General features: G+C 65.8%; 122 protein-coding genes and 5 tRNA genes (2 of these 127 cut by a window edge). 108 read left to right on the forward strand and 19 right to left on the reverse strand.

Annotation, left to right across the window (positions count from 1 at the left end; translation table 11 throughout):
• The 9 genes in view from VA613_RS01845 to VA613_RS01885 are tightly spaced (at most 55 nt apart) and all read right to left on the reverse strand, a layout consistent with a single transcriptional unit that may run on beyond the window.
• Window positions 1-729, reverse strand: partial view of a sulfatase-like hydrolase/transferase gene (locus VA613_RS01845; protein ID WP_324780168.1) — the start only. The gene continues 2,439 nt to the left of window position 1, outside the view; 729 of the gene's 3,168 nt are visible here — the first part of the coding sequence; the start codon lies at window positions 727-729; its stop codon lies off the left edge, out of view.
• Window positions 726-1,694 carry a sulfotransferase family protein gene (locus tag VA613_RS01850; protein ID WP_324780169.1) on the reverse strand — a complete coding sequence of 323 codons (969 nt, stop codon included), beginning with the start codon at window positions 1,692-1,694 and terminating at the stop codon, window positions 726-728. The genes VA613_RS01845 and VA613_RS01850 overlap by 4 nt, the downstream gene beginning before the upstream one ends.
• Window positions 1,691-2,527, reverse strand: coding sequence for a DUF2334 domain-containing protein (locus tag VA613_RS01855; RefSeq protein ID WP_324780170.1), 837 nt, complete (start codon window positions 2,525-2,527; stop codon window positions 1,691-1,693). The genes VA613_RS01850 and VA613_RS01855 overlap by 4 nt, the downstream gene beginning before the upstream one ends.
• Window positions 2,528-2,531: 4 nt before the next feature.
• Window positions 2,532-3,458: a glycosyltransferase gene (locus tag VA613_RS01860; protein WP_324780171.1), complete on the reverse strand. Its 927-nt coding sequence runs from the start codon at window positions 3,456-3,458 to the stop codon at window positions 2,532-2,534.
• Window positions 3,459-3,479: 21 nt separating this feature from the next.
• A complete protein-coding gene (locus VA613_RS01865) occupies window positions 3,480-4,427 on the reverse strand; it encodes a glycosyltransferase family 2 protein (protein ID WP_324780172.1) in 948 nt (315 codons plus the stop codon).
• On the reverse strand, window positions 4,424-5,239 hold the full coding sequence (locus VA613_RS01870) for a polysaccharide deacetylase family protein (protein WP_324780173.1): 816 nt from the start codon (window positions 5,237-5,239) through the stop codon (window positions 4,424-4,426). The genes VA613_RS01865 and VA613_RS01870 overlap by 4 nt, the downstream gene beginning before the upstream one ends.
• Window positions 5,236-6,702, reverse strand: coding sequence for a lipopolysaccharide biosynthesis protein (locus tag VA613_RS01875; protein ID WP_324780174.1), 1,467 nt, complete (start codon window positions 6,700-6,702; stop codon window positions 5,236-5,238). Before VA613_RS01875 ends, VA613_RS01870 begins: the two co-directional genes overlap by 4 nt.
• Before the next feature lie 55 nt (window positions 6,703-6,757).
• Window positions 6,758-7,591, reverse strand: a complete 834-nt coding sequence (locus VA613_RS01880; protein WP_324780175.1) for a class I SAM-dependent methyltransferase — start codon at window positions 7,589-7,591, stop codon at window positions 6,758-6,760.
• Window positions 7,588-8,724 (reverse strand): glycosyltransferase, encoded by a 1,137-nt coding sequence (locus tag VA613_RS01885; RefSeq protein WP_324780176.1) that lies wholly within the window; start codon window positions 8,722-8,724, stop codon window positions 7,588-7,590. The genes VA613_RS01880 and VA613_RS01885 overlap by 4 nt, the downstream gene beginning before the upstream one ends.
• A gap of 160 nt (window positions 8,725-8,884) precedes the next feature.
• Between VA613_RS01885 and aroB the strand changes: the two genes are divergently transcribed.
• Window positions 8,885-9,964 carry a 3-dehydroquinate synthase gene (aroB, locus tag VA613_RS01890; RefSeq protein ID WP_324780177.1) on the forward strand — a complete coding sequence of 360 codons (1,080 nt, stop codon included), beginning with the start codon at window positions 8,885-8,887 and terminating at the stop codon, window positions 9,962-9,964.
• Window positions 9,965-9,974: 10 nt separating this feature from the next.
• The gene (locus VA613_RS01895; RefSeq protein ID WP_324780178.1) at window positions 9,975-11,105 is read left to right on the forward strand and encodes a deoxyguanosinetriphosphate triphosphohydrolase; all 1,131 of its coding nucleotides are present in this window, start codon (window positions 9,975-9,977) and stop codon (window positions 11,103-11,105) included.
• A 15-nt stretch (window positions 11,106-11,120) separates the two neighbouring features.
• Here the strand turns inward: VA613_RS01895 and VA613_RS01900 are convergent, their stop codons facing one another.
• On the reverse strand, window positions 11,121-11,822 hold the full coding sequence (locus VA613_RS01900) for a ComF family protein (RefSeq protein WP_324780179.1): 702 nt from the start codon (window positions 11,820-11,822) through the stop codon (window positions 11,121-11,123).
• A 57-nt stretch (window positions 11,823-11,879) separates the two neighbouring features.
• Here VA613_RS01900 and VA613_RS01905 point away from each other — a divergent pair, with 57 nt between their 5' ends.
• The 12 genes from VA613_RS01905 (at window position 11,880) to VA613_RS01960 (ending at window position 21,992) form a co-directional block, all read left to right on the forward strand.
• On the forward strand, window positions 11,880-12,338 hold the full coding sequence (locus VA613_RS01905) for a hypothetical protein (RefSeq protein ID WP_324780180.1): 459 nt from the start codon (window positions 11,880-11,882) through the stop codon (window positions 12,336-12,338).
• Window positions 12,331-13,284, forward strand: a complete 954-nt coding sequence (gene bioB, locus VA613_RS01910) for a biotin synthase BioB (protein ID WP_324780181.1) — start codon at window positions 12,331-12,333, stop codon at window positions 13,282-13,284. Before VA613_RS01905 ends, bioB begins: the two co-directional genes overlap by 8 nt.
• Complete coding sequence (locus tag VA613_RS01915) at window positions 13,281-14,441, forward strand: aminotransferase class I/II-fold pyridoxal phosphate-dependent enzyme (protein ID WP_324780182.1); 1,161 nt, start codon at window positions 13,281-13,283, stop codon at window positions 14,439-14,441. The genes bioB and VA613_RS01915 overlap by 4 nt, the downstream gene beginning before the upstream one ends.
• On the forward strand, window positions 14,428-15,174 hold the full coding sequence (gene bioH / locus VA613_RS01920) for a pimeloyl-ACP methyl ester esterase BioH (RefSeq protein WP_324781205.1): 747 nt from the start codon (window positions 14,428-14,430) through the stop codon (window positions 15,172-15,174). The genes VA613_RS01915 and bioH overlap by 14 nt, the downstream gene beginning before the upstream one ends.
• Window positions 15,167-16,132 carry a malonyl-ACP O-methyltransferase BioC gene (gene bioC, locus VA613_RS01925; RefSeq protein WP_324780183.1) on the forward strand — a complete coding sequence of 322 codons (966 nt, stop codon included), beginning with the start codon at window positions 15,167-15,169 and terminating at the stop codon, window positions 16,130-16,132. The genes bioH and bioC overlap by 8 nt, the downstream gene beginning before the upstream one ends.
• Entirely contained in the window at window positions 16,129-16,797 is a 669-nt protein-coding gene (gene bioD, locus VA613_RS01930) for a dethiobiotin synthase (protein WP_324780184.1), read from the forward strand. The genes bioC and bioD overlap by 4 nt, the downstream gene beginning before the upstream one ends.
• Window positions 16,798-16,933: 136 nt before the next feature.
• Window positions 16,934-17,419, forward strand: coding sequence for a DUF2244 domain-containing protein (locus VA613_RS01935; RefSeq protein ID WP_324780185.1), 486 nt, complete (start codon window positions 16,934-16,936; stop codon window positions 17,417-17,419).
• A gap of 55 nt (window positions 17,420-17,474) precedes the next feature.
• A complete protein-coding gene (coxB, locus tag VA613_RS01940) occupies window positions 17,475-18,626 on the forward strand; it encodes a cytochrome c oxidase subunit II (protein ID WP_407702858.1) in 1,152 nt (383 codons plus the stop codon).
• 23 nt (window positions 18,627-18,649) lie between these two features.
• Window positions 18,650-20,230 (forward strand): cytochrome c oxidase subunit I, encoded by a 1,581-nt coding sequence (gene ctaD / locus VA613_RS01945; RefSeq protein ID WP_324780186.1) that lies wholly within the window; start codon window positions 18,650-18,652, stop codon window positions 20,228-20,230.
• 121 nt (window positions 20,231-20,351) lie between these two features.
• A complete protein-coding gene (locus VA613_RS01950) occupies window positions 20,352-20,906 on the forward strand; it encodes a cytochrome c oxidase assembly protein (RefSeq protein ID WP_324780187.1) in 555 nt (184 codons plus the stop codon).
• Window positions 20,899-21,096: a DUF2970 domain-containing protein gene (locus tag VA613_RS01955; RefSeq protein ID WP_324780188.1), complete on the forward strand. Its 198-nt coding sequence runs from the start codon at window positions 20,899-20,901 to the stop codon at window positions 21,094-21,096. Before VA613_RS01950 ends, VA613_RS01955 begins: the two co-directional genes overlap by 8 nt.
• 29 nt (window positions 21,097-21,125) lie before the next feature.
• Window positions 21,126-21,992 (forward strand): cytochrome c oxidase subunit 3, encoded by an 867-nt coding sequence (locus VA613_RS01960; protein WP_324780189.1) that lies wholly within the window; start codon window positions 21,126-21,128, stop codon window positions 21,990-21,992.
• A 54-nt stretch (window positions 21,993-22,046) separates the two neighbouring features.
• Here the strand turns inward: VA613_RS01960 and VA613_RS01965 are convergent, their stop codons facing one another.
• Window positions 22,047-22,247, reverse strand: coding sequence for a twin transmembrane helix small protein (locus tag VA613_RS01965; protein ID WP_324780190.1), 201 nt, complete (start codon window positions 22,245-22,247; stop codon window positions 22,047-22,049).
• A gap of 48 nt (window positions 22,248-22,295) precedes the next feature.
• Here VA613_RS01965 and VA613_RS01970 point away from each other — a divergent pair, with 48 nt between their 5' ends.
• From VA613_RS01970 to ccoS, 13 genes are all read left to right on the forward strand, one after another.
• Window positions 22,296-23,033, forward strand: a complete 738-nt coding sequence (locus VA613_RS01970) for an SURF1 family protein (protein ID WP_324780191.1) — start codon at window positions 22,296-22,298, stop codon at window positions 23,031-23,033.
• 37 nt (window positions 23,034-23,070) lie between these two features.
• Entirely contained in the window at window positions 23,071-23,637 is a 567-nt protein-coding gene (locus VA613_RS01975; RefSeq protein ID WP_324780192.1) for an SCO family protein, read from the forward strand.
• Window positions 23,638-23,646: 9 nt separating this feature from the next.
• Window positions 23,647-24,624 (forward strand): COX15/CtaA family protein, encoded by a 978-nt coding sequence (locus tag VA613_RS01980; protein WP_324780193.1) that lies wholly within the window; start codon window positions 23,647-23,649, stop codon window positions 24,622-24,624.
• A 2-nt stretch (window positions 24,625-24,626) separates the two neighbouring features.
• Entirely contained in the window at window positions 24,627-25,523 is an 897-nt protein-coding gene (gene cyoE / locus VA613_RS01985) for a heme o synthase (protein WP_324780194.1), read from the forward strand.
• 84 nt (window positions 25,524-25,607) lie between these two features.
• Entirely contained in the window at window positions 25,608-26,072 is a 465-nt protein-coding gene (locus tag VA613_RS01990; protein ID WP_324780195.1) for an RrF2 family transcriptional regulator, read from the forward strand.
• Window positions 26,069-26,662 (forward strand): SCO family protein, encoded by a 594-nt coding sequence (locus tag VA613_RS01995; protein ID WP_324780196.1) that lies wholly within the window; start codon window positions 26,069-26,071, stop codon window positions 26,660-26,662. Before VA613_RS01990 ends, VA613_RS01995 begins: the two co-directional genes overlap by 4 nt.
• Before the next feature lie 123 nt (window positions 26,663-26,785).
• Entirely contained in the window at window positions 26,786-28,240 is a 1,455-nt protein-coding gene (gene ccoN, locus VA613_RS02000) for a cytochrome-c oxidase, cbb3-type subunit I (protein WP_324780197.1), read from the forward strand.
• Window positions 28,241-28,262: 22 nt separating this feature from the next.
• Window positions 28,263-29,009 (forward strand): cytochrome-c oxidase, cbb3-type subunit II, encoded by a 747-nt coding sequence (gene ccoO / locus VA613_RS02005; RefSeq protein ID WP_324780198.1) that lies wholly within the window; start codon window positions 28,263-28,265, stop codon window positions 29,007-29,009.
• A 23-nt stretch (window positions 29,010-29,032) separates the two neighbouring features.
• Complete coding sequence (locus VA613_RS02010; protein WP_324780199.1) at window positions 29,033-29,218, forward strand: cbb3-type cytochrome oxidase subunit 3; 186 nt, start codon at window positions 29,033-29,035, stop codon at window positions 29,216-29,218.
• Window positions 29,215-30,135 (forward strand): cytochrome-c oxidase, cbb3-type subunit III, encoded by a 921-nt coding sequence (ccoP, locus tag VA613_RS02015; RefSeq protein WP_324780200.1) that lies wholly within the window; start codon window positions 29,215-29,217, stop codon window positions 30,133-30,135. The genes VA613_RS02010 and ccoP overlap by 4 nt, the downstream gene beginning before the upstream one ends.
• Window positions 30,136-30,208: 73 nt before the next feature.
• Window positions 30,209-31,645 carry a cytochrome c oxidase accessory protein CcoG gene (ccoG, locus tag VA613_RS02020; RefSeq protein ID WP_324780201.1) on the forward strand — a complete coding sequence of 479 codons (1,437 nt, stop codon included), beginning with the start codon at window positions 30,209-30,211 and terminating at the stop codon, window positions 31,643-31,645.
• On the forward strand, window positions 31,642-32,415 hold the full coding sequence (locus tag VA613_RS02025) for a FixH family protein (protein WP_324780202.1): 774 nt from the start codon (window positions 31,642-31,644) through the stop codon (window positions 32,413-32,415). Before ccoG ends, VA613_RS02025 begins: the two co-directional genes overlap by 4 nt.
• Window positions 32,416-32,423: 8 nt before the next feature.
• Entirely contained in the window at window positions 32,424-32,597 is a 174-nt protein-coding gene (ccoS, locus tag VA613_RS02030; protein ID WP_324780204.1) for a cbb3-type cytochrome oxidase assembly protein CcoS, read from the forward strand.
• A 476-nt stretch (window positions 32,598-33,073) separates the two neighbouring features.
• On the opposite strand, the gene rpoH is transcribed toward ccoS, so the two are convergent.
• A complete protein-coding gene (rpoH, locus tag VA613_RS02035; RefSeq protein WP_324780205.1) occupies window positions 33,074-33,919 on the reverse strand; it encodes an RNA polymerase sigma factor RpoH in 846 nt (281 codons plus the stop codon).
• 579 nt (window positions 33,920-34,498) lie between these two features.
• Here rpoH and VA613_RS02040 point away from each other — a divergent pair.
• The 17 genes from VA613_RS02040 (at window position 34,499) to VA613_RS02120 (ending at window position 53,895) form a co-directional block, all read left to right on the forward strand.
• The gene (locus VA613_RS02040; RefSeq protein WP_324780206.1) at window positions 34,499-34,966 is read left to right on the forward strand and encodes a carboxymuconolactone decarboxylase family protein; all 468 of its coding nucleotides are present in this window, start codon (window positions 34,499-34,501) and stop codon (window positions 34,964-34,966) included.
• 319 nt (window positions 34,967-35,285) lie between these two features.
• Window positions 35,286-35,657 (forward strand): DUF805 domain-containing protein, encoded by a 372-nt coding sequence (locus VA613_RS02045; RefSeq protein ID WP_324780207.1) that lies wholly within the window; start codon window positions 35,286-35,288, stop codon window positions 35,655-35,657.
• A 682-nt stretch (window positions 35,658-36,339) separates the two neighbouring features.
• Window positions 36,340-36,948, forward strand: coding sequence for a TetR/AcrR family transcriptional regulator (locus tag VA613_RS02050; RefSeq protein ID WP_324780208.1), 609 nt, complete (start codon window positions 36,340-36,342; stop codon window positions 36,946-36,948).
• Window positions 36,945-38,096 carry an efflux RND transporter periplasmic adaptor subunit gene (locus VA613_RS02055; RefSeq protein ID WP_324780209.1) on the forward strand — a complete coding sequence of 384 codons (1,152 nt, stop codon included), beginning with the start codon at window positions 36,945-36,947 and terminating at the stop codon, window positions 38,094-38,096. The genes VA613_RS02050 and VA613_RS02055 overlap by 4 nt, the downstream gene beginning before the upstream one ends.
• The gene (locus VA613_RS02060; protein WP_324780210.1) at window positions 38,093-39,295 is read left to right on the forward strand and encodes an ABC transporter permease; all 1,203 of its coding nucleotides are present in this window, start codon (window positions 38,093-38,095) and stop codon (window positions 39,293-39,295) included. The genes VA613_RS02055 and VA613_RS02060 overlap by 4 nt, the downstream gene beginning before the upstream one ends.
• A gap of 1 nt (window position 39,296) precedes the next feature.
• A complete protein-coding gene (locus VA613_RS02065; protein ID WP_324780211.1) occupies window positions 39,297-40,007 on the forward strand; it encodes an ABC transporter ATP-binding protein in 711 nt (236 codons plus the stop codon).
• A 51-nt stretch (window positions 40,008-40,058) separates the two neighbouring features.
• Entirely contained in the window at window positions 40,059-40,523 is a 465-nt protein-coding gene (locus tag VA613_RS02070) for a cytochrome c (protein ID WP_324780212.1), read from the forward strand.
• A complete protein-coding gene (locus VA613_RS02075) occupies window positions 40,510-42,099 on the forward strand; it encodes an efflux transporter outer membrane subunit (protein ID WP_324780213.1) in 1,590 nt (529 codons plus the stop codon). Before VA613_RS02070 ends, VA613_RS02075 begins: the two co-directional genes overlap by 14 nt.
• A gap of 643 nt (window positions 42,100-42,742) precedes the next feature.
• Window positions 42,743-43,066, forward strand: coding sequence for a hypothetical protein (locus VA613_RS02080; RefSeq protein ID WP_324780214.1), 324 nt, complete (start codon window positions 42,743-42,745; stop codon window positions 43,064-43,066).
• Window positions 43,067-43,312: 246 nt separating this feature from the next.
• Window positions 43,313-45,673 carry an EAL domain-containing protein gene (locus VA613_RS02085; RefSeq protein WP_324780215.1) on the forward strand — a complete coding sequence of 787 codons (2,361 nt, stop codon included), beginning with the start codon at window positions 43,313-43,315 and terminating at the stop codon, window positions 45,671-45,673.
• Window positions 45,674-45,994: 321 nt separating this feature from the next.
• Window positions 45,995-47,002, forward strand: a complete 1,008-nt coding sequence (locus tag VA613_RS02090; RefSeq protein ID WP_324780216.1) for a multicopper oxidase domain-containing protein — start codon at window positions 45,995-45,997, stop codon at window positions 47,000-47,002.
• 15 nt (window positions 47,003-47,017) lie between these two features.
• Window positions 47,018-47,713, forward strand: a complete 696-nt coding sequence (locus VA613_RS02095; RefSeq protein ID WP_324780217.1) for a cytochrome C — start codon at window positions 47,018-47,020, stop codon at window positions 47,711-47,713.
• On the forward strand, window positions 47,710-48,108 hold the full coding sequence (locus VA613_RS02100; protein ID WP_324780218.1) for a c-type cytochrome: 399 nt from the start codon (window positions 47,710-47,712) through the stop codon (window positions 48,106-48,108). The genes VA613_RS02095 and VA613_RS02100 overlap by 4 nt, the downstream gene beginning before the upstream one ends.
• Before the next feature lie 13 nt (window positions 48,109-48,121).
• Window positions 48,122-49,057 carry a multicopper oxidase domain-containing protein gene (locus VA613_RS02105; protein ID WP_324780219.1) on the forward strand — a complete coding sequence of 312 codons (936 nt, stop codon included), beginning with the start codon at window positions 48,122-48,124 and terminating at the stop codon, window positions 49,055-49,057.
• Window positions 49,058-49,160: 103 nt separating this feature from the next.
• Window positions 49,161-49,427 carry a heavy metal-binding domain-containing protein gene (locus VA613_RS02110; RefSeq protein WP_324780220.1) on the forward strand — a complete coding sequence of 89 codons (267 nt, stop codon included), beginning with the start codon at window positions 49,161-49,163 and terminating at the stop codon, window positions 49,425-49,427.
• A gap of 50 nt (window positions 49,428-49,477) precedes the next feature.
• Window positions 49,478-50,788 (forward strand): efflux RND transporter periplasmic adaptor subunit, encoded by a 1,311-nt coding sequence (locus tag VA613_RS02115; RefSeq protein WP_324780221.1) that lies wholly within the window; start codon window positions 49,478-49,480, stop codon window positions 50,786-50,788.
• Window positions 50,789-50,790: 2 nt separating this feature from the next.
• Window positions 50,791-53,895, forward strand: a complete 3,105-nt coding sequence (locus VA613_RS02120; RefSeq protein ID WP_324780222.1) for an efflux RND transporter permease subunit — start codon at window positions 50,791-50,793, stop codon at window positions 53,893-53,895.
• Here VA613_RS02120 and VA613_RS02125 read toward each other — a convergent pair.
• The 4 genes from VA613_RS02125 to ftsY form a co-directional block, all read right to left on the reverse strand.
• Window positions 53,892-55,253 carry a sigma-54 interaction domain-containing protein gene (locus VA613_RS02125; RefSeq protein ID WP_324780223.1) on the reverse strand — a complete coding sequence of 454 codons (1,362 nt, stop codon included), beginning with the start codon at window positions 55,251-55,253 and terminating at the stop codon, window positions 53,892-53,894. The two genes, VA613_RS02120 and VA613_RS02125, sit on opposite strands and share 4 nt — an antisense overlap.
• A gap of 182 nt (window positions 55,254-55,435) precedes the next feature.
• Window positions 55,436-56,347 (reverse strand): permease-like cell division protein FtsX, encoded by a 912-nt coding sequence (gene ftsX / locus VA613_RS02130; protein ID WP_324780224.1) that lies wholly within the window; start codon window positions 56,345-56,347, stop codon window positions 55,436-55,438.
• Window positions 56,344-57,006, reverse strand: coding sequence for a cell division ATP-binding protein FtsE (gene ftsE, locus VA613_RS02135; protein ID WP_324780225.1), 663 nt, complete (start codon window positions 57,004-57,006; stop codon window positions 56,344-56,346). The genes ftsX and ftsE overlap by 4 nt, the downstream gene beginning before the upstream one ends.
• A gap of 12 nt (window positions 57,007-57,018) precedes the next feature.
• Complete coding sequence (gene ftsY / locus VA613_RS02140; protein ID WP_407702861.1) at window positions 57,019-58,026, reverse strand: signal recognition particle-docking protein FtsY; 1,008 nt, start codon at window positions 58,024-58,026, stop codon at window positions 57,019-57,021.
• A gap of 114 nt (window positions 58,027-58,140) precedes the next feature.
• Here ftsY and VA613_RS02145 point away from each other — a divergent pair, with 114 nt between their 5' ends.
• The 5 genes from VA613_RS02145 to VA613_RS02165 are packed head-to-tail and all read left to right on the forward strand — an operon-like array spanning window position 58,141 to window position 62,099.
• Window positions 58,141-59,481, forward strand: a complete 1,341-nt coding sequence (locus VA613_RS02145; protein ID WP_324781207.1) for a M16 family metallopeptidase — start codon at window positions 58,141-58,143, stop codon at window positions 59,479-59,481.
• Window positions 59,471-60,778, forward strand: coding sequence for a M16 family metallopeptidase (locus VA613_RS02150; RefSeq protein ID WP_324780227.1), 1,308 nt, complete (start codon window positions 59,471-59,473; stop codon window positions 60,776-60,778). Before VA613_RS02145 ends, VA613_RS02150 begins: the two co-directional genes overlap by 11 nt.
• Window positions 60,768-61,343: a 16S rRNA (guanine(966)-N(2))-methyltransferase RsmD gene (gene rsmD / locus VA613_RS02155; protein ID WP_324780228.1), complete on the forward strand. Its 576-nt coding sequence runs from the start codon at window positions 60,768-60,770 to the stop codon at window positions 61,341-61,343. Before VA613_RS02150 ends, rsmD begins: the two co-directional genes overlap by 11 nt.
• A gap of 3 nt (window positions 61,344-61,346) precedes the next feature.
• The gene (coaD, locus tag VA613_RS02160) at window positions 61,347-61,829 is read left to right on the forward strand and encodes a pantetheine-phosphate adenylyltransferase (protein WP_324780229.1); all 483 of its coding nucleotides are present in this window, start codon (window positions 61,347-61,349) and stop codon (window positions 61,827-61,829) included.
• Between the two features lie 18 nt (window positions 61,830-61,847).
• Window positions 61,848-62,099, forward strand: coding sequence for a YfhL family 4Fe-4S dicluster ferredoxin (locus tag VA613_RS02165; protein ID WP_324780230.1), 252 nt, complete (start codon window positions 61,848-61,850; stop codon window positions 62,097-62,099).
• A 4-nt stretch (window positions 62,100-62,103) separates the two neighbouring features.
• Here VA613_RS02165 and VA613_RS02170 read toward each other — a convergent pair whose 3' ends face one another.
• The gene (locus VA613_RS02170) at window positions 62,104-64,068 is read right to left on the reverse strand and encodes a dynamin family protein (protein WP_324780231.1); all 1,965 of its coding nucleotides are present in this window, start codon (window positions 64,066-64,068) and stop codon (window positions 62,104-62,106) included.
• Window positions 64,069-64,143: 75 nt separating this feature from the next.
• Window positions 64,144-64,956, reverse strand: coding sequence for a bifunctional DNA-formamidopyrimidine glycosylase/DNA-(apurinic or apyrimidinic site) lyase (gene mutM / locus VA613_RS02175; RefSeq protein WP_324780232.1), 813 nt, complete (start codon window positions 64,954-64,956; stop codon window positions 64,144-64,146).
• A gap of 137 nt (window positions 64,957-65,093) precedes the next feature.
• On the opposite strand from mutM, the gene VA613_RS02180 reads away from it, so the two are divergent.
• From VA613_RS02180 to VA613_RS02470, 59 genes are all read left to right on the forward strand, one after another.
• Window positions 65,094-66,476, forward strand: a complete 1,383-nt coding sequence (locus tag VA613_RS02180; RefSeq protein ID WP_324780233.1) for a TolC family protein — start codon at window positions 65,094-65,096, stop codon at window positions 66,474-66,476.
• Window positions 66,473-67,591, forward strand: coding sequence for an efflux RND transporter periplasmic adaptor subunit (locus VA613_RS02185; RefSeq protein WP_324780234.1), 1,119 nt, complete (start codon window positions 66,473-66,475; stop codon window positions 67,589-67,591). Before VA613_RS02180 ends, VA613_RS02185 begins: the two co-directional genes overlap by 4 nt.
• Window positions 67,591-68,295 (forward strand): ABC transporter ATP-binding protein, encoded by a 705-nt coding sequence (locus VA613_RS02190; protein WP_324780235.1) that lies wholly within the window; start codon window positions 67,591-67,593, stop codon window positions 68,293-68,295. The genes VA613_RS02185 and VA613_RS02190 overlap by 1 nt, the downstream gene beginning before the upstream one ends.
• On the forward strand, window positions 68,295-69,515 hold the full coding sequence (locus VA613_RS02195) for an ABC transporter permease (protein ID WP_407702876.1): 1,221 nt from the start codon (window positions 68,295-68,297) through the stop codon (window positions 69,513-69,515). The genes VA613_RS02190 and VA613_RS02195 overlap by 1 nt, the downstream gene beginning before the upstream one ends.
• A gap of 74 nt (window positions 69,516-69,589) precedes the next feature.
• A complete protein-coding gene (locus tag VA613_RS02200) occupies window positions 69,590-71,353 on the forward strand; it encodes a tetratricopeptide repeat protein (RefSeq protein ID WP_324780237.1) in 1,764 nt (587 codons plus the stop codon).
• On the forward strand, window positions 71,353-71,919 hold the full coding sequence (gene lolB, locus VA613_RS02205; RefSeq protein WP_324780239.1) for a lipoprotein insertase outer membrane protein LolB: 567 nt from the start codon (window positions 71,353-71,355) through the stop codon (window positions 71,917-71,919). Before VA613_RS02200 ends, lolB begins: the two co-directional genes overlap by 1 nt.
• Window positions 71,916-72,749, forward strand: a complete 834-nt coding sequence (ispE, locus tag VA613_RS02210; RefSeq protein ID WP_324780240.1) for a 4-(cytidine 5'-diphospho)-2-C-methyl-D-erythritol kinase — start codon at window positions 71,916-71,918, stop codon at window positions 72,747-72,749. Before lolB ends, ispE begins: the two co-directional genes overlap by 4 nt.
• Window positions 72,750-72,760: 11 nt before the next feature.
• A tRNA-Gln gene (locus VA613_RS02215) sits at window positions 72,761-72,835 on the forward strand.
• Between the two features lie 68 nt (window positions 72,836-72,903).
• The gene (locus tag VA613_RS02220; protein ID WP_324780241.1) at window positions 72,904-73,854 is read left to right on the forward strand and encodes a ribose-phosphate pyrophosphokinase; all 951 of its coding nucleotides are present in this window, start codon (window positions 72,904-72,906) and stop codon (window positions 73,852-73,854) included.
• A gap of 56 nt (window positions 73,855-73,910) precedes the next feature.
• Window positions 73,911-74,519: a 50S ribosomal protein L25/general stress protein Ctc gene (locus VA613_RS02225; RefSeq protein WP_324780242.1), complete on the forward strand. Its 609-nt coding sequence runs from the start codon at window positions 73,911-73,913 to the stop codon at window positions 74,517-74,519.
• A 42-nt stretch (window positions 74,520-74,561) separates the two neighbouring features.
• On the forward strand, window positions 74,562-75,170 hold the full coding sequence (pth, locus tag VA613_RS02230; protein ID WP_324780243.1) for an aminoacyl-tRNA hydrolase: 609 nt from the start codon (window positions 74,562-74,564) through the stop codon (window positions 75,168-75,170).
• Window positions 75,167-76,258, forward strand: coding sequence for a redox-regulated ATPase YchF (ychF, locus tag VA613_RS02235; protein WP_324780244.1), 1,092 nt, complete (start codon window positions 75,167-75,169; stop codon window positions 76,256-76,258). The genes pth and ychF overlap by 4 nt, the downstream gene beginning before the upstream one ends.
• A gap of 73 nt (window positions 76,259-76,331) precedes the next feature.
• A tRNA-Tyr gene (locus tag VA613_RS02240) sits at window positions 76,332-76,416 on the forward strand.
• A gap of 84 nt (window positions 76,417-76,500) precedes the next feature.
• Window positions 76,501-76,574, forward strand: a tRNA-Gly gene (locus tag VA613_RS02245).
• Between the two features lie 36 nt (window positions 76,575-76,610).
• Window positions 76,611-76,685, forward strand: a tRNA-Thr gene (locus tag VA613_RS02250).
• 117 nt (window positions 76,686-76,802) lie between these two features.
• Window positions 76,803-77,993, forward strand: coding sequence for an elongation factor Tu (tuf, locus tag VA613_RS02255; RefSeq protein WP_324780245.1), 1,191 nt, complete (start codon window positions 76,803-76,805; stop codon window positions 77,991-77,993).
• 59 nt (window positions 77,994-78,052) lie between these two features.
• Window positions 78,053-78,128, forward strand: a tRNA-Trp gene (locus tag VA613_RS02260).
• A 29-nt stretch (window positions 78,129-78,157) separates the two neighbouring features.
• Window positions 78,158-78,505 carry a preprotein translocase subunit SecE gene (gene secE, locus VA613_RS02265; RefSeq protein ID WP_324780246.1) on the forward strand — a complete coding sequence of 116 codons (348 nt, stop codon included), beginning with the start codon at window positions 78,158-78,160 and terminating at the stop codon, window positions 78,503-78,505.
• Entirely contained in the window at window positions 78,502-79,035 is a 534-nt protein-coding gene (nusG, locus tag VA613_RS02270) for a transcription termination/antitermination protein NusG (protein WP_324780247.1), read from the forward strand. Before secE ends, nusG begins: the two co-directional genes overlap by 4 nt.
• Before the next feature lie 101 nt (window positions 79,036-79,136).
• Window positions 79,137-79,568, forward strand: coding sequence for a 50S ribosomal protein L11 (rplK, locus tag VA613_RS02275; protein WP_324780248.1), 432 nt, complete (start codon window positions 79,137-79,139; stop codon window positions 79,566-79,568).
• 1 nt (window position 79,569) lies between these two features.
• Window positions 79,570-80,265 carry a 50S ribosomal protein L1 gene (rplA, locus tag VA613_RS02280; protein ID WP_324780249.1) on the forward strand — a complete coding sequence of 232 codons (696 nt, stop codon included), beginning with the start codon at window positions 79,570-79,572 and terminating at the stop codon, window positions 80,263-80,265.
• Window positions 80,266-80,521: 256 nt separating this feature from the next.
• The gene (rplJ, locus tag VA613_RS02285; protein WP_324780250.1) at window positions 80,522-81,043 is read left to right on the forward strand and encodes a 50S ribosomal protein L10; all 522 of its coding nucleotides are present in this window, start codon (window positions 80,522-80,524) and stop codon (window positions 81,041-81,043) included.
• A gap of 69 nt (window positions 81,044-81,112) precedes the next feature.
• Window positions 81,113-81,496, forward strand: coding sequence for a 50S ribosomal protein L7/L12 (gene rplL / locus VA613_RS02290; RefSeq protein WP_324780252.1), 384 nt, complete (start codon window positions 81,113-81,115; stop codon window positions 81,494-81,496).
• Between the two features lie 216 nt (window positions 81,497-81,712).
• Entirely contained in the window at window positions 81,713-85,792 is a 4,080-nt protein-coding gene (rpoB, locus tag VA613_RS02295) for a DNA-directed RNA polymerase subunit beta (RefSeq protein ID WP_324780253.1), read from the forward strand.
• A 21-nt stretch (window positions 85,793-85,813) separates the two neighbouring features.
• Window positions 85,814-90,007, forward strand: coding sequence for a DNA-directed RNA polymerase subunit beta' (gene rpoC / locus VA613_RS02300; protein WP_324780254.1), 4,194 nt, complete (start codon window positions 85,814-85,816; stop codon window positions 90,005-90,007).
• Window positions 90,008-90,172: 165 nt separating this feature from the next.
• Window positions 90,173-90,550 (forward strand): 30S ribosomal protein S12, encoded by a 378-nt coding sequence (rpsL, locus tag VA613_RS02305; RefSeq protein ID WP_011310913.1) that lies wholly within the window; start codon window positions 90,173-90,175, stop codon window positions 90,548-90,550.
• 22 nt (window positions 90,551-90,572) lie between these two features.
• Window positions 90,573-91,043 (forward strand): 30S ribosomal protein S7, encoded by a 471-nt coding sequence (rpsG, locus tag VA613_RS02310; RefSeq protein ID WP_324780255.1) that lies wholly within the window; start codon window positions 90,573-90,575, stop codon window positions 91,041-91,043.
• Window positions 91,044-91,073: 30 nt separating this feature from the next.
• Window positions 91,074-93,164, forward strand: coding sequence for an elongation factor G (gene fusA, locus VA613_RS02315; RefSeq protein WP_324780256.1), 2,091 nt, complete (start codon window positions 91,074-91,076; stop codon window positions 93,162-93,164).
• 40 nt (window positions 93,165-93,204) lie between these two features.
• A complete protein-coding gene (gene tuf, locus VA613_RS02320) occupies window positions 93,205-94,395 on the forward strand; it encodes an elongation factor Tu (RefSeq protein WP_324780245.1) in 1,191 nt (396 codons plus the stop codon).
• A gap of 9 nt (window positions 94,396-94,404) precedes the next feature.
• Window positions 94,405-94,713 (forward strand): 30S ribosomal protein S10, encoded by a 309-nt coding sequence (gene rpsJ, locus VA613_RS02325; protein WP_324780257.1) that lies wholly within the window; start codon window positions 94,405-94,407, stop codon window positions 94,711-94,713.
• A 124-nt stretch (window positions 94,714-94,837) separates the two neighbouring features.
• Entirely contained in the window at window positions 94,838-95,482 is a 645-nt protein-coding gene (rplC, locus tag VA613_RS02330; protein WP_324780258.1) for a 50S ribosomal protein L3, read from the forward strand.
• Window positions 95,482-96,099, forward strand: a complete 618-nt coding sequence (gene rplD, locus VA613_RS02335) for a 50S ribosomal protein L4 (RefSeq protein ID WP_324780259.1) — start codon at window positions 95,482-95,484, stop codon at window positions 96,097-96,099. The genes rplC and rplD overlap by 1 nt, the downstream gene beginning before the upstream one ends.
• Window positions 96,099-96,404, forward strand: coding sequence for a 50S ribosomal protein L23 (gene rplW / locus VA613_RS02340; RefSeq protein WP_324780260.1), 306 nt, complete (start codon window positions 96,099-96,101; stop codon window positions 96,402-96,404). The genes rplD and rplW overlap by 1 nt, the downstream gene beginning before the upstream one ends.
• An 11-nt stretch (window positions 96,405-96,415) precedes the next feature.
• Window positions 96,416-97,243 carry a 50S ribosomal protein L2 gene (gene rplB / locus VA613_RS02345; RefSeq protein WP_324780261.1) on the forward strand — a complete coding sequence of 276 codons (828 nt, stop codon included), beginning with the start codon at window positions 96,416-96,418 and terminating at the stop codon, window positions 97,241-97,243.
• Window positions 97,244-97,258: 15 nt separating this feature from the next.
• Window positions 97,259-97,534, forward strand: a complete 276-nt coding sequence (gene rpsS / locus VA613_RS02350) for a 30S ribosomal protein S19 (protein WP_324780262.1) — start codon at window positions 97,259-97,261, stop codon at window positions 97,532-97,534.
• Between the two features lie 10 nt (window positions 97,535-97,544).
• Window positions 97,545-97,874, forward strand: a complete 330-nt coding sequence (rplV, locus tag VA613_RS02355) for a 50S ribosomal protein L22 (RefSeq protein ID WP_324781208.1) — start codon at window positions 97,545-97,547, stop codon at window positions 97,872-97,874.
• Between the two features lie 9 nt (window positions 97,875-97,883).
• A complete protein-coding gene (gene rpsC / locus VA613_RS02360) occupies window positions 97,884-98,588 on the forward strand; it encodes a 30S ribosomal protein S3 (protein WP_324780263.1) in 705 nt (234 codons plus the stop codon).
• A complete protein-coding gene (gene rplP / locus VA613_RS02365; RefSeq protein WP_324780264.1) occupies window positions 98,572-98,988 on the forward strand; it encodes a 50S ribosomal protein L16 in 417 nt (138 codons plus the stop codon). Before rpsC ends, rplP begins: the two co-directional genes overlap by 17 nt.
• 3 nt (window positions 98,989-98,991) lie before the next feature.
• Window positions 98,992-99,186 carry a 50S ribosomal protein L29 gene (rpmC, locus tag VA613_RS02370; protein WP_324780265.1) on the forward strand — a complete coding sequence of 65 codons (195 nt, stop codon included), beginning with the start codon at window positions 98,992-98,994 and terminating at the stop codon, window positions 99,184-99,186.
• The gene (gene rpsQ, locus VA613_RS02375) at window positions 99,183-99,446 is read left to right on the forward strand and encodes a 30S ribosomal protein S17 (protein WP_324780266.1); all 264 of its coding nucleotides are present in this window, start codon (window positions 99,183-99,185) and stop codon (window positions 99,444-99,446) included. Before rpmC ends, rpsQ begins: the two co-directional genes overlap by 4 nt.
• Before the next feature lie 167 nt (window positions 99,447-99,613).
• Window positions 99,614-99,982: a 50S ribosomal protein L14 gene (gene rplN / locus VA613_RS02380; RefSeq protein ID WP_312534209.1), complete on the forward strand. Its 369-nt coding sequence runs from the start codon at window positions 99,614-99,616 to the stop codon at window positions 99,980-99,982.
• 9 nt (window positions 99,983-99,991) lie between these two features.
• A complete protein-coding gene (gene rplX / locus VA613_RS02385) occupies window positions 99,992-100,315 on the forward strand; it encodes a 50S ribosomal protein L24 (protein WP_324780267.1) in 324 nt (107 codons plus the stop codon).
• A 2-nt stretch (window positions 100,316-100,317) separates the two neighbouring features.
• Window positions 100,318-100,857, forward strand: a complete 540-nt coding sequence (gene rplE, locus VA613_RS02390) for a 50S ribosomal protein L5 (RefSeq protein WP_324780268.1) — start codon at window positions 100,318-100,320, stop codon at window positions 100,855-100,857.
• Between the two features lie 7 nt (window positions 100,858-100,864).
• Window positions 100,865-101,170 carry a 30S ribosomal protein S14 gene (gene rpsN, locus VA613_RS02395; RefSeq protein WP_324780269.1) on the forward strand — a complete coding sequence of 102 codons (306 nt, stop codon included), beginning with the start codon at window positions 100,865-100,867 and terminating at the stop codon, window positions 101,168-101,170.
• Window positions 101,171-101,182: 12 nt separating this feature from the next.
• Window positions 101,183-101,578, forward strand: a complete 396-nt coding sequence (gene rpsH / locus VA613_RS02400) for a 30S ribosomal protein S8 (protein WP_324780270.1) — start codon at window positions 101,183-101,185, stop codon at window positions 101,576-101,578.
• Window positions 101,579-101,589: 11 nt separating this feature from the next.
• Entirely contained in the window at window positions 101,590-102,120 is a 531-nt protein-coding gene (gene rplF, locus VA613_RS02405; RefSeq protein ID WP_324780271.1) for a 50S ribosomal protein L6, read from the forward strand.
• Window positions 102,121-102,136: 16 nt separating this feature from the next.
• Entirely contained in the window at window positions 102,137-102,490 is a 354-nt protein-coding gene (gene rplR / locus VA613_RS02410; RefSeq protein ID WP_324780272.1) for a 50S ribosomal protein L18, read from the forward strand.
• Window positions 102,491-102,505: 15 nt separating this feature from the next.
• Entirely contained in the window at window positions 102,506-103,021 is a 516-nt protein-coding gene (rpsE, locus tag VA613_RS02415; RefSeq protein ID WP_324780273.1) for a 30S ribosomal protein S5, read from the forward strand.
• A 3-nt stretch (window positions 103,022-103,024) separates the two neighbouring features.
• Window positions 103,025-103,210: a 50S ribosomal protein L30 gene (rpmD, locus tag VA613_RS02420; protein WP_324780274.1), complete on the forward strand. Its 186-nt coding sequence runs from the start codon at window positions 103,025-103,027 to the stop codon at window positions 103,208-103,210.
• Complete coding sequence (rplO, locus tag VA613_RS02425; protein WP_324780275.1) at window positions 103,211-103,645, forward strand: 50S ribosomal protein L15; 435 nt, start codon at window positions 103,211-103,213, stop codon at window positions 103,643-103,645.
• Between the two features lie 18 nt (window positions 103,646-103,663).
• Window positions 103,664-104,977 (forward strand): preprotein translocase subunit SecY, encoded by a 1,314-nt coding sequence (gene secY / locus VA613_RS02430; protein WP_324780276.1) that lies wholly within the window; start codon window positions 103,664-103,666, stop codon window positions 104,975-104,977.
• Complete coding sequence (gene infA / locus VA613_RS02435; RefSeq protein WP_151608575.1) at window positions 104,977-105,195, forward strand: translation initiation factor IF-1; 219 nt, start codon at window positions 104,977-104,979, stop codon at window positions 105,193-105,195. Before secY ends, infA begins: the two co-directional genes overlap by 1 nt.
• Before the next feature lie 43 nt (window positions 105,196-105,238).
• Window positions 105,239-105,352: a 50S ribosomal protein L36 gene (rpmJ, locus tag VA613_RS02440; protein ID WP_296651123.1), complete on the forward strand. Its 114-nt coding sequence runs from the start codon at window positions 105,239-105,241 to the stop codon at window positions 105,350-105,352.
• Window positions 105,353-105,437: 85 nt separating this feature from the next.
• Window positions 105,438-105,794 (forward strand): 30S ribosomal protein S13, encoded by a 357-nt coding sequence (gene rpsM, locus VA613_RS02445; protein WP_324780277.1) that lies wholly within the window; start codon window positions 105,438-105,440, stop codon window positions 105,792-105,794.
• A gap of 9 nt (window positions 105,795-105,803) precedes the next feature.
• Window positions 105,804-106,196 carry a 30S ribosomal protein S11 gene (gene rpsK / locus VA613_RS02450; protein WP_324780278.1) on the forward strand — a complete coding sequence of 131 codons (393 nt, stop codon included), beginning with the start codon at window positions 105,804-105,806 and terminating at the stop codon, window positions 106,194-106,196.
• 15 nt (window positions 106,197-106,211) lie between these two features.
• A complete protein-coding gene (gene rpsD, locus VA613_RS02455; RefSeq protein WP_324780279.1) occupies window positions 106,212-106,841 on the forward strand; it encodes a 30S ribosomal protein S4 in 630 nt (209 codons plus the stop codon).
• A 47-nt stretch (window positions 106,842-106,888) separates the two neighbouring features.
• Window positions 106,889-107,869, forward strand: coding sequence for a DNA-directed RNA polymerase subunit alpha (locus VA613_RS02460; protein ID WP_324780280.1), 981 nt, complete (start codon window positions 106,889-106,891; stop codon window positions 107,867-107,869).
• A gap of 80 nt (window positions 107,870-107,949) precedes the next feature.
• The gene (gene rplQ, locus VA613_RS02465; RefSeq protein ID WP_324780281.1) at window positions 107,950-108,339 is read left to right on the forward strand and encodes a 50S ribosomal protein L17; all 390 of its coding nucleotides are present in this window, start codon (window positions 107,950-107,952) and stop codon (window positions 108,337-108,339) included.
• Window positions 108,340-108,486: 147 nt separating this feature from the next.
• Window positions 108,487-109,215: an SAM hydrolase/SAM-dependent halogenase family protein gene (locus VA613_RS02470; protein ID WP_324780282.1), complete on the forward strand. Its 729-nt coding sequence runs from the start codon at window positions 108,487-108,489 to the stop codon at window positions 109,213-109,215.
• 6 nt (window positions 109,216-109,221) lie between these two features.
• On the opposite strand, the gene VA613_RS02475 is transcribed toward VA613_RS02470, so the two are convergent.
• A protein-coding gene (locus tag VA613_RS02475) for a glycerate kinase type-2 family protein (protein ID WP_324780283.1) crosses the window boundary here: on the reverse strand, window positions 109,222-109,834 show its final stretch. 674 nt of this gene lie beyond the right edge of the window; 613 of the gene's 1,287 nt are visible here — the last part of the coding sequence; the start codon falls outside the window, past its right edge; the stop codon is at window positions 109,222-109,224.

The raw sequence follows: 109,834 nt of genomic DNA on the forward strand, positions 1-109,834 counted from the left end.
CTTCAGCAGGTAGCCGAGCCGCAGCCGTTCGTTGTCGACGAAGTGGTACTGCACGACGTGCGGCGCGTACTGGCAGCGTTCCCCGCGGGCCAGCGCCCGCAGGACGTAGTCGCTGTCTTCGCCGCCGCCGAGGTCGTGGCCGCGCGGGCCGAGCTCGGTGGAAAACGGCCCCGTCGATTCGAACACGCGGCGGCGCAGGACCAGGTTGCCGCCGCCGGGAATCGGGCCCGTCTCGGCCGTGATCGGCCGCGGCGAATCGCCCTGGTCGTAGCGCGGAACCGGCAACGGGTAGATGCGGTACGCGCCATCGTCATGGACCCAGGCGGGTTCGCTGCCGTCCCAGTCCGGCAGGATCTTGCCGCAATAGATGCCCGCATCGGGCCATCTGTCCGCGGCCTGATCGATCGCCGTCAGGTAGGCCGGATCCACGCGGTGATCGTCGTCCATCAGCGCAAGCAGGTCGCTGTCGATGGTCGGGATGGCGGCGTTGAGCGCATGGGACTTGCCCGGCGTGGGCACTTCGATGAGGCGCAGCGGCAGCCAGTCGCGCGCGGCGCACTCGGCCTGGTAGGCCTGCATGTCCGCGACCGTGTCGTCGCTGCAGGCGTTCGCCGCCACGACGATCTGCACGGGCATCCGCGGACGCGCCGCGCGATTGAGCGAGGCCAGGGTCTGGCCGAGCAGGGCGGCCCGGTTGTGCGTGCAGATCAGGACAGTGAGCGTGCTCACGCGAGAATCCCCTTGGCGCGCCTCCAGAACCCCGTGAGCAAACGGTTGTGAAGCCGGTACGCCGCCTTCACCGCAAGCGCGGGCGGGGTGCCCGCGGTCGTCAATTCATAGCCGAGCTCGCGCAGCGTGTCGCCCGCCACACTCTCGAACGCCCTGACTTGCGCGGCGGACATCCTGCTGCGCCATTTCCCGGCGTTGTCCGCCTTCAGCGGCGCGTGGACCAGCGGCGTCTTGCCGGGATCGTCGACCGAGGCGACCGCAAACAGCTCGGGCGAGTAGGTTTCGCCGAGAAAGTCGCAGAGCTGACGCATCGTGTGCTCGGGGGTCGCAAGCAGGTCCTCGTAGCGCATCTCCATGTACTGGGCGGACGGCAGTTCCGCGCCGAGTGCGCGCCCTTTCTCGACGTAGCTCGCCCAGTATTCCGCGGCGAAGTAGGCGTTGTAGACGTAGAAGTCGTGCTGCCTGCCGAACAGCGACAGCGCGACGTCGCGGCCGTCGCGGATCAGATGGACGATCTGCGCGTCGGGAAACCACTCGATCAGCTTCGGGATGTGCATCACGTAATAAGGCGTCTTGTCGCCCCAGCGGGACTTGCCCTCGCCGCGTGCATTCCTTTCGAACACGCCGGAGATGATCGCGGGCATCGTGTGGCGGCCCTCGGCGTGCAGTTCGCCGGCGAGCCTGTCGACGTCGAATTTCAGGCCGAACAGATCGGTCTCGAGGAAATTGCGGCTCTGCGCGAGCATGGCCTGCAGGACCGCGCGGATGCTTTCGAGCCGCGACAGGTCGCCAAAGCGATGCTGGTTCCGGTAGAGCGGGATGAAGAAATGCGATTCCCCGGTCGGCAGCGAAATGCGCGGGTGGTTGCGCAGCCGGTACTGCAGCATCGTGGTGCCGGATCGCGGCGCGCCGACGATGAAGATCGGCCCTTGCCGCGGCGGTGTGGGCGGGCGTGGCGAGGTCACGTCGAGCTTCCGGTCAGGCGAACGTACTTGAACAGCGCGTGCGGCATGAGCCCATAGTGCGGGAAAAGCGCGCGGACGCGCCAGTGCTGGCGCTGCACCCAGCGGCTCCTGCGCACGGCGCGACGCCAGACCTCCGCGTCGTGCCGCGCGGCCAGCTGGCCCAGGGTGTTCACGCGTACGCCGGGCTGGCCGCGGAGCCAGTGCAGCAGATCCGAGAAGTCCTCCAGCGTGAGCGGTGCGTCGGCATGTCCGGATTCCTTGAAGTCGTAGTGGTGCATCACGGCGATGACGGCGAGACCACCTGCCGGGCGCCGGCGCGCGTCGGCCAGTGCGGGCCGCAGCTCGGTGAGCTGGCAGGTGCGCGGCAACTGCGCGAGCGGTCCGGATTCGACCCAGCCATGCTCGCCGCCGGCCGAGAGGTAGCGAAAGCCCTGCCGCTCCAGCACGGCGGCAGTGGTGGCATCGAAGGTGTTGAACGGGGGCACGAAGCCGGAGATGGCGCAGCCGAATGCAGCTTCGAGCACCGCCTGCCCGGTGGAGATCTTCTCGGCCTGCGCCGGTTCATCGAGCCCGCAGAACTCCGAAGGCGGCATGTCGCCCGGGCGGCACGGCACATGGTCGAAGCCGTGCTGGGCGATTTCCACCCGCCCGAGCTGCTGTGCCTCGACGAGATGCGGCGCGCATGCGGCGGTCAGGCGGCGCTGTCCGGCGCACGGGATGACCGCGAAGGTCGCGCAGACATCGTGCGCCGCCAGGACCTGCAGGATGGCGCGCTCGAGCGCATGATCGCTGACCGCGGAGGGATCGTCGAAACGGATGGCGACGTCGGTCATGCGCTCAACCCTCCTGCCGGCTGCGATAGCCCTGCAGGCTGCCGAGCGCATGCGCCGCGTTCATCGCCTGGCGGACGAGACCTGGCTTGCCGCTGAGCGCCAGCCTTGCGGTGCGGCCGACGTGCCTGAGGAACTGCGCCAGCATGAAGGGGGGCACGCCGAGGGGCGCATGCCGGTAGCGCGGCAGCTCGTAGCGGCCGTGACGCACGCCGGCGCGGTAATGGAGCTTGATGAAATAGCGGCGATCGAGCCGCCAGGGCTCGACGGCATGCAGGACGGCCATGTCGGGGCGATAGCGGATGCGTGCCTGGCGGGCGAGCAGGGCGTTCAGCATCGCGGCGTCTTCGCCGCCGCCGATGTCCTTGCCCGCGCGCGTGTAGCGGGGATCGAAGCGCAGCGACGGATCGTCGCGAAACAGGCGCATGTCGTACGCGACGTTGGCGGTCCACACGGGTGTCCCTGCGTCCTCGATCCAGAAGCGCTCGGGGCCATGGTCGACGGCGGCGAGAAAGCCGAGCAGGTTGTCCTCCAGCCATGCAGGGCGTGTCGTCGTCCGGAAGTCCATTTCCACCCGCCCGCCCGCACATTCGGCGCCCTCGTTCAGGATCGCATCGGCGGCGGCGTCGAGGAGACCCGGGCAGGGCAGTTCGTCGTCGTCGATGAACACCAGGATGTCGCTGCCGAGCGCTTCGTCGATTCCGCGATTGCGCGCGGCGACGATACCCTGCACCGGCTCGTTGACCCAGCGCAGGCGGATTCCCGGCATGGCCGCCAGGCGCGCCAGCGTATCCGGCGTCGCGTCCGTGCTGTTGTTGTTGATCACCAGGATCTCGAACGGAATCGGGCAGCTTTGCTCGCGCATGGCGCCCACCAGCGCATCCAGCCGGTCCGCCCGGTTGTAAGTGCAGAAAGCGAAGGTCAGCAGGGACATGGCATGGCGGCGGTAAACGGTTCAGATCGGTCCATCGAAGGCACGCGGAATGCTTTCGCGCAGCCCCAACAGCCGGCGATGCCAGGATTCCGGCAGCCAGGCCGGCAGCATGTACTTCCAGTCGGCAAGTCTGCCATAGCCGTGCTTCATGACCGCACGGAAAATTCGGCGGGCAGCGGGCAGGTCGCGTTGCCAGTAGCACGCGTAGCCGCGCAGCAGGAGTTCGCCGTCGGTCAGTGCGCGCAGGGCCCGACGGCTGAAGCGCGATGCGATCTCCGGATGCGCCGTCAGATAGGCCTGCTGGACGTCGAAGTGGGCGAGCGCAATGCGCGCCTGGTCGGCGATCATCTGGTTGCCGTGATGCCGGTAATAGGCCAGCACCTCCGGGACGCGCACGAGCGGATGCGGGATCGCGCTGCGAAGCCACAGTGCGAAATCCTCGCAGCGCTTGAGCGCCGGGTCGAAGAGGCCGGCGTCGAACAGATGTTCGCGCCGGATCATGGCCGCGTGCACGGGCCAGCGCGGGCTGCACAGCAGCTTTGCGGTCTTGTCGGGCATGGCCTCGTAATCGGGCGGGATGAAGGGTTCGCCACGCCCGCCCGGCAAGCCGGCGTTCTTCCATCCGCAGTACGCGATCGCCGCCTGCGGGTGCGCATCCAGCGCGGCCGACAGTTTCGCCAGGAAATCAGGCGCCCACCAGTCGTCCGCGTCGAGAAATGCAAACAGCGCACCTTGCGCCGCGCGAATACCGGCGTTGCGCGCCGCGGGCAGTCCGGCGTTCGCCTGGTCGACGACGCGAATGCGCGGGCCATAGCGCGCCATGATGGCCCGCGAGTCATCCGTCGAGCCGTCGTTCACCACGATGACTTCGTGGTCGACGCCGATCTGGCTCAGCGCCGAGTCGATGGCCTCGTGCAGGAACGCCGCGCCGTTGTAGCAGGGAATGACGACGGAGATGCGCGGGCTCATGGACGGGACGCGAAAGCCTGGGCAAAGCGGACGAACTCGTACCGAAGCAACTTGCGAAAGCTGGTCTGGTTGTCGCCAAAACTCAGATTGCGCACGAACATGCTCATCGTGTCGGTATTGAAGACGGTCAGGCGGCGCAGGCGGTACGGGTCGGCGTCGCGCAAGGCCCACCCCGAGCACGTGGTGCACGCCGTGGCATAGCCCGCTTGTGCCGCGGCCGCGGCGCAGCGCGCGTCCCAGGCGCCGTACGGATAGGCGAAGCTCGTCACCGCCGTGCCGAGCGCGTCTTCCAGGGCCGCCTTGGAATCGGCCAGTTCCTGCCTCAGGCTCGGGTCGTCCACGCTCGTCAGGCGGACGTGGTTCACCGTGTGGGAGCCGATCTCCATGCCGCCCGCCTGCATGTCGCGCAGTTCGGCTGCGTTCAGCATGCGCCCGGCCGGCCGGCCGGAATCCCGCCAGTGCGGCGTGCGGCCCAGCGCGCCGGAGACGACGAACCAGCTCGCGCGCATTCCCCGCCGGTGCAGGGCTTCGCACGCGGCGAGGTTGTCGAGATAGCCGTCGTCGAAAGTGATGACGGCCGTGCGTCCGCGCCAGGCCGTGGCCGGGGCGGCGACCAGCTCCGCCACGGTCGGTGTCGCATAGCCCTCGCCGGCGAGAAAATCGAGCTGATCGCAGAAGCGCTGCATGGACACGGCCCACGGCCATTCGGGGGCAAGCTTTCCCGGCGTGATGGCGTGATACATGAGGATGACCGGCCCGTGCTGCCCGGCCTGGCGGTGAAGCGCGCGCGAGAGCGGATCGATCCAGGTCATGCGAGGGCCTTGGTGAGCTTGAGCCGGGCCTTCCAGCGTGCCGTTTCGGTCGCCAGGGCCGGAATCGGCAGATAGAGGAAGCAGAGGAGGTATGCCAAGCCGCCGGTGGCGGCCATGGTCAGCACATAGAGCGCATCGACGGCCCGCACCGGCGGCGGAACGACGCGGTCGACGAGCCAGAGGACGGCGAGCAGGATGGCGTTGAGCAGCGCCGCCGGCACGAAGGCACGCGCCAGGTCGCGCCAGCGGGCGCGCAGCGACCGCTTGGCGAGCCAGTACATGTGAAGCGTGATATACAGCTGCGCGAGGACCATGCCGCTGGCCACGCCGGTCATGCCGTATGGCAGGCCGGCGAGGATCGCCCCTGCGGCAACGGCGATCATGATGAGCTGCGCGACGAGTTCCTTGTCCAGCCAGCTGCGCGCCGCCAGGACGGCACCGGCCAGGTTCTCGATCATCATCAGCGGCGCGGCGAGGCTGAGAATCATCAGCGGCGCGGCCGAATCCGCCCAGCGCTGGCCGAACAGCGTGACGACCAGGGGTTTGGCGAGCCAGAGGAAGCCGACGTAGAACGGCAGGGCGTAGACGGCCACCAGCGTGAGGCTGCGAAAGAACAGATACCGGCACTTGTCGAGATTGTCCTGCTCCTTCGCCAGCGCCCGGAACACCACGTCGTAAACCGAACCGGTGATGAAGCCGTGCGGGCGCGCCGCGAGGCTTTCGGCCTTGTTGTAGAGACCCACGCCCGCGGCGCCCAGACTGCGCGACAGAATGAAGGTGGGCAACTGCCGGCGTATATAGCAGACGATATTGTTGCTGGACGCCAGGACGCCGTACCGCATCAGTTCCCCGGCACGCGCAAAGTCGAAACAGAGGCCGGGACGCCAGCGCGCATACCAGGAGAACTGGAGCGCACCGGCGATCGACCCGAACAGCCCGGCGAGGATCAGGCTCCAGGGGCCGTGGCCCAGATACGCCAGGCTCAGCGCGATGCCGTTGTAGAACACCAGGTTGACCAGCTGGACCGCCGTCTTTGCCTTGAAGCGCATTTCCCGGTGCAACATGTTGCTCGGTACGTTGAAGAACGGGCGCACGAGAAAGGAAAGCGCTGCCACGCGCAGGAGGTCGGCATACAGCGGATTGCCGTACCAGCGCCCGAACCAGGGTGCGAGGGCGAAGAAGATGCCGACGATCGTCATGCCGATCAGCAATTGCAGCGTGAACAGCAGGTCGTAATCGCGCTTGCTGGCTTCCCTTGCCCGGACGATCGCCTGGCCCATCCCCCCCCCGGCAACGAATCCGGCCAGGCTGGTGAAGATCAGGATGGTCGCGACCATGCCGAATTCGGCCGGCAACAGGAGGCGGGCCAGGATCAGTCCTAGCGCGAAGTTGATCAGCTGGCTGCCCGTGTTTCCGATGAATACCCACTTGGCGCCATGGCGGATGGAATTGCCCAGGCTCATTTCTTGTCGCGGCGGGCGAAGTGCGGAGAATGCATGGCAAGCATATCAGCAAGGTCTATGCCTGGGCACCGGTGTTCTGCCTGCGCACGAGCACCTGGTCGCGGCCGCGCCGCGATCCCAGGCGCGCGGCAGCCAGCAGCGCGAGGGGAACGGCCAGCGGCATGCGGCTGGCGAGCCAGAGCTTCCAGCGCGGCAGCCGTCTTGCCGAGAAGACGTGCAGGCGCCCCGCCGGGTAATACCACATGCCCAGTTGCCGGGCCAGGCGGTCGAGCCCGCGGCGGGAAAAGAACGCGATATGCTGGCCGGTGGAAAAGGCATAGTAGCTCCAGTCCGCAGGAGCAGGTGGGTGCCCGTCGGCGAACACCTCGGTCGTGAAAACCAGGGTGTCGCTGCGCTGTTCTGCCAGCGTGCGGCGAATGAACGCGCGCGGATCGGGGAGGTGCTCAAGGACTTCGATGGCGCTGACCGCGGTGCTCGCGCCTTCCCGTACGTTCGCGTCGAAGCCGCGCGCGAAGAGGTTCTTCGCGTAGCGGTCGGACCAGTAATAATCGTAGCCGAGATCCCGCATCAGCCGGGTGAGAAGCCCGTATCCTCCCCCGACATCGACGAACTTGCCCTCGCCGCGGTCCCCCAGCACCGTATAGCAGAATGCCGCAAGTCGCAGCGCCGTGAAAATGTTGCGCGCGGCGACATCGGTGTCCTCCGCGGCGAGGGCTTCCGTGTACGCCTCCTCCAGCCAGGTGGGTTGATCGACGAACACGTGATCGCATCCGCGGCAGTAGTGATAGGGCACGACGTATCGGTTCAGGACGGTGGCGGAGAACAGGGCAGGAGTCGGGGTCCCGCACAGACGACAGGCGACCGTGGCGGTCGGGGAAGCGGGGCTCATCGGGTTTCGTTCCCCTGCGCGGCGGCGGGTGCGTCCGTCGCGCAAAGCTGTGCGACGCGTTCGTCGAACACGCGGCGCGTGTAGTGCCGGTCGAGCAACGCGCGTCCCCGCTCGACTTGTCGCTGGCGCTCGCCGGGGGCACCCAGCCAGGCAAGGCAGAGCCCGGCGAACTCGGACTCGTCGCGGGCGACGCCCAGGCCCGCTCCGGCCAGGTCCGCCTGGAACGCTTCGGCGCAATGCGGCGTCGTCACGCAGGCACGGCCATAGGCGATCGATTCCAGGATCTTGATGTTCGTGCCGCCTCCCGAATGAATCGGCGCGATGGTGAGCGCGGCATTGCGGTAGGCCTCGCCCAAGTCGTCGACGAAACCGGGCGCGGTGACGCCGGGGTACCGTTCCCATTCCGCCCGGAGCGCAGGCGGCGCGGCGCCCGCGAGGAGCAGGCGGGCCGCCGGCCGGGCGGCCCTGATGACGGGCCAGCAATGTGCGAGGAAGCGGTCGATTCCTTCGCGATTGGGTCCGTACCAGAGCGACCCGACGAACAGGAGCGTGGTGCTGTCCGACTGCGGAAACGGCTGGCCAGGCGGATCGAAGGGGATGTTGGGCAATAGCGCCGATGACAGGTCAGGGTGTCGCGCCTGGTCGCGGCGGCTTACGAAGAAGAACGCGTCGAAGCGCCGCAGCTGGCGCCGCGCCAGCCATGCCGCATAGCCCGACTTGAGCCTGGCCAGGGGGGCCGGCGCATGCCCTCCGTAGTGGTAGCGCCAGTCGTCGAGATCCACCACGGTACGTGCGCCGCGGGGAAGGCGAAGCTTGCTGGCGGGGTTGAGATAGCGGCTGACGATCACGCGGTAGCGGCGAAGATCGACGTCGCCGGCTTCGAGCATGCGTTGCAGCCTGTCGTCGGGGGCGAATTTTCCGATGCCCAGCGGCGACTGGTGCCACAGTCCATGGGCGAGGATGCCCGGGGCCGGCGGGCTCAATCGAGTGGGGCCCGGGGTGGGCTCCAGGAGCACGACGTCGACATCGCCGAGCCGCTCCAACGCGGCATGCAGCAAGGCCGTGCGCTGCTGGGCACCGGAGCGGGGAGCGAACGGCGACGCGGGGGACAGCAGCAGGATCGAGTCGGACATGAGGGCGAGCAGCTCTGTCGTGGGGGGGGCGCGGAAGTTTCGACGAAACGAACGAAATCATAACGCCGGCGGGCCTGTTGCGCGCGGAGTCCGCGAATGCAGCAGCCTGCGCCGGTTGCTACAATGTGCCGTCCCCACCTCCTGCCCCTCGCTTCGCCCCATGCAAACGCTCACCGTCGACCTCGGCGACCGCTCCTATCCCATCCACATCGGCGCCGGCCTGCTCGCCCGCGGCGATCTCATCGTGCCGCACCTGGCGCAGAAGCGGGTGATGGTGGTGACGAACACGACGGTCGCGCCCTTGTACCTTGCGCAGCTGACAGCGACGCTGGAGGGCGCCGGGGTGCAGGTGGCGAGCGTCGTGCTGCCCGACGGCGAGGCGTACAAGACCTGGGAAACGCTGAACCTGATCTTCGATGCGCTCCTGACCGAACGCGCCGAGCGCAAGACCACGCTGATCGCGCTGGGGGGTGGCGTGATCGGCGACATGACCGGTTTCGCCGCCGCGTGCTACCAGCGCGGCGTGCCCTTCATCCAGATTCCCACGACGCTGCTGTCGCAGGTCGATTCCTCGGTCGGCGGCAAGACCGGCATCAACCATCCGCTCGGCAAGAACATGATCGGTGCCTTCTACCAGCCGAAGGCGGTGCTGGCCGACACCGACACGCTGAAGACGCTGCCGCCGCGCGAGCTCTCCGCCGGGCTGGCCGAGGTGATCAAGTACGGCCTGATCTGGGACGCGGAATTTCTCGGCTGGCTGGAAGCCAACATGGAAAAGCTGCGCGCACTCGACCCGGTGGCGATCGCGCACGCGATCTATCGGTCGTGCGAGATCAAGGCGCAGGTGGTGGCGCAGGACGAGCGCGAGGGCGGCTTGCGGGCCATCCTCAACCTCGGCCACACCTTCGGCCACGCGATCGAGACCGGCATGGGCTACGGCAACTGGCTGCACGGCGAGGCGGTCGCCGCGGGCATGGTGCTGGCGGCGCAGACCTCGCAGCGCCTGGGCTGGATCGCCGAGGCCGACGTCGCACGCACGCGCACGCTGATCCGCGCGGCGGGGCTGCCCGACGTCGCCCCCGATCTCGGTTTCGAGAAATACCTCGAATACATGGGCCACGACAAGAAGGTCGAAGGCGGCAAGATGCGCTTCGTGCTGTTGAAGAAGCTGGGCGAGGCGGTGATCACCGGCGATGTCCCTCACGATGTGCTGAGCGGCGTGCTGGCCAGGCCGCACTGAAGGAGACCGGATGGAAACGTCGCTCGCCCCCTATGCCGCGCATTCCAGTCAGTCCCGGGGGCGCGTTCATGCCGAAGCGCCTGCGGCGCCGCGTTCCGAGTTCCAGCGCGACCGCGACCGCATCATCCACTCCACCGCCTTCCGCCGCCTCGAATACAAGACCCAGGTCTTCGTGAACCACGAGGGCGATCTGTTCCGCACGCGCCTCACCCACAGCATCGAGGTGGCGCAGATCGGCCGCACCATCGCGCGCCTCCTGCATCTGAACGAGGATCTGGTCGAGGCGGTGGCGCTGGCCCACGATCTCGGCCACACCCCGTTCGGCCACGCCGGCCAGGATGCGCTCAACGCCTGCATGCGCGAGCACGGCGGCTTCGAGCACAACCTGCAGTCGCTGCGCGTGGTCGACCTGCTCGAGGAGCGCTACGCCGAATTCGACGGCCTCAACCTCAGCTTCGAGGCGCGCGAAGGCATCCTCAAGCACTGTTCGCTCGGCAATGCCGAGAAGCTGGGCAAGTTGGGGCGTCGCTTCATCGACCGGCGGCAGCCGTCGCTGGAGGCGCAGATCGCCAACCTGGCCGACGAGATCGCCTACAACAACCACGACGTCGACGATGGGCTGCGGTCCGGCCTCATCACGCTGGAGCAGCTCGCCGAAGTGCAGATCTTCGCGCGCCACCTCGCCGAGGTGCGCGCCCGGCACCCGGGCCTGAAGGGGCGGCGCGTCGTGACGGAAACCGTACGGCGCATCATCAACACCATGATTCTCGACCTCGTGAACACGACGCGCGTCAACATCGAGAATGCGGGCGTCGCGACCATCGACGAGGTGCGCGCCGCACCGCCGCTCGCGGCATTCAGCCCGGCGCTGCTCGACGAGCACCGCGAACTCAAGCGCTTCCTGCTGCATCGCCTCTACCGGCACTACAAGGTCGCGCGCATGAGCGCGAAGGCCGGGCGCATCATCGCCGACCTCTACACGGCGTTCACCGGTGATGCGCGCCTGCTGCCGCCCGAGCACCAGGAACGCGAGTCGCTCGAGGGCGCGCGCGCGGTGGCCGACTACATCGCCGGCATGACCGACCGCTACGCCATACGCGAGCACCGGCGAATCTTCGCGGTCGAGGAAATATACGGCTGAGGCGCCCGCGGGCATCTAGCCCGAGGCGTCGGCGGGCGGCAGGGTACGGGCCGCGACCCAGCAGTCGACGGCGCGCGCGCCTGCCCGTTTCAGCGCCGCGGCGAGCTCGTCGAGACTGGTCCCGGTCGTCATCACGTCGTCCACCAGTGCGATGTGCAATCCGCGAACGTCGCCCTCGCAGGAAAACGCCCCGCGCACGTTGCGCCGCCGTGCATCGTGCTTGAGGCCCTGTTGCGGCGGCGTGTCGCGGTTGCGCCGGCAACTGTCCAGGTCGAGCGGCAGACCGACGCGCTGCGCGACCTCGCGGGCGATCTCGGTGGCGTGATTGAAGCCGCGCGCGCGGATACGGGCCGGGTGCAGGGGCATGGCGATCAGCCGGTCCGGCAGCGGGGCGTCGGCCACGGCGCGCGCAAGCGCCGCGCCGAGTACCGGCGCGACGGCGAGCTGCCCCTGATATTTCAGGCGCGGGATCAGGCGGTCCAGCGGGAAGGCGTAGGCCAGCGCCGCCGACGTGCGGTCGAATGCGGGCGGGCGCTTGAGGCAGGCACCGCAGGTCTGCCCGAGCGGGGTCGGGGTGGCGCAGCGCGGGCACTGCGGCGCGCCGTGCCAGGGCAGGTCCGCCAGGCACGCGGCGCACAACGGCTCGGGCCCCGCGACGGCGCCGCACAGCAGGCAGTGTTGCGGAAAGGCCTGCCTAAATAATGATCGGATGTTCAATTGTCCTTGGGTTGAAGTTTGACAGTGGCGCGCCCGGCCCCGAAAATGGCCGCCATCATGAAAGCCAAACGTGTGATCTCGGCCGCGTCGTCCCGCTTCTCGGCGCAGATTTTCAACATTATCACGGTCGCGGTGATGCTGATCTCGCTGTCGGCGCTGCTCCTGGGCAAGCTGCTCGCCAGCCAGAAGATCGGCTTCCTGCCGTTCGTGCTGTCGATGCCGCCGATCATGATCTGGCTGGGCGCCTCGATGTTCGTCTACGCGACCGTCGCGCATCATCCGAATTCCAGGGCCGCGCATTACAACAAGTGGGCCGGCTATCGCTTCTACGGCGTGATGGGCACGCTGATGGTGTTCGGGCAGCCGCTGTACGACGTGCTTGGCGGCTGGCAGGGACTGATGCTGGTGATGGGACTGGCGGTGGTGATCATCGTGCCCTGGGCGCTGTACGACATTTTCAAGGCCGCGCGCGAGCCGTGGCAGGACATGACCATCGAGGTGGCAATCAATGAATGACATGACGCATCCCCCCGCCCGGCTGTCGGTGGCCGAGACCGAGGCGCTGTTCGCGCTGCCGTTCGCCGATCTGATGTTCCGGGCGCAGACGGTGCATCGCGAGCACTTCGACCCGAACCGGGTCCAGCTGTCGACGCTGCTGTCGATCAAGACCGGCGGGTGTTCCGAGGACTGCGGCTATTGCCCGCAGTCGGCGCGCTACGACGCCGGCGTGGAGAACCAGGGGCTGCTGGATCTGGACGACGTCCTGGCGGCGGCAAAGGCCGCCAAGGCAGCCGGCGCCACCCGCTTCTGCATGGGCGCGGCATGGCGCGGACCCAAGCAGCGCGAGCTCGAGCCGGTGCTCGACATGGTCCGCGAAGTCAAGGCGCTCGGGCTGGAAACGTGTGCCACGCTCGGCATGCTGAAGGAGGGCCAGGCGGAGCAGCTGAAGGAAGCCGGCCTCGACTACTACAACCACAACCTCGACACCGCCCCGGAGTTCTACGGCGAGATCATCACGACCCGCGACTACCAGGACCGCCTCGACACGCTCGAGCGCGTGCGCCAGGCCGATCTCCACGTGTGCTGCGGCGGCATCGTCGGCATGGGCGAGTCGCGCACCCAGCGCGCGGGGCTCATCGCGCAACTCGCTTCGCTCGACCCCCAACCCGAGTCGGTGCCGATCAATCTGCTCGTCCAGGTCGAAGGCACGCCGCTCGCCGGCACCGACGCGCTCGACCCGCTGGAGTTCGTGCGCACCATCGCGGTGGCGCGCATCTGCATGCCGCAGAGCTTCGTGCGGCTGTCGGCGGGACGGCAGCAGATGAGCGATGCGGTGCAGGCGCTGTGCTTCCTCGCCGGCGCCAACTCGATCTTCTACGGCGAGAAGCTTCTCACGACCGGCAATCCCGAATGGGAGCGCGACCAGCGCCTGTTCGACTCGCTGGGCCTGCAGCCGTTGTGAGCTTCGCTGCGCTGGCCCGCCTGCAGCAGGGGCTGGCGGCGCTGAGCGCCGATCATCTCGAGCGCCGCCGGGCGGTCCTCGAAGGACCCCAGGGCGCGCACGTCACGATCAACGGCCAGGACGCCGTCTCCTTCTGCAGCAACGATTATCTCGGCCTCGCCGCCGATCCCGCCATCGTTCGCGCGGCGCATGGCGCGCTCGATCAATGCGGCGTCGGTGCCGGGGCCGCGCACCTCATCAGCGGCCATCACCGTTTCCACCACGATTTCGAGGACGCCTTTGCCCGCTTCGTCGGCAAGTCGGCCGCCCTGTTGTTTTCCACCGGCTACATGGCCAACCTCGCGGTGGTGACGGCGCTGGTCGGCCGCCACGGCGAAGTGTTCGCCGACAAGCTCAACCACGCGTCGCTCGTCGACGCCGCGCAGCTGGCGGGGGGGCATTTCACCCGTTACCGCCACGGCGACCTCGCCCAGCTCGAGGGGCAGCTGGCCGCGAGCCGGGCACAGGAGCGGCTGATCGTCTCCGATCTCGTGTTCAGCATGGACGGCGACGTGGTGTCGGTCGATGCGCTGCTCGATCTGGCGGAGCGCTACGACGCCTGGCTCTATCTCGACGACGCACATGGCTTCGGTGTCCTGAATGGCGGGCGCGGCGGCCTCACCGAACGCGCCCGCGCGAGCGACCGCGTGATCTATCTCGCCACGCTCGGCAAGGCGGCGGGCGTGTCCGGCGCGGCGGTTGCGGCCCACCAGACGGTGATCGACTGGCTCGTGCAGAAGGCGCGCCCTTATATCTATACCACGGCGTCGCCGCCCGTCCTGGCCGCCTGTCTCCTCGAGAGCCTGCGCCAGATCGAAGGCGGCGATGCGCGTCGTGCGCGCCTGCAGCAGCACGTCGCGCAGCTGCGCACCGGCCTCGCCGATCTCAAGCGCGGGACGCTGATGCCTTCGGCGACCCCGATCCAGCCGCTCGTGGTGGGCGCCAACGCCGAGGCGGTCCGGCTGTCCCAGGCCTTGCGCGAGCGGGGCCTGCGGGTGCCCGCGATCCGCACGCCGACGGTGCCGGCCAACACCGCCCGTCTTCGCATCACGCTGTCTTCGGCCCATGCCGCCGACGACGTCGCGCGACTGGTCGATGCCCTGCATGCGCTCAGCTAGGCCGGTCCTTGCCCTGCTGCACGGATGGGGCATGAACGCGCGCGTCTTCGACGCGCTGGCCGCGCGGCTGGCGGTGGATTTCGAGCTGCGCCTGCTCGACCTGCCGGGGCACGGCGGGCGCGCCGCGCTCGCCGACAATACGCTCGATTCCTGGGGCGACGACCTTGCGCGCCAGCTGCCGGCGGGTGCGGTCGTCGTCGGCTGGTCGCTGGGCGGGCAAGTGGCGATGCGCGCGGCACTCGATCATCCGGAAACGATCGGACGCCTGGTTCTGCTTGCCTCGACGCCCAAATTCGTGGCGGACGGCGGTTGGGCGGGGGGGCTCGCGATCGGCGAACTCGAGGCATTCGGCGCGGCGCTGATGAGCGATCCGGAAGCGACGCTTGTCCGCTTCCTCAGCCTGCAGACGCGCGGCATGCCGGGGCAGAAGGCGCTGCTGCAGCAGCTGCGGCAGACCGTGCTCGCCGCGCCGCCGGCCGAGGCTGCCGCGCTGGCGGCGGGGCTGGCCATCCTGCGCGAGACCGACCTGCGCGCCGACCTGCCGCGCCTGACCCAGCCGACGCTCGTGCTGCACGGGGCGCTCGATACCCTCACGCCGGCGGCGGCCGGCGCCTGGCTCGCCGATTCGCTGCCGGCCGCGCAGCATGTCGAACTGGCCCGCGCCGCGCACGCGCCGCACCTCTCCCACGTCGACGAGGTCGCGATCGCGATCGCGCGCTTTGCCCATGGCTGACGAACGCGCGATGCCGCCGGCGGATGAGGGGGCCCATGCGGGCCTCCAGGCGCTCGATTTCGCCGAGGTGAGGCGCGCCTTCGACCATGCCGCGGCCAGCTACGATGCGCACGCCGTGCTCCAGCGCGAGGTGTGCGATCGCCTGCTGGAGCGGCTCGACTACATGCGCCTGCAGCCGGAACGCGTGCTCGACGTCGGCTGCGGCACCGGCTACGGGCTCGCCCATCTGCGCGCGCGTTATGCGCAGGCCGACCTGTGTGCGCTCGACATCGCGCCCGCGATGCTCGCGCAGGCGCGCGCGCGGCTGCCGCAGTCCCGCTGGGCCGGGCGGATGCTGGCGGGCCTGAGGGCTCGGCCATCCGCGAGCACCGGCCTCGTTTGCGCCGACATGGAGCGCCTGCCGCTTGCCGCGAACAGCGCGCATCTGGTCTGGTCGAGCCTTGCGCTGCAATGGGCACACGATCTCGAGGCGACGTTCAGGGGCTTCCATCGCGTCCTCGCGCCTGGCGGCCTGCTGGTGTTCGCGACTTTCGGACCCGATACCCTGAAGGAACTGCGTGCTGCCTTCGCGGCGATCGACGACGCGCCGCACGTCAACCGCTTTCTCGATCTGCATGACATCGGCGACATGCTGATCCACGCCGGCTTCGCCAGCCCGGTGATGGAAATGGAGATGCTCACGCTGACGTACGCGGATCTCCGGACCCTGATGCGGGACCTCAAGGGAATCGGTGCCCACAACGCGGCCGCGGGACGGCGGCGTGGCCTGCTCGGCAAGTCGGCATGGAGCCGGCTGGAGCGCGCCTACGAGACGAACCGCAGCGCAGGGCGTCTGCCGGCGACCTTCGAGGTGATCTACGGCCATGCCTGGGCCGGCGACAAGACGCGGCGCGAGGACGGGCGCCAGGTGATCCAGCTCGCCATCGGCGAGCGCCGGCGCAGGATGGGACGCGCATGAAGGGCTTCTTCGTCACCGGCACCGACACGGGCGCGGGAAAGACGCGGGTCGCGGTCGCGCTTGTCCACGCCCTGCGCGCGCAGGGCCTGCGCGTCGCCGCGATGAAGCCGGTGGCGGCGGGATGCGTGCCGGGCGAACTGAACGAAGACGTCGCCGCGCTGGTGGAAGCGGCGGACGTGAAGGCCGGCCTGCGCGACGTCAATCCGTATGCGTTCGCCGAGCCGGTCGCGCCTCACATCGCAGCGGGCCTGGCGGGTGTGCGCATCGACCTCGACGTCATCGCGGCCGCCTACGAGCGGCTCGCGGCACACGCGGACGCCGTGGTGGTCGAAGGGGCCGGCGGCTGGCGCGTGCCCCTGAACGAGCGGGAGGACATGGCCGGGCTGGCGGAGCGTCTCGGGCTGCCCGTCGTGCTGGTGGTCGGGCTTCGCCTCGGCTGCCTCAATCATGCGCTGCTGACGGCGGAGTCCATCGTCCGCCGCGGCCTGCCGTGGGCGGGCTGGGTCGGCAACCACATCGAACGCGAGATGCCGTATGCCGCGGAAAACATCGCCGCCCTCCGTTCGCGGCTGCCGGGGCCGTGTCTCGGCGTGCAGCCGTTTTGCGTATCCGGCGCCGCCGCCGCGGATCCGTCGTCCTGGCTCGATCTGCTCCTCAATAATTAGTATCTTAGAATAGTCGGTAATAACGATATTCTATCGAGAAATCAATAAGTTAGTACGTTCGTTTGTCTTGTCCCGGGCGAGCGCGTCGTGTTACTGTCTGCGACAAGATGCCGCACACGGTTTCCTCGGTCCCGACATGGATAAGGTGGATTCGAACGGCTGTGAAGAGGGCGTGTCCGCCACGTTCGTCTTCCGCTCCCGCCCCAACCAGTCGCTGACACGTGGCGAGCAGCGCGTCGTGTTCTGGACGCTCGCAATGGTGTGTCTTGGAACGGCAAGCGGCTTCGCGCTGTTGGGCTACTGGCCGATCCTGCCGTTTGCCGGACTTGAGATCGGCCTCCTGGCCTGGGCGCACGAGGTACTGCGCACCCGCGAAGGGGCGTACGAAACGATCACGATCGAAGGGGACAAGGTGGTGCTGGAATGGCAGGCCGGCACCCGCGCGGACCACCGCGAAATGAACCGCCGCTGGGCACGCGTCACATGCGAATGCGCATCGCCCGGAAGAAACTGCCACCTGCGCCTGAGTTCACATGGGCGCGATACGGAAGTCGGACAGTACCTGAGCGACGAGGCACGGCTGCGACTGGCCGCAACCTTGCGCAGAAAGTTGCGGGAATAACACTCCACACACCGCAACCACGACCCATAACAATGTCGAGAGGATGGGGGACGCGATGAAGAGCATGTGGCAACGGGCCGCCTTGGTCGGGATGATGGGGGCTGCCAGCCAGTCGGCGCTGGCGGATTACGCGTACAACTTGCAGCCGCCGGTGAGCGAGGTGGCACGGGATATCTTCCACCTGCACAACCTCATCATGATGGTGTGCATCGGCATCTTCATCGTCGTGTTCGCCACGATGTTTTATTCCCTCGTCAAGCATCGCAAGTCGTCCGGCCACCAGGCGGCCCATTTCCACGAAAACACGACCGTCGAAATCATCTGGACGGTCATCCCCTTCATCATCCTCGTCGGCATGGCATATCCGGCCGCCAAGGTCGTGATCGAAATGAAGGATACGTCGAACCCCGACATGACCGTGAAGATCACCGGCTACCAATGGAAGTGGGGCTACGACTACCTGAACGACGGCGTCCACTTCTACAGCACGCTGGCGACCCCGCGCGAGCAGATCAACGGTACCGCCGAGAAGGATCCGCACTATCTGCTGGAAGTCGACAACCCCATGGTGGTGCCCGTCGGCAAGCGCGTGCGCCTGCTGGTCACCGCCAACGACGTGATCCATTCCTGGTGGGTTCCCGCCGTCGGCGTGAAGCAGGACGGCATTCCGGGCTTCATTCGCGATGCCTGGTTCAAGGCGGACAAGATCGGCACCTACCGCGGCCAGTGCGCGGAACTGTGCGGCAAGGACCACGGCTTCATGCCGATCGTGGTGAAGGTGGTATCGGAGGACGACTACCGCGCGTGGGTGGCCAAGCAGAAGGGCAGTGCGCAGGCGGCGGCGGCCGACAACGGCAAGACATTCAGCCGTGACGAACTGGTCGAGCGCGGCGAAAAGGTCTTTCAGGCCAACTGCGCGGCCTGCCATCAGGCCAACGGGATGGGGATCCCGGGCACCTTCCCGGCGCTGAACGGCTCCAAGGTCGCCACCGGCCCGATCGCTGCCCACATCGGGATCGTGTTGCACGGCGGGCGCCCGGGCACTGCCATGGTCGGGTTCGCAGACCGATTGTCCGACGCGGAAATCGCCGCCGTCGTGACCTACGAACGCAACGCCTGGAACAACAAGATGGGTGATGCGGCGCAACCCGCCGACATCGCGGCCGCCCGCGGGGCCGTCGTCGCCGCCGCGCCCGCCGCGCAGTGAACAACCGAGAGGAGAGCACAGACATGTCTGACGCAGCACACGCCCACGACGAGCACGGACACCACGCGCATCCCACCGGTTTGATGCGCTGGCTCACGACGACCAACCACAAGGATATCGGGTCGCTCTACCTGTTCTTCGCCCTCATCATGCTGTTCATGGCGGGGTCGATGGCCCTCCTGATCCGTGCCGAACTCTTCAAGCCGGGCCTCCAGTTGATGCACCCGGACTTCTTCAACCAGCTCACCACGATGCATGGGCTGATCATGATCTTCGGCGTCATCATGCCGGCCTTTTCGGGGTTCGCGAACTGGCAGGTTCCGCTGATGCTGGGGGCGCCGGACATGGCGTTCCCGCGCATGAACAACTGGGCATTCTGGCTGCTGCCGGTCGCGGGCGTCATGCTGCTCGGCTCGTTCTGGCTGCCCGGCGGCGCCGTGGCGGGCGGATGGACCATGTATCCCCCGCTCTTCATCCAGGGGGGCGTGTCGTATGACCTGACGATCCTCGCCGTTCACATCATGGGCCTGTCGTCGATCATGGGTTCGATCAACATCATCACGACCATCCTCAACATGCGCGCGCCGGGCCTCACGCTGATGAAGATGCCGCTGTTCTGCTGGACCTGGCTGATCACCGCGTACCTTCTGATCGCGACCATGCCGGTGCTGGCCGGCGCGGTGACCATGCTGCTGACGGACCGCAACTTCGGCACCCATTTCTTCAACGCGGCCGGTGGCGGCGACCCCGTGATGTTCCAGCACATCTTCTGGTTCTTCGCCCATCCGGAGGTCTACATCCTGATCCTTCCCGCGTTCGGCATCGTCTCCCAGGTCATTCCGACCTTTGCGCGCAAGCCCCTGTTCGGCTACGCGTCGATGGTCTACGCGACGGCATCGATCGCGATCCTGTCGTTCATCGTCTGGGCGCACCACATGTTCACCGTCGGCATGCCGGTCGCCGGGCAGCTGTTCTTCATGTTCTCGACCATGCTGATTGCCGTTCCGACAGGCGTGAAGGTGTTCAACTGGGTGGCGACCATGTGGAAAGGCTCGATGACCTTCGAGACGCCCATGCTGTTCGCCATCGCCTTCGTCTGCCTGTTCACGATCGGCGGCTTCTCCGGCCTGGTACTGGCGATGGCGCCGGTCGACATCCAGCTGCAGGACACCTATTACGTCGTGGCCCATTTCCACTACGTGCTGGTGTCGGGTGCGCTGTTCTCGATCTTCGCCGGGATCTACTACTGGCTGCCAAAATGGACCGGCCACATGTATAGCGAGACGCTCGGCAAGACGCATTTCTGGCTGTCGGTCATCGGCATGAACATCGTGTTCTTCCCGATGCACTTCCTCGGCCTCGCCGGCATGCCCCGCCGCATTCCGGACTACGCCCTGCAGTTCACCGAGTTCAATCAGATCGCGACGGTGGGGGCCTTCATTTTCGGATTCAGCCAGCTGATCTTCCTGACGGTCGTGCTGAAGACGATCAAGGGCGGCGCCAAGGCGAGCGACCGGGTCTGGGAGGGCGCGGAAGGCCTGGAGTGGACGGTACCTTCGCCGGCACCCTACCACACCTTCGAAACCGCCCCGGTGGTCAAATGAGTGGCGGTGCGAACGGCATGGCTGACCGGGGAAAGGGCAAGTACCTCACGGCAGGCATCCTGGCGGCGATCGCGCTCGGCCTTTTCCTGTATACCCTCTATCACGGGCTGAAATAGGGCATATGGCCAGCGTCAAGTCCACCATGTTGTTCAAGCTCGTCGTCGTGGCGGTGGGCATGTTCGGCTTCGGGTTTGCGCTGGTGCCGTTCTACTACAAGATCTGCGCAGTGACCGGAATCAATTCCGGCGATGAGCAGGCGCTGGTGAAGAACACCCAGGTCGACACGAGCCGTTGGGTGAATCTCGAATTCGACGCCAACACGAATGAGGGTTTGCCCTGGCGCTTCACGCCCGTGCAGCGCAGCCTCAGGGTGCATCCGGGGCAGCTCGTGCAGGTCGAATACGACGTCGTCAATACGAGCGACCGTCCGATCGTCGGACAGGCGGTGCCCAGCTATGGGCCGCAACGCGCCGGGGCGTTCTTCAGGAAGATCGAGTGTTTCTGCTTTACGCCGCAGAAGCTGGCGGCGGGTGAGCGACGCCGGATGCCCGTGCTGTTCGTGCTGGATCCGTCGATGGACCGGGACCTGCACACCGTTACGCTGTCCTATACCTTCTTCAACGCGGACCCGAAGGCACAGGCGGCGGCGTTGCGAGGGGGCGCGCCACATGGCTGAGCCTGGGGGGGTGAAGGCGGCACTTGCGGTGTTCTGGAGCTTTTTCGGCGTCCGCAAGCGGCGCGATTACGACGCCGACGCGCGCAGCCTGACGCCGGCACAGGTGATCATCGCGGGGCTGATCGGGGGCGTGACGTTCGTACTGACGGTGTTGCTGGTGGTGTACCTGGTGCTGCAGTTCGTGAAGTGAACCGACAATAGAAGACGAGGGGAGACGAGATGAGCCTGGCCCAAACCGACAAATACTATCTGCCGCAACCATCGCTCTGGCCGATCGTGGGGTCCGTCGCCCTGCTGACGATGGCGATCGGGGGCGTCATGACCCTGCACGATGTCAACCACGGCGGCTGGGTGCTCGTCGCCGGCGTCGCGGTCCTCTTTTTCATGATGTTCGGCTGGTTCGGCGAAGTGATCCGGGACAGCGAGGCGGGACGCTACAACAAGCAGGTCGACAGCTCGTTCCGCTGGTCGATGAGCTGGTTCATCTTTTCCGAGGTGATGTTCTTCGCGGCCTTCTTCGGCGCGCTCTTCTACACGCGGGTGTTGTCGGTGCCGTGGCTCGGCGAGTCCGATACGATGCAGCAGCTCTGGCCCAACTTCAAGGCGACGTGGCCCACTGCCGGGCCGGGTCTGACCGCCGATGGCCTCAAGTTCACACCGATGGAAGCGTGGGGCATTCCGGCGATCAACACGCTGCTGCTGCTGAGCTCGGGCGTCACGGTGACGTGGGCGCACTGGGGCCTCAAGAAGAACAACCGCATGCAGCTGATCATCGGCCTCGCCATGACGGTGGCGCTGGGCGTGACCTTCCTGTTCCTGCAGGCCTACGAATATCACCATGCCTACACCGAAATGGGCCTGACCCTCGGCGCGGGCGTCTACGGCGCGACGTTCTTCATGCTCACGGGCTTCCATGGATTTCACGTGCTGGTCGGCACGACGATGCTCGTCGTGATGCTGCTGCGCTCGATGGCCGGGCATTTCACGGCCGATCACCATTTCGCATTTGAGGCGGTGTCGTGGTACTGGCACTTCGTCGACGTCGTGTGGGTGCTGCTGTTCATCCTGGTCTACTGGCTGATCTAGGACGCTCGTGCACCGGGAAGCCGCGCCTAGCAAGGGCTTCGGGGGCAAGACGGGCTATCGCAAGCCGCTTTGCGGGATGATGCCGAAGTAATAGCCCGCCATCAGCAGGAGGAAGAGGGTGAGGGAGAGCGCGATGCGCACGGTGAGCATCTTGACCGTGCGATCCGACCCTCCCTTGTCCTTGACAAGGTAGTAGAGGGCACTGGCCAGGCTGGCCAAAATGAACACGATGAAGAGCAGGGCAATGATGCGCATGGGGCGGGACGCTCGCAAAAATTCCAGTCTATCCGGATCGAGGGTCCCGTGCACTTGCTGAAGGTGCGCGTCGGGTCGTGGCAGTTCTCGCCTGGCGTGTGGCCGACGCTGGCAGCCTTGTTCTTTTTCGTCCTGACGCTCGAACTCGGCAACTGGCAGCTGGGACGGGCCGAGGCGAAGCGCGCCTTGCAGGACCGCTATGACGTGGCGTTGCGCGAGGCCCCGATTCATGTCGGCGGCGAGCCGCTCGATCCGGAAAGCGTGCTCTACCGCAAGCTCGAAGTGCGCGGCGTATTCGATGCGGCGCACACGATTTTGCTGGACAACCGCATCTATCAAGGCGTTGCCGGCTATCACGTCCTCACGCCCCTGATGATCGAGGGCGGGTCGCTGGCCATCCTGGTCAATCGCGGCTGGGTGGCCGTGGGACGATCCCGCGCGCAGCCTCCGTTCCCGCCGACGCCCGAAGGCACCGTGCACCTGGAGGGCATCGCGGTCGACCCTCATAGCCGCTATCTCGAGCTGGCGCCGACGGCACCGCAGGGGCGCGTGTGGCAGAACCTCGACTTCGCGCGCTATGCCGCCTCGACCCGCCTGCGTCTGCAGCCGGTGATGCTGCTGCAGACCAGCGCGCTGGCAGACGGCCTGCGGCGCGACTGGCCGCGCCCCGATGCCGGCGTCACGATGCACGAGGGCTATGCGATCCAGTGGTACGGGCTGGCGGCGACGCTTGCGGTGCTCTGGCTGGTACTCAACATCAGGCGGCATGCCGGCGACGACAGCTGACGAGGGTAGAGACAATGAGCGGAGGGTGGCTTCAGACATGCGATTGACTTCGCGCGGCAAGTTCCTGTTGGTGGTGGGCGTCTTCGTGGCGCCCGTGGTCGCAGCCTATCTGGCCTACGCGGGATGGCGGCCGTCGGCGCACTCGAATTACGGCGATCTGCTCAACGTCACGCCTTTGCAGCAGACAGCCGGGCAGACGCCGGATGGCCACGCCTTCGATCTCGGCGAACTTCGCGGCAAGTGGGTCATGGTGCGTGTGGGGCCGGGGCATTGCGACGCCGCATGCGCATGGCAGCTGTACCTGATGCGGCAGACGCGCATCGCTCAGGGCAAGGAGCAGTCGCGCATCGAGCGCCTCTGGGTGCTGACCGACACGGCTCCGCCGGACACCGCCGTGCTTGCGGCCCATCCCGGATTGCATGTCTGGCGGCCGGCGTCTCCGGCCTTCGCGGCGCAGTTTCCGGCGCCGCAGGGCAGCGCCACGGCGCATATCTATTTGATCGACCCCCTTGGCAACCTGATGATGCGATTCCCGTCGCACGTCGACGCGAAGGGCATGATGAAAGACCTGCGCCTGCTTCTCAAGGCGTCCCAGATTGGCTGAGCGAATGCGGTGACGACCTACCATAGAATCATCCTCGCCGCTTTGCTTCTGGCCTTCGGCGTCGTGACGCTTGGGGCGTACGTGCGCCTGTCCGATGCCGGCCTGGGCTGCCCCGATTGGCCGGGTTGCTACGGCAAGATCACGCCCCACAGTGCCGCCGCCGCCATCGATGCGCAGCTCGCCAGGCAACCGGACGGGCCGGTGTCGCATGCGAAGGCATGGAAGGAAATGGTTCACCGGTATTTCGCGGGGACGCTCGGCCTGCTGATCCTGGTCATCGCACTGCTTGCCTGGCGGCGGAGTCGCGACGGGGCCGGAAAGGCGCTCGCGCTGCTGCTGCTTGGCGTCGTCGTGTTCCAGGCGATGCTGGGCATGTGGACGGTGACCCAGCTGCTCAAGCCCGTGATCGTCAGTTCCCACCTGCTGGGCGGCATGACCACCTTGTCGCTGCTCACGTGGTTGTGGCTGCGCGAACGCCGCCGGCCCGTGCTGGGGGCGCGCCGCGGGGAGGCGTTGCGGGGGGCGGCCTTTCTGGGACTGCTTCTGGTAGCCGTCCAGATCGCCCTGGGCGGCTGGGTCAGCACGAATTATGCGGCCCTGGCCTGTCCGGATTTTCCGACCTGCCATGGGGCATGGCTGCCGCCAATGGACTTCGAGCAGGGCTTCACGCTGCATCGCAAGCTCGGCGAAACCGCGACGGGCGCCTTGCTTCCCCTCACCGCGCTCACGGCCATCCACTGGACGCATCGGGTCATGGCATTGCTCGTGACGCTGTACCTTGGCTGGCTGGTTGTGCGTCTCCTGCGCACGCCCGGGCAGGCGACGATGGGTGGGGTCGTCGGCGCGCTGCTGACACTGCAGGTTTCGCTGGGCATCAGCAATGTCGTCTTCAGCCTGCCGCTGCCGGTGGCGGTGGCGCACAACGCCGGCGCGGCACTGCTGCTGTCCAGCATGGTATGGCTGAATTTCCGGTTACGCAGGAGATGAACATGGAATCCTTGATGATCCAGGGCGCGGCGTGCCGCTGCCAGCAGTTTCTGGCCTTGTGCAAGCTGCGCGTCGTGAGCCTGATCGTGTTCACCGCGGTGATCGGCATGTTTCTCGCCGTGCCCGGCTGGCCGGAGTGGCAAGCCTTGTGGGCGGGAACGCTGGGGATCGCCTTGGTGGCGGGTGCGGCCGCGGCGTTCAATTGCCTGGTCGAGCAGAAGATCGATGCGGTGATGGCACGCACGCGCGCGCGCCCCTTGCCGCGCGGCGAACTCACGAGCACGCAAACGCTCATGTTTTCCGGCGCGGTGGGGGGCGCAGGCCTGTTCCTGCTGAACCAGTTCGTCAATCCCCTGACGATGTGGCTGACGCTCGCGACCTTCGTCGGCTACGCGGTGATCTATACGGTGCTGCTGAAGCCGGCGACGCCGCAGAACATCGTGATAGGCGGGGCATCCGGCGCGATGCCGCCCGTGCTCGGCTGGGCGGCGGCAACCGGGGAGATTCACCACGATGCGCTGCTCCTGTTCCTCATTATCTTCGCCTGGACCCCGCCGCATTTCTGGGCGCTGGCGCTGTACCGCCGCGAGGAATATGCCAAGGCGGGGTTGCCGATGCTGCCCGTCACGCACGGCGAGCCGTATACGCGGCTTCACCTGCTCCTCTATACGCTCCTGCTGTTTGCGGTGTCCATGCTGCCGGTCGGCACCGGAATGGGCGGCTGGATCTACCTGATCGGCGCGACGCTCCTCGGCGCCCGCTTCATCCAGTACGCCTGGCGCCTGCATCGCGCGTACAGCGACGCGCTCGCGCGGCAGACTTTCCGCTACTCCATCTGGTATTTGAGCGCATTGTTTGCGATCATGCTCGTCGATCACTACATCCCAATACCCCTATGATTCCAATGGGGAATTGCGGGTTTATATAGATATTCGGACAGGATTGTTTTATATTGTGCCCAGTTCGTTTTCTTGGGGCACCCGATGATCCTTTCCCGCACCAGTCAGTATGCCGTCCAGGCGCTGATCTACATGGCGACCCAGCCTGATGCCACGCCGGTGCTGAACAAGGATATCGCGGCCAAACTGGGCGTCCCGGCGCCCTATCTTGCAAAGATCCTGCAGAGCCTCGCCAAGGGCAATCTGCTGTTTTCCTTCCGCGGGCGCCTGGGCGGGTTCTGCCTGCGCGAGGGCGGCGACAAGATCACCTTGATGCAGATCCTGCTGCTGACAGAAGGCCCGGCCTTCACCCAGAGTTGCCTCCTGGGACTCAAGAAGTGCAGCGACGAAACCGCGTGCCCGCTGCATTTCCGCTGGGTCCCGGTCAAGAAGAAGATCATCGACCTCCTGCAGGACACCACGCTGGACAAGCTCGCCAAGGCCGTCGAATCCGGCAAGTACCGCCTTGCCGACATTCCCGGCCAGCTGTTCGAGCAGGTCAAGGCGTGAAGACCTGGCTCGCCGCGCTTTGCGCGGCCGCCGCGTTCGTCCTCGCCGGCTGCCAGCCGGCTTCGCATGCCCCGTCCTTCAAGGCAACCGATATCACGGGCGCCACCTTCGGGCGGGATTTTCGGCTGACCGATCACAACGGCCACGTACGCAGCCTGGTCGACTTTCGCGGCAAGGTCGTTGCCCTGTTCTTCGGCTACACTCATTGCCCGGACGTCTGCCCCACCACGCTGGCGGACTTCGCTGCCGCGCTCAAGCAGCTCGGACCGCAGGCGGCGCAGGTCCAGGTCCTCTTCGTCACGCTCGATCCCGAGCGCGACACGCCCGCCCTTCTCAGGCAGTTCGTGCCGGCATTCGACCCGAGCTTCCTGGGCATGTACACGGATTCCGGAGCCTTGGCGGCGTTGGCGAATGAATTCAAAGTGGTCTATCAAAAGACTTCGGTGAAGGGCGCGGACGACTACCTGATCGACCACAGTGCAGGAACGTATGTCTATGATCCCAAAGGCAATCTAAGGCTGCTGATTCCCTATGGCAGCAGCGCCGCGGATATCGCCCACGACCTGAAGGCGCTGTTGGCTGCGCCATGAGCCGTTTTTGCCGGCTTGCGGGACCCGCGGCGGCTAGCATATAATCCCGCAGTTTTTTAATATAAGCATATGCTGTTTGAGGCGCGGCAATAAGCGCTATTTCGGGTACAACAGGAGCGGGCCATGGCGGTAACCACATATTCCGGTGCGGAGCAATACAACTTTGATGTCGTCAAGAAATTTGCCGTCATGTCGATCGTATGGGCGGTCATCGGCATGTTCGTGGGCGTGTATATCGCCTCCGAGCTGGCTTGGCCGTTTCTGAATTTCGACAGCCCCTACTTTTCGTTCGGACGCTTCCGCCCCGTTCACACCACCTCGGTGATCTTCGGCTTCGGCGGTTCCGCGCTGTTCGCCACCTCGTACTACGTGGTCCAGCGCACCTGCCAGACCCGGCTCGTCTCCGACGGCATGGCGAGCTTCACGTTCTGGGGCTGGATGGCGGCGATCGCGCTGGCCGATATCAGCTACGTCCTCGGCTACACCCAGTCGCGCGAATACGCGGAGATGGAGTGGCCGATCGACATCCTGATCGAGATCGTGTGGGTGACCTACCTGACCGTGTTCGTCGGCACCATCATGCGCCGCAAGCAGCCGCACATCTACGTCGCCAACTGGTTCTATCTCGCCTTCATCCTGGCCACCGCGCTGCTGCACACCTTCAACAACCTGGCGATGCCGATCAACCTGTTCTCGATGAAGTCCTACAGCCTGTTCTCGGGCGTGCAGGATGCGATGACGCAGTGGTGGTACGGCCACAACGCGGTGGGCTTCTTCCTGACCGCCGCCTTCCTCGGCATGATGTACTACTTCGTGCCGAAGCAGGCCGGTCGTCCGATCTACTCGTATCGCCTGTCGATCGTCCACTTCTGGGCGCTGGGCTTCATGTACATGTGGGTCGGTGCGCATCACCTGCACTGGACCGCGCTGCCCGACTGGACCTCGTCGCTGGCCGCCGCGTTCTCGATCCTGCTGCTGATGCCCTCCTGGGGCGGCATGATCAACGGCATCATGACCCTGTCGGGTGCCTGGGACAAACTCCGTACCGACCCCATCATGCGCTTCATGATCGTCGCCCTGTCGTTCTACGGCATGTCGACCTTCGAAGGCCCGATGATGTCGCTGAAGGAAGTGAACGCGCTGTCGCATTACACCGACTGGACCGTGGGCCACGTGCATTCGGGCGCCCTGGGCTGGGTCGCGATGATCTCCTTCGGTTCCCTGTATCACATGATGCCGAAGCTGTGGGACACCAAGATGTACAGCCGCAAACTGGTCGAGTGGCACTTCTGGCTGGCGACCATCGGCATCGTCCTGTACATCGTCGCGATGTGGATTTCCGGCATCACCCAGGGCCTGATGTGGCGTGCGTTCGACCAGTTCGGCAACCTGCAGTACTCGTTCGTCGAGTCGGTCGCGGCCATGCATCCCTTCTACGCCATGCGTGCGATCGGCGGCATGTTCTTCCTGACCGGCATGGTGCTGATGGCTTTCAACATGTTCATGACCATTCGTCAGGGCAAGCGCGAAAGCGCCGTGCTGGAAGCCAAGCTCGCCGGCAAGCTGGCTCACGCGTGATTCGGGAAGAAAGTAGACAAACATGAATTTCAATTTCAAACACGAATGGATTGAGACCAACATCGGCCTGATGGCCGTGTTGACGATGCTGGCGATCAGCGTCGGCGGCCTGGTGGAGATCGCGCCGCTGTTCTTCATCGACAAGACCATCGAGAAGGTCGACGGCGTGCGCCCCTACACGCCGCTCGAACTGCGCGGGCGCGACATCTATCAGCGCGAAGGCTGCTACCTGTGTCATTCGCAGATGATCCGTCCCTTCCGCGATGAGAAGCTGCGCTACGGGCATTATTCCCTTGCTGCCGAATCTCAGTACGACCATCCCTTCCAGTGGGGTTCCAAGCGCACGGGCCCCGACCTCGCCCGGGTCGGCGGCAAGTACTCGAACGAGTGGCACGTGCAGCACCTGACCGCTCCGCGTTCGATGGTGCCGGAATCGGTGATGCCCAACTATCCGTGGCTGAAGGCGACGCCGCTGGACATCTCTGACATCACGGACCGCATGAAGGCGCTGCGCAAGGTGGGCGTGCCGTATTCGCTGACCGACGCCGAGTACAAGGCCAACGTCGCGAAATTCGGTGAAACCGTCGCCAAGGAGCTGCACATCCCCAATGCGCAGCAGAGCCTCATCGAACAGGCCAACTTCGGCAACTACGATGGGGATCGCTCCGGTATTTCTGAGATGGACGCGTTGGTGGCCTACCTGCAGGTTCTCGGCACCATGGTCGACTTCAGCAAATACAAGGACGACGCGTTCATCAACGACCGCTGATCCAGACAGACCGGAGGCTTGCGATGGACTTCCTGATGTGGTTCTCGAAACCCGAGCACACCAAGCCTCTGGGACTGGTCATTTTTTTCGTCACCTTCATCGGCATCGTGATCTACGCCTACGGTAGCAAGAAGCGCAGCGACCAACTGGAGTCGTATCGCGACATACCGTTCCTTGACGATCAGGACGGCACAAAGGACAAGCAATGAGCGAGCAAAAACTACAATCTCAAACTGTGCAAACGACGGGCCACGCCTGGGACGGCGACCTGCAGGAATACAACAATCCGCTGCCGGTCTGGTGGGTTTACACCTTCTACGTGACGGTGGCATTCGCCATCATCTATTGGATCATCTATCCGTCCTGGCCGTTCGGCAAGGGCTGGATCGGCGGCCTGTCGAGCATCACCTACGTGAACAGCGACGGCGAGACCAAGACCCACAGCTGGAACACGCGGGCCCTGCTGATGGAAAAGCTGAACAAGGCGGATGCCGAGCAGAAGCCGTATTTCGACAAGGTCGCGTCCATGTCCTACGAGCAGATTGCCAAGGACCCGGACATGAACGGCTTCATCCTGTCCGCGGGCAAGGCGCTGTTTTCCGACAACTGCGCCCCCTGTCACCAGCAGGGCGGTCAGGGCAAGATCGGCTTCTTCCCCAACCTGACCGACGATGACTGGCTCTACGGCGGCACGTACGCGAAGATCAACGAAACCATCACCAACGGTCGCCACGGCTACATGCCGACGTTCAGCGAGGTGCTCTCGCCCGAGCAGATCGACGACCTGGCCAACTATGTCGCGAGCCTTTCCGGGATCGGCCACGACGCGGCGAAGGCGGCGGCGGGGAACACGCTGTTCCATAGCGACACCGCCGCGTGCTACTACTGCCACGGCGCGGACGCCAAGGGCCGCCAGGTGATCGGTTCGGCGAACCTGACCGACAAGGTCTGGCTGTGGGCCGACGTACCGGGCGCGGACACCGCGGAGGGCAAGGTGGCCGCCATTCGCACCGTCATCAGCAACGGTCTGAACAAAGGCGTCATGCCGACGTGGGGCGGTCGCCTCTCTGCCGAACAAATCAAGGTTCTGACGGTCTACGTTCACGAATTGGGCGGCGGCCAATAAGACGGTCGAACGAGTTGTGCAAAGCCCCCGATATCGGGGGCTTTTGCTTCCTGCCATTCCAAACGGTCGAGCCATGCAAACAGGTTTAGAAGAACAAGTTGCGCTTTATCAGAAGCGCATTCCCATTTTCACGCGTTCGGTGAAGGGACGGTTCCGCCGCTTCAAGACCTCGGTGCTGGTGTTCGCCTATGCGATGTTCTTCCTGCTGCCGTGGCTTCCGTGGGCGCGGTCCGACGCACCGTCGCAGGCCGTCTTGTTCGATCTGCCGGGCCGGCGTTTCCTGATCTTCGGCTTGACGGTGTATCCGCAGGACGTGCTCTGGCTCGCGCTCCTGCTCTTCATCGCGGCGATCCTGCTGTTTTTCGTGACAGGTCTCGTGGGCCGCGCGTTCTGCGGTTATTTCTGCTTCCAGACGCTGTGGACCGACTTCTTCATCTGGATCGAGCAGAAGATCCAGGGCGAGCGTCCGGCGCGCATCCGTCTTTATCGCCAACCCTGGGACCGGGAGAAGGTGCTCAAGGTCGGTGGCACCCATTTCGCCTGGCTGCTCGCGTCCTTCTGGACCGGGATGACATTCGCGGCCTACTTCGCCTACGCGCCGCAGCTCGTCGTCGATTTCGTCACCGGGCAGGCGGCGGCGGCAGCCTACATCACGGCCGGCGTGCTCACGGTCTCGACCTACGCCGCCGCCGGGCTGATGCGCGAGCAGATCTGCACCTATGTCTGCCCCTACGGCCGGTTCCAGAGCGTCATGTACGAAGCCGACACGCTCGCTGTCCACTATGATGCGCGCCGCGGCGAGGGGGCCCACGGGCGCGCCAGCGCGCGCGCGGGTCAGCGGGCGCTCGCCGAACGCCACGAGAAAGGGCTCGGCGACTGCGTCGACTGCGGCCTCTGCGTCCAGGTCTGCCCGACGGGCATCGATATCCGCGATGGGCTTCAGTACAAGTGCATCTCGTGCGGGCTGTGCATCGACGCCTGCAATACGATCATGGATTCGTTCGGCTATCCGCGCGGCCTGATCCGCTACGATTCGGAAAAGAACCTCGCCGCCGCCGTTCCCGCCAAGCCCCGGGTCGAGTGGAAGCGCCTGAAAACCATCGGCTACGGCGTCGCGCTGATCCTGATGACGAGCTTCCTCGTCTACAGCGTCAGCACGCGTGGCAGCTACGACCGCACCGTCAACCAGATCCGTCTGCCGCTGTATGTCGTGCTGTCGAACGGCGACATCCGCAACCGCTACCAGATCCACATCACCAACAAGGCGGGGCAGGAACAGACCTACGTGATCAGCGCCCGCGGTGTGCCCGCCGGCGCGCTGGACCTGGGCAGTTTCCAGGAGATCACGGTGAAGCCTGGCCACAGCGGCACCGTGCTGGCCAGCGTCCGGCTGTCGCCCGAATTGGCGGCGCGCACGAAGCACTTCGAATTGATCATCACGCCGCGCGGGAAGCCTGCGGAGGCCCGCAGCGAGACCGTCCGCTTCGATTCCCCGGGAAGACCCACATGACGACCGAACTCACCCTGTTTGGCGGCCTCGCAGCGGTCATCGTGCTGTATGCCGCCGGCGGTTTCTTCCGCGCCCTGCCGCCCGTCCTGCGCGCGGTGATCGCGGGCGGCGTGCCGCTCGTGCTGTATTTCCTGCTGTTGATCGGGCACTGGCCTGGGCTCGACGTAGTGGCGATCCACATCTCGGTCTTTTTCGCGGCGGCACTGGTGCTCCTCGCGCTGACGCTGTTCCGCCGTCGCGGTGCACGCATGCACTGGGTACCCAAGCTGCTGATGGCGTTCTTCGCGGGGCTGGCCGTCCTGATGGCGGGTTTCCTCTACATCGCAAACAATGGCCTGCCCGAACCGGTCGCGCGCTGGTGGCTCGGCGGCAGGGAAGGCCCGATCTACAGCGGCTTTTCCGGCGTGGTTCCGCACAGCCAGGAAGCGGCAACCGCGATTTCGTCGGAACTTTCGAAGGCGCATCGCGAGGCCGAGCTGGGCTGGCAGGTCGACGTCGACGGCCTGGACAGCAAAGGCGTCCAGCGGTCGGTTCGCGTGCGGGTGCGCAATCCGACGGGCCTTCCCGTCGACGGTGTCGTGGCCGAGCTGCGCGTCGCGCGTCCCGGCGCGGCCGAGCCGGAAGTCGTGCTGTCGCTGGTGGAACTCGACGGCGGCGTCTACGGCGGCGAGCTTCGCCTCCCGGCGGGCGGCCGTTGGCTGGCCGAACTGCGCCTGAGGCGCGAGAGCAAGGTGCGCTATCAGCAGACCTGGGAGTTGGTGGCGCAATGAGCGGCATCATGGGATTTCTGTTCCTGATGTCCGGCATCTTCGTGCTGCTGATCGTCGTGGGCGTGTTCTGGTCGATCAAGAGCGGGCAATTCGACGACCTCGAGGGGCCGGCCGAGCGCATCCTGACGGACGACGACGACCCCCGCTTGCCGACGCGTCGCTTGAGCGGCAAGGACGAATAATTTAAAATCACGCAACTTTAATGGAGTACGCATAATGAAACAGGTACTGACTTTTCAGGGTTTTCCGATGGTCGTGGTGCTGGCCTTGATCATCTGGGCGTGGATCAGCATCCTGTCCGTCCTGATCGGCTCCTTCTTCTAACGCCCAAGCCGTTCTCTCCCACACGACAACGCCCTGCGAAGGTTTGCAGGGCGTTGTCGCGTCTGCGTTTCCCTCGCGTCCGGCGATCCGGCCTCCAGGCAGGTCGACACCACCCGGCGCTGGCGTCCGGTGCCGGGTGGGGCGCCCGGCGGGTGCCTGTTTTCAGGGCTCCCCGGATGGGGTCAGCTTGTCGGCGAGCGCCGCACAGCGGAGCGCGTGGTCGTGGCGCCGGCCGTGCCAGGGGCGAAGGTCGGCACCTCGGGTGCCGGCGGGAAGGAAGACAAACAAAAATGGCCACGGGCTGCCCGTGGCCACCGCGGCCGGACTGTCTTGCTCAGGCCGGGATTGCCGCGCGCATCTTCTGCAGGGCGCGCGCTTCGATCTGGCGAATGCGCTCGGCGGACACGCCATATTCCGCGGCGAGCTCGTGCAGCGTAGCCGCCTCGCCCTCGGTCAGCCAGCGGGCCTCGATGATGCGGCGGCTGCGGTCGTCGAGGTTCTCCAGGGCGTGGGCCAGGCCGAGGTGGCGCAGGCGTTCGGTCTGCTCGCGTTCGAGCACCTGGGCCGGATTCTCGTCCGGGCTGGCCAGGTAGGCGAGCGGGCTGTAACTGTCCTCGCTGTCGTCGACCAGCGGATCGAGTGACACGTCGTGCCCCGACAGGCGCGTCTCCATCTCCAGAACATCCTTGCGGCTGACGTTGAGCTCCTTCGCCACCGCGTCGGCTTCCTGCACCGTCAGCGCATTGAGCGATTGCTTCAGGCTGCGCAGGTTGAAGAACAGCTTGCGCTGCGCCTTGGTCGTCGCGACCTTCACCAGACGCCAGTTTCTCAGGACGTATTCGTGGATTTCCGCGCGGACCCAGTGCAGCGCGAAGGACACCAGGCGCACGCCCCGATCGGGGTCGAAGCGCTTCACCGCCTTCATCAGGCCGACATTGCCTTCCTGAATGAGGTCGGCGTGCGGCAAGCCATAGCCCAGGTAGTGGCGCGCCACGCTAACCACGACGCGCAGGTGGGACAGCACCAGCTGGCGTGCCGCGTCGACATCCTGTTCGTCGTGCCAGGCGCGCGCCAGCCGCTGCTCCTCCTCCAGGCTGAGGATCGGATAACGGTTCACGGTCTGAATGTAGCTGTCCAGACTGTAGGCGGCAGGAACGGGTAGAGACATCGATTGATTCATGCGTGCAGGACCCCTTTCGCGTACATGTTAGCACTCTCCGCGTTTGAGTGCTAAATGCGCGTCGGGTTCCCACGACGGCTCAGGTTCTCAACGGCCAAAGCCGCAAACACGGCAATAAAGCCGCGGGCGATGGAGTCGATAAAACGGCCCGATCGGGGTTAGGAGGTACTCACACCAGGGCGACTCGCGGCAAATGCGGACTTTGACCGCCGTCGATTCCCGGCGCCTGAGAAGCGCGTCAGGCTGCTCCACCATCCCTACCCGCGATGGCCTCCGGCATGCAGTTGGCGGCGAGCTTGGCCTTGAGCGCGGCGGCATCGGCCATCGCGCCACACTTCATGGGCCCGCTGTGGCGTTGCGCCTGGATGCCGGTGAAGTGGGCACCAGCGGCTTGTTGCGGATCTTGATGCTGATCTCCTCCTGCGTATCGGCGTAGTTGGCGATCTGGTTGCGTTGGCCATCGAATGTCGCAGCATTGCTTTTCGCTGATGGTGTGCCCCGCGTCTAAGATTCCCGTCAAGCGGGACTGGCCAACCGCGTGCATCCAGCATGCGTCTTTCGACACCAGAAAGGATCATCATGAAACAACGCCTTGATTACAAAAAGGTCGCGCCCATTGGCTATAGGGCCATGCTCGAGCTTGAGCAGTATGTGCAGCGATCGGGACTCGAAGACAGCCTGCTTGAACTCGTCAAGACGCGCGCTTCGCAGCTCAACCATTGCGCCTGGTGCCTCGATATGCATACCAAGGATGCGCGCGCGCGTGGCGAGACCGAACAACGGCTCTATCTGCTGTCGGCCTGGCGCGAGGCGCAGTGCTACAGCGAACGCGAACGGGCGGCGCTCGCCTGGACCGAGTCGGTCACGCTGATTTCTCAGGCTGACGTTTCCGATGAGGTCTACGCCGAGGTGTGCCGTCACTTGAGCGAAAAGGAACGCGTCGACCTCACGTTTGCGATCATTGCGATCAACGGCTGGAACCGCCTCAACGTTCCGTTTCGCACAACGGTGGGAACATACCAGCCAACCGCCGAGCGCACGAAGTAGTGCCATCCAGGTGCCTGTCCATGACGGCCACGCGAGATGCGGTCAGGTGACGTCACGCCTCTTGCTGGTCGTCGCAAATGGCGCGCCCCATCTGCAAGCAAGCTCGTATGTGAAATTCCCGGCGGATCAACCTAGAATGGCTTCGGCCGCGATTGCTCCGGCAGCGGGAAAGTAGAGGAAACACACTCGAGGCGAATCACCAAGCCAACAAGACCGTTTCGTGTGGAACAATCCGAGCGTGATTCGTGATGACCGTCGGCCGGACCCTGCGCGGCGGACGGTCAAAAACAACAGCGCGGGGAAGAGGAGGGAGGAATCCATGGATTGGTATTTGATGGCATGGCAGAAGTATTTCGACTTCAGCGGCCGCTCGCGACGCAAGGAATACTGGATGTTCTTTCTGTTCAACCTTGGCATCGGCATCGCGCTCCTGGTCGCGGATCTTCTCACCGGGTCGTATAGCAAGACGGCGGGGATGGGGTTGTTGGGCGGCCTGTATTCGCTGGCGACGCTGATCCCGAACCTGTCGATGACGGTGAGGCGGCTTCATGACATCGGGCGCAGCGGCTGGTGGTTCTTCATCCTTCTTGTCCCGCTCATCGGGGCAATCGTGCTGCTTGTCTTCATGCTCCTCGACAGCAAGGAAGGCGCGAACGATTACGGCCCGAATCCAAAATTGATCACGCCCTAGCAGCGAGCCTGCCTGGCGAGAAAATCGCCGGGTTTCCGATCTTGCCGAGCGCGGGACGCGGGGCGGCGCCAATTGGATGGCCCGCTGCAGGCCGCCGGGCAGGCGCGTGTTGGCGGCAGATCGATTTTGCGAGCTTGTTCGCAGCCGTCCTGCGCGCGCTCCGTCCGGCTTGATTCTGATCTCCCCTGCCTGAAGTCCTGATTGGCGATCCCGGTATCGTGGCTGCGGGTGGGGCCGGCTTGCTGGGCAGGGCTGGCGGGAAGATGTGGTGGAGGTTGCGTTGGTGGCTCGCCCGCTCGCGCACCGTGGCGTCCTTGGAGAGCCGGCCGATGGGGTGGGTGCGAAGAGGCCGCTTCGGCCGAGTAAACCACGGCGGCGGGACACTACATCCGCGAACGGTTCGACTCCCGCGGTGCAGCGCGCCCCGGCGGCCTCCCTTGCGGTGATTTCGGCAAGACGCCACACCTGCCGCACGTTCACTTGACCGTCCGGGACTGGCAGATCTCGCGTCGGTTCCTGCTTCTCGGGCGCCACCGCTCGCGTCCGCGCGCATTTGCGAGCCGGGCAGCGCCTGGAGCGCTGCCTCCATTCCCTATCGTTGGCTTCTCCGGGCGATACCCCTTGCATCGGATCGTCCACTTGGCTAAGATAGTAATAGATTACTTACTTTGTGGCTCCAGCGATGGCTGAACATCCCAAACACCTTCCCGCGGACGAGCGGCGCGCGGCGACTGTAGAAGCGGTCGTGGACCTCGCGGCCGAACAGAACCCGAGTGAGATTACGACCACCGCGATCGCGAAGCGCATGGGGCTGACCCAGGGGGCGCTGTTCCGGCACTTCCCGACGAAAGACGCCATCCTGCAAGCGGTGATGTCCTGGGTCACGGAACGCCTGCTGGCCCGGGTGGACAAGGCGGCGCGAGGCGTGGAGTCCCCGATTGCCGCCCTGGAAGCGATTTTCATGGCCCATATCGACTTCGTATCCGAACATCCCGGCGTGCCGAGGATGTTGTTCGGCGAACTGCAGCGGCCCGGGGATTCGCTGCCCAAGCGGATGGTGCAGACCTTGGTCCATCACTATGGCGAGCGCCTGCGCCGCCTTCTCGAGGCCGGCAAGACACAAGGCGAGCTGTATCCGGACCTGGATGTCGACGCCGCCATCGTACAGTTCGTCGGCAGCATCCAGGGCCTCGTGATGCAGTCCCTGCTGGCAGGCGATGCAAAGCGCCTCCGGCAGGATGCTCCGGGAGTGTTCCTGATCTATCGACGCGGCATCGGGGGAGCGCAATGAAGCCCATCCGCTTGCAGCGTCGCACGCTCGGTCTTGTCGCCGTCATCGCGCCCCTTCTGGCGTTGTTCATCTACGTCGCGTTGCGGTCGGGGCCGCTCGCACCGATCCCGGTGACCGTGGCAACGGTCGAATCGAGGCCAATCTCGCCTGCGTTGTTTGGTATCGGCACGGTGCAGGCGCGCTACTCGTACAAGATCGGCCCGACGTTCGCGGGGCGCATCAAGCGCCTGGATGTCGATGTGGGCGACCGCGTCATCCCGGGCCAGGTGCTGGGGGAGATGGACCCGGTGGATCTCGACAAGCGCATCGGCGCGCAACAGGCCGCCATCAGGAGCGCCGAAGCCGCTCTGCAGCAAGCCGAATCGAAGCATTCGTTTGCCCTTGCGCAGGCGAAACGCTATGCGCTGCTGTTCGATGTCCGGGGTACCACCGAGGAAGCCTTCGCGACCAGGCAGCAAGAACTGGCTGTAGCCGAAGCGGCACTGGGCGGGGCGCGCGAGGACGTCGCCCGCTTGCGCGCCGATCTGGAGGCGCTTCGTGCGCAACGCAATAACCTGCGGCTGACGGCACCCGCCGCAGGCCTGGTCGTCGCACGTGCTGCGGATCCCGGAACCACCGTCGTTGCGGGCCAGGCGGTAATCGAGGTCGTCGATCCCGCAGCTCTATGGGTCGATGCGCACTTCGATCAGAACGGCACGCAGGGCTTGGCCACCGGACAGGCCGCCGGAATCGTATTGCGTTCGCGGCAGGGCCAAATCCTGCGGGGCCATGTGCTGCGGGTCGAGCCACTTGCCGACGCGGTGACGGAAGAGATGCTGGCGAAGATCCGGTTCGATACGCAAGCCTCGCCTTTGCCGCCGATCGGAGAACTGGCCGAGGTCACGATCCGCCTCCCGCAATTGGCATCGGCACCGGCTATTCCGAATGCGGCCATCCGCACGATCGACGGAAGACGCGGGGTATGGAAGCTCACCGACGGCAAGCCCGAATTCACGCCGGTGGTCCTCGGGCAATCGGATCTCGATGGCCGCACGCAGGTGAAGAATGGACTCGCAGAAGGCGACCGGATCATCGCCTATAGCGAAAAGACGCTCACCGCAAACAGCCGGATCCACGTGGTCGATCGCATTCCGGGGGCGGTGCGGTGATCAGCCTGGCCGGTCGCGACATCCTGCACGCATGGGGAAAATTCGTCTTCACGGGAATCGGCCTGGGACTGCTGATTGGTGTGACGCTGACCATGGCAGGCGTGTATCGCGGCATGGTCGACGACGGCAAGGCCCTGCTCGACAACAGCGGCGCCGACCTTTGGGTCGTGCAGAAAAACACCCTCGGCCCCTACGCAGAATCGTCGAGCATTCCCGACGACCTGTGGCGCGGAATTCGCGTCATGCCCGGAGTCGAGACGGTTGCCAACGTCACCTATCAGACCATGCAGGTCGGACAAGGCGATAAGGACGTGAGGGCGATGGTGGTCGGTATCGCCGCGGGTGATAGCGGCGCGCCGGGCTGGCCGCCCTATCTCGTCGCAGGGCGCCAGATCACGCGTGGACACTACGAGGCGGTGGCGGACATCGCGACCGGCTTCAAGCTGGGGGACGCGCTGAGGATCCGCCGCAACCGCTACACCGTGGTCGGCCTGACGCGCCGCATGGTTTCGTCGAACGGCGACCCGATGGTGTTCGTCCCGCTCAAAGACGCCCAGGAGACGCAGTTCCTCAAGGACAACGACGCGATTCTGATGCAGCGCCGCCGGACCGAAGCCGATCCCGCCTTCAGCCTACCCGGGGCGCCCGGCCTCCTTGACGCGGTGATCGGCTCGCAAACCGGCAACCACTACGTCAACGCCGCCTTGGTGCGCATCAAGCCGGGATTCGCGCCCCGGGACGTGGCGGAGCCGATCCAGCGCTGGAAGCGCCTCACCGTGTACGACCGCACGCAAATGGAAGAAATCCTGATCGGCAAGCTCATCGCAACCTCGGCCAAGCAGATCGGCATGTTCCTGGTGATCCTGGCCGTCGTGAGCGCAGCCATCGTCGCCTTCATCATCTACACGCTCACCATGGACAAGATCCGCGAAATCGCCGTTCTCAAGCTCATAGGGACGAGAAACCGGGTCATCGCCGCAATGATCATGCAACAGGCGTTGGTGCTCGGCGTGATCGGTTTCGTGGTGGGCAAGATCACGGCCAGCTATGCCGCACCGCTCTTTCCCAAGTACGTGCTGCTGATGCCGGGAGACTCCATCGCCGGCTTCTTCGCCATCCTGCTCATATGCGCATTGGCGAGCGTCGTGGCTATCCGCCTGGCGCTCAAGGTCGATCCGGCCGATGCGATCGGGGGATGACATGGCCGACAAGGGAATCCGTATCGAGGGCCTCACGAAGCGCTATGGCAAGGGCGACACCGCAGTCGATGCGCTGAAGGGCGTGAACATGACGGTCGCCCCCGGCGAGGTCGTCGGGCTGATCGGCCCCTCCGGCTCGGGCAAGAGCACGCTCCTCAAATGCCTGGGGGCCGTGATCGATCCTACGGCGGGGCGGATGATGCTGGGCGATGACGTCATCTTCGAGGATCGCTGGATAAGACGTGACTTGCGTGCCTTGCGGCGCGACAAGATCGGCTTCGTATTCCAGGCGCCGTACCTGATTCCATTTCTCGAAGTGATCGACAACGTGGCGCTTCTGCCCATGCTGGCCGGCGTGCCCAACGACGAGGCCCGCGAACGTGCGCTGGAGCTGCTGGCCGCGCTGGACGTGCAACACCGGGCTCGCGCCATGCCATCACAGCTCTCCGGCGGTGAGCAGCAGCGCGTGGCCATCGCCCGTGGATTGGTCAACCGTCCGCCGGTGATCCTGGCGGACGAGCCCACCGCGCCACTCGACTCCAAGCGTGCGCTGGCGGTGATCCGCATTCTGAACGACATGGCCAAGCGCTTCGAGACGGCCATCATCGTCGTCACGCACGACGAAAAGATCATTCCGACCTTCAAGCGCATCTACCACATCCGCGACGGCGTGACGTACGAGGAGGCTGGAGAAGGGCGCGGCTTCGACTGAGGGCGCGCCCGTTGCGCAAACCCGGTTCGCCTTCACCCAAAAGGAACAACCATGGCTCATTCTTCAAACCTCCTTCTGGCGGCTTCCGCCGTGCTTCTGGTGACGGTGCCGGCCGTTTTTCCCGTCGCACGTGAAGCGCGGGCAGTCGAGCCGGCCAGACCGATGGCGCTCCGCGGCGTGATGGAGAAGCTCGGGCGTGACATGCAGGGCGTGACCGGGGCGATCTCAAGGGAAGACTGGACCACTGTCGCCTACCTTGCGCAGGGAATCGCCCGCCACGCCGAGCCGCCGCTCGCAGAAAAGATGCGCATCCTGGCCTGGGCCGGGACCGATTCAGGGACGTTCCGCAGCTTCGACGGACAGACGCACGAGGCGGCCGTCGCGATGGGCGAGGCTGCGAAGCGTGGCGACGGGCAGGCGGTCATCGCTGCGTTCGCCAGCGTGCAGAAGAGTTGCCTCGCCTGCCATCAGGGTTTCCGTCAACAGTTTGTGGAGCACTTCTATGGGCAGCGCTGACGGGTCCTACGGTTCGGAGGCGGAACGCAAAAGCGGGCGCCGCCGCTCGATGCGCATCATGGCGTCGTGTGTGGTTGCCGGAGCCCTTGCCGGGTGTGCGGCAGGCCCCGATTTCAGGCGTCCTGCGGCTCCGGAGGTTTCCGCCTATACAAGCGTTCCATTGCCGGCACGCACCGTATCCGCGACCGGAGCCTTTGGGGGGGCGCAGCGCTTCGATGTGGGTGGGGACGTGGATACGGCGTGGTGGCGGAGCTTTGGGTCGCCAAGGCTCGATGCCCTGATCGAGCAGGCTTTTCGGGGCAGTCCGACGCTGCTTTCCGCGCGGGCGACGTTGCAGCAGGCGCGGGAAATCCAATCGGCCCAAGCGGGATCAACGCGCTATCCGCAGATTGACGCCGGCGCCACCGGGCAGCGGCAACGACTGAGCCCCAGCATGCTGGGCCAGCGTGGCGACGCGAGGGAATTCAATTTGTATGACGTCGGCGTCGGTGTGCATTACCGCTTTGACCTGGCCGGGGGGACCAGACGGTCACTGGAGGCGCTCGCCGCCCGGACGGACTTTCGGCGCCACGAGCTGGACGGTGCTCGTCTGACGCTGGCCGCGAACATTGCCACGGCCGCCATTGCCCGGGCCCGGACCGCCGGCCAGATCGCCTCGATGGAAGCCATGCTCCAGGCCCAGGCCGAGCAGCTGGCGATAACGCGGCAACGGGTACGCCTCGGCCAGGCGGCGCCGGACGATCTGCTTGCGCTGCGAGCCCAGCTCGAGCAGACGCGCGCGGAACTGCCCATGCTGCGCAAGCAGCTCGAGCAAGGTGAGCATCTGTTGGCGGTGCTTGCCGGGCAAGCGCCTGGAGCCATGAAGATCCCGGACTTTACCCTTGACGAGTTCGAGTTGCCGTCCGAGCTGCCTGTGGTGCTTCCATCAGAGTTGGCACGCCGTCGTCCTGATATTGAGGCGGCCGAAGCGCTCTTGCATGCCGCCACTGCAGAATACGGCGTGGCGACAGCCAAGCTGTATCCGCAGATCAACCTTACTGCGAGCCTCGGATCCCAGGCATTGAGCACGGGGGCCTTGTTCGGGGGAGGCTCTGCGGTATGGAGTGTGCTCGGTCAATTGACGCAGCCGCTGTTCAACCCGGGGCTGCCAGCCGAAAAACGGGCGGCATTGGCGGCAGTGGATGCCGCAGCGGCGAACTATCAGGGGGTGGTGCTCGACGCCTTGCGCAACGTGGCGGACGTATTGCGGGCGCTGGACTACGACGCCAAGACCCTGGCGGCCCAAGCGTCTGCGGAGGCGGCGGCGCAGGCTTCGCTCGCCTCCGTCGAGCGCCAGTACGCGCTGGGAACGGCCAGCTACGTTCAGGTGCTGATCGCAAGGCAGCAGGCACAGCAGATGCGAATGAACCAGATCGCGGCACAGGCCCAACGGCTTGCCGACAGCGCTGCGCTATACCAGGCGCTGGGGGGTGGATACGCAGACACGTACGGGAAGCCAGGGGGCGTGGCCCCCAGCTTGTCGATTTCGCCGGAGAACAGCGCCCGACCTGATGCGAAAATCCACGATCCGATGTAAAGGCCTGCTCAAACAGTCATTCCTGCCTGGCGCGGATTGACTGATATCTGCGCCTGTACGAAAACAGCGCCTCGCCACCGGTCGGCAAGATACGAACGGCATTCCCCCGCCGGCTGGAAGCACGAGATCAATCTGGTCAGGGCGGGACACTGACGATGGGGCGCCATGCGGCGTGCCGTTCCGCAATGAAGCCCGCCGTGCCGCAAGCGCCTCCACGGCAATCAGCTTGAATGAAAAATGGCATGCATCGCCACGCTCGATGAACCGCGCCTCGCTCGAAGTCCCTCTCGGCGGGCGACGCCGAGATCCCGAGGCCATACTTGCCGGCGCCATGCCGGATCGAACCAGGATGCGCATCCGGAATCCCCGCCTCGAATCGTTCGACCCGCAGCCCGCTGCAGCCCGTGAAGGAAGGTCGCTGGCGTTCGACTGAACGTTCGTGGATGTTGACTGTGAACGTCCCCGCTGGGCAGTGGCACGGCGCCGAATCCGCCAAACCTGCGCAGAATCAATGACATGCAAATCTGGCACGGGTCTCGCTAAAGCGTGGCAGAGGTGCGAATTCCCGGCGCGTCGGCCTGTGGCCGATTCCGTGTTTCGCAGCGTTTGCCTCGTCTCTCCCAACATTCATCTGGAGTCAATCATGAAGCCGCTCAAAACTGCATCTGTCCTTCTTGGCCTCGCGGGCGCACTGCTCTCCACGGCCGCGCTGTCGGCGTCGGCCGGGAAGGGCTGGGATTTCTACAACAACGGCGCAGGCGACCGCATTCCGGTCGGGGCCCAGTCGGCGAACGCCCCGGGCGCAGCGTCGGCCGGGAAGGGCTGGGATTTCTACAACAACGGCGCCGGCCAGCGGATTCCCGTGTCGACCCAGGCGGCCGCGACCGACGCCGGCGCCGGAAAGGGCTGGGACTTCTACAGCATGGGCCTGGGCGAGCGCATTCCCGTGAACGGGCGCCCGCTCTGATCCCGACTGCCGTCGCGAGAACGGCAGTCTCTCCGTGGCGCCGTCGTCGCATTTCCGACGGGTGGCGCCAGCAACCGCCCATCGAGCCGAAGCCGCAGTCGTCAAGGCGTTTTCGCTGCCTTCAGGCTGCCGGCACGATTCCGCGATTCGGGTGCCCGCTCGCGCCCGCGCGGGCTCCGACCGCCTGCGGTGGCGCGATGAACCACTTTTCTTCGACTCGCGGCAACCGCCCCGCGGGAACCCGTCATGCGCGCCGATGAGGCTTTTTTCCGCTTTCTCCGCCTGGAGACCGAGGACTTCGACCTGCTGGACCGCTATCGTGCGGTGCTGCAGCAAGGGGCCGAACTGTTTGCCCGATCGTTCTACGAATACCTGTTCGGCGCACCGGAAACCGCGGCGATCCTCGCGGGGCGCAATCTCGCCGCATTGCTCGAGGGCCAGGCGACGCATTTCGAGCGGCTCCTCGCGGAGCGCTTCGCGCCCGAGTACCGGGCGGCGATCCAGCGGGTCGGCCAGATTCATCAACGTCTCGGCATCGCGCCGGCCTGGATAGCCGGCAGCTACTCGCTCTACAAGGAGCATCTGGAACAGCGGACGAACGCGCCCGATGTCCCGCCCGAAGACCGGGCCCCGCTCCGGCGGGTCTTGTCGAAAATCGTGTTTGCGGATCTGGGACTGCAGTTGCAGGGCTATGCCCGCGCGCAGTCCCAGGAGGATGCCACCCGCGCAGCCTTGACGCGCGTGCTGATCGACACGGTGCTGAGCGAGCGGTCGACCGGAACCTGGGACAGCCTCCTGCGGAGGATGTGTCAGGGGCTGGTGTCGGAGGACACGCACATCCTCGCCGCCTGGGGCGCCTCGCTCGAAGCCGGGCGCGACGGCCTGACGCTCGCCTGCTTCGCCGACGGCGGGAGCGGGGAAGGGCCGACCTGCATCCCCCGGCAACCGGATCACCCCTGCTGGCAGGCCCTGGCCGCCGGCGAGCCGGTTGTCGTGCAGGCGACCGACGCCGCGACGCTCGGGCTGCCCGGGGGCGTATTGCCGCCCGGCAGCCAGGAGGTCGGCTTCATTCCCTTCGGACGGTCGCATGCGGGATACGCGGGCGTCGGCATCGTCGTGGCCGACTACGTCAACTATTTTGCGCGGATCGGCCTCGACCACTTCCAGGCGTTTTCACACTTCGGCGACCTCGCGATGACCATGCGGGATCAGAGCCTGCGTGACCCGCTCACCGGCCTCCCGAACCGCGTCCTGTTCCATGACCGCATGAATCACGCGCTCGCCGGCGCGGGGCGGCGGGAGCGTCTGGTTGCGGTCGGGGTGCTGGATCTGGACGGGTTCAAGGCGGTCAACGACCAGTTCGGCCATGCCGCAGGGGACGCGCTGCTGCGGCAGGCGGTCGGCCGGCTGCGCGGCGCCATGCGTCCGACGGATACGCTGGCCCGGCTCGGCGGCGACGAATTCGGCCTGCTGCTGGAGGGTCTCGAAAATGTCTTCCAGCTGGAGACGCTGGGGGAACGTTTTCTGGAGGCCGTGCGCGAGCCGTTCGAGGTCGAGGGCCGGATCGTCCGGGTGTCGGCGAGCATCGGCTTTACGCTGCATCCGCTCGACGACGGCGACGGCGAGACGCTGCTGAGGCACGCCGACATGGCCATGTATTCCTCGAAGAGCGCCGGACGCGACAAGGCGACGGTCTATTCGGCCGCGATGTCGGCCGAGGCAAGCCGTCATGCGCGCATGACCGGCGAACTGCGGAGCGCGATCGAGCGGGAGGAACTGGTGTTGCACTTTCAGCCGCAGGTCGACATGGCGACGGGCGACGTGGTCGGGGCCGAGGCCTTGCTGCGCTGGTCCCACCCGGATCGGGGGATGCTGCTGCCGGGCGACTTTCTCGACGGCGTCGAGGGCGGGCCGCTGCTGCGCCGGATCGGCCGTCACGTCCTTGACCAGGCGCTGCGTCAGGCAGCGTCGTGGCAGGCGCAGGGGGTGCCGTTGCGGGTGGCGGTCAACGTCGGCGCCCGCCACCTGCTCATGCCGCAGTTCATCGACGATCTGCGGGAGAGCCTGGCACGTCATGCCGTCGGCGCGCACCTGCTGGCGATCGAAATCACCGAAAACACGCCGATCGTGGATCTTGCGTCCGCGCGGGATGCGCTTGCAGCGTGCCGCCGGCTCGGGGTGACGGTCATCCTCGACGACTTTGGAACGGGCAACGCCCCGCTGAGCCACCTGCAAGCCTTGCCCGCCGACGTCATCAAGATCGATCGGGGCTTCGTGCGGGACATCCTGCGCAATCCCAAGGACACGGCCATCGTCGCCGGCGTGGTGACCTCGGCACAGCTGCTCGGGTTGGGCATCGTTGCGGAGGGGGTGGAAGACGAAGAGCAGGGGGATCTGCTGCTCAAGCTCGGCTGCCGGCTCGCGCAGGGATACGCCATTGCGAGACCCATGCCCGGGCCCGCGATTCCGGACTGGATCCGTGCCTACACAGGCCTCGCATCATGGCGCGCCTGGGCCGGCCGTCCCTGGCGGCCGGCCGACTACGGCGCGCTGATGGCCGCGTTCCCCGCGAGCCTGCCGCGCGCAGGCGCGATCGCCCACCCCTAGACTGCGTCGCGGGCCCCGTGCGGGCCCGCGTCCTCGCGCATGCGTCCCGTCCCTCCCGCCTGTTTGCCCACGCCGGATTCTTGAGTGTTCAGAGTGAACGTTTCCGGTGTGTTCATTGTGGTCGACCGCGCCGGCTCCTTGGCGATGGAAAACCTGAAAAGCGCATAGGGATCATGCAGATACATTCCTGGCACGCCTCTCGCTAGTAGCGTTGCGGGTCAATTGGTCAATTGATGAGACGCCCCCGTCTCGCTACTAGAAAAGGAATAGGCGATGCCACGAAGCAGTCTTCCGTCCCGGGTTGCGGCCCCTGTCACAGCCATGGCGCTCACCGTCGCGGCGCTGGCGCTGCCCACCACGGGGTGGGCCGAAAAGCGCACGTTCGACATGACGATCGAGGACACCAAGATCACCCTCGTCGACAAGCAGCAGTTCCATACCTTTGCCTTCAACGGCCAGGTGCCCGGCCCGCTGATCCACGTCAAGGAAGGGGACGAGCTCACCGTCAACGTCAACAATCTCACCACGCTGCCGCACACCATCCACTGGCACGGCATGCTGCAGAAGGGCACGTGGCGCATGGACGGCGTGCCCGACACGACGCAGGCGGCAATCAAGCCGGGCGACACCTTCACCTACAAGTTCGTCGCGGAACCGTCCGGCACGATGTGGTACCACTGCCACGTCAACGTCAACGAGCACGTGGCGATGCGCGGCATGTGGGGGCCCTTCATCGTCGATCCCAAGCAGCCGACGCCGATCGAGAAGAAGGTGACCAAGGACTACATCATGATGCTGTCCGACTGGGCTTCGAAGTATGCGTTCAAGCCCGGCTACGGCGGCGTCCCCGGCGACGTCTTCGATTACTTCACGCTCAACGGCAAGGCCTTCCCGGATTCGCAGCCGCTGCGCGTCAACAAGGGCGACGTGGTGCGGATTCGCCTGATCGGCGCGGGCGAGCTGACCCACTCGATCCACATCCACGGCCACGTCTTCAAGGTCGCCTTCAAGGACGGGCGCCCCCTGCCCATGCCCTACGAGGCGGACACCATCATGGTCGGCCCGGGCGAGCGCTACGACCTGATCCTGACCGCCGACAACCCGGGGCGCTGGATGGTGCACGACCACGTCGACTCGCACACGATGAACGGCGACAAGCCGATGGGCGGTCTGATGACCGTCATCGAATACAACGAGATCAGCCGCAACGACGCCTTCTACGCCTGGAAGGACAAGAAGTTCGTGCCGGATTTCTATTACGAAGAGTCCCTCAAGAAGCCGTATGGCCTGCATGACGCGCCCGGCTTCAAGGGCCAGGCCGTTCAATAAGCGAAAGGAACGATGATGAAGCGATCCCTCATCGCCGCATTGCTGGGTGCGGCGTTCGCCGCCGGCCCGGCGCTGGCGGCAGACAACCCTGGCGCAGGCATCCTGAAGGCGCAGTGCATCAGCTGCCATGCCATTGCCAAGCCGGACAGCATGACGCTCGACCGCCTGTGGACGCGCAAGGGGCCGGACCTCTATTACGCCGGCAGCAAGTTCAACAAGGCGTGGCTGGTCAAGTGGCTGCAGGAGCCGGTACGTATCCGCCCCACCGGCGAGTTCTACACCAAGCACGTCAAGGCCGGCGACAAGGAGGACGTGGTGGACGAGTCCACGCTGACCGCGCACGTGAAGCTGTCCAAGGCGGACGCCGAAGCGGCTGCCGACGCGCTGATGGCGCTGACCGGCCCCGACGGTCTGGTGACCAAGGGCGCGTTCAAGGGCGACAAGGTGAGCATGTCGATGGGCGCGATGTTCTTCAACAAGCTGCGCGGCTGTGCCGCCTGCCATTCGGCGAAGCCGGGCAGCGGCGGCGTGTCCGGCCCCGAGCTCTACACGGCCGGCGAGCGCCTGCAGCCCGACTACATCTACAGCTACATCAAGGATCCGCAGAAGATCGATCCGCACATCTGGATGCCGACCCTCAACCTGGCCGAGCCGGATCTGCAGCGTCTGACCGGCTACATCCTGCAACTCAGTGCATCGGAGGGCAAATGAACACTAATACCCGTCTGCGCATCCCGGCCTTCGTGTCGACGGCGGCGCTGCTCGCCGCGGGCTTCCTGGCGAGCGCGCCCGCCGCGGCCGGCGCGCCCTACACCGAGGGGGCGCTGCGCAACTACAACACGTACTGCGTGCAGTGCCACGGCGTCAACCGTAATGGCCGTGGCGTCAACACACGCGACATGGCGGTGCAGCCCCGCGACCACAGCGATGCCAAGGGGATGGGCGACATCCCCGACGAGGAGATCGCTCACGCCATCAAGGACGGCGGGCTCGCGGTCAACAAGTCCGTGCTGATGCCCGCCTGGGGCAACGTCATGAACGACGAGGAAATCAAGGAGTTGGTGGCGTATCTGCGCTATGTCTGCAACTGTGGTTCAACTAAATGAGGAAACTGAACAAATGAAACCAAACAAGATGCTGGGGGTGGCCCTCGCCGGGGCGGCGGCGTTGTCGATGCTGGCGTTCCAGGCCGAGGCGAAAACCGTCAAGGTCACGCTGCACGCTGAGGAAGTGGATCAGCCGATCGACAACAAGGGGACGATGTACCGCACCTGGACCTTCGACGGCAAGGTCCCGGGCCCGGTGGTGCGCGTCACCGAGGGCGACACGGTCGAGTTCACGCTCGTCAACGAGAAGGGCAACAAGAACTCGCACTCCATGGACTTCCATGCGGCGCGGCTGGACGTCGTCAAGGACTTCGGTTCGGTGAAGCCGGGCGAGGAGAAGCACTACACCTTCACCGCCAACTACCCGGGCGTGTTCTTCTACCACTGCGGCGCCGATCCCATGATCCAGCACATCGCGCGCGGCATGTTCGGCACGATCATCGTCGATCCCAAGGATCCGAATGCCATGCCCAAGGCGGATCGCGAGTACGTGCTGATCCAGTCCGAGCTCTATCCGAACCCGGACGCCAAGGAAGACATGATGCAGAACAAGTGGAGCAACGTCATGTTCAACGGCGGCATCTTCAAGTACGACCCGGTGCATGATCCCGCGGCAACCCGCTGGCTGCAGGCCAAGCCGGGCGAGCGCGTGCGCATCTACTTCGTGAATGCGGGCCCGAACGAGTTCTCGTCCTTCCATCCGATCGCCGGCATCTGGGATGCCGTGTATCCCAGCGGCAACCCGAAGAACGTGGAGCATGGTCTCCAGAGCTTCGTGGTGGGGGCGGGCGACGCGGCCACCTTCGACCTGATCTCCCCGGTCGAGGGCGCCAACGCGATCGTGACCCACTCGCTGAAGGCTGCCCTCACTGGCGCCATCGCCGTGATCATGTTTAGCAACGACGCCGATCCCAAGATGGGCCACGGCGAGCAGATCCTCGTGCGCTGAGCACGTCCTGCCGGGGAGCGGCCTGTCGGGCCGCTTTCCCGGTGCCATGATTCCGGCCGGCCGCGCGCCCTCACGGCGCGGCCGGCCTTGCGGAGAACTTCCCATGAATGCCGAACGGTTGACCCGTGTTGTCGCGCGCCTGGCCGCGCCCATCTTCCTTTTCCTTGCGACCGTCGCGCTGACGCCGGCGCATGCCGGGGCGCCGCACCCTGCGCCTGCCGCGTCGCACGAACCGCTGCAGTCCCTCGGCGCCGGTGCGGCCGAAGGCGTGTGGACGTGCCCGATGCACGCCGAGGTTCACGAGCACGCTCCCGGCAAGTGCCCCATCTGCAAGATGAAGCTCGTCAAGGCCAAGCCGAGGAGGGCCTGAGGTGCCGGTAAGGACGTTCGTCGTGCGGCCACACGCCTGAAGTCGCCGCCATGAAGTCGTCGCTTGTGCGTGCCTTGTACTACGCGGTGCTGCTGCTCGTTCCGCTCTGCGCCGCCGGCGTGGCCCTGTTTTCCGGGGCGCCTCCGGTGGCCGGCGGGGACGCGGTCATGCATGCCGCCCATGCGGCCGAGCCGGTCGCGCAGCTGGGGGGCGGCAACCCCGCGCAGAAGCGCTGGATCTGCCCCATGCACCCGCACATCGCCCAGGACCATCCGGGGACCTGCCCGATCTGCGGCATGGATCTCGTGGAGGCCGACGGCGGCCATGAGGCAGGCGGCGTCCAGGTCGATCCCGCCATGCAGCAGCGCCTGGGCGTGCGGCTCGCGCGCGTCGAGTCGCGCCGCCTCGCGCGGGAGGTGCATACCTACGGCACCGTCGTGGTCGACGAAGCCTCGGTCCGGGCGGTCAGCCCCAAGATCGAGGGCTGGCTCAGCCGCCTGTATGTCAGGGCCGTCGGCCAGCACGTCGCTGCCGGCCAGCTGCTGTACGAGATCTACTCGCCCGAGCTGGTGCAGCGCCAGCGCGAATACATCGAGCTGCTGCAGCGCCGCGACCAGTTACTCGAGAGCCTGTCCGACCGCTCCGGACAGAATGCCCAGGTGGCGGCCAGCCTGGCGCGCGAGCGCCTCCGCATGCGCGACAAGTTCGCCTACGCCGATGTCGGCGCGGCAACGCTGGCGGAAATCGAGCGCACCCACCGCACGGTCGACCGCGTCCCGGTGTTCGCCACGCGATCGGGCTACGTCACGCAGATCGGCGCGCGCGAGGGCGCGTTCGTCACGCCGGTGACGCCGCTGCTGACGCTGGCGGACAACGCCACCGTCTGGATCGACATCGCGCTGTACCCCGACCAGCTCGAATGGGTGAGGGAGGGCGACGCCGTCACGGTGCGCTTCCCCCGCAGCGGGCATCCGCCGCTGACCGGGCGTCTGCGCTTCGCGTCGCCGACGCTGGATCCGCTGAGCCGGACGGCGCGCGCGCGCCTCGAAGTGCGCAACACGGACGGGCTGCTGCGCCCCGGCGAATTCGCGGACGTCGTCATCGCGGCGGAGCCGCGCACGGCACTCGCCGTGCCGCGGTCGTCGGTGATCCGCACCGGCACCGGCGAGCGCGTCATGCTCGCGCGGGACGGCGGCCATTTCATGCCGGTTCCGGTCGAGACCGGCATCGAGAGCGGTGGCTACGTCGAGATCGTCGACGGCCTGCAGGAGGACGCTGAGGTCGCCGCAAGCGGGCAGTTCCTGCTCGATGCGGCCGCCTCGCTGGACGACGCCGCGCACCGCATGCAATCCGCGCCCTGAGCATGATCGGGCGCATCATCGAGTGGTCCCTGGCCCACCGCCTGCTGGTGCTGCTGGGCACGCTCCTGCTTGCGGGGTGGGGGGCGTATTCCGCGCGGACCGTCCCGCTCGACGCGATTCCCGACCTGTCGGACACCCAGGTCATCGTCAAGACGGCGTATCCCGGCCAGTCGCCGCAGGCCGTGGAAGACCAGGTGACCTATCCGCTGACCTCGAGCCTGCTGTCGGTGCCGGGCGCGACCGCGGTGCGCGGGTTTTCGATGTTCGGCGAATCGTATGTCTACGTCATCTTCAAGGATGGCGTCGATCCCTACTGGGCGCGTTCGCGCGTGCTCGAGTACCTTGCCCAGGCAAGCGGGCGCCTTCCGGCCGGCGTATCCCCCGCGCTCGGTCCCGACGCGTCGGGCGTCGGCTGGGTGTTCGAATACGCGCTGGTCGACCGGCATCATCGCTACGATCCCGACCAGCTGCGCGCGGTCCAGGATTTCTACCTGAAATACGAGCTGCAGAGCCTGCCCGGCGTCGCCGAAGTCGCCGCCGTCGGGGGCATGGCGCGGCAGTTCCAGATCGAGGTGGATCCCGATCGCCTCGCGGCCTATGGGCTGACCTGGGACAAGCTCGCCCAGGCGGTGCGCGACAGCAACCTCGCAGGCGGGGGCTCGGTGATTGAGATGGCGCGCGCGGAGTACATGGTCCGCGCCAACGGCTACCTCCGGACGCTGGACGATTTCCGCACCATTCCGCTGGGCGTCGATGCGCAGGGCGCGCCGGTCCGCCTGCAGGATGTGGCGCACGTCCAGACCGGCCCCGAGGCGCGCCGCGGCGTGGCCGACCTGGACGGCGAAGGCGACGTGGCCGGCGGCATCGTGGTCATGCGCTACGGCGCCAACGCGCTCGATACGGTGGCACGCGTCCGGGCGCGGCTGCAGGAACTGCAGGCCGGGCTGCCGCCAGGGGTCGAGCTGGTGGTGACCTACGACCGCTCGGGCCTGATCAAGCGGGCCATCGGCAATCTGCAGGAGAAGCTGGTCGAGGAGAGCGTCGTCGTCGCGCTGGTGTGCCTCGTGTTCCTGTTCCACGTGCGTTCGTCGCTGGTGGCCGTGGTCACCCTCCCGGTGGGCATCCTCGCCGCATTCATCGTCATGAAGGGGCAGGGCGTCAGCGCCAACATCATGTCGCTCGGCGGCATCGCGATCGCCATCGGCGCGATGGTCGATGCGGCGATCGTGATGATCGAGAACATGCACAAGCACCTCGAGCGTGCGGGCCCCGGGCGCGACTACTGGGTGGTGGCGCGCGAGAGCGCCACCGAGGTCGGACCGGCGCTGTTCTTCTCGCTGCTCATCATCACGGTGTCCTTTCTCCCGGTGTTCGCGCTATCCGGGCAGGAGGGCAAGCTGTTCGCGCCGCTGGCCTACACCAAGACCTACGCGATGGCGGCAAGCGCCGCGCTGGCGATCACCGTGACGCCGGTCCTGATGGGCTACTTCATTCGAGGACGCATCGCGGCCGAGCGCGGCAATCCCCTCAACCGCGCCATGCAGGCGCTCTACCGGCCGCTCCTGCTGGCCGCGCTGAGGCATCCGGGCGCGGTGCTGCTCGTCGCCGCGCTCGCGCTCGCCAGCGCGGCATGGCCGTTTTCCCGGCTCGGCAGCGAGTTCATGCCGCCGCTCTACGAGGGCGATCTCCTCTACATGCCCACCACCCTGCCCGGCGTGTCCGTCGACGAGGCCGCCAATATCCTGCAGGTCACCGATCGCCTGATCCGCCAGATGCCCGAAGTCGAGCGCGTCTTCGGCAAGGCCGGGCGCGCCGACAGCGCGACCGATCCGGCGCCGCTTTCGATGCTGGAGACGACGATCCTGCTCAAGCCGCGAAGCGAGTGGCCGGCCGGCGAGACGGTCGAGCAGCTGATCCGCAAGCTCGACCGTACGGTGCGCCTTCCGGGGCTCACGAACTCCTGGGGCTACCCGATCCGCACCCGCATCGACATGCTGTCCACCGGCATCCGCACGGCGGTCGGCATCAAGATCACCGGCCCCGATCTCGCCGGCATCGCGCAGCTCGCCGGCCGCCTCGAGACGGCGCTGAAGCGGGTTCCGGGCACGCGCGCCGTGTTCGGCGAGCGCGTCACCGGCGGACGCTACGTCGATATCGACATCGACCGTGCGCAGGCCGCGCGCTACGGCGTCACCGTCGCCGACATCCAGCGCCTGGTGCAGGGCGCCATCGGCGGCGAGACCATCGGCACCGTGGTGGACGGCCGCGAGCGCTATTCGATCAACCTGCGCTACCCGCGCGGCCTGCGCGATTCGATGGCGGCGCTGGCGGCCAGCCGCGTGACGACGCCGTCCGGCGGGCAGGTCCAGCTTGGCGAAGTTGCGCGCATTGCGATCACGGACGGTCCGGCCGAGATCAAGAGCGAGAACGGGCGCCTGGCCGGATACGTCTACATTGACATCGACGGGCGCGATCTGGGGAGCTATGTCGCCGCCGCCAAGCAGGCGATCGCGGCAGGCGTGCCGCTGCCGCCCGGCTATGCCATCGCCTGGTCGGGGCAGTACGAAAACCTCCAGCATGCCAAGCGGCGCCTGCAATGGCTGATTCCGCTGACCGTGCTGCTGGTGCTCGGGCTGCTGCACCTGCATTTCCGGCATGCCGGCAAGGTCGCGCTGGTCGCGGCATGCCTGCCGTTCTCGCTGGTGGGCGGCGTCTGGCTCGTGGCGTGGCTGGGCTACAACCTGTCCGTCGCGGTCGCCGTCGGATTCATCGCGCTCGCCGGCGTGGCGGCCGAGTTCGGCGTCGTGATGCTGCTCTACCTCGACCAGGCGATCGAGACGGCGCGGCGCGCCGGTCGGCTGGGCGATTCCGCCGACCTGCGGCAGGCGATCGTCGAAGGCGCGTTGATGCGCGTGCGTCCGAAGATGATGACGGTGGCGGTCGTCGTGGCGGGCCTGCTGCCGGTGATGTTCAGCGACGGCACCGGCTCGGAGACGATGAAGCGCATCGCGGCACCGCTCGTCGGCGGCATGCTGACCGCGCCGCTGCTGTCGCTCTTCGTCGTGCCGGCGCTGTATTGGGTGTGGCAGCGGCGCCAGTTCCGCTAGCTATCGGCCAGCTTGAGGCGCTTCCATAGCGTGGTGCGCGACATGCCGAGTCGGCGTGCCGCCTCGGCCTTGTTTCCGCCGGCTTCGGCCAGGGTGCGGGAAATGATCTCCGCTTCGTTCTCGAGCGGCCGACCGGTCCGGTAGTAGGGGCGAACCAGCGGCGCAGCGCCTGCGGGCGCGCGGGGCGTGGCGCGCTCGGCACCCTCGATCTCGGGTGGCAGGTCCGTCGGTCGGATGACCGCGTCGTCGGCGTGGACGAGCGCATACTCCAGTGCGTTGAAGAGCTGACGGATATTGCCGGGCCAGTCGTAGGCTTCGAGCGCCAGCAGGGCCTCGTGGGACAGCCGCATGTTTTCCCGCTTGTAGCGCGTCGACAGGTCGCCGAGCAACTTGTTGGCAAGCATCGAAATGTCCTCCTTGCGGTCGCGCAGCGGAGGAACGTGGAGGGGCAGGACGCGCAGGCGGTAATAGAGGTCCTCGCGGAACTGCCCGCGCTCGACCATCGCCGTCAGGTCGCGGTGCGTGGCCGCGATCACGCGGACGTTGACCGGGCGGGCATGGTTCTCGCCCAGTCGCACCACTTCCCGTTCCTGCAGCACGCGCAGCAATTTCACCTGGGTGCCGAGCGGGATTTCCCCGATTTCGTCCAGCAGCAGGGTTCCGCCATCGGCTGCCTCGAACCGGCCGATGCGCGCAATCGTTGCGCCGGTGAAGGCGCCCTTGGCGTAGCCGAACAATTCCGACTCCAGCAGGTTCTCGGGGAGCGATGCGCAGTGCACCGGAACATAGGGGCCCTTGGCGCGCTCAGAATTGTCGTGCAGCGCCTTGGCGACCAGTTCCTTGCCGGTGCCGCTCTCGCCGGTGAGGAGCACGCTGGCGTCGCTCTGGGCCGCGCGCAGGATTTGCGAGTACAGTTTCTGGATCGCGGGGCTGTGTCCCACCATGCTGCCCAGTTGCAGGCGCTCCGTGACGTTCTGCTCCAGCTCCGCCTCGCGCGAACGGTCGCGCAGGATGATCGCGCAGGCCACCGGCAGATTGTCGGAAGGCGGCAGCAGGCGGGCCCACATGCGCAAGCTTACCGAGGTGTGGTCAGGGCGCTCGAGGACAATGTCCTGAACGATGTCCTGGGCGCGGCTGCCTTGTGTCAGCGCGCACTCTCCGCGCAGTTCACAGGACTTTGCGCATTTCGTGCCCTGGAAGATGCTGGGGCACAGCAGGTCGATCAGGCTCTCGCCTTCGCGCCCCGTCATCTGCGCGGCTGCGCGGTTGGCCGCCAGGACCTTCCGGTTCTTGTCCAGGAAGAGCACCCCCTCTTCGAGACTGTCCAGAAACAGATTCAGCATGGAGATTGTCAGCATGATTCTTGATGTTTTATTGATGTATTTTAAATCAATGTTAAAGATAGCGTTGACTGCGAATCTGCACAAGCGTGTGCGCAGGATTCGGTGTCCTCAGGCTGCGGTAATGGAGGGTGCCGTCACGATCCGGGGGCCCCGCCGCGATGTGGGCGGGCGGGGCGCCGGGCGGGCACGGAAGTCGTTCAGGGGCGGGAGGCGTCGACCTGGCGCAATGCCCGCGTCACCGCGACCCAGGCGCCCAGCCAGCCGAACAGCGTGCTCAGCCCGAGCACAATTGCGCTGTCCAGGACAGTGGGCGGCAGCAGGTGAAAGCTCGAACCGTAGAGGGCCGCCAGATGCGCGACGGGCGCCTCCAGGACGGTGCCGGCCACGGCCAGCACGCCGCCTGCGGCGAGCCCGCCGAACAGCCCCTGCAGCGCGCCGACATAAAGAAATGGCCGGCGGACCTGACGGTCGGTGGCGCCGATCAGGCGGCTGACGTGGATTTCGTCGCGCCGGGCGAGCACCTGGGCACGGATCGCGTTGCCGGAGATTGCGACGAGGGCAATGGCGAACAGGCTGCCGAGCAGCCAGACGACGGTGCGGCCGATGTCGAGGCCCGCCTGCAGCCGCTCCGCCCACTGGCTGTCGAGATGGGTTTCCGCCACCCCCGGCAGCCCGCGCAAGGCCGCACCGACCCGTTCCAGCGCATCGCGCGAGGCGTCGCGGGGCCGCACCACCCATGCGTCCGGCAGCGGATTTCCCGCCAGGCCTGCCGTGACGTCGGCCAGCCCCTGGGTGGCGCTGAGCGCGGCCAGCGCAGCGTCCTTTGAAACGAAGCGGGCCTGGGCGATGTCGGGTCGCCGCAGCCGCGCCGCGATCGCCTGCTTCTGCGCTTCGGACGCCTGGGCGTCGACGAACACGCTGATTTCCGGCTGCGCCGGCAGGTTGCCGGCCACCCGGCCGAGATTCGCGAGGCCGAGGTAAAGGCCGCTCGGCAGGCTGATCGCCGCGCCCATCGCGAGCGCGGTGAGGGCTGTCGTGAACGGCTGGGCGCCGAGCCGGCGCAGCGCGGCGGCGAGCGCCCGGCGGTGATGACGCAGCCAGGCGATCATGCCGTCGCCTCCTCGATCCGCCCATGGTCGAGGTGCACGGTACGCCCACCCAGCGCGGTGATCGCACGTTCGTCGTGGGTGGCGATCACCAGCGTGGTGCCGACCTGGTGGAAGTCGCGGAACATCGCCATGATGTCGGCCGCATAGCCGGCGTCGAGGTTGCCGGTGGGCTCGTCGGCCAGCAGCAGGGCGGGGCGGCTCACGAGCGCGCGGGCGATGCACAGCCGCTGCTGCTCGCCGCCCGACAGGCTGACCGGATTGGCCTTCTCGCGGTCGAGCAGGCCGACCTTGTCGATCACCGCGCGCGCACGCTTCAGGGCCTCGCGGCGGTCGAAGCCGGCGATGTCGAGCGGCAGCACCACGTTCTCGATCACGTTGCGGTCGAACAGCAGCTTGTGGTCCTGGAACACCAGTCCGATGTTGCGGCGCAGGTAGGGTACGGCCCGCCGCGACAGCCGGCTGATGTTCTGGCCGTTGACCGACACCACGCCGCTGGTGGGGCGCTCGATCGCGGCGATCAGCTTCAGCAGCGTGCTCTTGCCGGCGCCCGAATGCCCCGTGAGGAAGACAAGTTCGCCTGCCTCGATGGCGAGGTCGACGCCGGATAGGGCCTCGTGCCCGCCGGGGTAGCGCTTGGTGACCTGGCTGAAGCTGATCATGCGGTGGCGGGCCTAGACGGAAAAGATGGCCTCGACGAACTCGCGCGCATCGAACGGCCTGAGGTCGTCCATGGTCTCGCCGACGCCGATGTAGCGCACGGGGATCGGCCGGGCCTGGGCGATGGCGGCGATCGCGCCGCCCTTGGCGGTGCCATCCAGCTTGGTCAGCGCGAGCCCGGTCACGCCGAGCGCGTCGTCGAAGGCCTTGACCTGGTTCACCGCGTTCTGTCCGGTGTTGGCGTCGAGCACCAGCAGCACTTCGTGCGGTGCGCCGGGGATGGCCTTCTCGATCACCCGCTTGACCTTCTTGATCTCTTCCATGAGGTGCAGCTGGGTCGGCAGCCGGCCGGCCGTATCGGCCAGCACGACGTCGATGTTGCGGGCGCGCGCGGCCTGGATGGCATCGTAGATCACCGCCGCCGAGTCGCCCTTCTCCTGGCTCACTACCGTGACGTTGTTGCGCTCGCCCCAGACCTGCAGCTGCTCGCGCGCCGCCGCGCGGAAGGTGTCGCCGGCCGCCAGCAGCACCGACAGGCCCTGCGACTGGTAGAGCTTGGCGAGCTTGCCGATGGTCGTGGTCTTGCCGGCGCCGTTGACGCCGGCCAGCATCAGGATGAAGGGCTTGTGCGGGGTGACGTCGAGCGGGGCCTGCAGCGGTGTCAGCAGATCGATCAGCGCCTGCTTCAGTGCGGCCTGCAGGTCGGCCGCCTCGGTGAGGTTGTCGCGCCGCACCTTCTTCTGCAGGGTGTCGAGCAGGGCATGGGTCGCGTCGACGCCTACGTCCGCGGTGATGAGGATCGTTTCAAGCTCTTCGAAGAGCTCGGCATCGATCTTGCGGCCGACGCCGAACAGGCTCGACAGCTGGCCGCCGAGCCGGTCGCGCGTCTTGGCGAGCCCCTGCTTGAGGCGCTGCGCCCAGCTCAGGCGCGGCTCGGCGGTCGGCTGGGCCGCGGGCTCGGCCGGCGGCGCTGCGGCAGGCACCTCGGCGGCAGGCGGTTTGGATTTGAAGAAACTAAACACGAATCGGGGTGGTCAGCAGAGCGGGTGGACGAACCGCCTAATCTTATCATTCGGCTACGGCTTATCATTCGGGCTCATAACGACAGAGGTGAAAACATGCGGGGCATGCGGGGAATGCTGCTGGCGCTGCTGGTCGGCAGTGCGCAGGCGGCGGTGACGGACGTCACGCTGGACAACGGCCTGCGGGTCATCGTCCAGGAAGACCATCGCGCGCCGGTGATGGTGTCGCAGGTGTGGTACCGCGCGGGATCGATGGACGAGTTCAACGGCACCACCGGGGTGGCGCACGTGCTCGAGCACATGATGTTCCGCGGCACGAAGGACGTGCCGTCGGGCGAGTTCTCCAAGCGCATCGCGGCGGCGGGCGGGCGCGAGAACGCGTTCACCAACCGCGACCACACGGCCTACTTCGAGCAGATGCAGAAGGACAGGTTGCCGCTGGCGATGCAGCTCGAGGCCGACCGGATGGCGAACCTCGTCATCCGCGACGATCTGTTCGCCAAGGAAATCCAGGTCGTGATGGAGGAGCGCCGGCTGCGCACCGACGACCAGCCGCAGTCGGTCGTGTATGAACGCCTGATGGCGACGGCCTATCAGGACCATCCCTACCGCCGGCCGATCATCGGCTGGATGGACGACCTCAAGCACATGACGGCGCAGGATGCCCGCGACTGGTACGCCCGCTGGTATGCGCCCAACAACGCGACGCTCGTCGTGGCGGGCGACGTCAAGGCGGACGACGTCATCGCGCTCGCCAGGCGCTATTTCGGGCCGATTCCGGCGCGTCCCCTGCCGGAACGCAAGCCGCAGAGCGAGCCCGCGCAGATCGGCGAGAAACGCATCGCCGTCAAGGTGCCGGCGAAGCTGCCCTACCTCCTGATGACCTGGCACGCGCCCGTCCTGCGGGACTGGCAGCAGGACACCACGCCCTATGCGCTGCAGATCCTCGCCGGCGTGCTGTCCGGCAACGATTCGGCGCGCCTGCAGAGCGCACTGGTCAAGCGCCGGCAGATCGCGGTCAGCACGAGTGCCGGCTATGACGCGGTGTCGCGCGGCCCCGGCATGTTCATGGTCGATGCGACGCCGGCGCCGGGCAAGTCGGCGGCCGAGCTCGAACAGGCGATCCGCGCGGAGCTCGAGCGCGTCCGGCACGACGGCATCAGCGAAGCCGAGCTCGCGCGGGTCAAGGCGCAGGTCATCGCGTCGGACGTCTATCAGCGCGATTCGCTGTTCTACCAGGCGATGCAGCTCGGCGAGTACGTCACCGCCGGACTGCCGCCCGCGGCACTCGAGCATCGGGTCGACAAGCTGCGCAAGGTGACCGCCGCCGAGGTGCAGGCCGCCGCCCGGCAGTGGCTGCAGGACGACCGCTTGAGCGTCGCCGTGCTCGATCCCCAGCCCATGCAGGCCGGGGCACACCCTGCCGCCATTCCGGGAGCCCGCGATGTCCATTAAGGCCTTTTGCATTGCCCTGTTGCTGAACCTGCCGCTGGCGGCGCATGCCGCGCTTGCGATCCAGCACTGGCAGACGCCGCAGGGGGCGCGCGTGATCTTCGTCGAGAGCCACCAGCTGCCGATCCTCGACATCTCGGTCGATTTCGCCGCCGGCAGCGCGCGCGATCCGGCGGGCCAGGCGGGACTCGCCCAGCTGACCCACACCCTGCTCGACCAGGGCGCCGGCGGCCTGTCCGATACGGCCATCGCGCATCGCCTGGCCGACGTCGGTGCGGAGCTGGGCGGCACGTTCGATCGCGATCGCGCCGGGGTCACGCTGCGCACGCTGGTGTCGGCGCCGGAACGGAACGTGGCACTCGACATCCTCGCGCGGGTGCTGCAGCAGCCGGATTTCCAGCCGGCCGTGATGCAGCGCGAGAAGCAGCGCCTCATCGCCGGGATTCGCGAGGCGGAGGCGGACCCCGGCTCGGTCGCGGAAAAGGCGTTCTATCGCGCCGTCTACGGCGATCATCCCTATGCGCACGACGAGGCCGGCGAGCCGGCCGAGATCGAGCGCCTGACGCGCGCGGGCCTGCAGCAGTTCTACCGGATCCACTACGGCGCGCCGAACGCGGTCATCTCGATGATCGGCGACATTTCGCGGGCCGAGGCGGAGGCGATCGCGGCGCGGCTCGCGAGCGGGCTGTCGCGGGCGCCGGCGGTGGCGTCCTTGCCGCAGCCTGTCGCGGCAGCGGCCATGGAAAGGCGCATCGCCTTTCCGTCCGAGCAAAGCCACGTGCTGATCGGCGCGGTGGGCGTCGCGCGCACCGACCCCGACTTCTTTCCGCTGTTCGTCGGCAACTACGTACTCGGCGGCGGCGGCTTCGATTCGCGCCTGATGCGCGAGGTGCGCGACAAGCGCGGCTACGCCTACAGCGCCTACAGCTATTTCTTCCCGATGGGGGTGGCGGGGCCGTTCCAGCTCGGCCTGCAGACCCGGCGCGAGCAGACCGACGCCGCGCTGGCGGTGGCGCGGGACACCGTGCGGCGCTTCATTGCCGAGGGCCCCACCGAGGCCGAGCTCGCCCAGGCCAAGGCCAACCTCACCGGCGGCTTTCCGCTGCGCATCGACAGCAACAAGAAGATCCTCGACTACCTGGCGGTGATCGGCTTCTACCGGCTGCCGCTGGATTACCTCGATACCTGGGTCGCCAAGGTCGATGCCGTCGACGTCGCGGCGGTGAAGCAGGCCTTCGCGCGCCACATCGACCCCGACCGGCTGGTGACCGTGGTGGTGGGCGCGAGCGATGCGCGCTAAGCATGCGGCGCCGCGGCGCGCGCACGGTGCCTCCAATCGGGTGCGGATCATCGGCGGGCAGTATCGCCGGCGGTTGCTCGAGTTTCCCGATGGCGCCGGCCTGCGGCCCACCCCCGACCGGGTGCGCGAGACGCTGTTCAACTGGCTGGGGCAGGACCTCCCGGGGTGGACCTGCCTCGATCTCTTTGCCGGCAGCGGCGCGCTCGGATTCGAGGCGGCGTCGCGCGGCGCGGCGCGGGTCGTGATGATCGAGCGCGATGCCCGCGCGCTTGCCGCGCTGGAGAAGAACCGCACGCTGCTGGCCACGATCCCGGTCGAGATCGTGCGCGCCGACGCGCTCGCCTGGCTTGCGAATACCCGCGAGACCTTCGATCTGGTGTTCGTCGATCCGCCGTTCGACAGCGGCCAGGCCGGTCCGGTGCTGGCCGACCTGGTGCGCCATCTCAACGCGGGCGGGCAGGTCTACGTCGAGCAGGCGACGGACGTGATCGCGCCGCCGGGGTTTATCATCCACCGGAGCGGGCGCGCGGGGCGCTCGCACTTCGCCCTGCTCGTCAAGGAATAATCCATGCTGACAGCCGTCTACCCCGGCACTTTCGATCCCATAACGCGCGGCCACGAGGATCTCGTGCGGCGGGCGGTGCGCCTGTTCGACCGCGTCGTCGTGGCGGTGGCGGAATCGCGCAACAAGCGGCCCTTCTTCAGCATGGACGAGCGGGTGGCGATGACGCGCGACGTGCTGGCCGACGTCCCGCATGTGCGGGTGGAAGGTTTCTCCGGCCTGCTGATCGACTTCGTCGCCGAGCAGGGCGCGATCGCCGTGCTGCGGGGGTTGCGCGCGGCCTCCGACTTCGAGTACGAATTCCAGCTCGCGGGGATGAACCGCAATCTCAAGCCGGACATCGAGACGCTGTTCCTGACGCCATCCGACCAGTACATGTTCATCTCGGCCAGCATGATCCGCGAGATCGCGCAGCTGGGGGGCGACGTGACGCCCTTCGTCCACCCGTTGGTGTCCAGGCGATTAAGTGAGAAAATAAGTAAAAGCTGATATGACCCGGAGAACGACATGGCCTTGATGATCACGGACGAATGCATCAACTGCGACGTCTGCCTGCCCGAATGCCCGAACGAAGCGATTTCCCAGGGCGACGAGATCTACATCATCGACCCCAACAAGTGCACCGAATGCGTCGGCCATTACGACACGCCGCAGTGCGTCGAGGTGTGCCCGGTCGACTGCATTCCCAAGAACCCCGACTACCCGGAAACCAAGGACCAGCTGCAGGAGAAGTTCCTGCGTTTGACCGCGAACAAGTAGGCGCTCAGGCCGTCCTGGCCAGGCGGGCGCCGCCGAGTTCGTCCGCGAGCGCCTCGGCGATGCGCGCGTTGATGCGCGCCAGGCTTTCGAGCTGATCGCTCACGCTGCCCATCGCCGTTTCCAGCTCGGCGATGCGCTCGTCGAGCGTTTCGGTCGCGGCATGGATGCGGCTGACGCTTTCCAGCCGCCGCTTGAGCTGGATCTTGTGCTCGCGGACCTGCGTTTCCATCGGCGCGATCAGCGCCTTGAGCCAGGCCTCGGTTTCGCTGTTGGCGAGTTCGAACACCTGCACCACCTTGCTTGCCAGCGTCTCGAAGAAGCGTGCGGTCAACTGGTGCTGGCCCACCGTCAGCATGCTGAACACGGTGTTGAAGCGCTCGTCGAAGATGCGCTCCAGCCGCGCCATCTCCTTGCGGTATTTCTGCAGGCTGTGATCGGGCGGGTTGACCGCTGCCAGCCCGTGCTCGTCGCTGAACTTCTGATACATCGCGGTCATCATCGCGCGGATTTCCCTGATGGCCTCCGCCGCGGCGACCAGGTTCGCCTCCACCTGACGGAAGAAGCGGCCCATCGCGTCGCGCAGGCCGACGCTGAAATGGCTCTTCTCCATCGCGGTGCGCGTCTGCCGCACCTCGCGCCGCAGCGTGTCCATCCCGAGGTGGCGGCGCAGCGTCTCGACCTGCGTCGCGAACACGTTGCGCAGCGCGTTGAACTGCTCGAGGCCGCGTTCGAACTGCTGCTTGTCCTCGTTCGCCTTGACCATCATGTGCTGGATGACGTCACGGTTCTTCCCGCGCAGCCCGTGCAGTTCGTCGACCTGGTCCTGGATGGTTGCGAGGCGCGTTTCCAGCAGCTCGGTCGTCTTCACCACCACGTCCTCGACGGCGGCCTGCGACGATTCGCTCACCAGCGCCTGCTTGCAGGGAATGAGCTCCTGGCTCAGCGCCGTCTCCAGGGCAGACAGGCGGCTTCGCGCCAGCAGGTCGTGGTCGCCCTTGACCTTGGCGACGAGCGCCTTCTGCGCCGACACCGGATACACCTGGCTCGGCGGCAGGTCCAGCAGCGCCGCGCTGCCGGCGACCTGCTTGGCGATTTCGGCGTCGATCTGCGCCGGCGTCTTGAGTTCGTCCCACAGGCCGTCGATCTTGTTCAGCACGACCAGGCGTGCGCGGCTGCCGCCCTGCACCGGCGCGATGTACTGGCGCCAGATCTCGATGTCGGACTTGGTGACGCCGGTGTCGGCCGCCAGCAGGAACAGCACCGCATGGGCATTGGGCAGCATGTTGAGCGTCAGCTCGGGCTCGGTGCCGATGGCGTTGAGGCCGGGCGTGTCGAGGATGACCAGCCCCTGCTTCAGCAGGGGATGCGGGAAGTTGATCAGCGCATGGCGCCAGCGCGGGATCGCGATGCTGCCGTCCCGTTCCAGGCTGCGCGCGGTTTCCTCGTCGGCGGGGTTGACCAGGCCGAACGCCTGCGCCGTGGCGACATCGACCTGCAGCGTGTCCGCGAGCCGCATCAGCGTCGCGCTCATGTCGTCGGCGGAATCGAGGTTCAGCGGGAATTCGGTCCAGGCTTCCGGATCGCGCTTGAAGTCGGCGATGCTGCCTTCGCGCGTGCGGGTGTCGATCGGCAGCAGCCGCAGCGAAGGGCGGCGCGTGGGGTCGAAGTGCAGCTCGGTCGGGCACATGGTGGTGCGCCCGGCGGAGGAGGGCAGCACGCGCTGCCGGTAGTCCGAGAAGAAGATCGCGTTGATCAGCTCGGACTTGCCGCGCGAGAACTCGGCGACGAAAGCGACGTTCAGCGTGTCCGCCTGCAGCCGGCCGAGCAGCTGGTTGAGCCGCAGCTCGGATTCGGCATCGCCCAGCTCCTGGGCGCCGAGCCAGTCGCGCAGCGCCTCGATGCGAACGTAGACGGCGTCGCGCCAGGCGCTGTATTGCTCGAATTCGTCAACCAGGGTGGGGGCGTTCATGGGGCGGTCGCCGGAACAGGGGACATTCGGTTAACGACATGTTAGCCGCAAACTTGATCGCCGCGCAGCACGGGATCAGCGCTGGCAGGTCGGGCAGTAGAAGCTGGCGCGCTGGCCCTGCACGATGCGGCGGACCGGCGTGCCGCAGGTCTTGCACGGCAGGCCGGCGCGGTCGTACACGCGCGTCTGCAGCTGGAAGTACCCCGGCTCGCCGTCGCTTGCGACATAGTCGCGCAGCGAGCTGCCGCCGGCAGCGATGGCGGCCGCCAGCACCCGCTTGATCGCCTCGGCCAGCCGTGCGCAGGCCGGCCGGCTCAGGCGCTGCGCGGCCGTGGCCGGCCGTATGCCTGCGTGGAACAGCGATTCCGAGGCGTAGATGTTGCCGACGCCCACCACGACCGACGCGTCCATGATGACCTGCTTGATCGCGGCGTTGCGGTGCCGGCACTGGGCATGCAGGTAGACCGCGTCGAAATCTGGCGTCAGCGGCTCCGGCCCGAGGTGGGCGAGCAGCGGATGACGGGCCGCATCGGCGGTCCACAGCACCGCGCCGAAGCGGCGCGGATCGCGCAGCCGCAGGGTGGTGCCGTCGTCGAACAGCCAGTCCACATGGTCGTGCGCCGCGGCAGGTTCGCCCGGCGCGGCGAGGCGCAGGCTGCCCGACATGCCCAGGTGGACGAGCTGGGTGACCCGGCCGAAGTCGAACAGCAGGTACTTGCCGCGCCGTGTCATGTCGACGAGCTTGCGTCCCGCGAGCTGGCGCTCGAGATCGGCCGGGACCGGCCAGCGCAGGTGCGGATTGCGTACCGTGATGCGCCGGAGCGTGCGACCGCGCAGGCGCGGCAGCAGCCCCAGGCGCGTGGTTTCGACTTCGGGCAGTTCGGGCATGACGGGGCGATGGTTGGCTACGGTCGGGACGCGCCGGAAACGGCATCCGGTTCGGCGATCTTTGTCGGCAAGCGGGAACCGAACCGGTACACTGCGATTCTATAGAATCGCGCCCGCTTCGCAGCCATTTTTCCATCTTGAACGTCCGATTTTCCCTCCTGCTGGTGCTGCTCGTCAGCGGCCCCGCTTTCGCTGCGGATCCCTTCAAGGTGTTCGAGCGCACGCCGCCGACGCCGGCCGCCGAACTGCGGCCGTTCGCCACCTGCGACGCATCGGCCCCGGCGGGCCCGATCACGCTCGCCCAGGCAGTCGAACGGGCCTTGTGCGCGAACCCGGCCACCCGCAGCACTTGGCTCACGGTGCGGCTGCGTGCCGCCGAACTGGGACAGGCCTACAGCGCCTACCTTCCCGGCGTGACCGTCAGCGGCAGCCGGGCGCGCGCGGGAAGCGACGTGCTGCCGAACGATCGCAATGCCTGGCAGTTCGGGCTCGATGCGCAGTACCTGCTGTTCGATTTCGGCGGGCGCGCGGCGCGGCGCGATGCGGCCGAGTCGCTGCTCGCGGCCGCACGTGCGAGCCATGACGCCGGCGTGCGGCAGGTGTACCTGCAGACGGTGAGCGCCTATTTCGGCCTGCTGACCGCGCAGGGCGCCGTGGCGGTCGCGCGCGAGGCCGAGGCCTCGGCGCTCGCCGCGTTCGAGGCAGCGTCGGCGCGCGTCGCCGCCGGCACCGCCATCCCGTTCGACCGCCTGCAGGCGAAGACCGTCTATGCGCAGCGCCAGATCGACCGCATCCGCGCCGAAGCCGCCGCCGCGCAGGCGCTCGGAACGCTGGCGGCGCTGATGGGGGACGCCCGCCAGACCGGCTTCAGCGTGATCGACGAGGAGCCGGCCTTCAGCCAGGCGCCGGATCTCAGCGGGCCGCTCGATGCGCTGATCGACGCCGCGCGCGACCGGCGGCCCGACCTGCGGGCCGCCGAAGCCACGGTGCGCGCCCGCCAGGCGGACGTGCGCAGCGCGAAGGCGGCGGGCAAGCCGAGCCTGTCCGCGTTCTACGACGCCCAGCGGCAGAATGGGGGCGGCCTCGCATCGACGAGTTCCAGCATCGGCGTCAACCTGACGATTCCGCTGTTCACCGGTTACCGCAGCACCTACGAGGTCGCCGCCGCGCGCACGCAGGCCGAGCTGGCCGCGACGGAACGCGATCGCGTGGCCAATCAGGTGGCGCTCGACGTCTGGCAGGCGTACTACAAGGTGAAGAGCGAGACCGAGGCGGACCGCCGCAGCGGCGAACTGGTCGACAGCGCCGTCGCGGCCGAAAGGCTGGCGCTCGGCCGCTACCGCGCGGGACTCGGCATCCTGCTGGACGTGCTGAGCGCGCAGGCCAACCTCGCCCTGGCGCGGCAGACGCAGCTGCAGACGCGGCTCGGGCTGAGGGTGGCGCGCGCCGAACTGGCACAGGCCATGGGAGACTTGAGTTGGGACTGGCTGGAACCGTCCGGACAGGAAGGGAAGCGATGAGAAAGATTGTCGTAGGGGTGCTTCTGGTCGCGGCGGCGCTTGCCGCCGGCTGGTGGTGGAGCGGCACGCGCAAGGCAGCGGAACCGCAATATCGCACCGCGACCGTGGACCGCGGCGACATCGCCGCCGAGGTTTCGGCCAATGGCACGCTCAATCCGGTGACCCTGGTGAACGTCGGCACCCAGGTGTCCGGCACGGTTCGGCGCATCGAGGCCGACTTCAATCAACCGGTGAAGGCCGGGCAGGTGCTGGCGGAACTCGATCCGGCGCTGTTCGAGGCAGCGCTGGCGCAGAGCAGCGCCAACCTCGCCAATGCCCGCGCGCAGCTGAAACTGGCCGAGGCGAACGCGGCGCGCATGCAGACGCTCTTCAAGCAGGACTATGTCTCGCGGCAGGAGTTCGACCAGGCGCTGGCGGCGCGTGAGCAGGCAGCGGCGCAGGTGCGGCTGGCGAGCGCGCAGGTGACGCGTGACCGCACCAACCTGGGCTTCTCGATCATCCGCTCGCCGGTCGACGGGACCGTGATCAACCGCCAGGTCGACGTCGGCCAGACCGTCGCCGCCAGCTTCCAGACGCCGACGCTGTTCCAGATCGGCAAGGACCTCACGCGGATGCAGATCGATTCCACCGTGTCGGAAGCCGACATCGGACAGATCAAGGTCGGCCAGCGCGTGAAGTTCCGCGTCGATGCGTTTCCCGATACCGAATACACCGGATCTGTGCGACAGGTGCGGCTCAACGCCAAGACCGAGCAGAGCGTCGTCACCTACAACGTCGTCGTCGACGTCGCCAACCCGGATCTGGCGCTGATGCCGGGGATGACCGCCAACCTGCAGGTCGAGGTCGAAAGCCGGAAGAACGTGCTGCGGGTACCGACGACGGCACTGCGCTTCCGGCTCCGTGCCGCGCCGGGCGAGGCCGCCGTCAAGGTGCGTGGTGCCGCGGTCTACCGCCTGGTCGACGGCAGGCCGCAACGGGTGCCGGTCAAGACCGGCATCAGCGACAAGGCCTACACGGAAATCGTGCGCGGCGACCTCAAGCCGGGCGACGCCGTGATCGTCGCCGACCTTTCGGTGCAGAAGGAAAACAGCGGCATGCGCGGACGCCTGTTCTGATGAACGCGTCGCATCCGCTGATCGAGGTGGCCGAGGTCGAGAAGGACTACCCGACGGGGGCGGGCGTGTTCCATGCGCTGCGCGGCGTGAGCCTCAGCATCGGCGAGGGCGAGTTCGTCGCCATCATGGGCGCGTCGGGTTCCGGCAAGAGCACCTTCATGAACCTGCTCGGCTGTCTCGACCGGCCGACGCGGGGCCGCTACCGCCTCGCCGGCCGTGACGTCGGCAGCCTCTCGTCGGACGAGCTTGCCGCCCTGCGCAACCGCGACATCGGCTTCGTGTTCCAGGGCTTCAATCTGCTGCCGAAGCTCACCGCACTCGACAACGTCGCGCTGCCGCTGATGTATGCCGGCATGGGGCGCGAGGCCCGCCGGCGGCAGGCGCAGGCCATGCTCGACCGCGTGGGCCTCGGCGACCGTTCTCATCACACGCCGCTGCAGTTGTCGGGCGGCCAGCAGCAGCGCGTGGCGATCGCACGCGCGCTGGCCACGCATCCGCGTCTCATCCTCGCCGACGAACCGACCGGCAACCTCGATACCGAGACGAGCCGCCAGGTGATGACATTCTTCAGCCAGCTCAATCGCGAGGAAGGCATCACGCTGGTGCTGGTGACGCACGAGCCCGACATCGCAGCCTACGCCCAGCGGCGCATCCGTTTCCAGGACGGCCGCGTCATCGAGGATCGAGCCGAGGCCGCCGCATGATCTTCAGCAGTCTGCTCGAGACCGCCTGGCACGCGCTCGTCACGCACCGCATGCGCAGCTTCCTGACCATGCTCGGCATGGTCATCGGCGTCGCTGCGGTCATCCTCATGCTGGCGATCGGCCAGGGCGCGCAGACGATGGTGCGGAGCGCGATCGAGTCGATGGGCAGCAATCTCTTCATCATCATGTCGGGCGCGGTCTCGTCGGGGGGCGCGCGTGTCGCCACCGGAACCGCACCCTCGCTCACCTTCGCCGACGCCGACGCGATCCGCGAACTGCCCGACATCGTCGCGGCCGCACCGGTATTCCCGGGCGGCGCGCAGATCATCTACGGCGGCGTCAACTGGAACACCTCGGTGTACGGCACGACGCCGGACTATGCCGTGGTCCGCGACTGGTCGATGGCCTCGGGCAGCTTCTTCAGCGAGGCCGACGTGCGCCGCGGCGCGCGCGTTGCCGTTCTCGGCGCCGTGGTCGCGAACGAGCTGTTCGGCGACGAGAATCCGATCGGCAAGATCATCCGCATCAAGCAGGCGCCGTTCGAGGTGATCGGCGTGCTCGCGGCGAAGGGCCAGAGCCTCGACGGCCGCGACCAGGACGACACCGTGCTGGTGCCGATCACCAGCGCGCAGCAGAAGATCTTCAGCAGCACGCTGCGCAATCGCGCCCGCTTCATCATGGCGCAGGCCATTTCGGACAAGCGCATGGACGCAGCCGAAGCGGCCATCAATGACCTGCTGCGCGTGCGGCACCGGATCGGCGTCGGACAGGACGACGACTTCACCGTACGCAACCTGACCGCGCTCGCCGAGACCGCCGCTTCCACCACCCGCATCATGAGCCTGCTGCTCGGCGCGATCGCGGCCATTTCGCTGGTGGTGGGCGGCATCGGCATCATGAACATCATGCTGGTGTCGGTGACCGAGCGCACCCGCGAGATCGGCATCCGCATGGCGATCGGGGCCCGTCGCCGCGACGTGCTGTGGCAATTCCTGATCGAGGCGCTGACGCTGTCGCTGACCGGCTGCGGCATCGGCCTGCTGTTCGGCGTCGGCGGGGCCTGGCTGGTCGGCCACTTCGCCGGACTGCCGGTGGACGTCACGGCGACGTCGGTCCTGCTTGCCGTCGGGGTGTCCTTCCTGATCGGCGTCTTCTTCGGTTTCTATCCGGCGCGGCGCGCCGCGGGGCTGGATCCCATCGAGGCGCTGCGCACGCAATGACCGCCCGCGAACCTTGCATACAGGCCGGCCTCTAACGCTTAGAATCGGCCCATGCCCCACCCATTAGGCACACCATGACCTCTCTCAAGCTCCTTCCTCTCTGCGCTGCGCTGGTGCTCGCGACCGGGTGCAGCCAGCTCGGCGTCAAGCCCGCCCAGCCCGCGGCGACGGCAACGCAGCCGCAGCCGCCCGCCGTGGCGGCGACGCCGCATGCGGCCGCGCCCGCGCCCGACGCCATCGATCCCGCCAGCCTGCCGAAGCAGCCCCTCACCCCGGACATCCTGTTCAAGTTCCTCGTCGCCGAGGTGGCGGGGCAGCGCGGGGACATCGCCCTTGCCGATGCCACCTATCTCGACCTGGCGCGGCAGACGCGCGATCCCCGCATCGCGCGACGCGCCGCCGAAGTGGCGATGTTCGCGCACGACCAGGCGGGTGCGCTCGACGCGGCACGGATATGGGCGGGCGCGGAGCCGGGCTCCGATCGCGCACGGCAGACGCTGGCGGTCCTGCTGCTGGGCGAGGGCCGCTTCGCCGAGGCGGAGCCGGTGTTGCGTGAGCTTCTCAAGCAGGACACGGCGACCGGCTTCCTTCATCTGTCAGCCCTGATGGGCCGGGTGCGCGGCAGCGCGGACGGCGTGGCCCTCATCGAGCGGCTGGCCGCCGATTATCCGGACCTGCCCGAGGCACGCATTGCGGTGGCCCAAGCCGCCGCAACGGCCGGGGACAACGGCAAGGCGCTGGCGGCGCTTGCGGAAGCCGAGCGCCTGCGCCCGGGCTGGGAGCCGGCGGCCCTGCTGCACGCCCAGCTTCTCGACCGCACGTCGCATGCCGACGCGCTGGCTTTCATGCAGGGCTTCCTCGCCGCCCACCCCGACGCGCGCGAACTGCGGCTGGCCTACGCGCGCGCCTTGGTGAACGCCAACCGCCTCGATGCCGCACGCACCGAATTCACCCGGCTGACCCGCGATTTCCCCGGCAATGCGGAAGTCAGCTTCGCCGCGGGCCTGCTCTCCCTGCAGATGGGTGACGCCGCCACCGCGCGCGATCTCCTCGCGCAAACGCTCGAAAACAAGCCGCGTGATCCGAACGCCGTGCAGTTCTATCTCGGACAGGCGGCCGAGCAGCTGAAGCAGCCCGACGTCGCCGCGACGCACTATGCGCGGATCGAGGGCGGCAGCTATCTGGTGCCGGCGCGCGCGCGCCAGGCTGCGCTGCTGGCGCAGGCGGGCAAGCTCGACGAGGCCGTCGCACTGCTGAAGGCCACCCGCGGCGAGAACACCGCCCAGAACGTCCGGCTGATCCAGGCCCAGGCCGAGGTGCTGCGCGAGGCCAAGCGCTACCCGGCGGCCTTCGCCGCGCTGTCCGACGGGCTCAAGCGCTATCCCGACTCGGCCGACCTGCTGTACGACCATGCCATGGCGGCCGAAAAGCTGGGCAAGCTCGACGTCCTGGAGTCCGACCTGCGCCGCGTGATCATCCTGCGTCCCGACGACGCCCAGGCTTACAACGCGCTCGGCTATACGCTGGCCGACCGCACCAAGCGCGTGGACGAGGCGATCAAGCTGCTCGACAAGGCGCTGGCGCTGGCGCCGGAGGACCCCTTCATTCTCGACAGCGTCGGCTGGGCGCAGTACCGCGCCGGCAACCTGGCACGGGCACAGGACTACCTCGAGCGTGCCTACAAGCTGCGCCCGGACCCGGAGATCGCGGCCCATCTGGGTGAAGTGATGTGGTTCCGCGGACAGCGCGACGAGGCGGGGAAGCTCTGGCAGAGCAGCCTGCAGAACCATCCGCAGAACGAGGTGCTGCTGGAAACGCTGCGCCGCCTCAAGCCCTGATGCGCGCATCATTCGCCGCAGCGCTGCTGGCGCTCGTCCTCGGTGGTTGTGCCTCGGTCGCGCCAGCCCCGCCGGGTGCGCTGGAAGGGGCGCGCCCGGCGGCCAACTGGACGCTGCAGGGGCGCATCGGCGTGCTGAGCAGCGAGCAGAACATGTCGGGCCACATCCGCTGGCAGCACCGCGCGGAATCCGACGATCTGCTGCTGACCTCGCCGCTCGGGCAGGGTGTCGCGCGCATCGTGCGCGATGGCGCGGGGATCGCGCTTGAACTGCCGAATCAGCCGGTTCGCCGTGCGCGCGATGCGGATACGCTGACGCGGGAGGCGCTCGGCTACGAACTGCCGGTGGCCGGCCTGGCCTGGTGGGTGCAGGCCCGCCCCGCGCCCGGACAGCCGTTCGAAGCGACCCGCGACGGTTCGGGCCGCCTGACGCAGCTCAAGCAGGATGGCTGGACCATCGATTACCTGCAGTACGAGGATGCCATGCCGGCGCGGCCGCGCAAGCTGGTCGTCGCGCGCGAAGGGCTGGAACTGCGCCTGGTGGCCGACCAGTGGACGGACGAATGAGCCACGCCTATCCGGCCCCCGCCAAGCTCAACCTGTTCCTGCACGTCACCGGCCGCCGCGCCGATGGCTACCACCTGCTGCAGAGCGTGTTTCGGCTGATCGATCGGAGCGACACCGTCCATCTCGGCTTGCGCGAGGACGGCCGTGTGGTGCGCGAGGGCGACTTGCCCGGCGTGCCGGAGGAACATGACCTGACGGTGCGCGCGGCGCGCCTCCTGCAGGCGCATGCGCCTGAAGGGGCGGGCGTCGGCATCCGCCTCGAGAAGGTGCTGCCCATGGGCGGTGGGCTGGGCGGCGGCAGTTCGGATGCCGCTACCGTGTTGCTCGCGCTGAACCGTCTCTGGCAGGTGAACCTGCCGCGCGAGGCCTTGCAGAAGCTCGCCCTGCGGCTGGGGGCCGACGTGCCGGTGTTCGTATTCGGCCGGACCGCGTTTGCCGAGGGGGTGGGCGAGGTCCTCCGCCCGATCGATGTTCCTGCGGCCTGGTATGTGGTGCTGGTGCCGCCGGTGCAGGTGCCGACCGCTGCAATTTTTGCGGCGCCGGAATTGACACGAAACACGCCAGCCCTCAAAATAGCGCCCTTTTCCGCAGGCATGGGTCACAACGACCTGCAGCCGGTGGTCGTGGAACGCTACCCGGAAGTGGCTCGCCATCTCGATTGGCTGGGCCGGTTCGGCGAAGCGCGCATGACTGGATCCGGCGCCTGCGTGTTCGCAGCGTTCGGGACGGAAGCGGCGGCACGCGACGTGCTGCAGCAGCTGCCCGCGACGATGCAGGGTTTTGTGGCGCAGGGTCTCGACCGGCATCCGCTGTACGATTTCTGCGCCTGAGCAGTGCCCGTTGGGGAGTCGCCAAGTGGTAAGGCATCGGATTTTGATTCCGACATTCGTAGGTTCGATCCCTACCTCCCCAGCCAGAATTTAGCGAGCAGCCGCCGGTGGCGGCTGTTTTTGTTGTTGTCCCGCCAAACCGCCGGAGACTCGCGTGTCCATAGACAATCTGATGGTGTTCACGGGGAATGCCAATCCCCGTCTGGCCAACGATGTGGTGCGCCATCTCAACATCCACCTCGGGCGTGCGACCGTGTCGCGCTTTTCCGACGGCGAGGTGATGGTCGAGATTCTCGAGAACGTCCGCGGCAAGGACGTGTTCGTGCTGCAGTCGACCTGCCAGCCGACCAACGACCACCTGATGGAAGTGATGGTGATGGTCGACGCGCTGAAGCGCGCCTCGGCTGCCCGCATCACCGCGGCGGTGCCGTACTACGGCTACGCGCGGCAGGATCGCCGCACCCGCTCGGCGCGCGTGGCGATCACCGCCAAGGTGGTGGCGAACATGCTGCAGGGCGCGGGGGTCGACCGCCTGCTGACGATGGACCTGCACTCGGACCAGATCCAGGGCTTCTTCGACATCCCGGTCGACAACATCTATTCCAGCCCGATCCTGCTCGGCGACATCTGGAAGCGCAACCATCCCAACCTGATGGTGGTGTCGCCGGACGTGGGCGGCGTGGTGCGGGCGCGGGCGATCGCCAAGCGCCTCGAATGCGATCTGGCGATCATCGACAAGCGCCGCCCCAAGCCGAACGTGGCGAAGGTGATGCACATCATCGGCGACGTCAAGGATCGCACCTGCATCATCATGGACGACATGGTCGATACGGCCAACACGCTGTGCGAGGCGGCCAATGCGTTGAAGGAACACGGCGCGCAGAAGGTGATGGCCTACTGCACGCACGCGGTGCTGTCGGGCAGCGCCGCCGAGCGCGTGACGAATTCCGCGCTCGACGAACTGGTGGTGACCGACACCATCCCGCTGCGCGACGACGCGCGCGCGTGCAAGAAAATCCGGCAATTGTCGGTGGCTGAGCTGCTGGCGGAAACGATCCGCCGCATCAGCAACGAGGATTCCGTCAGCTCGCTCTTCATCGAGTAGGGCTGCGCGAATGCCCCTGGTCGCGGGGGCTCTTATGTCAACCAAGGAGAAATCTCATGGAAATCGAAGTCATCGCCAACAAGCGTGAAGCGCAAGGGTCGAGTGCGAGCCGCCGCCTGCGCCACGCCGGCAAGGTCCCGGGCATCGTCTACGGCGGCACCGCCGCCCCGATGCAGATCGAGCTGGATCACAACGCCCTCTACCATGCCCTGCGCAAGGAAGCCTTTCATGCATCCGTCCTGACGCTCAACGTCGACGGCGCCAAGGAATCGGTCCTGCTGCGCGACACCCAGTGGCATCCCTACAAGCAGCAGGTGCTGCACATCGATTTCCAGCGCGTCGACAAGGATCACAAGATCCACGTCAAGGTGCCGCTGCATTTCCTCAACGCCGACGTCGCACCGGGCGTGAAGACGGGTGGCGGCAAGCCGCATCACATCCTGAACGAGCTTGACGTCGAGTGCCTGCCGGGCAGTCTGCCGGAGTTCATCGAAGTCGACATGGGCAAACTCGAAGTCGGACATTCGATCCATGCCAATGACCTCGTCCTTCCGGCCGGCGTCGAACTGGTCGCCCACGTCAAGCAGGAAAACCCTGCCGTGGCGTCGGTCAGTGCGCCCAAGGGCGGTGCGGCCGAAGAAGCACCCGCGGCTCCCGCGGCGTAATGCGGATGCGCACCCCCTCGCGGGGTGCGGACTGCGTGCTGCATGTCAGCGCCTAGCCCAATCGCCCCGCGTCTGATCGTCGGCCTCGGCAACCCGGGGCGCGACTACGAAGAAACCCGGCACAATGCCGGGTTTTGGTTTTGCACCCGCCTTGCGCGCGAACGGGGCGTGGCGCTGGCCCACGAATCGCGATTCCATGGCATCGTCGGGCGTGCCGGCCCGCTCTGGCTGCTCCTGCCGCAGACCTTCATGAACCGTTCGGGGCAGGCGGTGGGTGCGCTGGCGCGCTTCCACCGCATCGCCCCGGCCGAGATCCTGGTCGTGCACGACGAACTCGACATCCCGCCCGGCCAGCTTCGCCTGAAGTTCGGCGGCGGCATGGGAGGGCACAACGGCCTCAAGGACATCACCGCGCATCTGGGCACCCAGGACTACTGGCGCCTGCGCGTCGGCATCGGGCATCCCGGCGACCGCAACGAGGTCGTCAACTACGTCCTGAAGCCGCCGCGCCGCGAGGAGCAGGCGGAAATCGACGCCGCGATCGAGCGTGCGCTCGATCTCGTGCCGCTGGTCGAGAAGGGCGAGTGGAACGCCGCCACCCAGCGCGCCAACAGCAAACCCGCACCCACCAAACTTCAGGAAGCACCATGAGCCTCAAATGCGGCATCGTTGGCCTGCCCAACGTCGGCAAATCGACCCTGTTCAACGCCTTGACCCAGGCGGGCATCGCGGCCGAGAACTATCCCTTCTGCACCATCGAGCCGAACACCGGCGTGGTCGAGGTGCCGGACCCGCGCCTGGCGCAGCTGGCCGAGATCATCCAGCCGCAGAAGGTCGTGCCGGCCATCGTCGAATTCGTCGACATCGCGGGCCTGGTCGCCGGCGCGTCCAAGGGCGAGGGCCTGGGCAACCAGTTCCTCGCCAACATCCGCGAGACCGACGCGATCTGCCACGTCGTGCGCTGCTTCCACGACGAGAACGTGATCCACGTCGCCGGCAAGGTCGATCCGATTTCCGACGTCGAGACCATCGCCACCGAGCTGGCGCTCGCTGACCTGGCGAGCGCCGAGAAGGCCCTGGCGCGCTACGAGAAGCCTGCGCGCGCCGGCGACAAGGAGGCGCAGAAGATGGTCGCGGCGCTGAAGCCGGTGGTCGCGACCCTGAACGAGGGCCGCCCGGCGCGTGCCGCGGGCCTCGATGCCGAGGGGTTGGCGGCGATCAAGCCGCTTTGCCTGATGACGGTCAAGCCGACGCTATATGTCGCCAACGTCAGCGAGGACGGCTTCCACGACAACCCGATGCTGGACGCGCTGGTGGCCTATGCCGGCAAGGAAGGCGCGCCGGTCGTGCCGGTTTGCGCCGCCTTGGAGGCCGAGCTGCAGGAGCTTTCGCCGGAAGACCGCGTGGAATACCTGAAGGAACTCGGCTGGGACGAGCCGGGCCTGAACCGTCTGATCCGTGCCGCCTATGATCTTCTTGGCCTGCAGACCTATTTCACCGCCGGGGTGAAGGAAGTGCGCGCCTGGACCATCCACAAGGGCGACACCGCGCCGCAGGCGGCGGGCGTCATCCACACCGACTTCGAGCGCGGCTTCATCCGTGCGCAGACGATCTCGTTCGAGGACTTCGTCGCCTGCAAGGGCGAGCAGGGCGCCAAGGAGGCCGGCAAGATGCGCGCGGAGGGCAAGGAATACGTCGTGCGGGACGGCGACGTGATGAATTTCCTGTTCAACGTGTAAAAAGCCCGGGTTTTTGCGGCGCGGGGGTTTGACAGCCTGTCTGCAGGCCCACTATAATCTCGCGCTTCGTTTGGGTGGGGTTCCCGAGCGGTCAAAGGGATCAGACTGTAAATCTGACGGCTCTGCCTTCGAAGGTTCGAATCCTTCCCCCACCACCAGATTTTTGCAGTAGGAGCAGGGCGAAGCGGGAGGAGTGTGGTTGTTGGCGCGTGAGCGGCTTGTCAACCACGGCCCCACCCCATGCGGGTGTAGCTCAATGGTAGAGCTGAAGCCTTCCAAGCTTAAGACGAGGGTTCGATTCCCTTCACCCGCTCCAGTTTTTGTATGGGCTTAGACGGGTATTGAGTCCATTGCCCATGTAGCTCAGTGGCAGAGCACTCCCTTGGTAAGGGAGAGGTCGGCAGTTCAATCCTGCCCATGGGCACCAGAATTTCGGGCGCCGCGCCGGTCCCGGTGCCCGCAAGGTTTTTGAAGTCAGGCGGTTGTCGGGATGCTGTGCGTGATTGACCGCATCGTTCTTGTGGAAAATTGAGGGGTACTTGAAATGGCTAAGGAAAAATTCGAGCGGACCAAGCCGCACGTAAACGTTGGCACGATTGGACACGTTGACCACGGCAAGACCACCTTGACCGCGGCGATCACCACCATTCTGGCGAAGAAGTTTGGCGGCGCTGCCAAGAAGTACGACGAGATCGACAGCTCGCCGGAAGAGAAGGCGCGCGGCATCACCATCAACACCGCGCACGTCGAGTACGAGACCTCCACCCGTCACTACGCGCACGTTGACTGCCCCGGCCACGCCGACTACGTCAAGAACATGATCACCGGTGCCGCCCAGATGGACGGCGCCATCCTCGTCGTGTCCGCCGCCGACGGCCCCATGCCGCAGACCCGCGAGCACATCCTGCTCGCCCGTCAGGTTGGCGTGCCCTACATCATCGTCTACATGAACAAGGCCGACATGGTCGACGACGCCGAACTGCTCGAGCTCGTCGAAATGGAGATCCGCGAGCTCCTGTCCAAGTACGACTTCCCTGGCGACGACACCCCCATCATCATCGGTTCCGCCCTGAAGGCCCTCGAAGGCGACCAGAGCGACATCGGCGAGCCCAGCATCATCAAGCTGGCTGACGCGCTGGACTCCTACATTCCCGAGCCCGAGCGCGCCATCGACAAGCCCTTCCTGATGCCCGTCGAAGACGTCTTCTCCATCTCCGGTCGCGGCACCGTCGTCACCGGCCGTGTCGAGCGCGGCATCATCAAGGTTGGCGAAGAAATCGAGATCGTCGGCATCAAGCCCACCCAGAAGACCACCTGCACCGGCGTCGAGATGTTCAGGAAGCTGCTCGACCAGGGCCAGGCGGGCGACAACGTCGGCGTCCTGCTGCGCGGCACCAAGCGTGAAGAAGTCGAGCGCGGCCAGGTTCTGGCCAAGCCCGGCAGCATCAAGCCGCACACCAAGTTCTCGGCCGAGATCTACGTGCTGTCCAAGGACGAAGGCGGTCGTCACACCCCGTTCTTCAACGGCTACCGTCCGCAGTTCTACTTCCGCACCACCGACGTCACCGGCTCGATCGAGCTGCCGGCTGGCACCGAGATGGTGATGCCTGGCGACAACGTGAGCATCAAGGTGTCGCTGATTGCCCCGATCGCCATGGACGAAGGTCTGCGTTTCGCCATCCGTGAAGGCGGCCGCACCGTCGGCGCCGGCGTCGTGGCCAAGATCGAAGAGTAAGACCCGGCTCGGCCGGAAGGCTGGGGTGGGCTGCGGTCCGCTCCGGCCTGAAGTAATACAGGCCAATAGCTCAATTGGTAGAGCGTCGGTCTCCAAAACCGAAGGTTGGGGGTTCGAGACCCTCTTGGCCTGCCACAGGATAAGCCGTTAGGCGCACAGCATTCATGGCTGACAAAATCAAGCTGCTGGTAGCGGTATTGCTGGTCATCTTAGGGGTGGCCGGCTTTTATTTTTTTGCGGACGCGCCAACCGTTGTGCGCGTCCTGTCGGTCGTTGCCGGCGTGGTGCTGGCGGGTGTCGTGGCCGGCATGTCGGCGTTGGGCAAGCGATTCTTCCGGTTCGCCCTTGATGCGCGCGACGAGGCCAAAAAGGTCGTGTGGCCCACCCGCAAGGAGACCGTGCAGATGACGGGGGTCGTCGTCGCGTTCGTCGTGGTGATGGCGCTGTTTCTGTGGATGGTCGACGGAATTTTGTTGTGGCTGGTGAAGCTGGCCATGGGACAGGGGAGTTGAGTATGCGGTGGTACGTGGTTCATGCCTACTCCGGCTTCGAGAAAAGCGTGGCGCGCAACCTGGCCGAGCGCATCGAGCGTGCCGGCATGAAGGATCGCTTCGGCGAGATCCTGGTTCCAGTCGAGGAAGTGGTGGAGATGAAGGCGGGGCAGAAGAAGACCGCCGAGCGCAAGTTCTTTCCCGGCTACGTGCTGGTGCAGATGGAGATGGACGACGACACCTGGCACCTGGTGAAGAGCACGCCCAAGGTGACCGGCTTCGTCGGCGGCACGGCGACCAAGCCGGCACCGATTTCCGAGAAGGAAGTGCAGGCGATCATGGATCAGATGCGCGAGGGTGTGGAAAAGCCCAAGCCCAAGATCCTGTTCGAAGTGGGCGAGACGGTGCGCGTGATCGACGGCCCGTTCACCGACTTCAACGGCAACGTCGAAGAAGTGAACTACGACAAGAGCAAGCTGCGCGTGTCGGTCATGATTTTCGGGCGCGCGACGCCCGTCGAGCTGGGCTTCGGCCAGGTCGAAAAGAGCTGATTTCCGGCGCACGCCGGAAAGAGGAAAATATCCGGTTTTCCGGAGAGGAGCGCGAGTAGGGCAACCGAAAGCGCGTTGGTACTCACTTTTTAGGAGCCATCATGGCCAAGAAGATTGTCGGCTACATCAAGCTGCAAGTGCCGGCGGGCAAAGCGAACCCGTCGCCCCCCATCGGCCCCGCGCTCGGTCAGCGCGGCCTGAACATCATGGAATTCTGCAAGGCGTTCAACGCCAAGACCCAGGGCATGGAGCCCGGCTTGCCGATCCCCGTGGTGATCACCGCCTTCGCGGACAAGAGCTTCACCTTCATCATGAAGACGCCGCCCGCGACCGTGCTGATCAAGAAGGCGATCAAGCTCGACAAGGGCAGCTCGAAGCCGCACGTCGACAAGGTGGGCACGATCACCCGCGCCCAGCTGGAAGAAATCGCCAAGACCAAGGAACCCGACCTGACCGCGGCCGACATGGACGCGGCCGTGCGCACCATTGCCGGCACCGCCCGTTCCATGGGCATCATCGTGGAGGGAGTCTGACATGGCTAACGCATCCAAGCGCCTGCGCGCGCTCAAGGAAAAGATCGACCGCACCCGCAACTACGCCGTCGCCGACGCGCTGGCGCTGGTGAAGGAAACCGCGACCGCCAAGTTCGACGAGTCGATCGACGTCGCCGTCAACCTCGGCGTCGATGCCCGCAAATCCGACCAGATGGTCCGTGGCGCCGTCGTGCTGCCCAAGGGCATCGGCAAGACCATCCGCGTCGCGGTGTTTGCCCAGGGCGACAACGCGCAGAAGGCGCGTGACGCCGGCGCCGACATCGTCGGTTTCGACGACCTCGCTGCCGACATCAAGGCGGGCAAGATGGATTTCGACGTCGTGATCGCCACGCCCGACGCGATGCGCGTGGTCGGCCAGCTCGGCCAGATCCTCGGTCCGCGCGGCCTGATGCCGAACCCGAAGGTCGGCACCGTGTCGCCCGACGTGGTCGGTGCCGTGAAGAACGCCAAGGCCGGCCAGGTGCAGTACCGCACCGACAAGGGCGGCATCGTGCACTGCACCATCGGTCGTGCCTCGTTCAGCGTCGACGACCTGAAGGAAAACCTGGTCGCCCTGCTGGACGCGCTGCAGCGCGCCAAGCCGGCGAGCTCCAAGGGTGTCTACTTCAAGCGCCTGTCGGTCTCCTCGACCATGGGCGTGGGTGTTCGCGTCGACCAGGCCAGCGTCAGCGCGTAATGTGATTCCGGGCATCCCTGCACGGGATGCCCGAGCGAACTTTGGGCCGCCGGCTGCAGCACGGGCCGGCGGGTTGTCAAAGACCGTAGGCACTCGCGAGGGTTTAATCCGGGCGGGTGGCAAACGGGCGACGGTCTTGCCGTCCTCTGTTTGCATCACGCAGGACCTACGCAGATGGCGTTCCCCAGCAGGATTTTCCTGTCAAGGTCGCCAGCCGGGGCGGGCAACGCTCCGTAACTGAGAAGGAGGTAAGACCTTGAGTCTGAATCTTGATGAAAAGAAAGCCGTCGTTGCCGAGGTGGCTGCGCAAGTCGCAAGCGCCCAGACGGTCGTCGTTGCCGAATACCGTGGCATCACGGTGGAGAACCTGACCCAGTTGCGCGCGCAGGCGCGCAAGCAAGGGGTCTATCTGCGTGTGTTGAAGAACACGCTGGTTCGCCGCGCGATCGCGGATACGCCGTTTGCAGGCCTCGCCGACCAGCTGGTCGGTCCGCTTGCCTACGGCATCTCCAAGGATCCCGTGGCGGCCGCCAAGGTGATGCACGAGTTCGCCAAGACCAACGACAAGTTCGTCGTCAAGGCCGGTGCCATGCCCAACTTCGTCATGTCCGCCAAGGACGTGGGGAATCTGGCCAGCATGCCCAGCCGCGAAGAACTGCTGTCCAAGCTCTTGGGCACCATGCAGGCCCCGATCGCGCAATTTGTCCGGACGCTCAACGAAGTTCCGACCAAATTTGTTCGCGGGCTGGCTGCGGTGCGCGACAAGCAGGCTGCTTGAGCAGCTTGCCGGCGACCCGACCAACGATACCGTTTTTAATCTGAAGCATAATTGACAGGAGTAATACAAATGGCTGTTGCAAAAGCTGACATTCTGGACGCCATCGCCAACATGACCGTCCTCGAGCTGTCCGAGCTCATCAAGGAGATGGAAGAGAAGTTCGGCGTATCCGCCGCTGCCGCTGCGGTCGCCGTGGCCGCGCCGGCCGCCGGCGGCGGTGCCGCTGCCGCTGCCGAAGAGCAGACCGAATTCACCGTGATCCTGGCCTCCGCCGGCGAGAAGAAGGTGGAAGTCATCAAGGTCGTGCGTGCGGCCACCGGCCTGGGCCTGAAAGAAGCCAAGGATCTGGTCGACGGCGCACCGAAGCCGGTGAAGGAAGGCATCGCCAAGGGCGACGCCGACGCGCTGAAGAAGCAGCTGGAAGAAGCGGGCGCCACCGTCGAGGTCAAGTAAGTCAGCGGTCCGTCGGGCGGCTCGCGCAAGCGGGCCGCCTCATTCCGGTGACCTATTCGACCCGATCGAATGCTGCGGGGAAACCCGCGGCAGACGCAAGCAGCACATACCCGGAACCCGGTGTCGGCTTCCGGGTCATTTGCTTTTTGCGTGTGCCTTACATAGCGCAGGCCGTTGCCGACGTGCCCGTTCGCCCCTGATCGTCAAGGAGATCCCATGGCTTACACCTTTACCGAGAAAAAACGTCTGCGCAAGAGCTTTGCCAGCCGGACAAACACCCTTCCGGTGCCCTTCCTTTTGGCGACCCAGCTTGAATCCTACCGCGCCTTCCTGCAGGAGGGGCGCTCGAAGGAGGAGCGCCTGAACGAGGGTTTGCAGGCCGCGTTCACCTCGATCTTCCCCATCGTCAGCCACAGCGGCAATGCCCGCCTCGAGTACGTCAACTACACGCTCGGCGAGCCGGTGTTCGACATCAAGGAATGCCAGCAGCGCGGCCTGACCTTCTGCGCGCCGCTGCGCGCGAAGGTGCGCCTCGTGATCATGGACAAGGAGGCGTCGAAGCCGACGATCAAGGAGGTGAAGGAGCAGGAGGTCTACATGGGCGAGATTCCGCTCATGACGCCGACCGGCTCCTTCGTCATCAACGGCACCGAGCGCGTCATCGTCTCCCAGTTGCACCGCTCGCCCGGCGTGTTCTTCGAGCACGACCGCGGCAAGACGCACAGCTCGGGCAAGCTGCTGTTCTCGGCGCGCGTCATCCCCTATCGCGGCTCCTGGCTCGACTTCGAGTTCGACGCCAAGGACATCCTGTTCTTCCGCGTTGACCGCCGCCGCAAGATGCCGGTGAGCATCCTGCTGAAGGCGCTGGGCTACACGCCTGAGGGCATTCTCGACGAATTCTTCAGCAAGGACACCTTCTACATCAACACCCAGGGCATCCAGTTCGAGCTGGTGCCCGAGCGCCTGCGCGGCGAGATCGCGCGCTTCGACATTTGCGGCAAGGACGGCCACGTCATCGTCGCCAAGGACAAGCGCATCACCGCCAAGCACATCCGCGAGCTCGATGCGGCCGGTGTCAAGAAGTGGGCGGTGCCGGGCGAGTTCGTCGTCGGCCGCGTGCTGGCGCACGACGTGATTGACAAGGAATCGGGCGAGCTCGTGGCGCGTGCCAACGACGAGATCACCGAGGATCTGCTGAAGAAACTCGCCACCGCGGGCATCGACAAGTTCCAGACCCTCTACACCAACGACCTGGATCATGGTGCCTTCATCTCGCAGACGCTGCGCACCGACGACACGGCCGACGAATACGCCGCCAAGGTCGCGATCTACCGCATGATGCGCCCCGGCGAACCGCCGACCGAGGAGGCCGTCAACGCGCTGTTCGGCAACCTGTTCTTCAGCGAGGAGCGTTACGACCTGTCGGCCGTGGGCCGCATGAAGTTCAACCGCCGCATCGGTCGCGACGAACTGACCGGATCCGGCACCCTGTCCACCGAGGACATCGTCGCCGTCATCAAGATCCTGGTCGAGCTGCGCAACGGCCGCGGCGAGATCGACGACATCGACCACCTGGGCAACCGGCGTGTACGCTCGGTCGGCGAGCTGGCCGAGAACCAGTTCCGTGCCGGCCTGGTGCGCGTCGAGCGCGCGGTCCGCGAGCGTTTGAGCCAGGCCGAGTCCGACAACCTGATGCCGCACGACCTGATCAACGCCAAGCCCGTCTCGGCCGCGATCAAGGAGTTCTTCGGCTCAAGCCAGCTGTCGCAGTTCATGGACCAGACCAATCCGCTGTCCGAGATCACGCACAAGCGCCGCGTCTCGGCGCTTGGCCCGGGCGGCCTGACGCGCGAGCGTGCCGGCTTCGAGGTGCGCGACGTGCACCCGACGCACTACGGCCGCGTCTGCCCGATCGAGACGCCGGAAGGCCCGAACATCGGCCTGATCAACTCGCTGGCCCTGTTCGCGCGCACCAACTGGTACGGCTTCATCGAGACGCCTTACCGCAAAGTGGTGAACAACAAGGTCACCGACGAGATCGAATACCTGTCGGCGATCGAGGAAAGCAAGTACGTGATCGCGCAGGCGAACGCCGAGCTCGACCCCAAGGGCAAGTTCAAGGACGACCTGGTCTCGTGCCGCTACAAGAACGAATTCACGCTGTCGACACCCGACCGCATCGAATACATGGACGTGGCGCCGGCGCAGATCGTGTCGGTCGCCGCGTCCCTGATTCCCTTCCTCGAGCATGACGACGCCAACCGCGCGCTGATGGGCTCGAACATGCAGCGCCAGGCCGTGCCTTGCCTGCGCCCGGAGAAGCCCTTTGTCGGCACCGGCATCGAACGCACCGCCGCGGTCGATTCCGGAACGGTGGTGACCGCACATCGCGGTGGCGTCGTCGACTACATCGACGCCGGCCGCATCGTCATCCGCGTCAATGACGAGGAGGCCAAGGCGGGCGAGGTCGGCGTCGACATCTACTCGCTGATCAAGTACACCCGTTCCAACCAGAACACCAACATCAACCAGCGCCCGCTGGTGAAGGTCGGTGACGTGATCGCCCGCGGCGATGTCATCGCCGACGGCGCCTCGACCGACATGGGCGAGCTCGCGCTCGGCCAGAACATGCTGGTCGCGTTCATGCCCTGGAACGGCTACAACTTCGAGGACTCGATCCTCATCAACGAAAAGGTTGTCGCCGAGGATCGCTACACCTCGATCCACATCGAGGAACTGTCGGTCGTCGCGCGCGACACCAAGCTCGGCCCCGAGGAAATCACCCGCGACATCTCCAATCTCGCCGAGCGCCAGCTGGCGCGCCTGGACGAGTCGGGCATCATCGCGATCGGCGCGGAAGTCGAGGCTGGCGACGTGCTGGTCGGCAAGGTCACGCCCAAGGGCGAGACCCAGCTGACGCCGGAAGAGAAGCTGCTGCGCGCGATCTTCGGCGAGAAGGCGTCCGACGTGAAGGACACCTCGCTGAAGGTACCGTCGGGCATGTCCGGCGTCGTCATCGACGTGCAGGTGTTCACCCGCGAGGGCATCGAGCGCGACAAGCGCGCGCAGTCGATCATCGATACCCAGCTCGCCGAGTACAAGAAGGACCTGACCGACCGCATGCGCATCGTCGAGGACGACACCTTCCAGCGTCTCGAGAAGCTGCTGCACCTGAAGGTCGCCAACGGCGGTCCGAAGAAGCTCGCCAAGGGCAGCAAGGTGACGAAGGATTATCTGGAGTCGCTCAACCGCCACGACTGGTTCGACATCCGTCTCGCCGACGACGAGGCCAGCCGCCAGGTCGAGGCGCTGAAGGACAGCCTGACGCAGAAGCGCGTCGAGTTCGACGCCATGTTCGAGGAGAAGAAGAAGAAGCTGACCGCTGGCGACGAGTTGCCGCCCGGCGTGCAGAAGATGGTCAAGGTCTACCTGGCGGTCAAGCGCCGCCTGCAGCCCGGCGACAAGATGGCCGGCCGCCACGGCAACAAGGGCGTGGTCTCCAAGATCGTTCCGGTCGAGGACATGCCCTTCATGGCCGATGGCCGTCCGGTCGACATCGTGCTGAACCCGCTCGGCGTGCCGTCGCGGATGAACGTCGGCCAGATCCTGGAGACACACCTGGGCTGGGCGTCCAAGGGCCTCGGCGAGAAGATCGGCCAGATGCTCGCCGCCCAGACGAAGTCGATGGTCAAGGAGCTGCGCGGCTTCCTCAAGGACATCTACAACGAGTCGGGCAAGACCGAGGACATCGATAACTTCAGCGACGACGAGATCATCGAGCTCGCGAAGAACCTCGAGAAGGGCGTGCCCTTCGCCTCGCCGGTGTTCGACGGCGCGTCCGAAGAGGAAATCCGTCGCATGCTGCAGCTCGCCGGCCTGCCGGAAGGCGGCCAGGTCACGCTGTACGACGGCCGCACCGGGGAAGCCTTCGACCGCACCGTGACCGTCGGCTACAAGCACGTGCTGAAGCTGCACCACCTTGTCGACGACAAGATGCACGCGCGTTCCACCGGCCCGTACTCGCTGGTGACCCAGCAGCCGCTGGGCGGCAAGGCGCAGTTCGGCGGCCAGCGCTTCGGCGAAATGGAAGTGTGGGCGCTGGAAGCGTATGGGGCCTCCTACGTGTTGCAGGAAATGCTGACCGTGAAGTCCGACGACGTGAACGGCCGTACCAAGGTGTACGAGAACATCGTCAAGGGCGATCACAAGATCGAGGCCGGCATGCCCGAGTCCTTCAACGTGCTGGTGAAGGAAATCCGCTCGCTGGGCATCGACATCGATCTGGAACGTTATTAATTTTGGGGTGAGGACACAGCCATGAAAGCACTGTTGGATCTTTTCAAGCAGGCCACCCACGAGGAAGAGTTCGACGCCATCAAGATCGGCCTGGCGTCGCCGGAGAAAATCCGCTCCTGGTCCTACGGCGAAGTGAAGAAGCCGGAGACCATCAACTACCGCACCTTCAAGCCGGAGCGCGACGGCCTGTTCTGCGCCAAGATCTTCGGCCCGGTCAAGGACTACGAGTGCCTGTGCGGCAAGTACAAGCGCCTCAAGCATCGCGGCGTGATCTGCGAGAAGTGCGGCGTCGAAGTCACGCTGTCCAAGGTGCGCCGCGAGCGCATGGGCCACATCGAGCTGGCCAGCCCGGTTGCCCACATATGGTTCCTGAAGTCGCTGCCCAGCCGCCTCGGCATGGTCCTCGACATGACGCTGCGCGACATCGAGCGCGTGCTGTATTTCGAAGGCTTCGTCGTCGTCGAGCCCGGCATGACGCCGCTCAATCGCGGCCAGCTGCTGACCGAAGAGGACTACCTCGCCAAGCTCGAGGAGTATGGCGACGAGTTCAAGGCGCTGATGGGCGCCGAGGGCATTCGTGAGCTCCTGCGCTCGATCGACCTGCACACCGAGGTCGAAGCCCTGCACGCCGAGATCAGCAAGACCGGCTCCGACACCAAGCTGAAGAAGCTCTCGAAGCGCCTGAAGATCCTCGAGGGTTTCCAGAAGTCCGGCATCAAGCCCGACTGGATGATCCTCGAAGTGCTGCCGGTGCTGCCGCCCGAGCTGCGCCCGCTGGTGCCGCTCGACGGCGGCCGCTTCGCGACCTCCGACCTCAACGACCTGTACCGCCGGGTCATCAACCGCAACAACCGGCTCAAGAGACTTCTTGAACTGAAGGCGCCCGAGATCATCGTGCGCAACGAGAAGCGCATGCTGCAGGAAGCCGTCGACTCGCTGCTCGACAACGGCCGCCGCGGCAAGGCGATGACCGGCGCCAACAAGCGTCCGTTGAAGTCGCTCGCCGACATGATCAAGGGCAAGAGCGGCCGTTTCCGCCAGAACCTCCTGGGCAAGCGCGTCGACTACTCGGGCCGTTCGGTCATCGTGGTGGGCCCGACGCTGAAGCTGCACCAGTGCGGCCTGCCGAAGAAGATGGCGCTGGAACTCTTCAAGCCCTTCATCTTCAACCGCCTCGAGGTCATGGGGCTGGCGACCACGATCAAGGCCGCCAAGAAGATGGTCGAGGACGAAGAGCCGATCGTGTGGGACCTGCTCGAGGAAGTCATCCGCGAGCATCCGGTGCTGCTGAACCGCGCGCCGACGCTGCACCGCCTGGGCATTCAGGCCTTCGAGCCGGTGCTGATCGAGGGCAAGGCGATCCAGCTGCACCCGCTGGTGTGCGCCGCGTTCAACGCCGACTTCGACGGCGACCAGATGGCCGTCCACGTGCCGCTGTCGCTGGAAGCGCAGGCCGAGGCCCGCACCCTGATGCTGGCGTCGAACAACGTGCTGTCGCCCGCCAACGGCGAGCCGATCATCGTGCCGTCGCAGGACATCGTTCTGGGTCTGTACTACATGACGCGCGAGATGGTCAACGCCAAGGGCGAAGGCATGGTGTTCGCCGACGTCGCCGAGGCGCGCCGTGCCTACGACAACCGGGTCGCCGCACTGCATGCGCGCGTGACCGTGCGCATCAAGGAAGTCACGCTGGACGCCGAGAAGAACCGCGTCGAGACGATCAAGCGGGTCGAGACCACGCTCGGTCGCGCGCTGCTGTCCGAGATCCTGCCGCCGGGCCTGCCCTTCAGCTACGTCGACAAGGCGCTGAAGAAGAAGGAAATCTCCAAGCTGATCAACGCCAGCTTCCGCCGCTGCGGCCTGCGCGAGACCGTGATCTTCGCCGACAAGCTGATGTACACCGGCTTTACGTTCGCCACCCGCGCGGGCATGTCGATCGCGATCAAGGACATGCTGATTCCGGGCGAGAAGGACCAGATCCTCGGTGCCGCCGAAGCGGAGGTGAAGGAGATCGAGGCGCAGTACACCTCGGGTCTCGTCACCCAAGGCGAACGCTACAACAAGGTGGTGGACATCTGGGGCCGCGCCGGCGACGCCGTGGCCAAGGCGATGATGGGCCAGCTGGGCGGCGAGAAGGTCAAGGACCGCACCGGCAAGGAAGTCACGCAGGAATCCTTCAACGCGATCTACATGATGGCCGATTCGGGCGCCCGCGGCTCCGCGGCGCAGATCCGCCAGCTGGCCGGCATGCGCGGCCTGATGGCGAAGCCGGACGGTTCGATCATCGAGACGCCGATCACCGCGAACTTCCGCGAAGGCCTGAACATGCTGCAGTACTTCATCTCGACCCACGGCGCCCGCAAGGGCCTCGCGGACACCGCGCTGAAGACCGCGAACTCGGGCTACCTGACCCGCCGTCTGGTCGACGTGACGCAGGACCTGGTGGTGACCGAGGATGATTGCGGCACGAAGAACGGTCTCGCGGTCAAGGCGCTGGTCGAGGGCGGTGAAGTCGTCGAGGCGCTGCGCGAGCGAATTCTCGGTCGCGTCGCCGCCAGCGACGTCATCAACCCGGAAACGCAGGAGACCGTGTTCGAAGCGGGCACCCTGCTGTCCGAGGACGTGGTCGACACCATCGAGTCGCTCGGAATCGACGAAGTCAAGGTGCGGACCCCGCTCACCTGCGAGACCCGCTACGGCCTGTGCGCCAAGTGCTACGGTCGCGACCTGGGTCGCGGCTACCTGGTCAACGTCGGCGAGGCGGTCGGCGTGATCGCCGCGCAGTCGATCGGCGAACCGGGCACCCAGCTCACCATGCGGACCTTCCATATCGGCGGTGCCGCGTCGCGGGCGGCTGCGGCCAGCCAGCTGGAAGCCAAGTCCAACGGCACCGTGCAGTACACCGCCGCGATGCGCTATGTGACCAATGCGCGCAAGGAACTGGTGGCCATTTCCCGCAGCGGCGAAATCGTCATTGCCGACGACGCCGGTCGCGAGCGCGAGCGCCACAAGGTGCCATACGGCGCCACCCTGATGGTGACCGACGGCGCCAAGATCAAGGCGGGTGCCGTGCTCGCGAACTGGGATCCGCACACCCGTCCGATCATCACCGAGTATGCGGGTCGCGTGCGCTTCGAGAACGTCGAGGAAGGCGTCACCGTCGCCAAGCAGGTCGACGACGTCACCGGCCTGTCGACGCTCGTGGTCATCGATCCGAAGCGCAAGGCCGGTGCCAAGGGCGTGCGTCCGCAGGTGAAACTGCTGGACGACGCCGGCAACGAGATCAAGATCGCCGGAACCGACACCGTCGTCAACATCACCTTCCAGATCGGCTCGATCATCACCGTGAAGGATGGTCAGGACGTGGCGGTCGGCGACGTGCTCGCGCGCATTCCGCAGGAGACCTCGAAGACCCGCGACATTACCGGCGGTCTGCCGCGGGTGGCCGAGCTGTTCGAGGCGCGCTCGCCGAAGGACGCCGGCGTGCTCGCCGAAGTCACCGGTACCGTGTCCTTCGGCAAGGACACCAAGGGCAAGCAGCGCCTGGTCATCACCGATCTGGACGGCGTGCCGCACGAGTACCTGATCACCAAGGAGAAGCACGTCACCGCGCACGACGGCCAGATCGTCCAGAAGGGCGAGATGATCGTCGACGGCCCGGTCGATCCGCACGACATCCTGCGCCTGCAGGGCGTCGAGGCGCTGGCGCGCTACATCACCGACGAGGTGCAGGACGTCTACCGCCTGCAGGGCGTGAAGATCAACGACAAGCACATCGAGGTGATCGTGCGCCAGATGCTGCGCCGTGTCACCGTGGTGGATCCGGGCGACACCGGGCTCATCCCCGGCGAGCAGATCGAGCGCTCCGAAGTGCTGCAGCTGAACGACGAGATGACCGCCGCAGGCAAGGAGCTGGCCACTTACGAGCCGATCCTGCTCGGCATCACCAAGGCGTCGCTGTCGACGGATTCCTTCATCTCGGCGGCGTCCTTCCAGGAAACCACCCGTGTGCTGACCGAAGCCGCGATCATGGGCAAGAAGGACGAGCTGCGCGGCCTGAAGGAGAACGTCATCGTCGGCCGCCTGATCCCGGCGGGCAGCGGCCTGGCCTACCACAACACCCGTCGCCGCCAGGCGGCCGGGGAGGACCTGGGCGCCGAACACCTGATCGAAGGCGGGGAGGTCACCCCCAGCGAAAATCAGGAGGTGGCTTGACACAGGGGGTTGCCTCCCCTAGAATCACGCGTCTTTTTCCGGCCATCCGTGTGCCGGCAAGCGCTGGACTGTAGCCCCGGGACGGCACCGCTTCAGATCGCGGTCGGCGCCGTCCCGCTTGTTTTAGAAACGATACGCTTACTTACTTTTTTCGGAATTTCTGACATGCCAACCATTAACCAGCTGATCCGCAAGCCGCGTCAGGCCCCGGTGGAAAAGAGCAAGGTTCCGGCCCTGAAGGCCTGCCCGCAACGCCGTGGCGTGTGCACGCGTGTGTACACCACGACGCCCAAGAAACCGAACTCCGCCTTGCGCAAGGTCTGCAAGGTCAAGCTCACGAGCGGCTTCGAGGTCATCAGCTACATCGGTGGTGAAGGGCACAACCTGCAGGAGCACTCGGTCGTGCTCGTGCGTGGTGGTCGTGTCAAGGACTTGCCGGGTGTGCGCTACCACACCGTGCGCGGCAGCCTGGATACCGCCGGCGTCAAGGACCGGAAGCAGTCGCGTTCGAAGTACGGCGCCAAGCGTCCGAAAAAAGCTTAATTTTTTGAGAGGCTGAGCAACCATGCCGCGTCGTCGCGAAGTACCCAAGCGTGAAATCCTTCCGGACCCGAAGTTCGGCAACCAGGAAGTGTCCAAATTCATGAACGTCATCATGTCCAGCGGCAAGAAATCGGTCGCCGAACGCATCGTCTATGGCGCGTTCGAGCAGATTTCGAGCAAGTCCGGCAAGGATCCGCTGGAAGTGTTCAGCACCGCGCTGAACAACGCCCGCCCGCTGGTCGAGGTGAAGAGCCGCCGCGTCGGTGGCGCCAACTACCAGGTTCCGGTCGAGGTGCGTTCGAGCCGTCGCACCGCGCTGGCCATGCGCTGGCTGAAGGAAGCTGCCCGCAGGCGCGGCGAGAAGTCCATGGGCGCCCGTCTGGCGGGCGAACTGCTGGATGCGGCCGAGGGCCGTGGCGGCGCCGTGAAGAAGCGCGAGGAAGTGCATCGCATGGCGGAGGCCAACAAGGCTTTCTCGCACTTCCGCTTCTAAATCCAACGTATTGATTGGCAGGTAACTAAAGTGGCACGCACGACTCCTATTGAGCGCTATCGCAATATCGGCATTTCGGCCCATATTGACGCTGGCAAGACCACCACCACCGAGCGCATCCTGTTCTACACCGGCAAGTCCCACAAGATCGGTGAAGTGCATGACGGCGCTGCGACCATGGACTGGATGGAGCAGGAGCAGGAGCGCGGTATTACGATCACCTCGGCGGCCACGACCTGCTTCTGGAAGGGCATGGACGGGAAGTATCCCGAGCATCGCATCAACATCATCGATACCCCTGGGCACGTCGACTTCACCATCGAGGTGGAGCGATCGATGCGTGTGCTCGACGGTGCCTGCATGGTCTACTGTGCCGTCGGCGGCGTGCAGCCGCAGTCGGAAACCGTCTGGCGTCAGGCCAACAAGTACGGCGTGCCGCGTATTGCGTTTGTCAACAAGATGGACCGCTCGGGCGCTGACTTCTTCAAGGTCTACGAGCAGATGAAGTCCCGTCTGCAGGCCAACCCGGTGCCCGTCCAGGTTCCTATCGGCGCCGAGGACAACTTTGAAGGCGTTGTCGACCTCGTCAAGATGAAGGCCGTGTACTGGGACGATGCCAGCCAGGGCATGAAGTTCGAGTTGCGCGACATTCCTGCCAATCTGGCCGATACGTGCAAGAAGTGGCGCGAATCCATGGTCGAGGCGGCTGCGGAATCGTCCGAGGAATTGATGAACAAGTACCTTGAAGAGGGCGACCTCTCCGAGGCGGACATCCTTGCCGGTCTGCGTGCGCGCACCATTGCCAGTGAAATCGTGCCGATGATGTGTGGCACCGCGTTCAAGAACAAGGGCGTGCAGGCCATGCTCGACAAGGTGATCGAGTTGATGCCTTCGCCGGTCGACATTCCCCCCGTCGAGGGCGAGCTTGAAGACGGCAGCACCGCGAGCCGGAAGGCCAGCGACGACGAGAAATTCGCGGCACTGGCGTTCAAGATCGCGACCGACCCCTACGTCGGCCAGCTGATCTTCTTCCGCGTCTATTCGGGTGTGGTCAATTCGGGTGACACCATCTATAACCCCGTCAAGGGCCGCAAGGAGCGCATCGGCCGCATCCTGCAGATGCACGCCAACAACCGCGAAGAGATCAAGGAAGTGCGTGCCGGTGACATCGCCGCTGCGGTGGGCCTGAAGGATGTCACCACCGGTGACACCCTGTGCGACCTCGGTTCGCCGATCACCCTCGAGCGCATGGAGTTCCCCGAGCCGGTGATCCACGTCGCCGTCGAGCCGAAGTCCAAGGCCGACCAGGAAAAAATGGGCCTGGCGCTGGGTCGCCTCGCGCAGGAAGATCCCTCGTTCCGCGTCCGTACCGACGAGGAATCCGGACAGACCATCATCTCGGGCATGGGTGAGCTTCACCTCGAGATCATCGTCGACCGCATGCGGCGCGAGTTTGGCGTCGAAGCGAATGTGGGGGCGCCGCAGGTGGCCTACCGCGAAGCGATTCGCAAGGCGGTCGAAGTCGAAGGCAAGCATGCCAAGCAGTCGGGCGGTAAGGGTCAGTACGGCCATGTCTGGATCAAGATGGAGCCGAACGAACAGGGCAAGGGCTACGAGTTCGTCGACGCCATCAAGGGCGGCACGGTGCCGCGCGAATACATTCCGGCCGTCGACAAGGGGCTGCAGGAAGCCATGAATAATGGCGTGCTCGCGGGCTTCCCGGTGGTCGACGTCAAGTTCACGCTGTTCGACGGCTCGTATCACGACGTCGACTCCTCGGAACTGGCGTTCAAGCTGGCTTCGATCCTGGCGTTCAAGGACGGCATGCGCAAGGCGAACCCGGTGCTGCTCGAGCCGATGATGGCGGTCGAGGTGGAAACGCCGGAAGATTACATGGGTGACGTCATGGGCGACCTGAACCGCCGTCGCGGCATCATCCAGGGCATGGAAGACGTGGGTGGCATCAAGGCGATCAAGGCCGAGGTCCCGCTGGCCGAGATGTTCGGCTACTCGACCGATCTGCGTTCGATGTCGCAGGGGCGTGCGACCTACTCGATGGAGTTCAAGCACTACTCGGAAGCGCCCAAGAACATCGCCGAAGCGATCGTCGCCAAGAAGTGAGTGGTGCCAGACAGTTTTTTGAATTGATAGGGTAAGAGAAATGGCTAAGGAAAAATTCGAGCGGACCAAGCCGCACGTAAACGTTGGCACGATTGGACACGTTGACCACGGCAAGACCACCTTGACCGCGGCGATCACCACCATTCTGGCGAAGAAGTTTGGCGGCGCTGCCAAGAAGTACGACGAGATCGACAGCTCGCCGGAAGAGAAGGCGCGCGGCATCACCATCAACACCGCGCACGTCGAGTACGAGACCTCCACCCGTCACTACGCGCACGTTGACTGCCCCGGCCACGCCGACTACGTCAAGAACATGATCACCGGTGCCGCCCAGATGGACGGCGCCATCCTCGTCGTGTCCGCCGCCGACGGCCCCATGCCGCAGACCCGCGAGCACATCCTGCTCGCCCGTCAGGTTGGCGTGCCCTACATCATCGTCTACATGAACAAGGCCGACATGGTCGACGACGCCGAACTGCTCGAGCTCGTCGAAATGGAGATCCGCGAGCTCCTGTCCAAGTACGACTTCCCTGGCGACGACACCCCCATCATCATCGGTTCCGCCCTGAAGGCCCTCGAAGGCGACCAGAGCGACATCGGCGAGCCCAGCATCATCAAGCTGGCTGACGCGCTGGACTCCTACATTCCCGAGCCCGAGCGCGCCATCGACAAGCCCTTCCTGATGCCCGTCGAAGACGTCTTCTCCATCTCCGGTCGCGGCACCGTCGTCACCGGCCGTGTCGAGCGCGGCATCATCAAGGTTGGCGAAGAAATCGAGATCGTCGGCATCAAGCCCACCCAGAAGACCACCTGCACCGGCGTCGAGATGTTCAGGAAGCTGCTCGACCAGGGCCAGGCGGGCGACAACGTCGGCGTCCTGCTGCGCGGCACCAAGCGTGAAGAAGTCGAGCGCGGCCAGGTTCTGGCCAAGCCCGGCAGCATCAAGCCGCACACCAAGTTCTCGGCCGAGATCTACGTGCTGTCCAAGGACGAAGGCGGTCGTCACACCCCGTTCTTCAACGGCTACCGTCCGCAGTTCTACTTCCGCACCACCGACGTCACCGGCTCGATCGAGCTGCCGGCTGGCACCGAGATGGTGATGCCTGGCGACAACGTGAGCATCAAGGTGTCGCTGATTGCCCCGATCGCCATGGACGAAGGTCTGCGTTTCGCCATCCGTGAAGGCGGCCGCACCGTCGGCGCCGGCGTCGTGGCCAAGATCGAAGAGTAAGGCTCATTCATGCAAAACCAGAAAATCCGCATCCGCCTGAAGGCGTTTGACTACAAACTGATCGACCAGTCGGCGATGGAAATCGTGGACACGGCCAAGCGCACCGGCGCCGTGGTCAAAGGTCCGGTTCCCCTTCCGACCTCGATCGAGCGTTTCGACGTCCTGCGCTCGCCGCACGTCAACAAGGCGTCGCGCGATCAGTTCGAAATCCGCACCCATCGTCGCCTGATGGACATCATGGACCCCACCGACAAGACGGTCGATGCCTTGATGAAGCTGGATCTGCCCGCCGGCGTCGACGTCGAGATCAAGTTGTAAAAAGCGGGCGGCATGCGTATAATGCCGCCCCTTCTGCTTTACCAATAGTCGCCGGTCAATTGTAATCGGCACCTACAACCCTTGCCGCGCTAAATTTGGCCGGCTTGAGATAGGAAATACGAAGATGAGTATCGGGCTCGTTGGCCGCAAGGTCGGCATGACCCGCATTTTCACCGAGAACGGTGCGTCCGTTCCGGTGACGGTGCTGGAAATGTCCAACAATCGCGTCACGCAAGTGCGCACCCCAGAACATGACGGCTATTCCGCCGTGCAGGTTGCCTACGGCAGCCGCCGGAACAGCCGCGTCAACAGATCCGAGGCCGGCCATTTCGCCAAGGCGGGCGTCGAGGCCGCGGCCGTGCTGCGCGAGTTCCGCGTAGCGCCGGAAGTGGCTTCGCAATACCAGCCGGGTGCGGCGGTCTCCGTCGAGCTGTTCCAGGCCGGCCAGAAGGTCGACGTGACCGGGGTCACGCAGGGCAAAGGCTTCGCCGGCACGATCAAGCGCCACAACTTCGGTTCTCAGCGTGCTTCGCACGGCAACTCCCGCTCGCACAACGTGCCGGGTTCGATCGGCATGGCGCAGGATCCGGGTCGTGTCTTCCCGGGCAAGCGCATGTCCGGTCACATGGGTGCGGTGACCTGCACCAAGCAGAATCTCGAGGTTGTCCGTGTGGACGCCGAGCGTGGTCTGGTGCTCGTCAAGGGCGCCGTACCGGGATCCAGGGGTGGTCATGTCGTCGTGCGCCCTGCAGTGAAAGGGGGTGCCTAATGGATTTGGCGATCATTAACGAGCAGGGCCAACAGGTCGCGAGCGTTGCTGCTTCGGACGATACCTTTGGTCGTGACTACAACGAGGCGCTGGTTCACCAGGTCGTGACGGCGTTTCTCGCCAATGCACGCAGCGGGAACCGCGCACAGCTCACCCGTGCGGAGGTGAGTGCCTCGACCCACAAGCCCTGGAGACAGAAAGGTACCGGCCGTGCGCGTTCCGGTCGTACTTCCAGTCCGATCTGGCGCGGCGGTGGCGTGACCTTCCCGAACAAGCCGAACGAGAATTTCACCCACAAGGTGAACCGCAAGATGTATCGCGCGGGCCTGGCGGCGATCCTGTCGCAGCTCGCACGTGAGGGCAAGCTCAAGGTCGTCGAGAGCCTTGGCATCGAGTCGCCGAAGACGAAGGTGCTGGCCGGCAAGCTCAAGTCGATGGGTTACGGCAAGGTCATGATCATTGCCGACAGCGTGGACGACAACCTGTGGCTGTCGTCGCGCAACCTGCGTGACGTCTACGTGGTGGAGCCGCACCAGGCCGACCCGTGGAGCCTGGTCAAATTTGGCAACGTGCTGATCACCAAGGCGGCGGTCAAGCAGTTTGAGGAGATGGTGTGATGAGCGCGATCAGTCAGGAGCGTCTGCTCAAAGTCATTCTCGCGCCGGTGATCTCCGAAAAGAGCACCCGCGTGGCCGACAAGCAGAATCAGGTCGTGTTCCGTGTGCTGCCCGATGCGACCAAGCAGGAAATCGGCGCCGCGGTTGCGACGCTGTTCAAGGTCGAAGTCACGGGCGTGCAGGTTCTGAACGTCAAGGGCAAGGTCAAGCGCGCCGGTCGTGTCATGGGTCGCCGCGATAACTGGAAGAAGGCGTATGTCACCCTCAAGCCGGGTCAGGACATCGACTTCGCGTCCGGTCAGTAAGGGAGAACACCATGGCACTGATTAAAGTCAAACCCACTTCCGCCGGCCGCCGTGCCGTCGTGAAGGTCGTCACGCCCGGCCTGCACAAGGGCAAGCCGGTCGCCGCGCTGCTCGAATCGCAGAAGCGTGGCTCCGGCCGCAACAACAATGGCCACATTACGGTGCGCCACAAGGGCGGCGGCCACAAGCAGCACTATCGCGTCGTGGATTTCCGCCGCAACAAGGACGGCATCCCCGCGAAGGTCGAGCGCCTGGAATATGATCCCAACCGCTCGGCCCATCTGGCGCTGCTGTGCTACGCCGACGGCGAGCGCCGCTACATCATCGCGCCGCGCGGCGTGCAGGTCGGCGCGCAGCTGCTGAACGGCGCCGAGGCGCCGATCAAGGCCGGTAATTGCCTGCCGCTGCGCAGCATCCCCGTCGGCAGCACCGTGCACTGCGTCGAGATGATGCCGGGCAAGGGTGCGCAGATCGCGCGTTCCGCCGGTACTTCGGTGCAGCTGCTGGCACGCGAGGGCAGCTACGCGCAGTTGCGTCTGCGCTCGGGCGAGATCCGCAAGGTGCACGTCGATTGCCGCGCGACGCTGGGCGAGTGCGGCAACGAGGAGCACAGCCTGCGTTCGCTCGGCAAGGCCGGTGCCACCCGCTGGCGCGGCATCCGCCCGACGGTGCGTGGTGTCGTGATGAACCCGGTTGATCACCCGCACGGTGGTGGTGAAGGTCGCACGGCGGCGGGCCGTCATCCGGTCAGCCCGTGGGGAACGCCGACCAAGGGTTATCGCACTCGCAGCAACAAGCGCACCTCCAACATGATCGTCCGCCGTCGCCACGCGCGCTGATTGAGGTAGAAAGAAATGGCACGTTCAATTAAAAAAGGGCCCTTCGTCGACGGGCATCTGCTGAAGAAGATCGAGACTGCACGCAGCTCGAACGACAAGCGTCCGATCAAGACCTGGTCGCGCCGTTCCACCGTGCTGCCCGATTTCATCGGCCTGACGATCGCGGTGCACAACGGGCGCCAGCATGTTCCGGTGTTCGTGACCGAGAACATGGTCGGCCACAAGCTGGGCGAATTCTCCCTGACGCGCACCTTCAAGGGTCACGTCGCGGACAAGAAGGCGAAGAAATAAGGAGCGCATGATGGAAGTATCTGCAGTTTTGCGTGGCACCCGCCTGTCCGCCCAGAAGGGCCGCCTCGTCGCCGACCAGATCCGCGGCCTGCGCGTGGAGAAGGCGCTGAACATCCTGGCCTTCAGCCCCAAGAAGGGCGCCGCCGTCATCAAGAAAGTGCTCGAATCCGCGATCGCGAACGCCGAGCACAATGAGGGCGCGGACATCGACACCCTGAAGGTCAAGACGATCTATGTCGACCAGGGTGCGGTGCTGAAGCGTTTCACTGCCCGTGCCAAAGGCCGCGGCAACCGTATTAGCAAACCGACCTGTCACATCACCGTGACGGTTGGCGATTGAGGAAGCGGCATGGGACAGAAAATACATCCGATTGGGTTCCGTCTTGGCGTTCAGCGTATCTGGAGCGCCAAATGGTACGGCTCGAACCGCAATTTCTCGAGCACGCTGCTCGAGGACATCAAGGTTCGTGACTACCTGAAGAAGAAGCTTGCCCACGCCTCGGTTTCGAAGGTGCTGATCGAGCGCCCCGCGAAGAACGCGCGCATCACCATCTTCAGCGGCCGCCCCGGCGTCGTGATCGGCAAGAAGGGCGAGGACATCGAGGTCCTGCGCAGCGAACTCGCACGCATGATGTCCGTGCCGGTGCACGTCAACATCGAGGAAGTGCGCAAGCCGGAGACCGACGCGCAGATCATCGCCGATGGCATCGCCCAGCAGCTCGAGAAGCGCGTGATGTTCCGTCGCGCCATGAAGCGCGCGATGCAGAACGCGATGCGCCTGGGTGCCCAGGGCATCAAGATCATGAGCTCGGGCCGCCTTAACGGCGCCGAAATCGCGCGGACCGAGTGGTATCGCGAGGGGCGCGTGCCTCTGCATACGCTCCGCGCCGATATCGACTATGGATTTGCCGAGGCGAAGACGACCTACGGCATCATCGGCATCAAGGTCTGGGTCTACAAGGGTGACGCGCTGAATCGTGGCGAACAGCCCGTGGCGGCCGAAACGGAAAAGCGCGGCAAGAAATCAGGAGTGAAACATGCTGCAGCCAGCTAGAAGAAAATTCCGCAAGGAACAAAAAGGCCGGAACACGGGCCTGGCAACCCGGGGTGCGACGGTCAGCTTCGGGGATTTCGGCCTCAAGGCCGTTGGCCGTGGACGCCTGACGGCACGCCAGATCGAAGCGGCGCGCCGTGCCATGACGCGCCACATCAAGCGTGGCGGCCGCATCTGGATCCGGATTTTCCCGGACAAGCCGATCTCCCGTAAGCCCGCCGAAGTCCGGATGGGTAACGGCAAGGGCGCGCCCGAGTACTACGTCGCCGAGATCCAGCCCGGCAAGGTGCTGTACGAGATGGACGGCGTGAACGAGGCGCTGGCACGCGAGGCGTTCCGTCTGGCTGCCGCCAAGCTGCCGATTCCGACCACGTTCGTGACCCGCATGATCGGGAGCTGATTGATGAACACGAAAGAACTGCGCGGCAAGAATGCCGCAGAACTGAAGCAGGAACTTGAGTCCCTGCTGCGTGCCCACTTTGCGCTTCGGATGCAGGTGGCCACCCAGCAGTCGAACAAGACGGCCGATCTCGGCAAGTTGCGCCGCGACATTGCCCGGGTGAAGACCATTATGCGCGAGAAGGCGGGTCAAGCATGACTGAAAGCAAGAAGATGGTGCGCACCCTGACCGGGCGCGTGGTGAGCGACAAGATGGACAAGACGGTGACGGTGCTGGTCGAGCGTCGCGTCAAGCATCCGGTGATCGGCAAGGTCATTCGCCTGTCCAAGAAATACCATGCCCACGACGAGAACAACGAGTTCCACGAGGGCGACACGGTGCAGATCGAGGAGTCCCGCAAGCTGTCGCGCACCAAGGCTTGGAAGGTGAGCAAGCTGATCGAGCGCGCACGCGTCTAAGCTTGCATGATGTACATAAACCCGGTATAGTGCCGGGTTTTCCGGTTGGCTGGCCGGGTGGGTTGATCCGGTTCGCTGACTCAAGCACCTCCGCCTGAGGCGGAGTTTCTCCCGAACGGGATCCAAAACTGGCCACCGCATGGTGGGTTAAGTTGGAGGCAATTTAAATGATTCAGATGCAGTCCGTACTGGACGTTGCAGACAACACGGGTGCGCGTTCCGTCATGTGCATCAAGGTGTTGGGGGGCAGCCATCGTCGCTACGCCAGCGTCGGCGACATCATCAAGGTCAGCATCAAGGATGCGGCCCCGCGCGGCCGGGTCAAGAAGGGCGATGTCTACAACGCCGTGGTGGTTCGCACCGCCAAGGGTGTGCGTCGTCCCGACGGCTCGCTGGTGCGCTTCGACGGCAATGCGGCCGTCCTGCTCAACAACAAGCTGGAGCCGATCGGCACCCGTATCTTCGGGCCGGTTACCCGTGAATTGCGCACCGAGAAGTTCATGAAGATCGTCTCGCTGGCGCCCGAGGTTCTGTAAGAGGGAATCATGGCACGTATTCGTAAAAACGATCAGGTCATCGTCCTGACGGGCAAGGACAAGGGCAAGCGCGGGACCGTGCTGCGAGTGCTGGACGATGGGCACGTGGTGGTCGAGGGCGTGAATCGCGTCAAGAAGCACCAGAAGCCGAATCCCATGCGCAACATCCAGGGTGGGATCGTCGAGAAGGAAATGCCGATCGACAGCTCCAACGTCGCGCTGTTCAACACGGCGACGCAGAAGGCCGATCGCGTGGGTTTCAAGGTGCTGGAGGACGGCCGCAAGGTTCGCGTGTTCAAGTCCAATGGCGAAATGGTTGACGCTCAGGGGTAATCATGGCGCGTTTGCAAGAATTTTATCGTGAGACCGTGGTGCCGAAGCTGATCGAGCAGTTCGGCTACAAGTCCATCATGGAAGTGCCGCGCATCCAGAAGATCACGCTCAACATGGGCGTGGGCGAGGCGGTTGCGGACAAGAAGGTGATGGAATTTGCCGTGGGCGACATGCAGAAGATCGCCGGCCAGAAGCCGGTTGTCACCAAGTCGAAGAAGTCGATCGCCGGCTTCAAGATTCGTGAAAACTATCCCGTCGGCTGCATGGTCACGCTGCGCCGCGCCAGGATGTACGAGTTCCTCGATCGCCTGGTGACGGTCGCGATGCCGCGTATCCGCGACTTCCGCGGGGTGTCGGGCAAGTCTTTCGACGGTCGTGGCAACTACAACATGGGCGTCAAGGAACAGATCATCTTTCCCGAGATCGAGTACGACAAGATTGATGCGCTGCGTGGGATGAACATCACCATCACCACCACCGCGAAAACTGACGATGAAGCGCGTGCACTGCTGGCCGCCTTCAGTTTCCCGTTCAAGAATTGAGGTAGGCATGGCCAAGTTATCCTTGATCAACCGTGAAGAAAAGCGCGCCCGCATGGTGAAGAAGTATGCCGCCAAGCGCGCCGAGCTGAAGGCTGTGATCGCCAACGCGCAAAGCAGCGATGAAGACCGCGCTGCCGCCTACAAGGCGCTGCAGGCGCTGCCGCGCAACGCGAGTCCGGTGCGCCAGCGCAATCGCTGCCAGCTGACCGGTCGTCCGCGCGGCGTGTTCAGCAAGTTCGGCCTGGCGCGCGGCAAGCTGCGCGAGTACGCGATGCGCGGCGAGATTCCCGGCATCGTCAAGGCTAGCTGGTAAGGGGCAAACGATATGAGTATGAGTGATCCGATCGCGGATATGCTGACCCGCATCCGCAACGCGCAGGCGGTCGAGAAGGCGTCGGTGGCGATGCCTTCCTCCAAGGTCAAGGTGGCCATCGCCACGGTGCTGAAGGACGAGGGTTACATCGAGGATTTCGCCGTTCGCGGCGAGGCGGGCAAGCCCGAGCTCGAGCTGCAGCTTAAGTATTACGCCGGGCGTCCGGTCATCGAGCACATCGAGCGCGTCAGCAAGCCCGGCCTGCGCATCTACAAGGGCGCGGAAGAGTTGCCGCGGGTCATGAATGGCCTGGGCGTCGCGATCGTGTCGACGTCCCGCGGTGTGATGACGGACCGCCGCGCGCGCGCCAACGGCGTGGGCGGCGAAGTCCTCTGCGTGGTGGCGTAAGGAGAGCGGATATGTCACGTGTAGCCAAGAATCCCATTACGCTGCCGAAGGGCGTCGAGGTCACGGTCGGTTCGACGATCGCCGTCAAGGGGCCGCTCGGCTCGCTGAGCCGCGCCGCGGCCGCGGATGTCAATGTCGCCCTCAACGATGGCGTGCTGACCTTCGCGCCGGCCGACGGCAGCACCCAGGCGAACGCGATGGCGGGCACCATGCGTGCGCTCGTCAACAACATGGTCCAGGGCGTCTCGAAGGGCTTCGAGAAGAAGCTGACGCTGATCGGCGTCGGCTACCGCGCCCAGGCCCAGGGCGACGCACTGAACCTGACGCTCGGTTTTTCACACCCGGTCGTGCACAAGATGCCGGCCGGCATCAAGGTCGAGACGCCGTCGCAGACCGAGATCGTGATCAAGGGTATCGATCGCCAGATGGTGGGCCAGGTGGCCGCGGACGTTCGCGCCTATCGCCCGCCGGAGCCCTACAAGGGCAAGGGCGTTCGCTACAGCGACGAAGTGGTCATCAAGAAAGAGACCAAGAAGAAGTAAGGCTTAAGGACAGAGCATGAACACCAAGCAATCACGGATTCGCAGAGCGCGCAAAACCCGCGCCAAGATCGCGGCCGTCAAGGCGATCCGCCTGGCCATCCACCGCACCAACAGCCACATCTACGCCCAGATCATTTCGGCGGATGGCGGCACGGTGATGGCAAGCGCGTCGTCGAACGACAAGGACATGCGGACGGCGGTGCCCAACGGCGGCAACATCGCGGCTGCCGCGGCGGTGGGCAAGCGACTGGCTGAAAAGGCCAAGGGCTTGGGCATTGAAAAAGTGGCCTTCGACCGATCGGGCTTCAAGTTCCATGGGCGCGTGAAGGCCCTGGCGGACGCGGCCCGCGAAGGCGGTTTGGTATTTTAACGAGGCAGACTCAAGATGGCCCGTACAGCACCTACGAGTAACGAAGAGCGCGGCGACGGCTTGCGCGAGAAGATGATTTCGGTCAACCGCGTCACCAAAGTGGTGAAGGGCGGCCGGATCATGGGTTTTGCAGCGCTGACGGTGGTCGGCGATGGCGATGGCGGCATCGGCATGGGCAAGGGCAAGTCCCGCGAAGTCCCGGTGGCCGTGCAGAAGGCCATGGAAGAAGCCCGCCGCAAGCTGGTCAAGATCAGCCTGAAGAACGGCACCTTCCATCACACCGTGGTGGGCCAGCATGGCGCATCGCGCGTGCTGATCCAGCCCGCGTCGGAAGGTACCGGCATCATCGCCGGCGGGGCCATGCGCGCCGTCTTCGAGGTGATGGGCGTGCAGAACGTGCTCGCCAAGTGCCTGGGCTCGACCAATCCCTACAACGTCGTTCGCGCCACGATCGACGGCTTGATGAAGATGTCGACGCCGTCCGAAATCGCGGCCAAGCGCGGCAAATCCGTTGAAGAAATCACGGGGTAAGCCATGAGCGAGCAGAAGAAAATCAAGGTGACGCTGGTCAAGAGCCTGATCGGTACCAAGGCGCCCCATCGGGCTTGCGTGCGCGGACTCGGCCTGCGTCGGCTGAATCACACGGTCGAGGTGCTGGACACCCCGGCCAACCGCGGCATGATCAACACGGTCGCCTATCTGGTGAAGTGCGAGGCTTAAATGGAACTGAACAACATCAAACCGGCCGACGGCGCCAAGAAGGACAAGCGGCGCGTCGGGCGCGGCATCGGCTCGGGGCTCGGGAAAACCGCGGGCCGGGGCCACAAGGGCCAGAAATCGCGAGCGGGCGGCTTCCACAAGGTCGGCTTTGAAGGCGGCCAGATGCCGATGCATCGCCGCCTGCCGAAGCGCGGCTTCGTGTCCCTGACCAAGGCCGACACCGCACGCGTTCGGCTTGCGGACATCGCGGCGATCGGGGCCGACGAGATCGACCTGCTGGTGCTGAAGCAGGCCGGGGTCGTGGGCGCGGGCGCCAAGGCCGCGCGCGTTTACCTGTCCGGGGAGATCGGCAAGGCGGTCAAGCTCCGCGGCATCGCCACGACGAAGGGTGCGCGCGCCGCGATCGAAGCGGCTGGCGGCAGCGTCGGCGAATAAATCCTCGGGGAACACGCATTGGCTACCCCCAAGACCGGTCTGAACAAATTCGGCGACCTCAAGCGCCGTCTGCTGTTCCTGCTCGGTGCCCTCGTCGTGTACCGGATCGGGACCTTCATTCCGGTGCCGGGCATCGATCCGCTGGTGCTGGATCAGTTGTTCAAGTCGCAGCAGAGCGGAATCCTCGGCATGTTCAACATGTTCTCCGGGGGGGCGTTGTCGCGCTTCAGCGTCTTTGCGCTCGGCATCATGCCGTATATCTCGGCGTCGATCATCGTCCAGCTGATGACGACGGTGTCGCCCCAACTCGAGGCGCTCAAGAAGGAAGGCGAGGCCGGGCGGCGCAAGATTACGCAGTACACGCGCTACGGCACCCTGGTGTTGGCGGTATTCCAGGCGCTCGGTATCGCCATCGCGCTCGAGGCGCAGGCGAACCTCGTCCTCGAGCCGGGTCTGGCATTCCGCCTGACGACCGTCTTCACGCTGACGGCCGGGACGATGTTCCTGATGTGGCTTGGCGAACAGGTGACCGAGCGCGGCCTCGGGAACGGCATCTCGATCATCATTTTCGCCGGCATCGCGGCCGGACTTCCGCATGCAATCGGCGGCACCCTCGAACTGACGCGGACAGGCGCATTTTCGATCCCGCTGGTCCTCATGCTGTTCGTTGCGGTGCTGCTGGTGACGGCGCTGGTGGTCTTCGTGGAACGGGGGCAGCGCAAGATCCTGGTCAACTACGCGAAGCGCCAGGTCGGGAAGATGGTCGTGGGCGGCCAGAGCTCGCACCTGCCGCTGAAGCTGAACATGGCTGGCGTGATTCCGCCGATCTTCGCGTCCAGCATCATCCTGTTTCCGGCGACCCTTGCGGGCTGGTTCGGGAGCGGGGAGAGCATGGGCTGGCTGAAGGACCTCGGCGCGACGCTCGCGCCCGGGCAGCCCATTTACGTGCTGCTGTATGCGCTGGCGATCATCTTCTTCTGCTTCTTCTATACGGCGCTGGTCTTCAACTCGAAGGAGACGGCGGACAACCTCAAGAAGAGCGGGGCCTTCGTTCCGGGCATCCGTCCGGGCGAGCAGACGGCGCGCTACATCGACAAGATCCTGACGCGGCTGACGCTGGTGGGAGCGATCTACATCACGTTGGTGTGTCTGCTGCCCGAGTTCCTGATCCTGAAATGGAACGTGCCGTTCCATTTCGGGGGGACATCGCTCTTGATCATTGTGGTGGTGACGATGGATTTCATGGCGCAGGTGCAGGCTTACGTAATGTCGCACCAGTATGAAGGCTTGCTGAAAAAGGCCAATTTCAAGAACGGCTTGGCGGGGCGCTGATGTCGAAGGAAGACGTGATTCAGATGCAGGGCGAAGTCCTCGAGAACCTGCCGAATGCGACCTTTCGGGTCAAGCTGGAAAACGGACATGTTTTGCTGGGTCATATCTCGGGAAAAATGCGGATGCACTACATCCGCATCCTGCCGGGAGACAAGGTGACGGTCGAGCTGACACCTTACGACCTGACCAAAGGCCGGATCGTATTCCGGGCGAAATGATTTTTGACCGGCCCCTGCGGCCGGTCGGTGAATGGAGAAAACCATGAGAGTGCAGGCTTCTGTCAAGAAAATGTGCCGTAAGTGCAAGGTGGTACGCCGCAAGGGCGTGGTGCGCGTGATCTGCGAGGATCCGCGTCACAAGCAGCGCCAGGGCTGAGCGCTGCGCGCTAAATTGAATTCGAACCGACCTGAAGGCGGGTTGGTGTGTTATAATTTTTTGTTTTCCGTTCGGAGCATTGCGAATGGCTCGTATTGCTGGGGTTAATATCCCGAATCATCAACACGCGGTTATTGCATTGACCGCCATTTACGGCATCGGCCGGACGACCTCCGGCAAGATCTGCGACGCGGCTGGCGTGGCGCAGAACGCGAAGATCAAGGATCTTTCCGACGCCGAAATGGAACGCTTGCGCGAGGGCGTGGCCAAGTTCACGGTCGAGGGCGACCTGCGTCGTGAAATCACCATGAACATCAAGCGTCTGATGGACCTCGGCTGCTATCGCGGCTTCCGTCACCGCAAGGGTCTGCCGGTGCGCGGCCAGCGCACCCGCACCAATGCGCGTACCCGCAAGGGCCCGCGCAAGGCCATCAAAAAGTAAAGGTTAATCATGGCTACCAAAACTGCAGCGCGCGTTCGCAAAAAGGTCAAGAAGAATGTCGCCGAAGGCATCGCGCACATTCACGCTTCGTTCAACAACACGATCGTGACGATCACCGACCGCCAGGGCAACGCCCTCTCGTGGGCGACCGCGGGTGGCGCCGGCTTCAAGGGCTCGCGCAAATCCACGCCCTTCGCGGCGCAGGTTGCGGCCGAGAACGCCGGGAAGATGGCGCAGGAATATGGCGTCAAGAACCTGGAGGTGCGGATCAAGGGGCCCGGCCCCGGCCGCGAATCCACCGTGCGTGCGTTGAACGCGCTGGGTTTCAAGATCACCGCGATCTCGGATGTCACCCCGATCCCGCACAACGGCTGCCGTCCCTCCAAAAAGCGTCGTATCTAATTACCAGGGAATATCATGGCTCGTAATCTTGATCCCAAATGCCGTCAGTGCCGCCGCGAAGGCGAGAAGCTCTTTCTCAAGGGTGAGAAGTGCTTCACTGACAAGTGCGCCATCGAGCGCCGCAGCTACGCGCCCGGCCAGCACGGCCAGAAGAGCGGCGCCCGCCTGTCCGGCTACGGCGTCCAGCTGCGCGAGAAACAGAAGATCCGCCGCATCTACGGCGTGCTCGAAGGCCAGTTCCGTCTGACCTACAAGAAAGCCGACAGCGCCAAGGGCGTGACCGGTGAAAACCTGCTGTCGATGCTGGAATCGCGTCTGGACTCCGTCTGCTATCGCATGGGATTCGGCGCGTCGCGTACCGAGGCGCGTCAGGTCGTCCGCCACAACGGCATCACGGTGAACGGTCGTCGCGTGAACATTCCGTCCTACCAGGTGCGGCCGGGCGACGTGGTCGAGGTGTCGGACAAGGCGAAGGCCCATCTGCGCATCAAGGCGGCTGCCGAAGCGACCGCGGCGCGCGGCTACCCCGAGTGGGTCGAGGTCGACGCCAAGGCCCTGAAGGGCACCTACAAGGCCGCGCCGCAGCGTTCCGAACTGCCTTCGACCATCAACGAGTCGCTGGTCGTCGAACTGTACTCCAAGTAAATAAGCTGGCTGGGTCTCTTTGACTGGGTCTTAAGGAATCGCACTTTATGCAAAGCGCTACGGAATTTCTCAAGCCGCGTATTGTGGAGGTCGATCGTGCCTCCCCGCTGCACGCCAAGGTCATCATGGAACCCTTCGAGCGCGGCTATGGCCACACGCTCGGCAACGCGCTGCGTCGTATTCTGCTGTCCTCCATGGTGGGCTATGCGCCGACCGAGGTGAGCATCAGCGGCGTCGTGCACGAGTACTCGACCATCGAGGGCGTGCAGGAAGACGTCGTCGACATCCTGCTGAACCTCAAGGGCATCGCGTTCAAGATGCACGGCAAGTCGGAGGCGGTTCTCAAGGTCTCCAAGTCGGGTGAAGGCGTCGTGACGGCGGGCGACATCGAAGTCGGCCACGATATCGAAGTGCTCAATCCGGATCACGTGATCGCGCACCTGACGAAGGGCGGCAAGCTCGACATGGAAATCAAGGTCGAGGCTGGGCGCGGCTACCAGCCGGCGACGGCCCGCAAGGTCGCGGACGAGACGCGTTCGGTCGGCTCGATTCTGGTCGACGCCTCCTTCAGCCCGGTGCGTCGCGTCGCCTACTCGGTTGAAAGCGCGCGCGTCGAGCAGCGCACCGACCTCGACCGTCTGGTCATTGACATCGAGACGAATGGCGTCGTCGAGCCCGAGGAAGCGGTCCGCACCGCTGCGCGCATCCTGGTGAGCCAGTTGTCCGTGTTTGCCGACCTCGAAGGTACGCCTGCCGAGTCGGAGTCGCCGCGTTCGCCGCAGGTCGACCCCATGCTGCTGCGCCCGGTCGATGATCTCGAACTGACCGTTCGCTCGGCGAACTGCCTCAAGGCCGAGAACATCTACTTCATCGGCGACCTGATCCAGCGCTCCGAGACCGAATTGCTGCGCACGCCGAATCTCGGTCGCAAGTCGCTCAACGAGATCAAGGACGTGCTCGCTTCGAAGGGCCTGTCGCTGGGCATGAAGCTGGAAAACTGGCCGCCGGCCGGCCTCGAGCGCCCCTGATTTTAAAACCCAAAACAACAAAGCGCGGGTCGCCGTGGCAGGCGGCCTTGCCCAAGAATAGAACCTGAAAGGAAATTGCCATGCGTCATCGTCAATCCAATCGCAAGCTGAACCGCACCACCAGCCATCGGCTGGCCATGTTCCGCAACATGAGCGTCTCGCTCCTGCGCCATGAGGTCATCAAGACCACGCTGCCGAAGGCCAAGGAACTGCGCCGCTTCGTCGAGCCGCTGATCACGCTGGGCAAGGAGCCCACGCTGGCGAACCACCGCCTGGCCTTCGACCGTCTGCGCGACCGCGAGATGGTGGTGAAGCTTTTCGGCGAGCTGGGCCCGCGTTACAAGACGCGTCCGGGTGGCTATCTGCGCATCCTGAAGTACGGATTCCGTGTTGGCGACAACGCACCGATGGCGCTGGTCGAACTGGTCGATCGCCCGGACACCGACGTGGTTCCGGCGGACGCCGACTGACGCACTGCAGCCAGCAGAAGAAAAAGCCGGGTTCGCCCGGCTTTTTTCATTTGAAGAGGGGGTTAGAGCCTGGTGGCGCGGACCGGCTTGTCGCGGTGGCGCCCGGTCAGGCATAGTCCGGATATCGATTCGCTGCGGGGGCACCACGTGATCGTTCTTTTCACCGACTTTGGGACGCGCGATCCCTACGTGGGCCAAGTCAAGGCGCGCTTGGCCGAGCACGCACCCGGCGAGTGCGTGGTGGATCTGCTGCACGAGGCGCCGGACTTCAACGCGCACGCCGGCGCGCATCTCCTCGCCGCCTTCGCGCCGGGCTTTCCGCCGGGCTGCGTCTTCCTGGCCGTGGTCGACCCCGGCGTGGGTACGCCGCGCGACGCGGTGGTGTTGATGGCAGGGGGGCACTGGTTCGTGGGGCCGGACAACGGGCTGCTGTCGGTGGTCGCCGCCCGCAATACGGACACCCGTGTGTGGCGCATCACCTGGCGGCCGGAGACGCTGTCGGCGACCTTTCACGGGCGGGACCTGTTCGCGCGGATTGCCGCGGACATCGCGCGCGGCGCCTTTCCCGCGGACAAGCTTGCGCCCGTCCCCTCCCTGAAGGTCGAGTTCGATGCAGGCGACCTGGCGCGGGTGATCTACATCGACCATTACGGGAACGCGTGGAGCGGCGTGCGCGGGGCGCCGCCGAAGACGCGCGTGACGGCAGGCGGAAGCCTGTTCAAATATGGCGACACCTTCGGCGGCGTCGGAAAGGGCGAAGCGTTCTGGTTCGTGAACAGCGTCGGCCTGGTCGAGCTGGCGGTCAACCGGGGCAGTGCCGCCGCGGTGTTCGGCCTGAAGGTCGGCGACCCCGTGCAGGTACAGCGCCCGAACTGAGGCCACTCACGCCAGACCGAGCAGCACGGCGCGGTAGTCGTTCACGTTGGTGCGCGTGGGGCCGGTGACGATCAGGTCGCCCAAGGCGGCGAAGAAGCCGTAGCTGTCGTGTTCTGCCAGCGAGCGGGCGGCGTCGATGCCGAGCGCGGCCGCGCGTGCCAGCGTATCCGGCGCCAGCAGCGCGCCGGCGTTGTCCTCGCTGCCATCGATGCCGTCGGTGTCGGCTGCCAGCGCCCACGCGGGCGTGTCGCCCAGGGCCAGGGCCAGCGCCAGCAGGAATTCGGCGTTGCGTCCCCCGCGGCCATGTTGCGGGCGCAACGTGACCGTCGTTTCGCCGCCGGAGAGCAGGGCGAGCGGGCCACGCCGGGCTGAAGCGCGGACGAGCGCCGCGTGCTGCCGGGCGACGGCCTGCGCATCGCCGCTGACGCTGTCGGAGAGGACCAGGGCACGAATGCCGTGGGCTTCGAAATGGCGGGCTGCAGCGTCGAGACCGGTACGCGCGTTCGCGACCACACGGTTTTCCACCCGCTCGAAGCAGGAGTCGCCCGGCTTCGGGGTGTCGGGCTCGACGCCCGCAACGCAGCGTTCAAGGTGGGCGCGCACGCTCGGGGGCGGCACG

This window comes from Thiobacillus sp. SCUT-2 (genome assembly GCF_035621355.1).
Taxonomy (GTDB): Bacteria; Pseudomonadota; Gammaproteobacteria; order Burkholderiales; family Thiobacillaceae; genus Thiobacillus; species Thiobacillus sedimenti.

What these genes read in the sequence shown, in the direction of transcription:
- VA613_RS01855 (WP_324780170.1), bottom strand. Translation starts at nt 2,527, where the DNA reads ATGACCGACGTCGCCATCCGTTTCGACGATCCCTCCGCGGTCAGCGAT.
- VA613_RS01860 (WP_324780171.1), bottom strand. Translation starts at nt 3,458, where the DNA reads ATGTCCCTGCTGACCTTCGCTTTCTGCACTTACAACCGGGCGGACCGG.
- VA613_RS01865 (WP_324780172.1), bottom strand. Translation starts at nt 4,427, where the DNA reads ATGAGCCCGCGCATCTCCGTCGTCATTCCCTGCTACAACGGCGCGGCG.
- VA613_RS01870 (WP_324780173.1), bottom strand. Translation starts at nt 5,239, where the DNA reads ATGACCTGGATCGATCCGCTCTCGCGCGCGCTTCACCGCCAGGCCGGG.
- VA613_RS01875 (WP_324780174.1), bottom strand. Translation starts at nt 6,702, where the DNA reads ATGAGCCTGGGCAATTCCATCCGCCATGGCGCCAAGTGGGTATTCATC.
- VA613_RS01880 (WP_324780175.1), bottom strand. Translation starts at nt 7,591, where the DNA reads ATGAGCCCCGCTTCCCCGACCGCCACGGTCGCCTGTCGTCTGTGCGGG.
- VA613_RS01885 (WP_324780176.1), bottom strand. Translation starts at nt 8,724, where the DNA reads ATGTCCGACTCGATCCTGCTGCTGTCCCCCGCGTCGCCGTTCGCTCCC.
- aroB (WP_324780177.1), top strand. Translation starts at nt 8,885, where the DNA reads ATGCAAACGCTCACCGTCGACCTCGGCGACCGCTCCTATCCCATCCAC.
- VA613_RS01895 (WP_324780178.1), top strand. Translation starts at nt 9,975, where the DNA reads ATGGAAACGTCGCTCGCCCCCTATGCCGCGCATTCCAGTCAGTCCCGG.
- VA613_RS01905 (WP_324780180.1), top strand. Translation starts at nt 11,880, where the DNA reads ATGAAAGCCAAACGTGTGATCTCGGCCGCGTCGTCCCGCTTCTCGGCG.
- bioB (WP_324780181.1), top strand. Translation starts at nt 12,331, where the DNA reads ATGAATGACATGACGCATCCCCCCGCCCGGCTGTCGGTGGCCGAGACC.
- bioH (WP_324781205.1), top strand. Translation starts at nt 14,428, where the DNA reads ATGCGCTCAGCTAGGCCGGTCCTTGCCCTGCTGCACGGATGGGGCATG.
- bioC (WP_324780183.1), top strand. Translation starts at nt 15,167, where the DNA reads ATGGCTGACGAACGCGCGATGCCGCCGGCGGATGAGGGGGCCCATGCG.
- bioD (WP_324780184.1), top strand. Translation starts at nt 16,129, where the DNA reads ATGAAGGGCTTCTTCGTCACCGGCACCGACACGGGCGCGGGAAAGACG.
- VA613_RS01935 (WP_324780185.1), top strand. Translation starts at nt 16,934, where the DNA reads ATGGATAAGGTGGATTCGAACGGCTGTGAAGAGGGCGTGTCCGCCACG.
- coxB (WP_407702858.1), top strand. Translation starts at nt 17,475, where the DNA reads ATGAAGAGCATGTGGCAACGGGCCGCCTTGGTCGGGATGATGGGGGCT.
- ctaD (WP_324780186.1), top strand. Translation starts at nt 18,650, where the DNA reads ATGTCTGACGCAGCACACGCCCACGACGAGCACGGACACCACGCGCAT.
- VA613_RS01950 (WP_324780187.1), top strand. Translation starts at nt 20,352, where the DNA reads ATGGCCAGCGTCAAGTCCACCATGTTGTTCAAGCTCGTCGTCGTGGCG.
- VA613_RS01955 (WP_324780188.1), top strand. Translation starts at nt 20,899, where the DNA reads ATGGCTGAGCCTGGGGGGGTGAAGGCGGCACTTGCGGTGTTCTGGAGC.
- VA613_RS01960 (WP_324780189.1), top strand. Translation starts at nt 21,126, where the DNA reads ATGAGCCTGGCCCAAACCGACAAATACTATCTGCCGCAACCATCGCTC.
- VA613_RS01965 (WP_324780190.1), bottom strand. Translation starts at nt 22,247, where the DNA reads ATGCGCATCATTGCCCTGCTCTTCATCGTGTTCATTTTGGCCAGCCTG.
- VA613_RS01975 (WP_324780192.1), top strand. Translation starts at nt 23,071, where the DNA reads ATGCGATTGACTTCGCGCGGCAAGTTCCTGTTGGTGGTGGGCGTCTTC.
- cyoE (WP_324780194.1), top strand. Translation starts at nt 24,627, where the DNA reads ATGGAATCCTTGATGATCCAGGGCGCGGCGTGCCGCTGCCAGCAGTTT.
- VA613_RS01990 (WP_324780195.1), top strand. Translation starts at nt 25,608, where the DNA reads ATGATCCTTTCCCGCACCAGTCAGTATGCCGTCCAGGCGCTGATCTAC.
- ccoN (WP_324780197.1), top strand. Translation starts at nt 26,786, where the DNA reads ATGGCGGTAACCACATATTCCGGTGCGGAGCAATACAACTTTGATGTC.
- ccoO (WP_324780198.1), top strand. Translation starts at nt 28,263, where the DNA reads ATGAATTTCAATTTCAAACACGAATGGATTGAGACCAACATCGGCCTG.
- VA613_RS02010 (WP_324780199.1), top strand. Translation starts at nt 29,033, where the DNA reads ATGGACTTCCTGATGTGGTTCTCGAAACCCGAGCACACCAAGCCTCTG.
- ccoP (WP_324780200.1), top strand. Translation starts at nt 29,215, where the DNA reads ATGAGCGAGCAAAAACTACAATCTCAAACTGTGCAAACGACGGGCCAC.
- ccoG (WP_324780201.1), top strand. Translation starts at nt 30,209, where the DNA reads ATGCAAACAGGTTTAGAAGAACAAGTTGCGCTTTATCAGAAGCGCATT.
- VA613_RS02025 (WP_324780202.1), top strand. Translation starts at nt 31,642, where the DNA reads ATGACGACCGAACTCACCCTGTTTGGCGGCCTCGCAGCGGTCATCGTG.
- ccoS (WP_324780204.1), top strand. Translation starts at nt 32,424, where the DNA reads ATGGGATTTCTGTTCCTGATGTCCGGCATCTTCGTGCTGCTGATCGTC.
- rpoH (WP_324780205.1), bottom strand. Translation starts at nt 33,919, where the DNA reads ATGAATCAATCGATGTCTCTACCCGTTCCTGCCGCCTACAGTCTGGAC.
- VA613_RS02040 (WP_324780206.1), top strand. Translation starts at nt 34,499, where the DNA reads ATGAAACAACGCCTTGATTACAAAAAGGTCGCGCCCATTGGCTATAGG.
- VA613_RS02045 (WP_324780207.1), top strand. Translation starts at nt 35,286, where the DNA reads ATGGATTGGTATTTGATGGCATGGCAGAAGTATTTCGACTTCAGCGGC.
- VA613_RS02050 (WP_324780208.1), top strand. Translation starts at nt 36,340, where the DNA reads ATGGCTGAACATCCCAAACACCTTCCCGCGGACGAGCGGCGCGCGGCG.
- VA613_RS02055 (WP_324780209.1), top strand. Translation starts at nt 36,945, where the DNA reads ATGAAGCCCATCCGCTTGCAGCGTCGCACGCTCGGTCTTGTCGCCGTC.
- VA613_RS02065 (WP_324780211.1), top strand. Translation starts at nt 39,297, where the DNA reads ATGGCCGACAAGGGAATCCGTATCGAGGGCCTCACGAAGCGCTATGGC.
- VA613_RS02070 (WP_324780212.1), top strand. Translation starts at nt 40,059, where the DNA reads ATGGCTCATTCTTCAAACCTCCTTCTGGCGGCTTCCGCCGTGCTTCTG.
- VA613_RS02075 (WP_324780213.1), top strand. Translation starts at nt 40,510, where the DNA reads ATGGGCAGCGCTGACGGGTCCTACGGTTCGGAGGCGGAACGCAAAAGC.
- VA613_RS02080 (WP_324780214.1), top strand. Translation starts at nt 42,743, where the DNA reads ATGAAGCCGCTCAAAACTGCATCTGTCCTTCTTGGCCTCGCGGGCGCA.
- VA613_RS02085 (WP_324780215.1), top strand. Translation starts at nt 43,313, where the DNA reads ATGCGCGCCGATGAGGCTTTTTTCCGCTTTCTCCGCCTGGAGACCGAG.
- VA613_RS02090 (WP_324780216.1), top strand. Translation starts at nt 45,995, where the DNA reads ATGGCGCTCACCGTCGCGGCGCTGGCGCTGCCCACCACGGGGTGGGCC.
- VA613_RS02095 (WP_324780217.1), top strand. Translation starts at nt 47,018, where the DNA reads ATGAAGCGATCCCTCATCGCCGCATTGCTGGGTGCGGCGTTCGCCGCC.
- VA613_RS02100 (WP_324780218.1), top strand. Translation starts at nt 47,710, where the DNA reads ATGAACACTAATACCCGTCTGCGCATCCCGGCCTTCGTGTCGACGGCG.
- VA613_RS02105 (WP_324780219.1), top strand. Translation starts at nt 48,122, where the DNA reads ATGAAACCAAACAAGATGCTGGGGGTGGCCCTCGCCGGGGCGGCGGCG.
- VA613_RS02110 (WP_324780220.1), top strand. Translation starts at nt 49,161, where the DNA reads ATGAATGCCGAACGGTTGACCCGTGTTGTCGCGCGCCTGGCCGCGCCC.
- VA613_RS02115 (WP_324780221.1), top strand. Translation starts at nt 49,478, where the DNA reads ATGAAGTCGTCGCTTGTGCGTGCCTTGTACTACGCGGTGCTGCTGCTC.
- VA613_RS02120 (WP_324780222.1), top strand. Translation starts at nt 50,791, where the DNA reads ATGATCGGGCGCATCATCGAGTGGTCCCTGGCCCACCGCCTGCTGGTG.
- VA613_RS02125 (WP_324780223.1), bottom strand. Translation starts at nt 55,253, where the DNA reads ATGCTGACAATCTCCATGCTGAATCTGTTTCTGGACAGTCTCGAAGAG.
- ftsX (WP_324780224.1), bottom strand. Translation starts at nt 56,347, where the DNA reads ATGATCGCCTGGCTGCGTCATCACCGCCGGGCGCTCGCCGCCGCGCTG.
- ftsE (WP_324780225.1), bottom strand. Translation starts at nt 57,006, where the DNA reads ATGATCAGCTTCAGCCAGGTCACCAAGCGCTACCCCGGCGGGCACGAG.
- VA613_RS02145 (WP_324781207.1), top strand. Translation starts at nt 58,141, where the DNA reads ATGCTGCTGGCGCTGCTGGTCGGCAGTGCGCAGGCGGCGGTGACGGAC.
- VA613_RS02150 (WP_324780227.1), top strand. Translation starts at nt 59,471, where the DNA reads ATGTCCATTAAGGCCTTTTGCATTGCCCTGTTGCTGAACCTGCCGCTG.
- rsmD (WP_324780228.1), top strand. Translation starts at nt 60,768, where the DNA reads ATGCGCGCTAAGCATGCGGCGCCGCGGCGCGCGCACGGTGCCTCCAAT.
- coaD (WP_324780229.1), top strand. Translation starts at nt 61,347, where the DNA reads ATGCTGACAGCCGTCTACCCCGGCACTTTCGATCCCATAACGCGCGGC.
- VA613_RS02165 (WP_324780230.1), top strand. Translation starts at nt 61,848, where the DNA reads ATGGCCTTGATGATCACGGACGAATGCATCAACTGCGACGTCTGCCTG.
- VA613_RS02170 (WP_324780231.1), bottom strand. Translation starts at nt 64,068, where the DNA reads ATGAACGCCCCCACCCTGGTTGACGAATTCGAGCAATACAGCGCCTGG.
- mutM (WP_324780232.1), bottom strand. Translation starts at nt 64,956, where the DNA reads ATGCCCGAACTGCCCGAAGTCGAAACCACGCGCCTGGGGCTGCTGCCG.
- VA613_RS02185 (WP_324780234.1), top strand. Translation starts at nt 66,473, where the DNA reads ATGAGAAAGATTGTCGTAGGGGTGCTTCTGGTCGCGGCGGCGCTTGCC.
- VA613_RS02190 (WP_324780235.1), top strand. Translation starts at nt 67,591, where the DNA reads ATGAACGCGTCGCATCCGCTGATCGAGGTGGCCGAGGTCGAGAAGGAC.
- VA613_RS02200 (WP_324780237.1), top strand. Translation starts at nt 69,590, where the DNA reads ATGACCTCTCTCAAGCTCCTTCCTCTCTGCGCTGCGCTGGTGCTCGCG.
- lolB (WP_324780239.1), top strand. Translation starts at nt 71,353, where the DNA reads ATGCGCGCATCATTCGCCGCAGCGCTGCTGGCGCTCGTCCTCGGTGGT.
- ispE (WP_324780240.1), top strand. Translation starts at nt 71,916, where the DNA reads ATGAGCCACGCCTATCCGGCCCCCGCCAAGCTCAACCTGTTCCTGCAC.
- VA613_RS02225 (WP_324780242.1), top strand. Translation starts at nt 73,911, where the DNA reads ATGGAAATCGAAGTCATCGCCAACAAGCGTGAAGCGCAAGGGTCGAGT.
- pth (WP_324780243.1), top strand. Translation starts at nt 74,562, where the DNA reads ATGTCAGCGCCTAGCCCAATCGCCCCGCGTCTGATCGTCGGCCTCGGC.
- ychF (WP_324780244.1), top strand. Translation starts at nt 75,167, where the DNA reads ATGAGCCTCAAATGCGGCATCGTTGGCCTGCCCAACGTCGGCAAATCG.
- tuf (WP_324780245.1), top strand. Translation starts at nt 76,803, where the DNA reads ATGGCTAAGGAAAAATTCGAGCGGACCAAGCCGCACGTAAACGTTGGC.
- secE (WP_324780246.1), top strand. Translation starts at nt 78,158, where the DNA reads ATGGCTGACAAAATCAAGCTGCTGGTAGCGGTATTGCTGGTCATCTTA.
- rplK (WP_324780248.1), top strand. Translation starts at nt 79,137, where the DNA reads ATGGCCAAGAAGATTGTCGGCTACATCAAGCTGCAAGTGCCGGCGGGC.
- rplA (WP_324780249.1), top strand. Translation starts at nt 79,570, where the DNA reads ATGGCTAACGCATCCAAGCGCCTGCGCGCGCTCAAGGAAAAGATCGAC.
- rplL (WP_324780252.1), top strand. Translation starts at nt 81,113, where the DNA reads ATGGCTGTTGCAAAAGCTGACATTCTGGACGCCATCGCCAACATGACC.
- rpoB (WP_324780253.1), top strand. Translation starts at nt 81,713, where the DNA reads ATGGCTTACACCTTTACCGAGAAAAAACGTCTGCGCAAGAGCTTTGCC.
- rpoC (WP_324780254.1), top strand. Translation starts at nt 85,814, where the DNA reads ATGAAAGCACTGTTGGATCTTTTCAAGCAGGCCACCCACGAGGAAGAG.
- rpsL (WP_011310913.1), top strand. Translation starts at nt 90,173, where the DNA reads ATGCCAACCATTAACCAGCTGATCCGCAAGCCGCGTCAGGCCCCGGTG.
- rpsG (WP_324780255.1), top strand. Translation starts at nt 90,573, where the DNA reads ATGCCGCGTCGTCGCGAAGTACCCAAGCGTGAAATCCTTCCGGACCCG.
- tuf (WP_324780245.1), top strand. Translation starts at nt 93,205, where the DNA reads ATGGCTAAGGAAAAATTCGAGCGGACCAAGCCGCACGTAAACGTTGGC.
- rpsJ (WP_324780257.1), top strand. Translation starts at nt 94,405, where the DNA reads ATGCAAAACCAGAAAATCCGCATCCGCCTGAAGGCGTTTGACTACAAA.
- rplC (WP_324780258.1), top strand. Translation starts at nt 94,838, where the DNA reads ATGAGTATCGGGCTCGTTGGCCGCAAGGTCGGCATGACCCGCATTTTC.
- rplD (WP_324780259.1), top strand. Translation starts at nt 95,482, where the DNA reads ATGGATTTGGCGATCATTAACGAGCAGGGCCAACAGGTCGCGAGCGTT.
- rplW (WP_324780260.1), top strand. Translation starts at nt 96,099, where the DNA reads ATGAGCGCGATCAGTCAGGAGCGTCTGCTCAAAGTCATTCTCGCGCCG.
- rplB (WP_324780261.1), top strand. Translation starts at nt 96,416, where the DNA reads ATGGCACTGATTAAAGTCAAACCCACTTCCGCCGGCCGCCGTGCCGTC.
- rpsS (WP_324780262.1), top strand. Translation starts at nt 97,259, where the DNA reads ATGGCACGTTCAATTAAAAAAGGGCCCTTCGTCGACGGGCATCTGCTG.
- rplV (WP_324781208.1), top strand. Translation starts at nt 97,545, where the DNA reads ATGGAAGTATCTGCAGTTTTGCGTGGCACCCGCCTGTCCGCCCAGAAG.
- rpsC (WP_324780263.1), top strand. Translation starts at nt 97,884, where the DNA reads ATGGGACAGAAAATACATCCGATTGGGTTCCGTCTTGGCGTTCAGCGT.
- rplP (WP_324780264.1), top strand. Translation starts at nt 98,572, where the DNA reads ATGCTGCAGCCAGCTAGAAGAAAATTCCGCAAGGAACAAAAAGGCCGG.
- rpmC (WP_324780265.1), top strand. Translation starts at nt 98,992, where the DNA reads ATGAACACGAAAGAACTGCGCGGCAAGAATGCCGCAGAACTGAAGCAG.
- rpsQ (WP_324780266.1), top strand. Translation starts at nt 99,183, where the DNA reads ATGACTGAAAGCAAGAAGATGGTGCGCACCCTGACCGGGCGCGTGGTG.
- rplN (WP_312534209.1), top strand. Translation starts at nt 99,614, where the DNA reads ATGATTCAGATGCAGTCCGTACTGGACGTTGCAGACAACACGGGTGCG.
- rplX (WP_324780267.1), top strand. Translation starts at nt 99,992, where the DNA reads ATGGCACGTATTCGTAAAAACGATCAGGTCATCGTCCTGACGGGCAAG.
- rplE (WP_324780268.1), top strand. Translation starts at nt 100,318, where the DNA reads ATGGCGCGTTTGCAAGAATTTTATCGTGAGACCGTGGTGCCGAAGCTG.
- rpsN (WP_324780269.1), top strand. Translation starts at nt 100,865, where the DNA reads ATGGCCAAGTTATCCTTGATCAACCGTGAAGAAAAGCGCGCCCGCATG.
- rpsH (WP_324780270.1), top strand. Translation starts at nt 101,183, where the DNA reads ATGAGTATGAGTGATCCGATCGCGGATATGCTGACCCGCATCCGCAAC.
- rplF (WP_324780271.1), top strand. Translation starts at nt 101,590, where the DNA reads ATGTCACGTGTAGCCAAGAATCCCATTACGCTGCCGAAGGGCGTCGAG.
- rplR (WP_324780272.1), top strand. Translation starts at nt 102,137, where the DNA reads ATGAACACCAAGCAATCACGGATTCGCAGAGCGCGCAAAACCCGCGCC.
- rpsE (WP_324780273.1), top strand. Translation starts at nt 102,506, where the DNA reads ATGGCCCGTACAGCACCTACGAGTAACGAAGAGCGCGGCGACGGCTTG.
- rpmD (WP_324780274.1), top strand. Translation starts at nt 103,025, where the DNA reads ATGAGCGAGCAGAAGAAAATCAAGGTGACGCTGGTCAAGAGCCTGATC.
- rplO (WP_324780275.1), top strand. Translation starts at nt 103,211, where the DNA reads ATGGAACTGAACAACATCAAACCGGCCGACGGCGCCAAGAAGGACAAG.
- infA (WP_151608575.1), top strand. Translation starts at nt 104,977, where the DNA reads ATGTCGAAGGAAGACGTGATTCAGATGCAGGGCGAAGTCCTCGAGAAC.
- rpmJ (WP_296651123.1), top strand. Translation starts at nt 105,239, where the DNA reads ATGAGAGTGCAGGCTTCTGTCAAGAAAATGTGCCGTAAGTGCAAGGTG.
- rpsM (WP_324780277.1), top strand. Translation starts at nt 105,438, where the DNA reads ATGGCTCGTATTGCTGGGGTTAATATCCCGAATCATCAACACGCGGTT.
- rpsK (WP_324780278.1), top strand. Translation starts at nt 105,804, where the DNA reads ATGGCTACCAAAACTGCAGCGCGCGTTCGCAAAAAGGTCAAGAAGAAT.
- rpsD (WP_324780279.1), top strand. Translation starts at nt 106,212, where the DNA reads ATGGCTCGTAATCTTGATCCCAAATGCCGTCAGTGCCGCCGCGAAGGC.
- VA613_RS02460 (WP_324780280.1), top strand. Translation starts at nt 106,889, where the DNA reads ATGCAAAGCGCTACGGAATTTCTCAAGCCGCGTATTGTGGAGGTCGAT.
- rplQ (WP_324780281.1), top strand. Translation starts at nt 107,950, where the DNA reads ATGCGTCATCGTCAATCCAATCGCAAGCTGAACCGCACCACCAGCCAT.